A 97,312-nucleotide genomic window follows, 5' to 3' on the forward strand; every position below is an offset into this window, starting at 1 on the left:
GTCGGGTGCTTCGACGGGCTCAGCAACCCACGGGGTGGGGTCGGGGTCGGGTGCTTCGACGGGCTCAGCAACCCAGGGGTCGAGGTCGTCGTCGGGCAGCGCGAGGGGTTCGATCGGGCCGGAGGCGTTGATCGCGCCGAGCTCCTGCATCCGCTCCAGTGCCACAGCAGCCGAGCCGCCGACGATCACGAGCATGGCGTAGCCGCGGTCGGCGAACTCGCCGGCGATGCGCCACCAGCCGTCGGGGCTGCCGCCGTGGCGGTCGGGCGAGACGAGCACGACGCCATCGACGCCCTCCCGGAGCACCGCCAGCTCGCACAGGATGCGCACGCGCGCGGCCGGGTCGATGTTGCCGATGGGCACTGCGGCCAGCTCGTGGAAGCCCAGCTGCGTGAGCCAGCGCCGTGCGTGCAGCGGGGTCGCGCCCACGCCGGCGAACATGAGTTCTTCGCCGACGACGCCGGCGAGCGTGATGTCGGCGTGCGGATCGCTGACGTCCGGCGCGTCGACCAGCGCGACGCGCCGGCGGATCTCCTTGGTCTTCGGGACGCCGTCGATGGTCACCTGGCCGGTCTCCGGCCGCATCCGCCCACTCGCGATCAGGCCGAGCACGGTCGGTCGCTGCTCGGTCTCCGCGATCGCGAATCGCACGGCCCCGGTGTGGAACTCGAGGCTCGTCGTGGGGAGCGCCTGGCCGCCGCGTCCCTTGCTCACCTCATGCAGGGTGATCCTCATGCGTGCGCCGCCATGGTCTCGGGGGACAGGATCTCGGGATGCGTGCGCAGCAGCTCCTCGGCCTCTCGCCAGGAGAGCCCGGCGACCGAGAGCACCGCGCTGACGGCGACCTTCGCGGCATCCGGCAGTGATGCATCGGTGCGCGACACGACGACGCGTGCCATCTCCTCGATCAATCGCGCGAGCGTGGGTGCGGCGATGTCGGTGCGGAAGACGCCCTCGTCCTGTCCGCGTCGGGTGAGATCGGCGACCGTGCCCCGCAACGGAGCGAGCGCCTCAGCGGTGTGGTCCACGTGCGATTCGTCGAGCGCGAGGGCGGCGGTGACCTGCACGTGCGCGGTCTCCTGCCACAGGCGAGCGGCGAGCCGGGCGAGCGCGATCCGGGCATCAGGGTCGGCCACCGATGCGGCGATCGCGTTGAAGCGCCGCGCCCCATGGGCGATGAGTTCGCGGATCAGCGCCTCGCGGTCGCCGAAGTGTCCGTAGAGGGTGCGTCGCGAGAGCCCGGCGCTGCGGGCGATCGTGTCGATCGAGGCGTGCGGGTCGATCGCGAGGGCGGAGCGGGCCGCAGTCAGGATGCCGATCCGGTTCTCGACGGCATCGCGGCGGGGGGCACGGGAAGTCATGCCTCTATCGTACGATCATGCACACCGGTGTGCAAGATAAATCGGATGACTCACAGCATCCGATCGGTGTCCGTTCACAATTCAGCAAAGAACGAGCGTTCTTGGGGATCCGAGGCGCATTCCGGGCCGAACAGGCTCGATCTTGCTGAATTGTGCACGTGGGCGGGGGCCAGGAACGAGAGAAGGGGCGGATGCCGCAGCATCCGCCCCTCCTCAGTGGTCGCTGAGCCCGTCGAGGAGTCAGTCCGTGCCGGAGTCGAACGCAGCCCGCTCGGAGGCGGTGTCGACTGCATCCGCCAGCGTCTCGTCGACGTCTTCGACAGCGCCGGTGATCTCACCGGACTCGCCGGCGGTCACGCGGCCGACGAGCTCGCCCGTGGCGCCCCCGATGAGCCCGAGGCCCGCGTACTGCTCGAGGCGCGAGCGCGAGTCCGCGATGTCGAGGTTGCGCATGGTGAGCTGGCCGATGCGGTCGACCGGGCCGAAGGCGGCGTCGCCGACGCGCTCCATCGACAGCTTCTCGGGTCCGTACGAGAGGTTCGGGGAGACGGTGTCGAGGATCGTCCAGTCGTCGCCGCGGCGCAGGCGGACGGTGACCGTGCCCGAGATCGTCAGGCCGACCCAGCGCTGGATCGACTCGCGCAGCATGAGCGACTGCGGCTCGAGCCAGCGTCCCTCGTACATGAGGCGACCGAGACGGCGGCCCTGCTCGTGGTAGGTCGCGAGGGTGTCTTCATTCAGGATGCCGTTGACCAGGCGCTCGTACGCGATGAACAGCAGCGCCATGGCAGGTGCCTCGTAGATGCCGCGGGACTTCGCCTCGATGATGCGGTTCTCGATCTGGTCGCTCATGCCGAGGCCGTGGCGTCCGCCGATCGTGTTCGCCTCCATGACGAGCGCGACCGGGTCGGAGTACTCGACGCCGTTGATGGCGACGGGGCGGCCGGCCTCGAAGGTCACCGTGACGTCTTCGGCCTCGATCGCGACGGAGGGATCCCAGAACTTCACACCCATGATCGGGTCGACGGTCTCGAGCGAGACGTCGAGGTGCTCGAGCGTCTTCGCCTCGTGCGTCGCGCCCCAGATGTTCGCGTCGGTCGAGTACGCCTTCTCGGCGGAGTCACGGTACGGGAAGTCGCGGGCGACGAGCCAGTCGCTCATCTCCTTGCGACCGCCGAGCTCGGTGACGAAGTCGGCGTCGAGCCACGGCTTGTACACGCGCAGACGCGGGTTGGCGAGCAGGCCGTAGCGGTAGAACCGCTCGATGTCGTTGCCCTTGTAGGTGGAGCCGTCGCCCCAGATGTCGACGCCGTCCTCCTTCATGGCGCGCACCAGCATCGTGCCGGTGACCGCGCGGCCGAGGGGGGTGGTGTTGAAGTAGGTCTTGCCACCGGAGCGGATGTGGAAGGCGCCGCAGGAGAGGGCGACCAGGCCCTCTTCGACCAGGGCGGTCTTGCAGTCGACCAGGCGCGATGCCTCGGCGCCGTACTCGAGCGCGCGGCCGGGGATCGACGCGATGTCGTCTTCGTCGTACTGGCCGAGGTCGCCGGTGTACGTGAAGGGCACTGCGCCCTTCTCGCGCATCCACGCGACGGCTACGGAGGTGTCGAGTCCTCCGGAGAAGGCGATGCCGACGCGCTCGCCGACGGGAAGGGACTGGAGGACCTTGGACATGCTTCCCAGTCTATCCGCGGGCGGCGTGTCGCCCTGTGCTGCATGACGGACGCGCTCTCGGGCAGCCGCGCATCGGTGCCGAGCGGCCCCCTTGGCTGCGACCCGGCCCGTTGGCGACGCACAAAAAGGGGGGGCGCTCGCACAGAAAGGGGCGGGTCGGCCATCGGGTTCTCGCGCGCGGAGTGGGAGAGTGGTCGCGAGACGGAGGTGCGCATGGGCGACGCAGTGCTGTGGGGGACGGTGGCCGCGGCTCCCCTGTTCGTCGGCGCGGTGCTCGCGCTCCTTCGGAAGTGGCCGCCGCGCTGGCTCGGCATCGTGCTCGGCTTCGGCGCCGGTGCGCTCATGGCGTCGATCGCCTTCGAGCTGTGGGAGGAAGGGCTCGACCTCGCGGGTCCCATCCCGCTCGTCGGCGGGGTCGCGGCTGGCGCGCTCAGCTACTACATCGCCGCGCGGATCCTCGACGCCCGCGCCTCGAAGAAGAAGTCGCAGGCCGGTGGCGGACAGCTCGCGGTCGGCGCGCTGCTCGACGGCATCCCCGAGCAGCTGGTGCTCGGCATCGGCCTGGCCTCCGGCGAGCCGGTCAGCGTCGCACTGGTGATCGCGATCCTCGTCTCGAACCTCCCGGAGTCGATCGGCTCGGCATCCGACCTGCTGGACGGCGGCATGGCGAAATCACGCGTGCTGCTCCTGTGGGCCGGGGTCGCCGTGGTCTGCGCGCTCGCGACGATCGCCGGCTTCCTGCTCGCCAGCGCGACCGGCGACGACTTCCGCGCTGCGGCGAGCGGCTTCGCCGCAGGTGCCCTGCTGGTGATGCTCGTCGACTCGATGATTCCCGAGGCGCAGTCCAAGGCCAAGGAATCCACGGGCCTCGCCACGGTCCTCGGCTTCGCGCTCGCCGCCGGTCTGTCGCTCGCCTCCTGATCGCATCCGGCATCCGGCGTCCCGGCATCCGGCGTCCCGGCATCCGGCGTTCCGGTCGCACTTGATGCCGCCTGACCCGCGCCGGGGCGGCGCGAACTGCGACCGGAACGGCGCACGGCCACACGAACTGCGACCGGACGGACCGGAGCCCGCCAACCGGCGGACGAACCGCGGCGGAACGGCACCGGGCGGCGGGTTACGCTCGACCCTGACGTGCAGGATGCTGGCGGGACGCCGCCACGCGGACGGCGAGAACAAAGGAGTTCTGATGACTGACACGACCCTGACCTGCCCGCCGTTCGATCCGGAACTGGAAGCCGCCCTCGCCCTCATCGGGGATCAGATGCCGTCGACGCTCACGCCCGAGATGATCCCCATGCTGCGACAGTCTCCGGTGACCGGCACCGAGGAGGTCTTCGCACTGCTCGACGAACGCGGCTTCACCCGTCGCGACGTGACGATCGCCGGCCACGACGGTGACGACATCGTCGTCTCGGTGGTGGAGAAGGCGGGCCGAACCGGCACAGGACCGGGCTTCTTCCACACGCACGGCGGCGGCATGATCCTCGGCAACCGCTGGCTCGGCGTCGCGGGCTTCCTCGACTGGGCTGAGCGGTTCAACGGCGTCATCGTCACGGTCGAATACCGCCTGGCGCCGGAGTTCCCCGACCCGTATCCCGTCGAGGACTGCTACGCGGGTCTCGTCTGGACGGCCGAGCACGCGCAGGAGCTCGGCATCGAGACGAACCGCATCCTGATCGGCGGTGGCAGCGCCGGCGGCGGCCTCGCGGCCGGCACGGCCCTGCTCGCCCGTGACCGCAAGGGGCCGGCGTTGATCGGTCAGCTGCTCATCTACCCGATGCTCGACGACCGCGACGAGACCGTGTCCACGAAGCAGGTCGACGGCATCGGCGTGTGGGACCGTGGCTCCAACGTCACCGGCTGGACCGCGCTGCTCGGCGATCGGGTCGGCACCGATGATGTCTCCATCTACGCCGCGCCGGCGCGGGCGACCGATCTCTCCGGCTTGCCGCCGGCGTTCATCGACTGCGGCAGCGCCGAGGTGTTCCGCGACGAGGACGTCGCCTACGCCACGAAGCTCTGGGAGGTCGGGGTCCAGGCCGAGCTCCACGTGTGGGCCGGCGGGTTCCACGGTTTCGACGGCTTCGCCCCGCACTCCGCGGTCGCGCAGGCCATGGTCGCGGCGCGCGACGACTGGGTCAACCGCCTGCTCGGCTGATCCGCTCCACCCTCCGGGGTCGTCGGTCGACCCCGTAGGGTGGAATCCCCGTGCGATGGAGCCCGACATGCAAGATCTGCTGGGGCGGCTCACCGCCCTCGATCCGGACGCGAGCGAGACGCTCAAGGTCGTCGCCTACTTCGACACGCTGGTCGCGCGCTCGGTCGGGGTCGAGAGCATGCTCCGCGGTGCCGCCGTGCTCAGTGGAGCGACCGTCGGACAACGGGATCCGCGTCGGATCATCCGGGTCAGGGCCGACGGGGTCCGGGTGGAGCCCGTCGATCCGGGCGGACGCTGGATGCTGCGCGAGAGCGGACCCGATGCCGTCGCCTGGATCGAGCGCGACGGCGACCCGCACACGAACGACGCGATGATCCTCGAGCGACTGACGCTCGCGCTCGGCATCCTGCGGGCACGACGTGCGGGCGATGCGGAGAGCGCCGTCGAGGTCGCGATCAGCACGTTCACGAGTGCCGAGGAACGGGCGGCGGCGCTCCAGAGACTCCGGCTGCCGGCCGGTGCGCTCCGGGTCGTCGCCTCCCCACCGGACCCGGCGCCGCTGCCGCAGCATCCGTCGGCCGTGGTCGCGACCAGACACGGCCTGACCCGTGCGACGATCATCCCGGCAGGCACCGGCGATGCGCACGTCTGGTCTGATGCCGGCGATCTGCGCGTGGGAATCGGGACGGCTCAGGATGCCGCGCGCCTCCCCGACTCGTGGGCTGCCGCGCTCATCGCGGTCCGGTTGACGACGGCTGCGGAGCCGGTGGTCGGTGCCGATGATCTCGGCGCCGTGCTGCTCATCGCCGAGGCCGCCGAGACACGAGCACTGCATCCGGATGCCGCCGCGCTCGCCGCCCTCGACGACCGCAGCCGTGAGCTGCTCGACGCGGTCGTCGACGAGCAGAGCGTGCGCGCGGCGGCCGTTCGACTCGGTCGGCATCACTCCAGCGTGCAGGATCGGCTGACGGCCTTGATCGAGCAGCTCGGCTACGACCCGCGCACCCCGCGGGGTCAGGCGCGGTTCGTCGTGGCGCGGATGCTGCTCCGCCTCGCCGGCTGAGGCGGTTGGGTCCCTGAGCGTGTCGAAGGGCCCGACGCTTCGACAGGCTCAGCGAACCAGCGGGGCGGCGCAGCGACCCAGGTGGGGCCTTTGGGTCCCTGAGCTTGTCGAAGGGCCGACGCTTCGACAGGCTCAGCGAACCAGCGGGGCGGCGCAGCGACCCAGGTGGGGCCTTTGGGTCCCTGAGCTTGTCGAAGGGCCGACGCTTCGACGGGCTCAGCGACCCAGCGGGATGGCGCAGCGACCCAGGTGGGGCCTTTGGGTCCCTGAGCGTGTCGAAGGGCCCGACGCTTCGACAAGCTCAGCGACCCAGTGGGCAGCTCAGCGACCCAGCGGGGCGGCTCAGCGAACCAGCGGGGCAGCGCAGCGACGCACGCGGGCACTCAGAACCCGGGGTAGTCCTGCAGCTTCTGCTCGAACTCGGCGCGATCGGCCTCGCTCAGCACGGCGCTGCCGAGCACTGACAGCTGCAGCCCTTCCAGGGGCTCGCCGGTGCGCGCGTTCTGCGCCTCGCGGTTCGCGCGGAAGTCGCCGCTCGGATCATTCGCGAGGTCGTAGATGTTCGCGTAGAACCGCAACGGGTCAGGGTAGTTCTCGGTGTAGTACTCCCAGGTGTGCTGCGTGCGCGGATCGTCGCTGCCGTACAGCTTCGCGATCATGGTCGGGTCGATGCCCGACGTGGCCGGCTCGTTGAAGCTGGAGAGGTTCCAGAGCCCGTGATCGACCATGACCTCGTCGATCACCTGCATGACCTCGAGCTTGCGGTCGTAGTCCTGGATCGGCTCGTTGGTGGCCCAGCCGACCGAGGTGTACTCGTACAGCATCGACTCGCCGCCGTAGCCGTTGCGTTCAGGACGGAGGTCCTCGTCGCCCACCTGCACCCAGGTGTAGCCGAACTCGTCGGTCAGCCGTTCGCGGATGTCGGTGAACAGGCTGTCGGCATCCGCCCGCACGGCTTCCAGCGACTGCTGGCTCAACACATCCTGCGGGTTCGTGCCCTTGATGCCCGGGTACGCCTCTGCGTGCTTCTGCTCGTCGGACTTCGCACCCTCGTAGTTGCCGGATGCCGAGGTCTGCAGCGCGCTCATGCCGCCGACGGTCGCGACGTTGAACAGGATCGTCACGATCAGCGCGACCGCGCCCAGCCGGCGTCCTCGTGCGGAGATCAGAGCGGCGACGATCACGCCGACCACGAGCAGCTGCAGCGTCAGCATCGTGACGCCGTAGAGCGCGTCGGTGGCTCCGCCGATCAGGGTGCCGAACAGGATCACCACGAACAGGATGCTGCTGACGAGTGCGATCCACCCGATCGCGTTCGCCGACCGCTGCTCCTCGGCGTCGAGCGTCGCGACGACGGGCACCGGCGGCACCCACGATGACGGTGCATCCGCTCGACGCGCGCCGCGGTACCCGCCAGGCGGGGGCACGGGCGGTGCGCCCTCGGTGCCGGCGACGTAGCGCGCCCGCTGCTTCTCGTGATCCATCACCATGGCTTGTCCGTCCCGGAGCTCCCAGGATCGTCGCCATCCTGCTGCTGATCCCGTTCCTGCGTGCCCTGGTCGAGCTTGTCCTGCAGGTCCTGCAGCTTGTCGTCTGAGGGCTGCGGCTTCTGCTCCTGCGGCTGCTCCTCCGGCGGCGGTGGCTGGTCCTGCTGCTTCTCGGTGAGGCGCTGCTCCGTGTCGTCGAGGGTGTCGCCCATGTCGCGCTGCGGGTCGGAGGACTGCTGCTGTGCCTCGTCGCTCCGGCACTCGTCAGGGGTCTCGAGCGTGATCGTGAGCGCTTCGCCGTAGAACGTCTCGGCACGGGCACCGTCGCCGTCAGCTCTCGCGGCATCGCCTTGGCGTTCGATCACGAGGGCGAGGTTGATGCGTACGCCGCAGACCTCGAGACCGGTGGCGAGCGTGAGCGCCCGCTCGAGCTGTGCCCTGGCCTCCGGCAGCTGCTCGGCTCCGGCCAGCGCCGTGCCGACGTTGAACGGCGCCTTGTACGGCTCGAACCAGTTGAGGAACTCCTGGCCGCGGGCAGAGGCCTCCGACCCCGCGTAGTCGTCGACGACGTACGAGGTGATCGCCTGGTGGGCGAAGGCGTACATGCTGAGGATCTTGCCGACGAACAGCAGGGCGGCGAGCGTGAGCGGCAGCGTGCCGATCGCGATCCACCGGCGGATGCTCCGGCGCCGGCGGTTCGCGGCGAGCAGCGCGGCTGCGGGGTTGGGCTGGGTGGTCGTCATCGCGCACCTCCGTCCGGCTGGGACGCTTCGACAGGCTCAGCGACCCACTTCCGAGTCGGCTGGGGCGCTTCGACAGGCGCAGCGACCGACATCTTCCGAGTCGGCTGGGGCGTCGGGCGCGGAGCGCGAAGCCCACGCAGTCGGGCGATCAGCATGGTCGCTCTCGTCAGCTCGAAGCCGAGCAGCGCGACGATCAGGAGCGCTGCGATCCAGTACAGCTCGATCACGTTGCCGACCTCACCGGATTCGGCGTAGCTGGTGGTGGTCGACGGCGCCTCCGGCAGCGTCGGCGGGGTGTCGGCCGTGCGGTGCTGGTACTCGACGCCGAGCTGCTCGGCCACGGTCTTCAGGTTCGCCTCGTCGATGGTCGAGAGCGCGTCTGCGCCCTGGTATTCGATGTAGCCGGAGTCGTCGGGTCCGAGTCCGCCGGTCGTGATGCGCATGGGTCCGCCCTCGGCTGTGCCGTAGCCGAACACCGCGCCCGAATCCGTGTACTTCGCGCTCTCGCTGAAGGGCTCGGGAGTCGTGGCGGCGGTCTGCTCGCCATCACCGAAGTAGAACACCATGCGCGAGCGATCCGGCGACGATTCGGCCGCCGCCTGCAGCGTCTCGGCGACCAGCGGCGCCGCGATGCCGATCGAGCTGCCTCGCGATCGACTCGTGACCTCGGGGCGCAGCACCCCGAGCGACCCGACCAGCGCCGTGGTGTCGGTGGTCAACGGCATCCGCAGCTGGGCGGCCGCGTCGAAGGTGACCAGCGCGAACCTGGCACCGGGATACTCCGTGACCAGCGCCGCCACGTCTTCACGCACGCCGTCGAGGCGAGGCTGTCCGTCGGCCCAGTCCTCGGCCACGATGCTCGACGTGGTGTCGACGACCAGCAGGATGTCGGTGTCGGTCGCGAGGGTCTGCGTCGCGCCTCCAGGGATGCCGGGGCGCAGCAGCATCACCAGACAGGCGAGCACCATCACGAGCCGCAGCGACCAGAGGGTGCGGTGCGCGTGGCCCTTCGACAGGCTCAGGGACCCAGGGGGAGACTGCTTCAGGGACCCAGGGGGAGACTGCTTCAGGGGCCCAGGGGGAGACTGGGTCGGGGACCCAGGGGGAGACTGGGTCGGGGACCCAGGGGGAGACTGCTTCAGGGACCCAGCGGGCGCTGGGCGCACGATGATCCAGATGATCAGTGCGATCACGGGTGCGAAGAGCAGCAGGAGCAGCAGCGGATGCAGGACGGGCTGGACGATCACAGTCTCACCCTCCACAACACCACGATGAACGCGAGGAGCCCTGCCATCAGCACGACGATCCAGAGGTTGGGGGTGTCGGTCCAGACGATCTGCGCCTCGCCGCGCAGCTCCGTCGCCTCCTGCTCCTGCACCTGTTCCACGATGTCGGCGACGGTCGTCGTGTCGCGGAGTCCGAACGCCGCACCGCCGGTCGCCTCAGCGGCAGCGGTCAGCTCGGCGCTGACGTCGGCATCCTTGCCCTGCACGGGGTTCAGCGCGAACACCCGCACGTCCTTCGAGGCGGCGTAGGCGGCTGCCTCCTCGAGCGTGACGATCGAGGCGCCGTTGATCTCGTTGTCCGTCGCGAAGATCACCGAACGCGAGCGCTGGTCGTCCGGACGGTCGAAGCCCATCGTGCAGGCGGCGAGTCCGTCGCCGATCAGCGATGCGCCGTTGCCGTTGAGGGTTCCCACCCAGTGCTCCGGGATCTCGTCGACGTAGTCGAAGCTCTGCATCATGGTCTCGAGGTGTCCGCGGATGAACTCGTAGTCATCGGTCAGCGGGAAGATCTGCACGGGCGAGCTGTTGAAGATCGTCAACCCGATGCGCTCCCCCTCGAAGCCCTCCAGCAGCTCCTCGAACACCGACAGCACCTCGACGTCGACCTCGGTCATCGAGCCCGACACGTCGAGGCAGAGCATGATGTCGCGGCTGGTGTTCACGGGCTGGATCGTCTGCGACGACATCGGGCGTGCGGCGACGACCCCGGCGGCGATGACGGTGATCACCCCGATCGCGAGGATGCCGGTCAGGGCGACGGTGCGCCGGACGAGCGCCTCGCGGAACGAGGGGAGCGCTCGCAGCCGTTCGGCGCGGGCGATGCGGACGGCGTCGGTCGCGTCGGCGCGACCGCCCCGGCGCAGTCCGAGGATGAGCCCGAGGGTGATCGCGACGACGGCCACGCCGACGACGGCGAGCAGGACCCAGAGGTTCGCTAGTGCCATGTGCGCACCACCGTCCGCGCCGCTTCGGCACCGGCGACCGGGTCGACCGGGGGTCCCTGGCGGAAGATGCTCGGGTAGTAGTGGCGACCCATGGCATCGATCAGCGCGGGGTGCACGCCGCGGGCCTTCAGGTCTTCGAGCGTGAGCACCGGGGCCTCGAGGCCGCTGTACTCGTTCACGAAGGTGCGGACGACTCGGCTGAGCTCGAGATTGGCGTTGCGCGGCGACAGCCGGCGTTCGCGGTAGTCCGTCTCGATCTGCTGGATGCGCTCGAAGTACTCCGTGCGCAGCTGCGAGAGCACGTCGGCGGTGAGCACCGGCTGCTGCGTGGCATCGGCGACGACCAGGTTGCGTCGCTGTCGGGTCAGCATGATGACCAGCCAGGCGGCAGTGATCAACAGGATCAGGATGCCGATGGCCAGCAGCATCCATCCCCAGCCGTACTGGGCAGGGGGATACAGCTCGTCAGAACCGGGCATTCGACCTCCGGTTCAACAGCTGCAGCAGCTGCGCCACCGCATCAGCCTGACCGTCCAGCACGGCGTGACTGATCTCCATCCGCTGCAGCGTCTCGGCGAGGCGCGCGGCATCCGCGTCGGTCTGCGCAGCGAGCTCCTGCACGATGCCGAGGTCGCCCTGCACGAAGTCCGGCACCTGCCAGCTGCTGTCGACGTCTCGGCGGCCGCGGCCGGTCGCGTGGTCGAGCACCGGCTCGGCATCGCGAACCGTGAGCCAGAGCACATCGTGCTGCACGCGCAGGCGCCGGAGCATCCGCTCGGTCTCGTCGGTGATCGGCGTTTCGTCGGTGACGATCACGACGATCATGCGTCGCGAGATCGTGCGGGTCACGTACGACAGCAGCGCGTCGCGGTCGCTCGGGGCCGTGCTGTCGTCGATCGCCCGATCGATCGTGCGCAGGGCGTGCTCGAGCGCGCCCTCGCTGCGGCCGGGAGCGAGACGTCGCACGCGCGCGGCGTCTCCGTACACCGCCGTGAAATCGTCGCCGTGGCGCAGGGTGAGCACGCCCAGCGCGCCCGTCGCGAGGATCGCCAGATCCTTCTTCGACTGCTCGTCGGCGGCCAGCGCGGCCATCGACCTGCCCGTGTCGACCACGAAGAGGATGGTGTGCATGCGGGTCGCCCTGTGCCGCTTGACCAGGGGAGTGCCGAGCCGCGCGGTCGCCCGCCAGTCGATGTCGCGCACCTGATCGCCGTACTCGTACTTGCGCAGGTCCTCGAAGTCCAGACTGCGCCCGTGCAGCAGCGAGGCATAGGCGCCGTCGAGCGCATGCATCGAGGTGCGCGACGAATGGATGAAGAGCTTGCTCTTCACCTGCGCGATCAGACTGGCCATGGGTCCCTGAGCGTGTCGGAGGGTCGGGGTCAGGGGGTCGGCACGGAGGCGAAGATCTGGTCGATGATCTCCTCGCTGCGCACGCCCTCTGCATCGGCTTCGAACGTCAGCAGCACGCGGTGGCGCAGCACGAGGTGCCGCAGTTCGCGGATGTCCTCCGGCAGGACGTGCGCGCGGCCCTTCAGCAGCGCGAGCGCACGAGACGCCTGCAGGAACGCGATGCTCGCACGGGGGCTCGCGCCGTACTTGATGAACCGGGCACGGTCCTCGCCGATGTACGGGGCAGGGTTCCTGGTGACGTAGGCGATCGACACGATGTAGTTGCGGATCGCCGGGTCGACGTAGATGCGGCTCGCGACGTCCTGCAGCAGGCGGACGTCGTCGAGCGTGATCGCGCTGGTCACATGGCGGTCGGGGTCGAGCACGCCGGAGTCGATGCGTCCGAGGATCTCGAACTCCTCAGCCGGGCTCGGATACTCCACGATCTCCTTGAGCAGGAAGCGGTCCATCTGCGCCTCGGGGAGCTCGTAGGTGCCCTCCTGCTCGATCGGGTTCTGCGTCGCGATCACGAGGAACGGCTTCGGCAGGTGGTGCACCTCGCCGCCGATCGTGGTCTGGTGCTCCTGCATCGCCTCGAGCATGGCGCTCTGGGTCTTCGCGCTCGAGCGGTTGATCTCGTCGAGCAGCACGAAGTTGGCGTGCACCGGTCCGAGCACGGTGCGGAACGATCCGGTCGCCGCGTCGTAGATCTGGTTGCCGGTGATGTCGCTCGGCAGCAGGTCGGGCGTGCACTGGATGCGCTTGAACTGCGCTTTCACGGTGTCGGCGAGGGTGCTCGCCGCCGTGGTCTTCGCAAGGCCGGGCACGCTCTCGAGCAGGATGTGGCCGCCGGCGATGAGCGCCACCAGCAGGCTCGTGCGCAGGCGCTCCTGGCCGACCATCTTGGCGGAGTACGCGTCGGAGACGATCGACAGCACCTCGCCGGCTCTGGCCATCTCTGCCGAGCTCGGCGTACCGTTCGCAGGCGCCGGAGTCGCCGGGGGTGCGGCCTGCTGCGGTGCCGGCGGTGCGGGCGGAGGTGGCGGGGCCTGCGAGGACTGCTGGTCCGGCGCATACGGCTCGGTCATCTGGTGGCTCCCTCGATGTTGCGGAGGCACACGTGACGTCCAGCCCCCGGGAAACAGCGTAACCGCATCGGCTCCGAGGTCGGCCAGGCTGGTCGCGTCAGGGCGTGCGGATGCCGCGGCGGCGCCCGATCCAGACCACGCCGGCCGCGACGCCGATCACTGCGATCGCGATGCCGACGATGTACCCGGAGACGCCGAGATACCCGCCGGGGACGAGGTGCGGGTCGAGGAAGGGGTACGGGTACCACCACGGATCGCCGGTGGCCGGCGCGATGATCAGGTTCGCGCGGACGAGCGTGTAGACGGCCCACACGATCGGGAAGATCGCGGTGATGAAGATGCTGTTCCATCCGAGTGCCCTGCGACGCGGTGCGAACAGCACATCGGCGAGCAGGAACAGCGGGATGACGACGTGCAGCACCTCGTTCGACCACGGCACGGTCACGCCCTGCGGCAGCTGGACGTTGCGCAGCAGCGTGTTGTAGACGATGCCGGTGATGATCATGTACGTGCTCACGCACACCAGGAGCACAGCGAGCCAGTGCGGCTCCGCGTCGGTCGTGCGGCGGTGCCGGATCGCCCAGACCGCGCCGATGGCGAGCACGACTGCTGCGAGGAGGTTCGACTCGATCGTGAAGAAGCTGAAGAAGTTCGCCGCCACCGTCGGGAGGTGGGTTCCCCACTCGGTGGTCGACTGAAGCGCATTCTGCATCGATCTCGACAGCTGGGCGATGATCGCCGCAAGTGCGAGGATGGATGCCGCGATGCGTGCGTAGGGCCACCAGGTCTTCATTTCGCCTCCGTCGCCACTGTAGCGGCGGGGTTGCAGGATGCGGTTGCAGTTCTCGGATGCGGTTGCCGCTTTCGAAAGCGGCAACTTGTCGCTATACATGGCTCAGACCCGATGCTGTCGAGACGACTCGATTCGCCGACGGCTGGGGTGCGCTCTGGGGGCGCGAGAATGACGGGGAAGGCGGGGAATCATGGTCGATTCGAACCTGCGGGCGCGGTTGGGCCCGCTCGGCCAGGGCGCAGTGCTCGGTGACCGTGTGTTCGAGACGATCAGCGACGCGATCGTGTCCGGACGACTCGCCCCCGGTGAACGGGTCAGCGACAAGGAGATCGCCGAGGCGCTCGACATCTCACGCACCCCCGTGCGCGAGGCGCTGCAGCATCTGTCGTGGCTCGGTCTCGTCGAGGTGTCGCCGAACCGCTTCACCAAGGTCACCACGGTCAGCGCTGAGACGATCGCGCACACGATCGAGTACACCGGCCTCCAAGCAGGAGTCGCCATCCAGCTCGCGGTTCGCCGGATGGATGACACGGCGCTGCTCGAGGCCGTCTCACTGCTCGACCGCATGATCGCGGCATCCGATGCCGAGCACGCCGCCGACCTCATGCTGTCCGCCCGGATGTTCGTCGGCTTCCTCACCAGGCAGTCGGGCAACCCGCTCTTCATCGCGGGGATGTATGCAGCCGATCTGCTGGTGACCAGGAACCTGCGCGGCACCGACGTGATGCTGGGCACCGTGGAGTCACGTGGCGAGTGCTATCGGCAGATGCGAGATGCCATGCTCTCGAGAGACGGGGACGCCGCCGAGCAGTGGTTCCGGCACGTGCACCGGGAGATCATGGCGCTGCTTCCGGGCTGAGTCGATTCATCGCGGTTCATGTCGCTGCGACGAAATTCTCGGAAGAACGCTGGATCGACTGCCCGGTATATCGGTAGCCTCCTCACCAGGGGCGCCGCTTCGCGGCGTGGCGAGGGAGGGCAGCGGATGAGCGACACCGGTGTGAGCACCACGACGAGCGCTGGCGAAGGGCGACCGAAACGGGTCCGCGCCGGCTTGAGCATCCAGTCGAAACTCCTCATCATGCTGCTCGCGGTGAGCCTGGTGTCGTCGGTCATCGTCGGAGCCATCGGCTTCATGAACGGACGGCAGTCGCTGCACGATGCGGCGGTCGACCAGCTCATCACGATCCGCTCCATGCGCGCCGCCGAGATCACCGACGCGATCGAGGGCATCAAGCGGGATGCCTCGTTGAACTCGCGCAACCTCAGCGCGCAAACGCTGTCCGCGGAGGTGAACGCGGGCTTCGAGGAGCTCCAGCAGCAGGAGGTGACGCCGGAGGAGCGGGCGCAGCTCGAGACGTACTACACCGACACGTTCATCCCGGAGCTCGAGGGCCGCACCGGCGACCAGTACGGCGACAGCGCGTTCATCCCCGAATCGCCAGCCGGACAGTACCTGCAGACGAAGTTCACGGTCGAGAACACCGACTTCGACGCGGACTACGACACCCTTCTGAACGACAACGACCCCGGTGACGGCAGCACCTACGCCATCGCCAGCGCGCGTTACGGCGACTACTTCACCCGGCTCGTCACGGAAGCCGGGTACGAGGATGCGCTCCTGATGAACCTCGATGGCGATGTCGTCTTCTCCGCGTACAAGGGTGCGGAGCTCGGCACGAACCTGCTCACCGGCCCGTATCGAGACACGACGCTCGCGCAGGCATACGTCGACGCGGTCGCCACCAACTCGGTGAGCACCGTCGTGCTCACCGACTTCGAGCGATGGATCCCATCGCTCAACGTGCCCACGATGTGGGTGCTCTCGCCGGTGGGAAGCAGCAGTCGGATCACCGGAGTGATGGCCTTCCAGGTGTCGATCGAGACCATCAACAATCTGACCACCGGTTCGGAGGGATGGAAAGAACAGGGACTCGGAGACACCGGTGAGGTGTACCTCGTCGGGCGAGACGACCTGATGCGCAGCAACGCCCGACGACTCATCGAGGATCCGGAGCACTACGAGCAGCTTGCGATCAACGGCGGCACGCCGCCGAGTGTGGCGAAGCGGATCGTCGAGGTCGACGGCACCGTGCTGCTCCAGCCGATCAACACGGTGGCGGTGGCGGATGCGCAGGCCGGGCGCAGCGGTACCACGACCGGACGGGACTACCTCGGCGGTGACAGCGTGACCGCTTATGCGCCCCTGGAGATCGACGGTCTCGATTGGGTGATCGTCGCCCGCATCGACTCCGCAGAGGCCTTCGCGCCCGTGAGTGAGTTCACGAGGATCGTGCTGCTGTCGCTGCTCGGCATCCTGCTCGGCGTCTCGCTGCTCTCGCTGCTGCTGGCCCAGGTCTTCACGAGGCCCATCCATCGACTCGTCGGCGCCGTGCACCGAGTCGCCGAGGGCGATCTCGACGTGCAGGTGCCGCAGGGCTCGCGCGACGAGTTCGGCGACCTCGGCAGCGCGTTCAACGATATGGCGTCGAGTCTGCGCATCAAGCAGGAGCTGATCGAGGATCAACAGGCCGAGAACGAGAAGCTGCTGCTCACGCTCATGCCCGAGAGCGTCGCGACGAAGTACAAGCAGGGCGACGAGACGATCTCCGAGGCGCACGAGAACGTGTCGGTCGTGTTCGCCGAGCTCATCGGCTTCGACGAGTACGCCCGCGGACTCTCCGGTGACCAGGAGATCGGACACCTGAACACGCTGATGCGCGGCTTCGACGAGGCCGCGGAGAAGGCCGGCGTCGAGAAGGTGCGAACGCTCCGCGGCGGCTACCTCGCGTCGTCCGGGCTGGTCGTGCCGCGCGTCGACAATGTGCGGCGCAGCGTCGACTTCGCCCGCAACCTGATCGGCGTGATCGAGCGCTTCAACGCGCAGAACGGTTCGTCGATCGGGCTCCGCGCCGGCGTCGACACCGGCACCGTGACGAGCGGTCTCGTCGGACGCACGAGCCTCGCCTACGACCTGTGGGGCGACGCCGTGAACCTCGCCTACCGCGTGCGCTCGGTCACCGGCGAACCCGGCATCTACGTGAGCCAGAACGTGTACGACCGCTCGCGTGAGATCTTCACCTTCGTCGAGGCCGGAACGGTCGAGACCCACGGCAAGGCCGAGACGGTCTGGAAGGTGGTCTGACATGCTCGACGAGGCGTTCCGGGACGGGTGGGGGTGGTGGGTCGTCGCGCTCGCCGTCGGCGTGCCGGTGCTGCTCGTCGTCCTCACCGAGCTGATCAACGGCCTCCGCCGCCGCAACAGCCCGATCGCCGGACCGCTGCGTCTGCTGCGCAACGGCGTGATCCCAGCCGGCGCGCTGTTCGCCCTGCTGTTCTTCGCGATCCAGTCCCCGGCCGATCAGGTGTGGACGCGCGTGGTCGCGACGATCTTCGGGTTCCTCGTGATCCTGCTGGTGCTGTCGTCGTTCAACGTCGCGCTGTTCGCCAACGCCGCGCCCGACTCCTGGCGCAAGCGCATCCCGTCGATCTTCATCGAGATCGCCAGACTCGTGCTGGTGGCGCTCGGCCTCGCGCTGCTGTTCTCGTGGGTGTGGGATGCCGATGTCGGCGGCCTCTTCACGGCGCTCGGTGTCGGGTCGATCGTGATCGGCCTCGCGCTGCAGAACGCGGTCGGCGGCGTCATCTCCGGCCTGCTGCTGCTGTTCGAGCAGCCCTTCAAGATCGGCGACTGGCTCGACACCGGCGGCGTGAAGGGGCGCGTGGTCGAGGTGAACTGGCGCGCCGTGCACATCCAGACCGGCAACAGCATCCAGATCGTGCCGAACTCCACGCTCTCCGGCGCATCGTTCACGAACATGAGCGCGCCAACGGGCATCTACTCCGCCACGACGACCGTGACGTTCGCGACCGACGACCCGCCGCACGAGGTGATGGCGCTGCTGACCGAGGTCGCCGAGGCGCTGCCGATGCGCCTGGAAGACGAACGCCCTGACGTGGACTACCTCGGCAAGGGCGCGTATGAGGTCACGATCCCCGTGAGCGCGCCCGGTGAGGCGCAGCGTGCGCTCTCCCTCTATCTGTCGTGGCTCTGGTACGCCTCGCGTCGCCGCGGGTTCGCGCTCGACGGTGACGCGACCGATCCGATCGCCGAGCCTGCTCGACTGGTCGAGGCGATCGAGAAGGTCGGACCGACGTTGCACCTTCGCGATGAGGACCGCGAGGCGATCCTCGCCGGTACGAGGCTCGAGCGCTACGGCGTCGGCGAGCTGGTGCTGGGCTCGGGCGTCGTGCCGGATCGCGTGCTGATCGTCGTCTCCGGTCGGGCTGCGCTCGGCGTCGAGGCCGATGGCGGGCGGATCGACTTCGCCGCGGCCGAGCACGGCGACATGATCGGGCACACCGCACTGACCAGGGAGCGCACGCAGACGGTCGCCGTGGCATCCGACATCCTGACCGTGCTCTCGGTGCCGCTGTCGATCATCGATCAGCTGATCCAGACGCGTCCGCGGCTCGCGGCCGAGATCGGCGAGGCGCTCGAGCTGAAGCGCAAGCTCGCCGCGGATGCGCTGAGCGCACTCGGCCTGTCGCGGCCGATCGCGCGCAAGCGCTGATTCGCGGCTCGTCCGCACGAGGTGGGACGCAGTGAGGGGTCAAGACGCGCCGTTCGCGTGCACGTGTGAACGGCGCGTCTTGACCCCTCACCGCGAGGCGCTGCGTTGCCGCCACCGCAGCCGGGTGACGAGCACGCCCAGGAGGCACAGCGCGCCGCCGAGGAACATCAGGGGTGTCGGCACCTCGCCGAGGATCGCCCAGGACATCAGGATCGCGATCGCCGGAACGACGTACGTGGTCGCCGAGGTCTGACCCGCGGTGCTCCGCTGCAGGACGTATGCCCAAGTGGTGAAGGCGATCGCGGTGGGGAAGATGCCGAGGTAGACGACCCACATGGTGGCGTCGAGCGGGGCGGACTGCAGCGCGCCGATGAGGCTGCCCGTCCACGGGAGCAGTGCGATGGTGCCGGCGACAGCGCCGAGGAACGTGAGCGTCGTCGCGTCGGTGCCGGCGCTGAGCAGCCGCTTCTGCAGCAGGGTGCAGCCGGCGTACATGACGGCGGCGAGGAGGGCGAGCAGCAGGCCGGTGATGTCGGGCCCCTCGGCGGTCGAGGAGTTCATGCCGATCAGCACCACGCCGAGGAAGGCGATCGGCGCACCGATCACCAGCGGCTTCGGGAACCCCTCGCGCAGGAACAGTCCGCTGAAGATCACGACCATGAGGGGTGCGAGATTCACCACCATCGCGGCGGTGCCGGCATCGAGGGTGCGCTCGGCGGCGTTGAGGGCGAGGTTGTAGACGCAGAACCAGCCGACGCCCCAGACGGCGATGAGCCACCAGTGCCGACGATCGGGCAGACGGATGCCGTGGCGCACCGCGATGATCGCGAGCACCACACTGCCCACCGCCATGCGCAGCAGCGCCAAGGCGCCGGGGTCGTAGTGCGGACCGGCCCCGCGGATGCCGATGAACGCGGATGCCCAGAGAACGACCGTGACCAACGCGGCGATCAGGACGAGAGGGCCCTGGGTCTTCGGGGTGGCGGTGGGCGTGCGGACGCCGTGTTCGCCGGGTGCGGCTTCTGACATCCTCCGATCCTGGCATCGGGCTCCGACATCGGCGATCACCTGCACCGCCAGCATCCGTCGCTTTTCGGTCATTCCTGGCGGAGCCCCGCTTCCGGTCGCAGTTCGCGCCGCCCCCTCGGGCTCGAGACGGCAGCAACTGCGACCGGAAGCGGGCCGAAGGGGCCGGAACGGCCTCCCGATAGGATGGAAGCGCCCGAAGAGGGCCAGCTCATCGGCCGGTGCAAACCCGGCGAAAGCAGGGGGGACACCCATGCCAGGAATCGTGATCGTCGGCGTGCAGTGGGGCGACGAAGGAAAAGGCAAGGCCACCGATCTTCTCGGTGAGCGCACCGACTGGGTGGTGAAGTTCAACGGCGGCAACAACGCCGGACACACCGTCGTCGTCGGCGACGAGAAGTACGCGCTGCACCTGCTGCCGTCCGGCATCCTCTCCCCGGGCGTGAACCCGGTGATCGGCAACGGCGTCGTGATCGACCTCGAGGTGCTCTTCTTCGAGCTCGAGGCGCTCTCCGCCCGCGGCATCGACGTCTCGCGGCTGCGCGTCAGCGCCAACGCGCACATCATCACCGCATACCACCGCACGCTCGACAAGGTCACCGAGCGCTTCCTCGGCAAGCGCATGATCGGCACGACCGGCCGCGGCATCGGACCGGCATACGCCGACAAGATCAACCGCGTCGGCATCCGCGTGCAGGACATCTTCGACGAGAACATCCTGCGTCAGAAGGTCGAGGGCGCCCTCGATCAGAAGAACCATCTGTTGGTGAAGATCTTCAACCGCCGTGCCATCACGGCCGACGAGATCGTGGAGGATCTGCTCTCCTACGCAGAGCGGCTGCGCCCGATGGTCGCCGACACCGGCTACCTGATCTCCCAGGCGCTCGACCGCGGCGAGGTCGTCGTGTTCGAGGGTGGCCAGGCCACCATGCTCGACGTCGACCACGGCACCTACCCGTTCGTGACCTCGTCGTCGGCGACGGCAGGTGGAGCATCCACCGGTTCCGGCGTCGGTCCCGGCGCGCTCGACCGCATCGTCGGCATCGTCAAGGCGTACACGACCCGTGTCGGCTCCGGCCCGTTCCCGACCGAGCTCTTCGACGAGCAGGGCGAATGGCTGCGCTCCGCCGGGTTCGAGTTCGGCACCACGACCGGCCGGCCGCGCCGCGTCGGCTGGTACGACGCCCCCATCACCCGCTACGCGACCCGTGTCAACGGCATCACCGATCTGGTGCTCACGAAGCTCGACATCCTCACGGGTCTCGAGCGCATCCCGGTCTGCGTCGCCTACGACGTCGACGGCGAGCGCTTCGACGAGGTGCCGGTCAACCAGACCGACTTCCACCACGCCACGCCCATCCTGGAGTACTACCCGGGCTGGAGCGAGGACATCTCGACCGCGCGTTCCTTCGATGACCTGCCCCAGAACGCGCAGGACTACGTGCTGGCGCTCGAGGGCATGAGCAACACCCGCATCTCGGTGATCGGCGTCGGCCCTGAGCGCGACCAGGTCATCGTCCGCCACGACCTGCTCGACTGAGTCAGCCCGATGACGCGGTTCTGGCTCGGCGGCTACGGCGAGGGCATGGAAGGGCAGGCCGAGGGCATCGGCTTGCTCGCCGGCGACTCCGGGCGCGAGGCGAACAGCCTGTCGTACCGCGGGGCCGTCACCCGGACGCCGTCGCCGTCGTGGCTGGCATCGCATCCGCGGCTCGACGTGGTCTACGCGGCGCTCGAAGGGGATGCCGCAGTGCAGGCCTTCGCCCGCTCCGGCGACCGGGCGCTGGTGCCGCTCGGCGAGCCGGTCGTGGCGGGTGACTCCGTCTGTCATCTCGCCGTCGCGCCGGACGGGCAGTCGCTGATCGCGAGCTGCTACGGCGATGGACGTGTCGTGCGGATCGGCCTGGATGCCGACGGGCGGTTCGTGCCAGCGGCCGGAGACCGTGCCGCCAAAGCGGCGGCGCTTCGGGCTGCGCTGTTCGGGGACGACGGTTCGGACCCGGCGGATGCCGCGGATGCGCCGCTTCCTGCCGGAGTCGGTGTGCCGGCTGCCGATCCGTACGACGCCGACCGGGCGTCGCATGCGCATTCGGCTGCGTTCCTTCCGGATGGACGCATCGCGACCACCGATCTCGGGTTCGACCTGGTGCGGATCTGGCGGCCGACCGGCGACGGGCTCCGCCTCGACCACGAGGTCGTGCTGCCGCAGGGCACCGGACCGCGGCACATGGTCGTGCATCCGAGCGGCCACCTGCACGTCGTGACCGAGTACTCGTGCGAGGTCTTCACGCTCGCGGCGGCCGTCGACGGCACCTGGCACGTCGTGTCGGTGGCGCTCGCGAGCCCGATCGCCGAGATCGGCGTCGACTTCCCCGCCGAGCTCGCCCGCACGCGCGACGGCGCCTTCCTCTACACCGCGCTGCGCGGCAGCAACACGATCGCCGCGCTGCGCGTGCGTGGCGGCGGCGAGTCGCTCGAGCCGACGGCCCTCGCGGACTCGGGTGTGGACTGGCCGCGCCACCACCTCGTGTACGAGGGCAAGCTGCTGGTCGCCGGTCAGCGCTCGAACACGATCAGCCTGCTCGACCTCGACGAGCGCACCGGGGCGCCCCTCGGCATCCGCCATCAGGCCCAGGTGCCCACCCCGACGCACTTCCTGCCGGTGCGCTGAGCCCGGTTCGTCGCGCGAGGCTCGGCGGGCCCGCGTGCACAATTCAGCAAGAACGTCGGTCCGCCCCTGACGAACGGCCGATTCGGGCCGGTCGCCGAGATTCTTGCTGAATTGTAAACAGGGCAGCTCGGCCGACTTGACCTCAACCATTGTTGAGGTTCTACGGTCGGATGCATGACGACAGACACAGGCGAGATGCGCGCCACGACGGCGAACGAGCCGGGCATCCTCAGCGGCGCGTACCTCTGGATCACGATCGGGGCCTGTGCGCTCGTCTTCCTCGGCGCGTTCGAGTCCCTGGCCGTGACCACGGTGATGCCGGCGGTGAGCGCCGACCTCGACGGGGAACGGCTGTACGCGCTCGCTTTCGCAGGCCCGCTCGCGACCGGCGTGATCGGCATGGTCGCCGCCGGCAACTGGGCCGACCGTCGGGGCCCTGTCGAGCCGCTCTACACCTCGGTCGGCGTCTTCGTCATCGGACTCCTCGTCGCCGGCTTCGCCCCCACCATGGAGGTGCTGGTCGCCGGGCGGTTCGCGCAGGGCCTCGGCAGCGGCGCCCTGACCGTCGCGCTCTACGTCGTGGTCGCCCGGGTGTACCCGCGCTCGCTGCACCCCGCGATCTTCGCCGGATTCGCGGCCGCGTGGGTGGTGCCGTCGCTGATCGGTCCGACCGTCGCCGGTGCCGTGACCGAACTGTGGAGCTGGCACTGGGTCTTCCTCGGAGTCGTCGTGCTCGTGCTCGTCGCGCTGCTCATGGTCGTGCCGGCGCTGCGCGGCCTGGCGCACAATGACGGCGATGCCTCGACGCCCTGGGCGCTCGGACGCCTCGGCTGGTCGGTGCTGGCCGCGCTCGCGGTGCTGGGGCTCAACCTGCTCGGCGACATCCCGGGTGCCGGCCCGCTGCTGGCGGTCGCCGCCGCGGTCCTGGCGCTCGTCGCCGTACGGCCGCTGCTGCCGCGGGGCACCCTGCGCGCGCGTCGCGGTCTGCCCTCCGTCATCCTGGTGCGCGGTCTCGCGGCCGCCGCGTTCTTCGGCACGCAGGTCTACATCCCGTACCTGCTCACGGAGCGATACGCCGTCTCGCCGACTCTCGCCGGCCTCTCGCTGACCGGTGGTGCCCTGGCCTGGTCGGTGGCGGCGACCGTGCAGGGTCGCATGGGCGCGCGGCTGTCGAGCGTCACTGCAGTGCGGGTCGGGACGGTGCTCGTGCTCATCGGCATCGGTCTCGCGCTTGCGACGGCCGCCCTCAGAGCGGATGCCGCACTGATCATCGCCGCGTGGGTCGTCGCCGGCCTCGGCATGGGGCTGATGAGTCCGCGCACGAGCGCCCTCACCCTGGCGATGTCGACGCCCGAGACGCAGGGCTTCAACAGCTCGGCCATGACGGTCGCCGACTCGTTCGGCAGCGCGCTGGCGCTCGCGATCACCGGTGTGCTGTTCGCGAGCCTCGCGACGGTCGCAGATCCGTTCACCGCCGTCTTCACGCTCGCCGCCGTGATCGGCCTCGCCGCCGTGGTGCTCGCGCCCCGGCTCGCACCGAAGGGTGGGGCGGCGGTGGAGGTCGGGGAGTCGGTGGCGGGGTAGCCGGTCTCGGCATCCGGAACATCGCCCTGCGACGTGCAGGAGGAATGGCCGGATGCAGGAGCGGTTCGCGGCGATTCCTCCTGCGACCGGCGGATGCTCCTGCGCGTCGCGGGCGATGTCGCGGCGGAACCAGGGTCTCGCTGCCAGAACATCCGCCCCGGCGCGCCGGGAACATCCGGCACGGCATCCGATGTTGGTCTTGAACATGGCGACCGGCGACGAGAGGCTATGGGCATGACTGCTGAGAAGACGGACGAGTACGACCTGATCGTCGTGGGCGCAGGCCCTGTCGGAGAGAACGTCGCCGACCGCGCCGTGCAGGGCGGGTTGACCGCGATCATCGTCGAGAGCGAGCTCGTCGGCGGGGAGTGCTCGTACTGGGCGTGCATGCCGTCGAAGGCGCTGCTGCGTTCGGCGCAGGCGTTGCGGGCGGCGCAGCACGTCGCCGGCGCAAAGGAGGCGGTGACCGGCACGCTCGACGTGCGGGCCGTGTTCGAGCGCCGCGACTCGTTCACGAGCAACTGGTCGGATGACGGGCAGGTGAAGTGGCTCGACTCCGCCGGCATCGACCTCGCCCGCGGCCACGGCCGACTGACCGGTGAGCGCGAGGTCACCGTCACCGACGCCGACGGCGGCACCCGGGTGCTGCGCGCCAGGCACGCGGTCGCGATCAGCACGGGGTCGGATGCCGTGATCCCGCCGATCGACGGACTGCGCGAGTCCTCGCCGTGGACCAGCCGCGAGGCCACCAGCGCCGAAGAGCTCCCTGACTCCCTCGCGATCATCGGCGGCGGAGTGGTCGCTGTCGAGATGGCGACGGCGTACGCGGCCCTCGGATCGGCGGTCACCCTGATCGCCCGCGGTTCCCTGCTCGGCTCGATGGAGCCCTTCGCCGGCCAGCTCGTCACCGCCGGCCTGCGCGAGCTCGGCGTCGAGGTGCACACCGACACCGGCACGACCTCGGTGCACCGTGGAGCCGAAGGCGTCACGATCACCCTTGCCGACGGCTCGACGATCGTTGCGGCAGAGGTCCTGGCCGCGACCGGTCGTTCGCCGCGGAGCGGGGACATCGGCCTCGAGACGGCCGGGCTCACGCCGGGCAAGTGGATCGAGACGGATGACACGCTCCGCGTCCCCGGATCCGAGTGGCTGTACGCGGTCGGCGACGTGAACGGACGGGTGCTCCTCACCCACCAGGGCAAGTACCAGGCGCGCGCGGTCGGCGATGTGATCGTCGCCCGCGCCAACGGCGATGACGTGGATGACGCGCCGTGGGGCCGTCACGTCGCGACGGCGGATCACGCCGCTGTGCCGCAGGTGACGTTCTCGATCCCGGAAGTCGCATCGGTCGGCCTCACCGAGAGCGCTGCCCGCGAGGCAGGGCGCACGATCGAGGTCGTCGACTACGACCTCGGCGCGATCGCCGGCTCGAGCCTGTACGAGGACGGCTACGCGGGGCAGGCCCGCCTGGTCATCGACACCGAGCGCGACATCGTGCTCGGCGCGACCTTCGTCGGACCGGAAGTCGCCGAGCTCGTGCACGCGGCGACCATCGCGGTCGTCGGCGAGGTCCCGATCGCGCGCCTCTGGCATGCGGTGCCGTCGTATCCGACGGTGAGCGAGGTCTGGTTGCGACTGCTCGAGGGCTACGGACGGAACTCGGCATGATCCGCCGGGGGCGGTCGGGGAATCGGATGCTGCGACGCGGCATCCGTTCCGGCGCCCGCTCCGAACAGCTGATGGACGTGCAGGATGCTCCTGCGCGCCCGCACGATCGCAGGGATTGTTACCCACATTGACGGCACCTCGCGCAACCCCGCTGTCAATGTCGGCGACCTCTTATACGCTCATACCCGAATCCGAGGAGGCAGGACCATGAAGGCTGTACTCGCAGGAACCGTCATCGCCGACGCAGCAGAAGGCGATCTCGTGAAGATCGAGGGGAACTGGTATTTCCCGCCCGCATCCATCACCCCTGGCGCGCTCGTCGAGAGCCCGACCGCATACCGATGCCCCTGGAAGGGCGACGCCCAGTACTTCTCGATCCAGGTCGACGACACCCTCCACAAGGATCTCGCCTGGTCGTACCCGACCCCGTATCCCTCTGCATTCGACCGCGTCGGCACCGACTTCTCGGGCTACGTCGCGTTCGACCCGAGCGTCGAGATCTCGCAGTGACCTCCGTCTGCCGCAGTCGCGGAGCTGACGCACGCCTCGTCGATCGACCGACCGGAGACCAGCCATGATCGAATTCCGCAACGTCACCAAGCAGTTCCCCGACGGGACCGTCGCCGTCGACGACTTCAGCCTGGTGCTCCCTTCGCGAAAGACCACGGTCTTCGTCGGCTCCTCCGGCTGCGGCAAGACCACACTGCTGCGCATGATCAACCGGATGGTCGAGCCGACCTCCGGTGACATCGAGATCGACGGCGAGAACGTCCTGGTGGGCGATCCGGTGCAGCTGCGCCGGCGCATCGGCTACGTGATGCAGAACTCCGGGCTGATGCCGCACTTCTCGGTCATCGACAACGTGGCCACCGTGCTCCGCCTCACGGGCGTGAAGAAGCCGGAGGCCCACAAGCGGGCACGCACCCTGCTCGACACGGTCGGCCTCGACCAGGCGCTCGCCGAGCGCTACCCGAGCCAGCTCTCCGGCGGGCAGCAGCAGCGGGTCGGTGTCGCGCGCGGCCTCGCCGCCGACCCGAACATCCTGCTCATGGACGAGCCCTTCGGTGCCGTCGACCCGATCGTCCGCGCCGACCTGCAGCAGGAGACGCTCCGACTGCAGCACGAGCTCGACAAGACAGTCGTGTTCGTCACGCACGACATCGACGAGGCGTTCCTGCTCGGCGACCAGGTCGTCATCCTCGACAAGGGCGCGCGGATCGTGCAGGTCGGCAGCCCGAGCGAGATCATCGAGAACCCTGCGGATGACTTCGTCGCGGCGTTCATCGGTGCAGACCGCGGCCGCCGCGCGCTGCACCTGAAGGAGACGCCGCACGGCACCGTGGTCGTCGACTCCGAGGGACGCACGCAGGGCGCGATCATCGCAGCCCCCGAGACGGATGCCACCACGACCGCCGGGCAGGACGGACGGGCGTGAACTGGGTCACCGACAACCTCGGGCTGATCTTCGAGCTGACGCTGGTGCACCTGCGTCAGAGCATCGTGCCGATCGTGCTCGGGTTCGTGCTGTCGCTGCCGCTCGGCTGGGTGGCCTGGCGGTATCGGCTCGTGCGCGGGCCGATCATCGTGCTCACCGGCCTGCTCTACACGATCCCGTCGCTGGCGCTGCTGATCCTGCTGCCGGCCACGCTCGGCTACTCCGCGATCAGTGAGACGAACCTGGTGATCGCGCTGACGATCTACGCGGTGGCGATCCTCGTGCGTGCGGTCGCCGACGGGCTCGACTCGGTCGACGACGGCGTCCGTCAGGCAGCGACGGCCACCGGGTTCGCACCGTTCCGACGCTTCTGGGCGGTCGAGTTCCCGCTCGCCGGCCCCGTGATCCTCGCAGGGCTCCGGGTCGCCGCTGTCAGCACGATCTCACTCGCGACCGTCGGCATCCTGATCGGCGTCACGAACCTCGGGTACCTGTTCACGAACGGACTCGAGCGCCGGATCATCGCCGAGGTGCTCGCCGGCGTCGTCGCGGTCGTCATCATCGCGCTCGTGATCGACCTGATCCTGCTGCTGATCGGCCGGGCGCTGATGCCCTGGACGACGGCAGCGAGCCGGGTCTCCGCGAGCCGCGCCGTTCCAGTGAGGGCAGCCGCATGAACCTCTTTGCAGACGCCATCGCCTGGATGCTCTCGCCCGAGCAGTGGACCGGCAACTACGCCCTGCCCAAGCTCCTCGCCGAGCACCTCACGCTCACCGCGATCTCAGTGCTGATCGCTGCGGCCATCGCCCTGCCGCTCGGCTGGCTGATCGGCCACACCGGTCGCGGTCGCGAGATCGCGGTCGCCATCTCCGGTGCAGCGCGGGCGATCCCCGCCTTCGGCCTCATGGTGCTGCTGGTGCTCGTGCTCGGGGTGCTGCGCGTTCCCGAAGCCGCGATCACCACCTTCGTGCTGCTCGCGATCCCCTCGCTCCTCGCCGGTGCCTACACGGGCCTCGAGGCCATCGATCGACGCGTGATCGATGCCGCGCGGGCCATGGGCATGACCGAATGGCAGCTCTTCTGGAAGGTCGAAGTCCGCCTGGGCCTGCCGCTGCTGGTCGGCGGCATCCGTTCAGCACTGCTGCAGGTCATCGCGACCGTCACGATCGCCGCCTACGTCAACCTCGGCGGACTCGGCTGGCCGATCATCCAGGGCATCCCGCTGCGTCGCTTCGACCAGGTGCTCGGTGGTGCGCTCATCGTCGCAGTGCTCGCGCTGCTCGTCGACCTGCTGCTCGCGGCCGCGCAGCATGCGGCCGTGCCGCGCGGACTCCGCACCGGTCGTCCGGCCCGCCGTCGTACCCGTCCGCTGACGCCCGCACCGGCGCCGGCGGCAGCCACCGCCTGATCCTCCGTCCCAGCACCAGTTCCAGCACACAGCACCAGTAGAAGTCCCAGAGAAGAGAGAAGTCCATGTTCACAGCACGAGGCAAGCGCTCCGTCCTCGCCATCGGCCTGGTGGCCGCGGCGACACTCGCCCTGTCCGCCTGCGGCGGCAACCCGCTCGACGAGCCGTCGAGCGACGCCGGATCGGCGTCGGGCAGCTCCGACACGATCGTCGTCGGCTCGCAGGGGTACTACTCCAACGAGATCATCGCCGAGATCTACGCCCAGGCGCTCGAGGGTGCAGGCTTCACGGTCGAGAAGAAGCTCAACATCGGTCAGCGCGACGCGTACATGCCCGAGGTCGAGTCCGGTGAGATCAACGTCTTCCCCGAGTACACCGGCAGCCTGCTGGAGTACCTTTCGGACGACGACGTCACGGTCACCTCGCCGGAGGACGTCTACACCGCCCTCACGAAGGCACTGCCCAAGGGGCTGACCGCGCTCGACTACGCCGAGGCATCCGATCAGGACACCTACACGGTGCTCAAGAGCTTCGCCGAGGAGCACAACCTCAAGACCATCGGCGACCTCAAGAACGTGACCTCGACCGTCACGATCGGTGCACCGCCGGAGTTCGAGCAGCGTCCGTACAACCCGGCCGCCGCCAAGGAGGTCTACGGCGTCGACCTGGCGTTCTCGGCCACCGGCCCGACCACGCTCGAGTCGCTGCTCGCCGGTGAGATCCAGGTCGCCGACATCTACACCGCCGACCCTGCCTTCGAGACCGAGGACATCGTTGCGCTGGAAGACCCGGAGAACCTCATCATCTCGTCGAACGTGGTGCCGATCGTCTCGAGCGACATCGCCGATGAGGTCTCCGACGTGCTCAACGCGATCAGCAAGAAGCTGACCGCCGAGGAGCTCGTGTCGCTCAACGTGCTCAGCACGGTCGACCAGAAGTCCTCGGCCGACATCGCCAAGCAGTGGCTGGCTGACAACGACCTCGGCTGAGTTCGTTCTCGCGCTGAAGCGCTCGTCCTGTTGTCGATTGCAGCAGTGGGGCGGGCGCTTCGGTATGCGGGGGCAGGGCGCACCGCACCCTGAGTCGTCTGATTCTCGAAATCGACTTCTTTCCCAGACCGCCGCGATGCATAATTATTGTTTCAACGAAATGGTTGTGCAGGCATGGAGATATCCACGAAGGAAGCCGCCCGCAGGCTCGGGGTGACTCCTCAGCGTGTCCTGAGGATGCTCCGCGACCAGCAACTCACAGGACGCCGGATCGAACGGACCTGGCTGGTCGATGAAGCATCCGTGATCGCCCGCTCCACGTTGACGTCGATGCCAGGACGCCCCTGGGCGATACACACGACGCTCCGCATCATCCGGGCGCTGTCGAACCGTCAGCCGCTTGGAGCCCGCGATGCCGGCGCGCTCTCGCGGTTGAGCACCGACGGCGCGGCGGCGAAGATCGCGCAGGCGGTCAGCGTGCGCCGCTTCTCGACTCGGTGGATCGAGGACGTCCCGCAGTATCTTTCCTTGACGGGCGAGAGCGCGATCGATCGCATCACTTCGAACCCCTGGAGACAATTGCATCCAACGCTTCACTCGGTGCACGGGTACCCGCGGCGTGGCGAAGAACTCAGGGACGTCGTGCGCCGGGCGCGACTCGTCGAAAATCCTGAGGGTGACGTGCATCTTTACGAGTTCGAGGGCATCGACTTCCCCTGGGACGAGACTCCCACGGCGTTGATCGCCGTGGATTGCAGTCGTTCGACCGCGGTGCGTGTCCGTTCCGTGGGGTTGGATGCGCTCGCGGAGATGAAGGTCCGATGGTCGAGTTCCACCTGACCGGAATCGATGTGGCTGCGCCGCCGTGGTCGTTGCTCATCGAGGTCGCAGATGCGACACCTGATCGCAGTTGGGTGCTGGTCGGAGGAATGATGACCCACCTGCACGCGCTGCGCGGTCGCGTCAGCGCCAGCCGTCCGACGATCGACGTCGATCTGCTGGTCAACCTCGACGTCATCGCGGCGCAGATCGGTGCGGTGGCAGGGCCGCTGCAACACCTGGGGCTGCAACCCGTTCAGTCCCACGGGCAGTTCATCGATTCGCCCGCGATGGTGACGTCGTCGACATCATGGTCAGCCGCACCGCCCCCGCGGCACGGTGGGCGCGTCGCCCCGTCATGAGAGCCCCGGGAGCCAGCCTCGCACTCCAAGAGCACGACGCCGACATCATCGATGTCGATGGGCGGGCCGATGTCCGGATCTACGTGCCCACCTCGACCGCCGCGATGGTCCTGAAAGCCGCCGCGTATGTCGATGACCGGCGAGATCGAGATCGTCATCTCGAGGACCTCGTCATTCTTCTCGCGGCAGACACGAGACCTGCACCGGACTATTCAGGCATTCCGAGATCGCAGCGCCGGCATCTCACACCTGCCATCGCACAGCTCGCGAACCCCGAACACCGCGCGTGGTCGATCCTCGACCCTCTCGACCGTCAGCTCGCACGAGTCGCGTTCGAAGAGCTCGCCCTCATCGCTCCGAGCTGATCGTCGCCAGGATGCCTCAGCCCGCCTAGACCCTGGCGTCCTGTCGGGGCACCAGGACCTGCTTGATGATGATGAGGATGGATGCCGCGACCGGCACCGCCACGAGCGCGCCGAGGAGTCCGAGCAGCGTGCCACCCGCGAGGGCGCCGATGACCACGAGCGACCCAGGGATCGAGATCGCACGGTTCATGACTCGCGGCGTGATCACATACGCCTCGACCTGCATGTAGATCAGGTACACGATCCCGAAGATCAGCGCGCCGATCGGGTTGGTGAAGAGCGCGAGGCCGGTGCCGATGACCCAGAAGATCACCGAGCCGACGAGCGGGATCAGTGTGATGCAGAACGCGACCGTGGCCATCAGCGGCGGGAACGGCAGTCCGAGGAAGAAGTAGAGCGCGAAGGCGAGCACGGCGTTGAGGAACGCCAGCACGACCATGCCCATCACGTAACCGCCGACCGAGTCGGTGATCTGGTCGGTGATGTCGGCGGCGCGGGCACGGTCGCGGGCCGGCGCGAGGCGCAGCAGCGCCTGCTTCATGCCGGGGAGCGTGGCGACGAAGTACAGGGTCAGCACGAGCACCACGATCACGCCGGAGATCGCGGTGGCGATCGAAGCGCCGACCTGCAGCGCACCGCCGCCGATCGCTGCGATGTTGCCCGGATCGGTGAGGAACTTCTGGATGTCGGCCACGAGCGATTCGAACTGGTCGCCGAACTGCGCCTCGAGCGTCGCGTAGATGTCGCTGCGGGTGAAGTCCGCGATCATCCCAGGCACGGAGCGCACGAAGCTCGCGATCTGCTCGATCACGATGGGCAGCACCGTCCACAGGATGAGCGCGACCACGACGATGAGGCTGAGGATCACGACGACCACCGAGATCGCCCTCGACAGGCCGCGGCGTTCGAGGAAGCGCACGGCGGGATCGAGGCCGAGCGCGGCGAAGAGGGCGAGCGCGATGTAGATGAGCACGGTCGACAGGTTCGAGAGCGCGAGGCCGAGCAGGATCGCGGCGAGACCGCCGAGTGTCACCAGGAAGCCGAACACGAACGGCTTGTCGATGCGCGTCCAGAACGAGCGGCTCGGTGCCATCGGCTCGACGACCGCGCGCGGTCGGCTGCTCGGCGGAGCGGATTCCTCAGAGGCGGACGCCGGGACCGGTGAGCCCGGGTCGCCCTGCTCGGGTGCCGGGGCGACCGGGCGGTCGTCGGCATGCTCAACGGGCGGGGATGCCGGCGACTCGTCGTTGCTCATGTGCTCACGATAGCGGGGGCAATCGCCGTGCCAGGAGCGCTCGCGGCTCTAGAGTGGTGGCATGACTGCCGCTGACGACCCTCGGGCCGAACTTCTTCGACTTCGCGCCAGCATCGACAACATCGACGCCGCGCTGATCTTCATGCTCGCCGAGCGCTTCCGTGCCACGCAGCAGGTCGGGCAGCTGAAGGCCGAGCATGAGATGCCGGCATCCGATCCGGGGCGCGAGGAGCAGCAGGTCTCCCGGCTGCGCGCGCTCGCCGAGGACGCCCACCTCGACCCGGAGTTCGCCGAGAAGTGGTTCAACTTCGTGGTGGCAGAGGTCATCCGCCACCACACCGAGGCGGCCGAGGGGCGCTGAGCCCCGGGTGATCAGACGGCCAGGATGCGTCCGGTGATCACGCCCTCGACCGACCGCACGTAGGCGGTCGCGACTTCCTCGTCGGTGACGGGACGGTGCCCGGGGAACGACGAGTGGTAGCCGGGCGAGTTCGCCAGCACGTCGGGTGAGATCGCATTGACGCGGATGCCGCGCGGCGCCTCGGCCGCGGCCGTGATCGCGAACGACTCGAGCGCGCCGTTCGCCATGGCGGCCGCTGCGCCGGTGGCGATGGGCTCGCGGGCCAGCACGCCGCTGGTCAGGGTGATCGATCCCCCGTCGGCGAGGTGGGGCAGCGCCTGGCGGACGACCTCGATCTGCGCGAGCGTCTTGCCGGTGAAGGCGGCGATGTAGTCCTCGCGCGTGAGCTCGGCGAGCGGCTTGAACGGCACCGAGCCGACGGCGACCACGACCGCGTCGACCGTGCCGACTCGTTCGAACAGTGCGCCGATGGATGCCGCATCGTTCACGTCGACGGCTTCGTCGCCGCTGCGCGAGGCGCGGATGACGTCGTGTCCGCGTGCTGCGAGCGCGTCGGCGACGACACCGCCGATGCTGCCGGTCGCTCCGATGACGAGTGCCTTCATGATGTCCTCCCGGTCTGTCGCGGCATCCGTCCGGACACCCCTCCGAGTCTTCCACTCCGAGCGACGAGGAGGGCGGACCTCCACCCGATCCGTCCGGTCAGCGGGCGCTGAACGCGTGCGAGACCACGCGGGCGGCTGCGCCGCGCAGCACGGCGTCGTCGAGTGCGCTGCCACGCACCTCCGGACCGCGCGAGGGGTGCGATGCGGCCTGCACGGCAGTCGCAGCAGCGGCGATCAGCTCGTCGTCCACGGTCGCCGATGGTCCGCTCAGCACGATCGTCGGCAGGTCGACCGCAGCGGCGATCACCGACAGCGATGTGCCGAGCCGGGTTCCCGCCGCGGCGAGCACGTCGCCGCGCTCGGCTGCGGTCGCCTCGTCGAGTCGGCGTGTCAGCGCGGGGACCGATGCCCAGGCGTGCACGCAGCCGATGCGTCCGCACGGGCAGGTGTCGCCAGGGTCGCCGCCGGCGATCACGTGGGCGAGCTCGCGCGCTCCGGTCGAGCGCTCGACCGGAGCGCCGTCGTCGTCGAAGGCGCGGATGGCGGTGCCGATGCGTGTGCCCATCCGCACGAGGAGGAAGTCGCTGTCGAGGCCGCCGAACTGCAGCTCGGCATCCGCTGCGAGATCCGCATCGTCGAACAGGTGCACCGGTGCGTCGACGGTCTGGGCGAGCAGGGCATGGAGACCGAGGAGCGCCGGTGAGCCGCTCGGTACACCGACGCCGACGCCGAGCGGAGGGCTGGACGCCAGCAGCGCGAGCTCGGCGACGATCGCGCCTGCCGCCTGCACGGCGTCTCCGTCGGTCGGGCGCACGCGCCGATGCGCGAGACCGCCGTCCGGTGTGGCGAGGGCGCCGACCACCTGGTGGGGTGCGCTCAGGTCGAGCGCGATCACCTGCACGGCGCGCTGGTCGAACTCGAGCATGACCGCCGGCTTGCCTGGCCGCGAGTCCTGGCTCTGGCCGCTCTCGCGGATCACGCCCTCGTCGATGAGGCTCTTCACGACCTCGGAGATGGTCGGTCGGGCGAGCCCGGTGATGCGAGCGAGGTCTGCGCGGCTGACGCCGGAGCGCTGCATCAGGGTGCGCAGCACGAGGCCGCGGTTGCGGTCGCGGATGGCGCGCGCGTGGGTGTTCGTCAGCGGGGCACGCTGTGTGACGGACGATGCATCGGTCGAGACGATCGAGGGCATGAGCGGATGCCGGGTCATCGGCCGGGTCGGGCGGCCGAAGCCGTCGTGACCGGGCGTCCTAAGATCGAAGTGGCGGGCACGGTGCTCCTTCGCGGGCGGCGATACGGTGACGAGACCCGGATCTGCTCACTAAGTTTAGTGAATAAACGAACTCCGCGCGAGCCTCTGCGGCAGCGCGGGATGTATCGATCACGTCGCCCGACGTGTGGAGGAACGGAAGCCCATGCCGAACAGCGATGACGTTCGCGACACGCAGGCCTCCGTTCGTCGTGCGAACCTCCGCCGAGCGCTGCAGCTGGTGTTCCGCAGCCCCGGATCGCAGACCAGGGCGGGCATCGCGCGTGCGACCGGGCTGACCGCCGCCACCGCATCGTCGCTGGTCGCCGAGCTCATCGCGAGCAGGCTCGTCGTCGACGGCGAGCAGGCCGCGAGCACCGGAGGCAAGCGCGCGACGACACTGAGCGTCGACGCCGACCATCACCTGCTCCTCGGGCTCGTGATCCAGCCGACGAGTGCCCGTGTCTCCCTGTTCGCGCTCGACGGCACGGAGGTCGACACCCGACGCATCGCCTACACCGCCGCGACGCGCGACCGGGCTCTCGACGAGGTCGTCGCGACCGTCGCCGCGACGTACGGCGGCCGCATGCTGGCAGCCGGCGTCCAGCTCCCCGGCACGACCGACGGGCGTTCAGTGCTCGAGAGCGTGCAGCTCGACTGGCGCGATGTGCCGCTGGCCGAGCGCCTCGAACCGCTGCTCGGAGCACCGGTGATCCTGGTCAACGACGTCGATGCCGAAGCCATCGCCGAAGCCGGCATGGACGAGTCTCCATCCGGCTACCGGCTCTTCATCCACCTCGGCGGCGGCGTGGGGGCGGCGATCACCCTCGACGGCGAGCTCGCACCAGGGCCGAGAGACCGTGCCGGCGAGATCGGCCACGTGCAGGTCGAGTTCGGAGACACTGCACGGGCGTGCCGGTGCGGTCGGGTGGGCTGTCTGGAGTCTGCGGCGTCGCTCTCGGCGCTGCTCGGCGAGGAGTTCGTCGACGGGATGGATCCGCAGACGGTCGTCGCCCTCGCCGCTGCCGCGGATGAACACGATCTCGCTGCCGGGGCGCGTGCGCTCGCCAGGGCGATCAAGCTCATCAGTGCACTGCTCGACCCGGCCGAGGTGGTCATCGGCGGACCGGCGGCCGTGCTCGGCGATCGCTTCCTCGCCCTGTTGCAACACGAGACCGACTACCAGGCCAGTGGCACGGCGAGCGTCCCGGTGCGCTACGCCGACACGCGGGCGACCGAGGCGGCCGGCGCTGCGCAGGCAGCGCTGACCGCTGTGCTCGGCGTTCGGTGGAGCCCGACCCAGCTCATCTCGGCCTCCGGCACCTCGGCCTGAATCCGCCCGCCGGGGCGCTCACAGCTCGGCCGAGCCCCGGCATCCGGTGTGCCGACCGCCTACTTGACGCTGCCTGCGGTGAGACCGCCGACGAGGCGCTTCTCGATGAGCATGAACAGGATGACGACGGGCAGGATCGCGACGATCGAGACGCCGAACACGTACTGCCAGCTGGTCTCGTACTGGCCGACGAACTTCGTCAGGGCCACCGAGAGCGGCTGGTTCTTGTCGGTGGAGAGGATGACGAGCGATGCCGCGAACTCGTTCCAGCAGGCGACGAAGGTGAAGACGATCGCGGTGACGATGCCGGGCCAGACGAGCGGCAGGTTGATCTTGAACAGGACGGTGAAGCGACCGGCTCCGTCGATCTGCGCGGCCTCGTCGATCTCCTTCGGGATGCCGGCGAAGAACGAGTGCATGATCCAGACGGCGAACGAGAGGTTGAAGGCGGCGTTGATGAAGATCATCGCGACCCAGGTGTCGCCGAGTCCGAGGGTGGTGAACTGGCGGAAGAGGCCGGAGGTGAGCACTGCCGGCTGCAGCATCTGGGTGACGATCACGAGGAACAGGAACACCATGCGGCCGGGGAACTTGAACCTGGCCGTGTAGTACGCGGCGGGGAGCGAGACGGCGAGCACCAGCAGGGTCGCGAAGACCGCGATGACGATGGTCGAGATCAGGTTGTAGGGGAGCGGCGTCTCCGGGGTCGACCACATGGTGATGTAGTTCTCCCAGTGCCATTCGGTGGGGAGATACGTGGGGTCGACGGAGCGGATCTGCGGCTTGGTCTTCACCGACCCGAAGAACATGATCAGGTACGGCAGGACGAAGATCGCGAGCACGAGGAACCCGGCGGCGGTGCGCAGGATGACCCGGGGCAGGGTGACCTGGTCTTCGGTGTAGCGGCGCTTGCGGCCAGGGATCGGCGGCAGGGCGTGTCCGCCGCGACGGGTGGTGGTCACGAGTTCGGTCTCGGTCACGGTCATGATCAGACCTCCTTCATGGGCTTGACGATCTTCACGTAGGCGGCGACGATCAGGATCACGATCAGGAACGCGATCACCGACAGGGCGCTGGCGACATCGACCTTCTTCTGCAGCTCGATGTACTTGAAGATCAGGGTCATGATCGTGTCGGCACCGTAGCCGGGGATCGAGCCGGTCATCACCTTGAGGATCGGCAGCGAGTTGAACACGTTGATGATGTTGATCAGGATCGCCACCGCCAGGGCGCTGCGCAGCTGCGGCAGGATGATCGACCAGTAGGTGCGCGCGGGGCCGGCGCCGTCCATCTTCGCGGCCTCGATCGCATCCGCCGGCACCGACTGCAGGCCGGCGAGGATCGTGTACGTCGTGAACGGGAGCGACACGAACACGGCGATCACGATCGACCAGGCGAACGCGGTGGCGGGGTTCTTGGTCCACCCGTAGCCGACGGAGTCGTCGGAGAGCCCGATGTCGTAGAGGAACTTGTTGAACACCCCGAAGTACGGCTCGAGGCTGTAGTAGAAGACCATCGTCGTCATCACGACGGATGCCGCCCACGGGATGATGACCGCCATGCGGACGATCTGGCGCCCGGGGAACGCCTTGTTCAGGATCTGCGCGAGTCCGAGCGAGATCACGACCGTGAACAGCACGACCGACACGACCCAGATGACCGTGCGGCCCAGGATCGGCCAGAACTCCGCGAACGCGAACACGGTGGCGAAGTTGTCGAACCCGACGGAGCCCTTGTCGAGTCCGGAGAGGGAGATGTCGCGGGTGGAGTTGAAGAACATCACGCCCGCGGGGAAGAGCACGACCCCGAAGATCAGCAGGACGGCCGGACCGATCCACGGCAGGGCCTGCAGGAGGTCCTTGGCGCGGGCTCCGGTGGGCTTGCCGCGTGCCGGGCCTTCGCCGCTGGGGGTGCGGGGGCGGCCGGTGGCCGCCCCCGCCTGGTTCGAGGACTCTGTCGTCTGGCTCATGATGTTCTCGAACCTTCCCGGTCGGCAGGCGTCAGCCCGCGTCGACCTGTGCCTGGATCTGCTTCAGCACGTCAGCCGCGGACTGCGACTGGAGCTGACCGAACAGCGACTTGAACGCGCCGTCGGCTGCCGACCAGCTGGCGTTCGTCGACGGGTAGAACTGCGCGTCCGGCAGCACGTCGAGGAAGGGCTTGAGTGCCTCTTCGCCGGCGAGCGCCTCGGAGCCCGACTTCGTGACGGGGAGGAAGCCCTCGGCCTGCACCCACGGCACGTACACGTCTGCCGAGTAGTAGTAGTCGAAGAACTTGGTGATCGCTTCCTTCTTGTCGCCGTCGTTCTGGAAGGCCATCAGCTGGTCCATCACGCCGAGGGTGAACGGCGAGCCGTCCTTGGTCGGGATCGGGACGATGGAGTAGTCCAGGTCGGGGTTGCCCTCCTCGATCTGACCCACCGTCGGCGGGAGGCCGACCTGCATGCCGATCTTGCCCTGGATGAAGATGTCCATCAGCGGCGAACGCTGCGTGGAACCCGGGTCGGCCTGCGTCGCACCGGCGTCGATCATCTTCTTGATCTGCTCGGCCCCGACGAGGTTCTCCGGGGTGTCGATCGTGATCTCCGACGCATCGCCGAACGATCCGCCGCCGCCCCACAGCCACACGGCCGCCTCTGCCTGTGCCTCTTCGGATCCGAGCGGCATGCCGTAGCCGGCCACACCGCCACCGAGGGCGGACACCTTGGTCGCGGCATCCAGCAGCGAGTCCCAGTCGGTCGGTGCCTCGACGCCGGCCTGATCGAGCAGCGCGTTGTTGACGAACAGGGCACGAGCCGATGCGATGAGCGGCAGCGCGTACGCGGTGCCGTCGACCTCGGCGTTCTTGAGGAACGAGTCCTGGAAGTCCGAGTAGGTGTCGTCCGAGACGACGTCCTTCACCGGGTAGAGGAGCTCGTCGCCGACGAACCCGGCGAACGGTCCGCCGTTGTAGATGTCCGGTGCCTCGCCGGCCTGGATCTTGGTGGAGACGACCTTCTCGAGGTTGTCCCAGGACTGCACCTCGAGCTTGACCTTGATGTCGGGGTTGGCCTTCTCGAACCCGTCGATCACGGTCTCCCAGTTGGCCTTGGTGCCGTCCGAGTAGCTCGGGACGAGGAGGTCGATCGTGGTCGAACCTCCGGCATCGCCGCCGCTGTCGCCGGACGAGCCGCCGAATCCGCACGAGGCGAGTGTGAGTGTGGCGGTGGCCGCAAGAGCGACCGCCGCTCCGAATCGCAGTGACTTCTTCATGGGTGTTGCATTCCTCACTGTGTGGTGTTGCCGATCCGTCCGGCGGGTGTCACTCGGTGAGGAGCTGGCTCGTCGTTCGGGGAGGGGAGGGCGCGGGTGCACAGTCGCTGGGCAGTTCACGCGACGGTGCGTGGTGGAACCGTACTGATTATTTGTCAGGCTCATATACAAATCAAGAAGTTCCTTGAGGGAATCTTCGTAAGCGTCATACTATGATCGAAACAAGCTTCAAACAATCACAAAAGCGCAAAGATTGATTCGAAAGGCATCACGATGACCGAACCGCAGCCCGGAGCGCACATGCGCGCAGAACTCACCTCGCAGCCGGAGGCCTGGGCAGCGGCCGCCGATCTTCGCGATGCCCAGGCGTTGCTCCCCGCCTCCGGTGCGCGCGTCGCGGTCGTCGGCTGCGGCACGTCGTGGTTCATGGCGCAGTCCTACGCCGCGCTGCGTGAGACGGCCGGTCAGGGCGAGACGGATGCCTTCGCGGCATCCGAATCGTTCGTCGACCGCGGCTACGACGCCGTCGTCGCGCTCACCCGGTCGGGCACCACGACCGAGGTGCTCGAACTCGTCGACCGCATCAAGGGCCGCGTTCCGACGATCGGCGTGATCGGTGATCCCGAGTCGCCCCTGGTCTCGCTCGTCGACGAGGCGGTGCTGCTGCCCTTCGCCGACGAGCAGTCGGTCGTGCAGACCCGATTCGCGACGACCGCGCTCGCGCTGTTCCGGGCCTCCCTCGGCGAAGACCTCAGCGGCGCGATCGCGGATGCCGCAGCAGTGCTCGACGCGGACTTCGACGACGAGCTGCGCGATGCCGAGCAGTACACGTTCCTCGGACGCGGCTGGACGGTCGGGCTCGCCCATGAGGCAGCCCTGAAGATGCGCGAGTCGTCGCAGTCGTGGACCGAGTCGTACCCGTCGATGGAGTACCGGCACGGTCCGCTCGCGATCGCAGCCCCAGGTCGGGTGACCTGGCAGTTCGGCGAGGCACCGGATGGGCTGGCCGCGCAGGTCGAGGCGACGGGCGCACGGTTCGTGCAGCATCCGATCGACCCGCTGGCCGACCTGGTTCGGTTGCACCGGGTCGCCCTGGAGCGCGCGGTCGCACGCGGGCTCGACCCCGATCAGCCGCGCAACCTCACCCGGTCCGTCATCCTGGATGCATGACCGAACACACCACCGGGACCGCTGATGACCAGGCCTGATGACGTCACGGGGGCGAGCGACGCCTCGCCGCGAACGCACGCATCCGTGCGGTCGATCGGTGCCGGCGCGCCGGTGCTCGCCTTCGACGTCGGCGGCACCGACATCAAGTCGGGGTTGTTCGACGCCGATGGCCGCGTGCTCGGGTTGCGTCGATCGCCCACGCCGCAGGTCGAAGGCGACAAGACCTCGGCAGTGATCGAGCAGCTCGGGCTGCTGGCGGCCGAGGTGCGCGCCGAGCACCCGGAGGTGCAGCCGCAGGCGGCAGGGCTCGTGGTGCCGGGGATCGTCGATGCGGATGCCGGACTCGGCGTGTTCGCGAGCAACCTCGGGTGGCACGACTCACCGCTCCGCGACCTCGCGAGTGCGCGCCTCGGCGTGCCGGTGGCGTTCGACCACGACGTCAGAGCGGCGAGCTGGGCCGAGCATCGCCTCGGTGGTGCCCGCGCCTACGAGAACTCGGTCGTGCTCGTGATCGGCACCGGGATCGCCGGTGCCCTGCTGGTCGGCGGCGAGCCGTACACCGCCGGTGGCTATGCGGGCGAGATCGGCCATTCGCCGGTCGCCGATGGGCCGACCTGTGCGTGCGGCGCTCGCGGCTGCCTGGAAGCAGTCGCCTCGGCCGGAGCGATCGCCCGCCGGTACCGCGACGCCACCGGGATCACCCCGGACGGCGCGCGAGACGTGATCGCCCGCGCAGCGGCGGGGGAGCCGGCGGCATCCGACATCTGGGACTCCGCGCTCGACGCCCTCACCCTCTCGCTCGCGCAACTCACCGCCGTCTTCGCGCCGGAAGCCGTCGTGATCGGCGGCGGGCTCTCGCGGGCGGGCGACGCGCTGTTCGATGAGCTGCGCACCCGGCTCGCCGCCCGCCTCAGCTTCCACCGCCTCCCGGTGCTGGTCCCGGCCGAGCTCTCGGGCAACGCCGGGCTGATGGGCGCCGCGCTGCGCGCCAGGGAGCTCACATGATCCTCACCGTCACGCCGAATCCGGCGCTCGACCTCACCTGGCACGTCGACCGGCTCACGGTCGGCGGCACGCATCGAGCCGACGCGGGTGCCGCGCGCGCGGGCGGCAAAGGCCTGAACGTGGCCAGGGTCGCGCATGCGCAGGGCGCTGCAGTCAGGGCGATCACCACGGTCGGTGGCCGCACCGGCGAGGAGTTCGCCGAAGAGCTGCGGGCCAGCGGTGTGCCGCATTCACTGGTGCCGGTCGCAGGCGCGACGCGGCGCAGCATCGCGGTCGTCGACGCCGCACTCGGCGACACCACGATCGTGAACGAACGCGGGCGCAACCCGAGCGACGCGGAATGGGGCGAACTGGTCGCAGCCGTCGTCGATGCGGTGCCGAGCGCAGCCGTGCTCGTGATCTCGGGCAGCCTCCCGCCGGAGGCACCGGAACCGCTCCTCTCGGTGCTCATCACGGTGGGGCAGGACGCCGGAGCATCCGTCATCGTCGATACCTCGGGCCCCGCACTGCTGCTCGCTGCCGACGCCGGAGCCGCGGTGCTCAAGCCGAACGCCGCCGAGCTCGTCGAGGCCACCGGCATCGACGACCCGATCGAGGCAGCGCGCTCGCTCATCGCCCGCGGCGCCGGACTCGTGCTGCTCTCGCTCGGTGCCGAGGGGATGCTGGCGGTCACGGCATCCGATCTCCTGCACGCGCGACTCGACGCGCCCCTGGCAGGCAACCCGACCGGTGCCGGCGATGCCGCGGTCGCCGCCTGCGCACACCTGCTCGCCGAAGGGCAGCGCGACCCCGAGCGCATCCTGCGTCGCGCCACTGCCTGGTCAGCGGCAGCGGTGCTCATGCCGCTCGCCGGCGACATCTCCCCCACCTGGACCGAACTCGAGCAGCGCCTCATCGTCGCCCGCCCCGACCCCACCGCCTTCCGGAAGGACCCTGCGTGACCCTCGTCTCCGCCCACGATCTCGTCTCGACCGCTGCTGCGGCCGGCACGGGCATCGGCGCCTTCAACGTGATCCACCTCGAGACCGCCGAAGGGCTCGTGCGGGCCTCCGAGCTCGCCGGGCTGCCCGTGATCCTGCAGATCTCGCAGAACTGCGCCGACTACCACGGTGGCCTCGAGCCGATCGCGCTCGCGACGCTCGCCGTGGCCCGGCGCGCGCAGACGCCGGTCGCCGTGCACCTCGACCACGCAGAGCGACCGGAGCTCGTCGATGAGGCCATCGCACTCGGCTTCGGCTCGGTGATGTTCGACGGCGGCGCGCTGCCCTACGACGAGAACGTGGCACTGACCGCCGAGGTCGCGGCGCGCGCTCGGGCGGCCGGCGTCTTCATCGAGGGCGAGCTCGGTGAGGTCGGCGGCAAGGACGGCGCGCACGCGCCGGGCGTTCGGACCGACCCGGACGAGGCCAGGGCGTTCGTCGCTGCGACCGGGGTCGATGCCCTCGCCGTGGCCGTCGGCTCCTCGCACGCCATGACCGATCGCACGGCATCCCTCGATCTCGAACTGATCGCCCGACTGCGCGAGGCGCTCCCGGTGCCGCTCGTGCTGCACGGCTCGTCCGGGGTCGCCGACGACGAGATCGCCGCGGCCGTGCGCGCCGGCATGACGAAGATCAACGTCTCGACGCATCTGAACGGCTTCTTCACCAGGGCGATCCGCGAGAAGCTCGCCGCCGATGCTACCCTCGTCGATTCGCGGAAGTACCTCACCCCCGCGCGCGACGCGCTCGCCGCTGAGGCCGCACGGCTGCTGTGTCTGTTCGCCGCTGCCGGGGGCGATACGGTGGCGGGATGAAGCGCGCGTCGCGGCTCAACGCCATCCTCGACCTCCTCGCCGACGGGGGAGAGGTGACGGTCGACGACCTCGTCGCCCGCTTCGGGGCATCGCCGGCGACCACCCGACGCGATCTCGACTCGCTCGCCGAGCAGCGACTGCTCACCAGGACGCACGGCGGCGCGGTCGCGCAGACCGTCGCCTACGAGCTGCCCATCCGGTACAAGAGCCACCTGCGCACCGAGCAGAAGGAGCGCATCGCTCAGGCAGCGGCCGAACTCGTCGCGCCTGGCATGGTGGTCGGACTCTCCGGTGGCACGACGACCACTGCGATCGCCGCAGCCCTCGCGGCCCGTGACGACCTGGCCGCGGGCGCCGGCATCACGGTCGTGACGAACGCGGTCAACATCGCCGCCCAGCTCGCCACCCGCCCTGAGATCAAGGTCGTCGTGACCGGTGGCGTGATCCACTCCCGCAGCTACGAGCTCGTCGGACCGTTCGTCGAGCAGCTGCTGCGCGGTGTACGCCTCGACATCGCCTTCATCGGCGTGAACGGCATGGATGCGCTCTCCGGCGCGAGCACCCACGACGAGCGCGAGGCGGCCGTGAACCGCATGATGGCGGAACGCGCGCGTCGCGCCGTGGTCGTGACCGACAGCAGCAAGCTCGGGGTCGCGGCCTTCGCGGCGGTCGGCGGCGTCGAGCTGTTCCCGACCGTGCTGACAGATGCAGGGGCGGATGCTGAGGCCATCGCCGCGCTGCGGGCGGCCGGCTACGAGGTCCTGCTCGCCGACTGACTGCCGGCACCCGTCCGATTCGGACGGGTGCTCCGCAGGGCCCCGACGCCCCCGATATCGTCGAAGCCCTGCGGAGTGCCGCGGTCTGCGGCCACCCTCCGAAGTCGGTGTTGTTGTCTGCCCGCGTTCCCCAGATCGCGGATTCCCCAGTCGACTGCGCCTCCCTCGCGCCTCGAAACCTCCGAAGCCCTTCGCATCAGCACCTTCCGAACATCAGGAGCGATGATCCCGCCCGCTGATACAGCGAATGGAGAAAAAGTTCAGAATCCGCTGCCGTGGCTCTGGAACGGGGCTCGATGCCCGGTCGAGACGGATGCCGAGGCGAGCGCCTCCGCGGGTGCGGCGCCGGCGGCGAGTTCGTCGTGCACGGCGCCGAGCAGCTCGCACGCGACGTCGTCGGCGACCACGACCGGGGCCGCGATCACGCAGCTCGTGCCGGCGTGCAACCACACCCGCGTCATCCCCAGGGCCTCTTCGCCCCAGCGCACCGAGGAGCGCCCGAGCTCGCACGCAGACAGGATGACGGTCTTCGGCGTGCGGCGGATCAGATCGACGTCGTAGCCGAACAGGGTGCCGTCGGCGAGCTCGAACCCCGAGAACAGCGGGTTGTCGACGGCGTGACGACCGTGCGCGGCGATGTGCAGCAGGTCGACATCGCTCGCGACCGCGGTCACCGCCGACACCGTGGCGTGTTCGCCGTCGAGCAGGCGCGGCGCGGTGCCCGACCCGGTCCACGCCTCAGTAGCCCGCCGGATCTCCTCGTCGGCGCGCGGCACTCGTGGTCCGGCCGCGAAACCGACGTGCTGCGGCGGTGTCGCCGCCGTGCTGCTCCGCCGAGACGGCGGTGCGTCGTCGACCCACCGAGAGACCGAGGTCGCGAGCGTGAACGGCGTGCCGTGCATGCCGGGCAGCATCGCCCACGGCACGCCGGCGAGGATTCCCGGCACCGTGACGACGAGGCGCCGCGCACCGCCCGCAGCCGCGCGGGCGGGGGCGAGCAGCTCGGCGTCGAGCAGCCGCAGTCGGGCGTCGAGCGACCGGTCGATCACGGTCGACATCGGGCCGCCACGGGTGAGCGCGGCCATGTCGAGATCGGCGCGGAGCCCGTCGAGCGCGGTCTGCACGCGCGGCCACCCGAGGTCCACGATCTCGGCGCCGCCTGCCGTCACCACGACGGCGTGCAGGGCCGACCCCGTGTACACGTACGAGAGCACTGCCGTCTGCCCGTCGAGCTGCGACATCGCGGCGCCGAGGTCGAGACGGCCGCGCGTTCCGCCGGTGCCGGTCGACGACCACTGCCGCTCGCGCACCCGGTCGCGCAGCACCCGCACGCGGGCGTCGGTCGTCCAGTCGTGGCCGGCGAGGTCGGCGCGCAGCATCCGCAGCTCGGCGAGGTCTGCCGCGAGATCCTCATCGTGCGGAGGGCGCAGCGGTGCCACCTGCTGACTGAGATGCCTCGCCCGCTCCGACCAGGCGAACACCGTCGCAGGGTCCCTGGTGCGAGCGGCAGCGCTGAGCCCCGCGAACACGAGATCGGTGCCGTGCATCGCGAGCGAGGCCTGCAGGTCGAGGGCGCCGAAGGACTGCTGCCAGGTCGTGAGCAGATCGAGCCCGGATGCCGCCGCCTGGAGCGCGTCACCGGTGCGACCGGACGATGCCGCCCGCGCCGCACGCACCTCCTGCGCTCGGAGCCGCAGGGGTGCAGGGGCATCGTCGGCGATCCGCGGCATCCGTCCCCGACTCGTGCGCAGCGCGGTCAGTCGCAGCGCGGTCGCCTCGGTGCGGAACCCGCCGCGGTCGAGCGCGGTCGCCGCCGCAGCGATCTCGTCGGCGTGTGGCGCGGACCCTGGTGTCGCGCGCGCCCTGGCCTCGAGCCGCACCGCTTCGGCGCGCGCCGCCCACCCGGCGCTGCCCAGCGAGGTGAACCGGCGGGCAGCCGTGCGCGCGACGCGCTCGGCCTCCGGGGCATCGTGGCGCAGCAGCGACCGCGCGAGATGGAACTCGGCCTCGCCGCGCGCCTGCCGCATCCGCTGCGCACCGAACTGCACCGCGACCTGCGCTAGCAGCGCCTCGGCCTCGGTGGTGAGCCCGGCATCGCGCAGCACCTCGGCCCGGTCGAGATCGCTGATGGCTGCGGCGAGGTCGCTGATCGCGGCGAGCGTCGGCCGCGAGCGGGTCATCAGCGCCAGCGCCGTCACCAGGTCGCCGCCGAGCAGCGCGGCATAGCCGAGGTTGTGCCGCGCTTCGGCGAGGGGCTCAGCGTCGCCGTTCGCCTCGTACACCGCGACGGCGCGCTGCAGATCGGTGACGCACGCGTCGAGGTCGTGCTGCTGCATCCGCACGATCGAACGGTTCATCAGGAAGTTCGCGAGCTCGGTGCTCTCCTCGCGGATCGCCTCGATCGCCTGCGTGAGTGCAGCCTCGGCCTCGGCGAGTCGTCCGGCGTGCATGAGGAGCGTGCCCAGCTGCCCACTGAGCACCGAGGTGGTCTCGACGCTCAGCCCTGGCCGGTCGAGCGCCTCACGGCACAGTGCCTCCGCCTCGGTCGGACGCCCGGTCTGCGCGAGCACGTACGCCATGGTCCCGTCGATGCGCGCCCTGAGGTCGGGGTCATCCGTCCGGTCGGATGCCGTGCCGAGCGCACGCCGCGCAGCCGCGAATCGTCGTGCGTTGGCCGCCTCGACGCCGCGCCGGTGCAGCTCGCTCGCGGACAGGGGCATCCCCCCAGGATGCCGTGCCCCGCGCTCGTGCGGAAGGGGCGCCTCCCGCGGCATCCGTTCGACGTGTCGGCCGCGACGCATCGCCGCGACGTGCAGGAGTATCGGCCACCTGCAGGAGCATCCCCCGGGGATCTCTCCTGGAGGTCGCCGATCATCCTGCAGGTGGCGCACCCCACAGGTCGCGCAACCCACAGGACGGACGGATGCCTCGGCCCTACTCGACCGGCGCCGGCAGCGTCGCCATCACCGCCTGCACGGCATCGGTCGCGGCGTCCGCGCTCACGCCGCCGACTGCGACGCTGCCCAGGTGGGCCGCGATGCGTCCTGCGACGTACGGTGCCGCGAACGAGGTGCCGCTCCAGACCGAGAAGCCGCCGCGGTAGTCGTCGGGGTCGATGGTTTCGCGGCGGAGGCCGTCGACGTCGGCCCTGGTCGTCGCCTGCGCGCCGCCGACGAAGGCGGGCGAGGTGCTGACGATCGCCGCCCCCGGCGCGTAGATCTGCACCCAGGGGCCGACGTTCGAGAACAGGGCGACCGAGCGCGACGACGGGTTCAGGGCCCCGACCGAGACGTGCGGTGCGCCGCTGTCGGGCGCGATGCCGTTGTCCGATCCGGGCCACGGCCACAGGGACGCCGGGAATGACGGCCGGTCGATCGCATCGTTGCCCGCCGAGCACACCACCACGCAGCCCAGCTCCCGCGCCTTCGCGAGCAGGGCGAACAGGGTGCGGCTGAAGAGCCCGTCGACCGGGGTCTCGTGGTAGTACCCGAGGGACAGGTTCAGCACGTCGATCGGATGCCCCGTCTTCGGGTCCTCGCGGTAGCGGCGCAGCAGCTCGACGACCTGCGCGATCGTGCCGAGCAGCGTGCCCTCGTCGATCACGCCGAGGGCGCCGGCGACCCGCACCGAGAGGATGTCGGCGTCAGGGGCGGTCTGTCTGATGATGCCGGCGATGAACGTGCCGTGCCCTGCGACCGCATCGATCTCGCCGTCGAGCTGCCCGTACAGGTCGGGGTAGCGCTCAGGGTCGGCGTCGTCGGTGAGCCCCACCGGCACGCCGTCGAGGGTCACGTGTCTCGTCACGATGTCGTCCGGCAGCCAGTCGTGCACGCCGCAGCCCGTGTCGAGCACCGCGACGACCGGACGGCGTCCTCGCTTCGGTGCAGGTCCGCGTCGCGGGGCGGGCCCGATCCAGGTGACCGGCTGCCGTGCGCCGCGTCCGGGCTCGAGGTAGTCGTCGCTGCCGCCCGCGCCCTCGCCGCGCACCGGGTTGGTGCGGCTGAAGGGGTTCGTCCGGCTGAACGGGTTGGTGCGGCTGAACGGGTTGAGCCCGACCGGATCGATCGACAGCACGTGCTCGAGGCCGGTGCGCGGCATCGTCGACCGAGACATGCGCCGTGCGCGCTGCAGCACGCGCCACGCATCCGGAGCGACCGGCGACTCGCCGCGCACCGGTTCGTCGGGCGTGGTGAGTCGTGCCCGCAGGAACCCCGGCACACCCGGCACGAGCTCTCGCCCCGCCAGTTCGGGGTCGTCGATCTCGAGCTGCCAGCCGAAGGTGTCTGCGGCGTCGCGGAGTGTGCGGATCTCCTGGTCGTACGCTTCGAGGTCCTTCTCGTCGCGGATGATCAGCAGGCGTTGCGGCAGGTACGCGGTCGGATAGGCGCGGATGCCGTCGACCGGCTCCGTGCTCGGATCGAGCGCCGAACCGCGCCGGATCGATCCTTCCGCGCGGTCCTGCCAGCTCCAGCCTCTGGGTTGCTCCATGGATCATCCTCTCCGGTGCGGACCGCGGGGCGGGTCCGCTACAGCTCGAACAGCGGCGTCGACAGGGTGCGCTGCTCGTCGCCGACCGTGGTCGTCAGACGCACCTTCGTCAGCCCGGCCGGCACATCGTCGAATGCGAAACGGCCGGTCTCGGCCGGCGCGGTCGTCCGCTCCCGCTCGCCCTGCGTCAGCACGATCTCGGCCGCGGCCGCGTCGACCCACCCGTCGACGCGGCGGCGACCGGATGCCGTGGTCGTCACGTGCAGCAGGATGCTGGTGGTGCCGTCGCTGAACTGCAGGGTCAGCGCATCCGCGTCTCCGCGAACCGCTCCGAGCTGGCCCTCGACCAGTGTGAGCAGGGCATATTCGCGGTTCAGCCCGTCGGCCGCGACCGCCGCCACCATGCGGTCGATCAGGTCTGCCGGCATCGGGTCGACATCGAGCCAGAGCGATCGGAGGCTCGCGAACAGCGCTGCGTCGTCGTGGTCGCTCATGTCCGTCCCTCCAGCCGCGGCGCCGGGGGTGCGTCGAGCAGCTCCCGGAGCTTCGCGAGGCACCGCGCCCTGGTCGGCCCGATGCTGCCGACCGGCATCGCGAGGTCCTGGGCGAGGCGCGCGTAGTCGGGGCGGTCTTCGAAGGCGATCACGCGCAGCAGTCGCTGGCACCGTTCGGCCAGACGCCGCACCGCCGCCCAGAGCCGACGCCGTTCCTCACCGAGCGCGGCATGCTCCTCGGCCGACGGCTGCTCGGGCAGGAGGGCGTCCAGGTCGTCGGATTCGGTCGTATCGACGCGGCCGTTCGCCTTGCCGACCCGCCAGGCCTCTCGCCGAGCGGTCGTGGTGAGCCAGGCCGAGACCGCGCGCGCGTCGGCGATGGAGCCGTGCCCGCGCACGAGTTGGAGCCAGGTGGTCTGCACCACGTCCTCGGCGAGGGTCCGCTCCAGCCCGTAGGCGCGCACGACGTGCCACAGCACGGGAGTCATCAGCCGTACCAGCTCGTCCATCGCGCGACCATCGCCCTCGCGCCATGCGTCGAAGAGATCGGCGGCCCGCAGCCAACGCGCAGGGCCGTCATCCGATGCAGGATCGAGAGCGGTGCCGGGTGCACCGTCGATCATGAAGCCCATTGTGATCACATCTACCAGGAGCACGGCAAGAGCTTTCTGATACATGTCTGCGTCCAGGAATCGAGCGACGGATGCCGCGGCCCGCAGCCGATACCGTGGAGGGGTGATCCCTCTCGCCATCGTGCTGTTCCTCAACGCCGCCTTCAACGCCATCGTCTGGCCGCAGTTCTACAAGCGCGTCGCGAAGGATCCGCGTGCGAAGGACGCGAACGGCAAGGCCACGACGTTCCTGAAGGTGCATGCCGTGCTGATCGGCATCGCCCTGGTGCTCGCGCTGGTCTCGCTGTTGGCTGGCATCGCCGCGCTGACCGGCGCGCTCTAGGCAGCGCGCTCTCGGGCGCCGCGCGCTGCGGTCAGCGCACCTCGTACTGTCTCGCGTGCTCGGCCCAGCGCGATTCGACGGGCAGTCCGCGCAGCGCCCGATTGCCCACAGCGAGTCCGGCTGCGAGCAGGCACAGCGCAGCGCATCCGAGGATCGTCGCCTGGCGCCCGACGAGGGTCAGGCCGAACCCGGCGATGAGCGGTGCGAGCGGCATCGCGCCCATGCCGAGCACGCCGGCTGCGCTGTTGGCGCGACCGAGCAGGTGCGTCGGCGTCGCGACCATGAAGTACCCCATCATCCCGGCGTTGAGCGACGGCAGCAGCAGCACGGCGGCGCCCAGCACGACGGCGACCGCCCAGGGCTCGGTCACCGTCGAGAGCGCGGCGGCTCCGGCTGCGGCTGCCGCGAGCCCGACGATCGCCAGGACGCCGGCGCCGACCCGAGGGACGAGCAGGGGTGCCACGAACGCGCCGATCAGCATCGCCACTCCTGCCGCGGCGGAGACCGTGCCGATCAGCAACTCGGAGTACCCGTCCTGCTGCAGCGCGTAGATCACGGTGATGATCGCGGAGTTGAAGCCGAGGTTGATGATCGTGGTGAGGAGCAGCACGCCGCCGAGGTCGGAGCGTGAGAGCAGCCACGCGAACCCCTCGCGCATCTCCCGCCAGGCGTTCGGCCGGACCGCGGCGGCGGTGGCGGTCGGGGCGGATGCCGGTTCGGCGCGACGCCCGAGCAGCCAGGCGGTGACCGCTGCGACCACGTGGCACAGGGTCATCACGACGCCGACCAGCCAGCCGCCGACGCCGAGCAGCAGACCGCCGAGTGGTCCGCCGGCGAGCTGCAACGCAGCATCCCTCCCCTGGTTCGCGGCTTGGGCTCGGCCCATGGCGTCTTCGGGGACGATCTCCTTGATGGCGCTCTCACCGGCCACGTCGAACAGTCCGCTGCGCGCCGCGAGCAGGATGTTCAGCAGCAGCAGGATGGGGAACGTCAGGCTGCCGGAGAGCGCGAGCGCGGTGAAGACCCCGGCCAGGACGACACCGGCGATGGATCCGATCAGCATCAGCGCGATGCGCGGATGCCGGTCGGCGAGGATGCCGCCGACGAGTGTCGTGAGGAGCCTCGCGACCATGCCGGCACCGCCGATGATCCCTGCCTGCGCCGGGTCGTTCGTCAGGATCAGCGCGAGCAGCGGGACGGCGAATGCGAACAGCGCGCCCGCGAGGCCCTTGCTCGTGTCGCTCACCAGCCAGGTCACGTAGCGGGCGTTGCGCCACAGACGGTGGGGTGGGATCGCGGTGCTCACTGGTGCGGTGCTCATGGGTCGAGCGTAGATGCGCAAGAGAAGTTGCGCAAGTCTTATTGCGCAACTTCGGGCGCGGATACACTCGGGGGATGAGCGAGGAGCAGAAGCGGCCCGATCCGGTCTGGATGACGACGGCGATGCTCAAGGCGTACACGCATCCGCTGCGGCGCCAGATCCTCCAGCTCTTCCGTCTGCGCGAGCACCTGCGGGCCGCAGACATCGCCGAGGAGCTCGGCGTGGCAGCGAACAGCGTCAGCTTCCACCTGCGAGTGCTCGCGGATGCCGGGCTGATCGATGAGGCACCGGAGCGCGCCCGCGACCGCCGCGACCGGGTGTGGGCCGCCAGGCGGCAGGCACTGAGCCTCGGAGGCCCGGAGCGCCCCGTGACCGACGAGGTGCTCAGCGGTGTGATGGTCAGCGCCATCGCGGACGAGCATCAGGAACTCCTGCGTCGCGTCCTCGCCTGGACGCCCGAGTACATCAGCGGGCGGACGGCCGAGGTCCACGCCACCTTCTCCCAGCGCTCGCTGCGTCTCACCGGCGCCGAGTTCGACGCGCTGATCGAGCGCATCAACGACGTGATGACCGAGGCCGTCGATGCCCACGACGGTGACGACCCGGACAGCCGCCCCTGGCAGGTCGACATCCTCGCGGCGGACGATCGGATCTGAGCTCGGCCCGGCGGACACCGGAGACGGATGAGGGGGTGCGCTCCCGCACACCCCCTCATCCGTCGAGCGGACCGGTGACCCGGCTCAGGGGATGGCCCGCCGGAAGGCGAGGAACGAGACGCCGGCGAGTGCGGCGGTGACGACGAGCCCCCAGAGGGCGAGGCCGACCGCACCGAGGTCGTCGATCGCCACGCCGACGTGCCCCCACAGCTCGAGCCTCGTCGCCAGGAACACCAGTCCGACGAGCGCCAGCGTGATCGCGCGGTCGCTCCCCGCCGACCACGGTTCACAATTCAGCAAGAACTCGTCGCCGCCGACCGCGATGCGCATGAGGGCGCGGCGGTCTGCGGCACCCGCCGCCGTTCTTGCTGAATTGTGAACGGGCGGCCGTCGAGCCGACCCCGCCCACGGGGGCGAGCGGCGGGGTCAGGCGCGGGGGAGACCGACGTACATCGAGGCGTGCAGCTCTGCGACGTGGTCGAAGGCGAGGCGGCTCGCGGTCGCGGCATCGTTCGCGCGGAGGGCGTCGACCAGTCGTGCGTGCTCCTCGTTCGAGTCGCGGAGGTAGTCGATCCGGTACGGGATGAAGTAGGCGTAGAGCTCGTGCGACACCCGGTGGTGGAGCTCGGCTGCGCCGCTGACCCCGGATGCCTCGGCGAGTGCGGCGTGGAAGGCGGCGTCCGCGGTGCGGAAGCCGGTCCAGTCCGCCGCGGTCCGCATGTCGTCGACCAGGGTGTCCATGCGCGCCAGCGCTGCCGCATCCGGCCGCGCGCTCACGAGTGCTGCCAGTCCAGCCTCGATCGTGGCGCGCTGATCGATGAGTGCGTGCACATGCGCGGCATCCGCTCGATACGCGTCGATCTCGACGACGGTGCCGACCGTCGGGGCATCCGCGATGAACGTGCCGCCGGCGTGCCCAGGGCGTCGAACCACGACACCCTCGTCACTGAGCTGCCGGTATGCCCGACGCACGGTCATCTCGCTGACCTCGAATGCCCGCGCCGTGTCCTCCGGACCGGGCAGGCGCTGACCGGGGGTGAGCATGCCGAGCTCGACGGCGAGCGAGATCCGCGCCCTGACCGTGTCGACCGCGGTCGTGCGGCGGATCGAACCGAGGGCGGGGGAGGCCAGGTCCATCGCGCTCCCCCGTCTCGTGTCGGTCGGCGCGACTCAGTCCGTCGTGGTCTCCTCGACCGGCTGGGTGTCGAGGCGGAAGCGCCTGCCCAACACGATACCGATCACCATGGCCGCGACGGGAATGAGCGCGAGTGCCACGCTCACGGCGACGCTTCCGCCGGTCACGAGCGTGAAGTTCGACAGCACCAGCCAGAGCGCGAAGGCGAGTCCGACGACGGCGAGGATCGGGAAGACCCTCGCGCCGAGGGTGCGTCCGGCGGCGAGCTCCGGACGGCGGAGGAAGAACACCAGCACTGCGATCGACGTCGTCAGCATGAGGAGCACCATGCCGACGGTGGCGACGCCGGCCATCGAGCCGAACACGCCGACGAGCGGGTCGAGTCCGAGGAGCGCGAGGACCGCGAGCAGGATCGCGGCGGTGATCGTCTGCACGACGGACGAGAACGCGGGCGAGTGGTGGGATGCGTGGCGGCGGCCGAGCCGAGCGGGGAGCACGGCCTTCTGCGCGAGGGTGAACTGGTAGCGGGCGATCACGTTGTGGAACGACAGCACGCACGCGAACAGGCTCGTGATGAGCAGCACCTGCACGACGTCGCGCAGGATCGGCCCGAGGTACCGCGTCGTGGTGTCGAGCAGCAGGTTGCCCTCGCCGGCGAGCGTCTGCTGCGCGACCGCGACCGCATTGCCCGCGCCGACACCGGTCACGAGCGCCCAGCAGGAGATGGCGTAGAACACGCCGATGATGATGACGGCGAGGTAGGTCGCGCGGGGGATGGTCTTCTCCGGGTTCCGGGCCTCGTCGCGGAAGACCGCCGTGGCCTCGAAGCCGATGAATCCGGTGAGCGCGAAGAGCACGGCGACGCCGATGCCCCCGGAGAACACGTACGACGGGTCGAAGGTCTCGAGCGCGATGCCGTCGGCGCCGCCGGTCGCGAAGATGACCACGTCGAGCACGACGACCACCAGGATCTCGAGCGCGAGCGCCACCCCGAGCACCTTGGCGCTCAGGTCGATGTGGCGGTATCCGAGCACCGCGACGATCGCCATCGTCACGAAGGAGTACAGCCACCACGGCAGGCTCGGACCGCCGAAGAATGTGACGAGATCATCGACGGCCCAGCCCATGTAGCCGTAGATCCCGACCTGGATCGCGGTGTAGGCGACGAGGGCGGTGAAGGCCGAGCCCAGGCCGAGCCGCGAGCCGAGGCCGGCGGTCACGTACGAGAAGAACGCGCCGGCCTCTTTCACGAACGGCGTCATGGTGACGAAGCCCACGGAGAAGACCAGCAGGATGACGGCGGCGAGGGCGAAGCCGATCGGCGCGCCCGGCCCGTTGCCGGCGCCGATGGCGATGGGGACGTTGCCGCCGATGACGGTGAGCGGAGCGGCCGCGGCGATGACCATGAAGACGATGGCGCCGGTGCCGAGTTGGCCGTCGAGGCGCTGGCGCGGCTCGACGAGGGGGGAGACGGTCATGGTGTCGCTTTCGCAGAGGGTCCGGTGGCGGACGCGGGAGGGGAGGGCGTTCAGTAGAGCTCGGGTCGACGGTCGGCGAGGTACGGGTTCTCCTGCCGGGATCGTCGGGTGGCGTCGGGGTCGATCGTGGCGAGCATGAGGCCGATGTCCGTCGCGCCGAGGGATGCGAGCACCTCACCGTCGGGAGCGACGATGCTGCTGCGCCCGACGTAGCTGAGCTCGCCCTCGGTGCCGACGCGGTTGACGTAGATCACGTGGACCTGGTTCTCCCACGCGCGCACCGGGATGAGCCGCTCGGCGATGTGCGCGTACGGTTCCATCTGCGCGGTCGGCACGATGACGGCATCCGCTCCGTCGAGCGCGGCCCGACGCACGGTCTCGGGGAACTCGACGTCGTAGCAGATGAGCACGGATACCCGGACGCCGTCGATCTCGACGATGCCGGGGAGCGCGTCGCCCTGCACGAAGAGGCTCCGGTCGAGCGCGCCGAAGAGGTGCGTCTTGCGATAGCGCAGCAGTTCGGTGCCGTCGCGGTCGATCATGACGAGGGAGTTCGTAACGCCGCCCGTCTCGAGCGTCTCGGGGAGGCCTGCGACGATCGCGATCCCGGTGTCCTGTGCGATGCGGGCGACCCGGTCGACGAGGGCCGACGTCGCGAGCGGTGCCAGGCGGTCGCCGATGTTGTAGCCGGTGATGAACATCTCGGGGGTGACGAGGATGCGCGCGCCGCGCGCGGCCGCATCGGCTGCGGCTGCGGCGACGACGGCGAGGTTGGCGTCCACATCGCCGGGCGTGCCGTGATGCTGAAGTCCGGCGATGGTCATGGTCATGCGGATGCTCCTCGTGCCTCGATGCACCTATCAAACAGATCAAAGTGATCTATTTGATGTCCATTGTGTTTCGCACGTGTGTCATTCCGCAAGCCCTGCCGGCAGAACAGGTCGCTCAGCCGGCGCTGTCGCGGCGCTGTTCGCGCCAGTCCTCGACGATCTGCAGCATCCGCACGGAGAGGAAGCGGAAGAACTCGGCGAGCTCGACAGCGCGATCGTGCGCGCCCTGATCATCAGTGTGCTCGGCGGCGATGTCGTCGATGTACTCGGACAGCCGCGTGTAGACGGGCATGTTCCCGACGATCGAGCTGGTGAACGGGTCGTGCACGAACTCGTAGCGGTCGCGGCGTTCACCCGGTCGCGCGCGTCGCTGGATGAAGTGCAGCTGCTGCAGATAGCGCACCGCGCCGGAGACCGCGGCGGACGAGACGCCGAGACGCTCGCAGAGCTCGGCTGCCGTGTACCCGCCCTCCGGAGCGGCGACCAGCGCCATCATCACGCGAGCCGGCATCCGGGCCATGCCCGCAGCGGTCATCATGGCCGCTGCCTGCTCTGCGGGCTCGACCCCTCGATGTGCCGCCGCGAGGTCGTCTGTGCTGTCGTCGGGCATCGATTCCTCCTATGCGCCGGGGGCGAGCTCGCGCCGCCGCATCAGGGTCAGGGCACCGGCGCCTCCGGCTGCCAGGGCGAGCACCAGCCACCAGAGGCCGCGCAGATCCACCCCGGTCCCGTCGACGACCGGGGTCACCGCGAACGGCGAGAGGTTCGCGCTCCACTCCGGCAGGCCGAACAGCGGGCCGAACATGCCGAGCAGGGCTGCGAGCAGCACGAGGCTCCAGGCCACCGCCGAGGTCGCCCGCGGGAGCAGCACGAACACCAGGGCGGCGAGCACCGCGAAGATCGAGGCCGCGACCGCTTGACCGAGCCCCGCGACCGCCACGACGCGGACCAGCGCCTGATCGCCGCCGTTCGACCAGATGCCGATCCAGCCGGCGAGCACCGCTGCGGCGACCACGATCAGCACGGCGACGACCCCGACGACCACGAAGTCCGCGAGCCACCGGACGCGACCGACCGGCGAGGCGAGCACGGCCTCGGCGGTGCCCCGCGCCTCCTCCTGCCGCGCGCGCACGACGGTCTGCACGGCGCAGCATGCCGCGAGGATGCCGAGCAGCGTGAAGAACACGGTCACCACGACCTCGTCGAGACCGCCGGTGGCGCCGCCGATCTTCTGCAGGATGTCGGCGACGGCCGGGTTCTCTCCCGAGATCTGATCCACCAGACCGCTCAGTCTGGTGGCGAGCATGCCGGTGATCGCGCCGCCGACCGCCCACCCCACGATGGAGCCGGCGGTGAGCCGCCACACCAGTGCGTGCGGCGACGCGAGCGCCGGTCGCGCCGAGATCCGACCGGGGCGTTCACCCACGAAGCTCGCATCGATGTCGCGCAGGGACTGCAGGGCGACGGATGCCGCGGCGAACACGAGCCCGACGCCGAGACCGAGCAGCAGCGGCCAGACGAGATCGGTGTCGTACGGCCGGGTCTGCTCGACCCAGCCGAACGGTGACAGCCAGGCCGGCCACCCGCTCGTCATGGTGGTCAGATCACTGCTCGGTGTGCCGGCCGCGTTGCCGATGCCGCGGATCAGGAACGCCGCGACGAGCACCCAGACCGTCAGGGAGTTCGCTCCGCGTGAGGTGCGAAGCAGTTGTGCTGCGAACAGTCCGACGCCGAGGAACACGATCCCGCATGAGCCGGCGGCTGCGCCGGCGAGCAGCGACCCCGCGATCGGCAACCCGGTGGCGATCAGTGCGAGCGCCGTGAGCGCGGCGAGTACGACGTTCGCGAGGATGCCGTGCACGATCGTCGCGATGGTCTGCAACCGGCGCCCTGCCGGGGTCGCCCAGACGAGCTCGGCACGACCCGCCTCCTCATCGCCCCGCGTGTGCCGCACCGCGAGGAACGTGCTCATCAGCGCGGCGAGCAGCGCCAGCCAGGGGAGCACCTCGAACGCGAGGAAGGCGCCCGCTGATGCGCCGGACGGCAGCCCGCGGAACATCAGGATCACCGGATTCGCGAGCGCTGCCGCGAGGATGCTCTGCCGATCGGCGAGCGTCGCGTACGACTGGCTGACACCCGCGTAGCCCGCGAAAGCCATCAACGCGGTGCCGAGGATCCACAGCGTCAGCTGCAACCGGTCGCGGCGTAGACGCTGCCGGAGCAGCACGCCGAAGGAGGTCATCACGCACGCTCCTGCTGCGCACGGCGTGCACGACGGGTGCCGGGGCCAGCGGCATTTGTCCCGCCGTCCTCAGCGGACTCGAGCGCGGCGAGGTCGTCGCCGTAGTGACGCAGGAACAACTCCTCGAGCGACGGCGGCGCGACGCGCAGGTCGCTGATGCCGAGCTCGGCGAGGGCCGGCAGCACGGTCGCAGTGCGGTCGCTGTCGACGGTCAGCCGGATGCGCTCGCCCTGCTGCACCGGGTCGTGCACGTCGGCGATGCGAGCGACCTGATCGAGGGAGACGCCGGATGCCGCGAACGACACGTCGCTGCGGGTGAGGTGGCGCAGTTCGGTGAGCGTGCCCGTCTCGACGACGCGTCCGGCGCGGATGATCGACACCCGGTCGCAGAGCTGCTCGACCTCGCTCATGATGTGGCTCGACAGCAGCACCGTCGCGCCGTTCGCATGGGCACGGGCGACCTCGCGCTGGAAGATGACCGCCATGAGCGGATCGAGTCCGCTCGTGGGCTCGTCGAGGATGTAGAGGTCGGCCGGCACGGCGAACGCCGCGATCAGGGCGACCTTCTGCCGATTGCCCTTCGAGTACGCCCGGCCCTTCTTCCGCGGGTCGAACTGGAACGCGTCCATCAGCCGCTGCTTCTCGTGCCGGTACGCCGGCTCCTTCGTGCGGGCACCCCGCAGCCTGGCGAGCAGATCGATAGCCTCGCCGCCCGACAGGTTCGGCCAGACGCTGACATCGCCAGGAACGTATGCGATGCGCCGGTGCAGGTCGACCGCACGGCTCCACGGATCTTCCCCGAACACGGTCGCCTCGCCCCCGCTGCGGCGCGCGAGCCCGAGCAGGATGCGGATCGTGGTCGACTTGCCGGCACCGTTCGGGCCGAGGAAGCCATGCACCTCGCCATGCTCGACGGTCAGGTCGAGACCATCGAGCGCGTGCACGTGGCCGTACTGCTTGACGAGGTTCGCGGTGGCGATGACTGCGGTCATGCGCGGGAGCGTACGCCCGATTCACAACTTTGTGAATCGGACGAAAACGATGCATGCGAAATCCTTACGAGGCCCGCGTACAGTGGGCTGGTGCCGGAGTTCCCCTACAGTCGCCTGCGCCGCTGGCCCGACGTCGAGGCGGACAACCTGCAGGCGTACGACGCGACAGATCTGCTGCTCGTGGAGCGCGCGCTCGCGATCTCGACGGATGCTGGAATCACCGGCGCCGAGATCGCGGTGATCGGCGACGAGTACGGCGCCATCACGCTGGCGCTCATCGATGCAGGGCTGCGCGGCATCCGCGTGCATCAGGACCTTGCGACCGGACGACGGGCCCTCGCCCGCAACGCCGAAGAGCTCGGGCTCGACGGCTCCCACGCGCACGAGCTCGACACCGCGCTGCTCGACGGCGCGAGGCTCGTGCTGCTGCAGCTGCCGAAGTCGCTGGCAGAGCTCGAACAGATCGCGGATGCGGTCGCGCGATGGGCGGCGCCGGATGTGCAGCTCGTCGCCGGTGGCCGCGTCAAGCACATGACCCTGGCGCAGAACGAGGTGCTCGCCGGCCGCTTCGCGCACGTCCAGGCACAGCGTGCCGAACGGAAGTCGCGACTCATCGTGGCCGCCGAGCCGTCGCCGGTGCCGGACGAGCCGCCGTTCCCCGTGGTCGTGCAGCACGAGGGATTCACGCTCGCGGCCTTCGGCGGCGCCTTCGCCGGCGCCCGCATCGACATCGGTACGCGCGTGCTGCTCGACGTGCTCGGGAGCGGGGCCCTTCGACAGGCTCAGGGACCCAGGGCGGAGCGACCCGGTGGGGGGAGTGGGGCCCTTCGACAGGCTCAGGGACCCAGGTTGGCGGGACCCAGGGTGGAGGGACCCGGTTCGGAAGAGTGGGTCGCTGAGCCTGTCGAAGCGTCGCCGACCGTGGTCGACCTCGGCTGCGGCACCGGCGCGCTCGCCGTCTCGTTCGCGCTCGCGCACCCGACGGCCAGGGTCATCGCGACCGATCGCTCGGCGGCCGCCGTGGCATCCGCTCGGGCGACCGTGGCTGCGAACGGACTCACCGAACGCATCACGGTCACGCACGACGACGCAGCCTCCGAACTCGAGACCGCGAGCGCCGACGTGGTGCTGCTGAATCCGCCGTTCCACCTCGGAGCCAGCGTGCACACCGGCGCGGCGACCCGCCTGTTCGAGGCCGCGGCGCGGCTGCTCCGACCCGGCGGCGAGCTGTTCACGGTCTACAACTCCTCGCTCGGTTATCGAGCGGAACTCTCCAGGCTGATCGGAGCCACCGAACAGCTCCACCGCACCCCGAAATTCACGGTGACGCGGAGCATCCGTCGCGGCTGACGAGGGCCGTCATTGTCGCATCGAGGTGCATCGAAGACAATGATGAATCAGCTGGCAATCCCCCGGTCAGGCGACGATTCTCGACCATGTCCGCCGAACGGGATTTGCCCCTGACCGGCCATTTTGTTACGTTGGTCTGCGGGCCCGACGGCCCGAAGACCAGTCCGCGACCACGTCCTTCTTTCGATGAGCTGTGCTGCGAAGAGGCGTGGACGTACGGTCGATGCTCTATCGCGGCGGATCCGAAATCCGCCGCCCGTGCCGCCACAGCAGACATGTCGAACGGCCTTGAGAGCCTCACCCGGGCGTAACCGAAGCAGGCTCAGCCACCCGAAGGCGAGCCGCAGGGGAAACGTGTCCGAAATCGCACTTGAAGCGCGCAATCTGTACAAAGTGTTCGGGAAGAATCCGAACAACGCCGTCCGTCGACTGAAGGCCGGTGAGAGCAGAACAGACGTCACCGATTCCGGAACCGCTGCCGTCATCGACGCCAGTTTCACCGTGAACCGCGGCGAGATCTTCGTGATCATGGGGCTCTCCGGCTCCGGTAAATCCACCATCATCCGCATGCTCAACGGCCTGCACGACGCGACCGACGGGTCTGTCACCGTGAGCGGCGATCCGATCACCGGCATCCCGGCGTCGAGGCTCCGTGAGATCCGTCGCGATCGCATCTCGATGGTGTTCCAGCACTTCGCGCTGCTGCCGCACCGCACGGTCGCCGCGAACGTCGCCTACCCGCTCGAGCTGAAGGGCATCGGCAAGGCCGAGCGGCTCGCGAAGGCCGAGGAGATCCTGACGCTGGTCGGCCTCGAGGGCCAGGCTGACAAGCTGCCGTCGGAACTGTCCGGCGGCATGCAGCAGCGCGTCGGCATCGCCCGCGCGCTCGCAGCCGACAGCGACATCCTGCTCATGGACGAGGCGTTCAGTGCCCTCGACCCGCTGATCCGTCGCGAGATGCAGGAGCAGCTGCTCGAACTGCAGCAGAAGCTGCAGAAGACCATCGTCTTCATCACGCACGACCTCAACGAGGCCATGTTCCTCGGCGACCGCATCGCCGTCATGCGCGATGGCCGCATCGTGCAGATCGGCACGCCGGAGGACATCCTGATGGACCCGGCCAACGACTACGTCGAGCAGTTCGTGCAGGACGTCGACCGTGCCCGCGTGCTCACCGCAGCGAACGTCATGGAGCGCCCGCGCCCGGTCGTCGCCGAGACCGCCGGCCCCCGCACCGCGCTCCGTCAGATGCGCGACGCCTACATGTCGGCCACGTACGTGACCGGACGCGACCGCAAGCTGCTCGGCATCGTGACCGATCGCGACGCCGTCAAGCTGGTGCGCAACGGCACCTCGACGCTGCGTGACGTCATCAAGCCGGTGCCGCAGAGCGTGAGCGAGGACGAGGTCCTGATGAACCTGTTCGTGCCGTCGGTCGAGTCGCCGCTGCCGCTCGCCGTGACGGATGCCGACGGGCGCCTGACCGGCGTCATCCCTCGCGTCACGCTGCTCGCCGCCCTCGGCCCCGGCCCCGGCGCGACCGGTGAGCTGACGCTCCCGCTCCTGCCCATGCCGCAGGCCGAGATCGATGCCGTGCTCGATGACGGATGGACCGCCGATCCGCCCCCTGCGACAGGCTCAGGAACGCAGACTTCGACGATCGAGGAGGTGCGCTGATGGATGGTTTCCGCATTCCCATCGGCAGTTGGGTCGCGACCGGCGTCGACTGGATCAAGGCCAACCTCGACGGACTGCTCGACGTGGTCTCGTTCGTCGTCACCTTCCTCGTCGACGGACTCACGTCGCTGCTGCTGCTTCCGTACTTCTTCGTCGTGATCGCGATCGCGGCGCTCGTCGCCTGGGTCGTGCGCTCGTGGCAGCTCGCCCTCGGCACGATCGTGTCGTTCGCGCTGATCGTCGCGATGGGCCTCTGGGTTCCCGCGATGCAGACGCTCGCGCTCGTGCTCGTCGCAGCCGTGATCGCGGTGCTGATCGCCGTGCCGCTCGGCATCTGGTCGGCGCGCAACGCCACCGTCCGTGCCGTGCTGAAGCCCGTGCTCGACTTCATGCAGACCATGCCGGCCTTCGTCTACCTGATCCCGGCGATCGTGTTCTTCAGCATCGGCGTGGTCCCCGGCCTGGTCGCCACGGTCATCTTCGCGCTGCCTCCCGGCGTGCGACTGACCGAGCTCGGCATCCGCGGTGTGGACTCCGAGACCGTCGAGGCCGGTCAGGCGTTCGGTGCGAAGCCGGGGCAGATCCTGCGCGGCATCCAGCTTCCGCTCGCGATGCCGACGATCCTCGCCGGCATCAACCAGGTCATCATGCTCGCGCTGTCGATGGCGGTCATCGCCGGAATGGCGGGAGCGGACGGACTCGGGAAGATGGTCGTCGAGGCGATCTCCACCGTCAACATCGCTAAGGGCGTGGAGGCGGGACTCGGCGTCGTGCTGATCGCCGTCTTCCTCGATCGTGTCACCGCTGCCCTCGGCACGCTGGGGCAGAACCGCGCATCCCTGCTCGGTGTGCTCAGCCGCCGCACGGCGCAGCGCAACGCGGCCGCCGCGACCGCGGCATCCGCCACGGCCACCGAGACGCCCGTCGAAGAGAAGGAGCTCCAGAATGCGTAATCGCACGCTCACATCCATCGCGGCCATCGGCGCCGTGGGAATCCTCGCTCTCTCCGGCTGCGCGAGCGACGGTGCCGGCGGCACCATCGAACTCGGCGGAGGCGGCGGCAACAGCGGTGGCGGAGGCGACAAGGGCACGATCACCCTCGGGTTCCTGCCGTCGTGGACCGACGGTCTCAGCACCGCGTACCTGCTGCAGGACCAGCTCGAGAAGATCGGCTACACGGTCGAGATGAAGACGCTCACCGAGGCCGGCCCGCTCTACACGGGGCTCGCGCAGGGTGATGTCGACGTGTTCCCGTCGGCGTGGCCCGAGGTCACGCACGCCGAGTACATGAAGACCTACGGCGAGTCGATCGAAGACCTCGGCACGTACTACGACAACGCGCGCCTGACGCTCGCGGTGCCGGAGTATTCCGAGCTCGACTCGATCGAGGACCTCGCAGGCAAGGGGTCCGAGTTCGACGGGAAGATCTACGGCATCGAGCCCGGTGCAGGTCTGACGGCTCAGACGCAGAAGATGCTGCCCGAGTACGGGCTCGACGGCGAGTACCAGCTCGTCACGTCATCGACCGCCGCGATGCTCACCGAGCTCGGGTCGGCGACCGACAAGCAGGACGACATCGTCGTCACGCTGTGGCGGCCGTTCTGGGCGAACGACGCCTTCCCGGTGAAGGACCTCGAAGACCCCAAGGGTGCGATGGGTGAGGCCGAAGGGCTGCACTTCCTCGGCACCAAGGGGTTCGCTGCGGAGTTCCCCGAGGCAGCGGCGCTGATCGAGCAGATCGCGCTGGACGACGAGCAGTACGGTGCGCTCGAAGACCTGGTCGTGAACGAGTACGGCGAGGGCAAGGAAGCGGATGCCGTCGACGCCTGGCTCGAGGAGTACGGCGACCAGTTCGACTGGGTCGTCGCCAGCTGAGACTCGGGAGGAGTTCTCCGCGTCGGGAGGAACACCTGCGCGGAGGGCTCCTCCCGAGCGGCTGAAGTCCGCCCGACGGTCACCTGACCTTCTTCCGGTACGAGATGGTGGCGGCCGCGAAGGCGACCACGAGGATGCCGACGCACCAGGCGAGGGCGACCCAGATGTCGGTGCCGACGGGCTTCCCGGCGAAGAGCGCCTGGATCGTGTTCACGATCGAGGTGACCGGCTGGTTGTCGGCGAACCACCGCACCGGACCGGGCATCGTGTCGGTGGGCACGAATGCCGAGCTGATGAACGGCAGGAAGATCAGCGGGTACGAGAACGCGCTCGCGCCGTCGATCGTCTTCGCGTTCAAGCCGGCGATGATCGCCAGCCAGGTGAGTGCCAGGGTGAACAGCATCAGGATGCCGATCACGGCGAGCCAGGCCCAGACGCTTGCCCCGGTGCGGAACCCCATCAGGAATCCGACCCCGAAGATGATCGCCAGGGTGATCGCGTTCGCGGTCAGGGACGTGAGCACGTGGGCCCACAGCACGCTCGACCGTGCGATCGGCATGGAGTGGAATCGTTCGAAGATGCCGCTCTGCATGTCGGTGAACAGTCGGAACGCCGTGTAGGCGATCCCGGAGGCGATCGCGATGAGCAGGATGCCCGGAAGCAGGTAGTTCACGTAGTTCTCGGCGCCGGTGCTCTGTCGGAGCGCGCCGCCGAAGACGTACACGAACAGGAGCATCAGCGCGATCGGAGTGACCGCCGTGGTGATGATCGTGTCCGGACTGCGGAAGATGTGCCGCATGGAGCGGCCGGTGAGCGTCGCCGTGTCGGCGGCGAAGTGCGTGGTCATGCGGATGCCTCCTCTGTGGGGGACGCTTCGACAGGCTCAGCGACCCAGTTCTGAGGCTCAGCGACCCAGTTCTGAGGCTCAGCGACCCAATTCTGGGGCTCAGCGACCCGGTCCTGGGGCCCTGAGCCTGTCGAAGGGCCGATCAGGGTGAGGAAGATCTCCTGGAGGGTGGGCCGCTTCTCGACGTACTCGACCTTCGCCGCGGGAAGCAGGCGCGTGAGGCCGGCGAGCGTGTCGTTCGCGATGATGCGGCCCTCGTGCAGGATCGCGATGCGGTCGGCCAGGTGCTCGGCCTCGTCGAGGTACTGGGTGGTGAGCAGCACGGTGGTGCCGGTGTCCGCGAGCTCCTTGACCACGTCCCACACCTCGATGCGGGCTTCGGGGTCGAGGCCGGTGGTCGGCTCGTCGAGGTAGATGACCTCTGGATGCCCGACCAGGCTCATCGCGATGTCGAGTCGGCGACGCATGCCGCCGGAGTAGGTGCCGACCTTGCGTGCGCCGGCATCCGTGAGGCGGAAGGTCGCCAGCAGCTCGTCGGCGACCGTTCCGGGATCGGGCAGGTGACGCAGCTTCGCGACCAGCACCAGGTTCTCGCGTCCGGTGAGGATCTCGTCGACCGCGGCGAACTGCCCGGTGAGGCTGATGCGCTCGCGCACGCCGACCGGGTCGGTGGCGACGTCGACGCCCTGCACGGTCGCCGTCCCGGCATCCGACTGCAGCAGCGTGGAGAGGATGCGCACCATCGTGGTCTTGCCGGCGCCGTTCGAGCCGAGGAGGGCGAAGATGCTGCCCTTCTCGACCTCGAAGTCGACGCCGCGCAGCACGTGCAGGTCTGCGTACGACTTCTCGATGCCGCGCACCGAGATGGCTGCATCCGTCATGATTCCTCCTCCTTCTTCTTCGCGTCGTCGAACGCCTTGATGAGGCGCGTGCGCTCCTTGTCGATCCACTGGCGTCCGCCGTAGGCCGCCGCGTAGTTCTCGGCGAACTCGACGGGGTCGTCGCCGACGATGGCGCTGACCGGGGTGCCGTCGAGCGCGGCGCGCTCCCACAGGTCGGCGATGTCGATGAACATCTGCACGATGATGTCGCCGTCGGTGACGCCGCCGTAGTACATGTTGTAGCGCTGCTGGGCCTTCGCGACCTCGCGGTAGGGCTCCGGGAGTGCGTTGATGCGCGCCTGGGCCTGCTTGTACTGCTTCTTCTCCTCGAGCGATCCGGTGAGCGCTTCGATCCACTTCGCGGCCATGATCAGTTCTCCTTGTTGTCTGTGTTGGTCTGCTTCAGCTGTGCGATGTGCTGCGCGAGGAAGTCCCAGGTCTTCCAGAACTCCTCGAGCTCCTGCTGGCCCTGTGTGTTGAGGGTGTACACCTTGCGGGGCGGACCCTTCTCGCTCGGCACCTTCTCGACGTCGACGAGGTGTTTCTGCTCGATGCGCACGAGCAGTGCGTAGATCGTGCCCTCGGCGATGTCGGTGAATCCGTGGTCGCGGATCCGCGTGGTGATCTCGTACCCGTATGCCGGCTGCTCGGCGAGGAGGGCCAGGACGATGCCCTCCAGAGTGCCCTTGAGCATCTCGGTCATCTGCTTGCCCATGGGTGCTCCCTTCATCTCTCGGTACTCAGTGATGCTGGGTACCGGTACAAAGTAACACTGAGTACCGGTACTTGGCAACACTGAGTACCGGTGATGCTCAGGCGCGCCGGACGGCGGCATCCCCGATGGTCGGGGAAGGTCTGCGCCGCGGTCAGGCGCTGGCGACGAGGCCTTCCAGCAGGGCGAAGGTGCGCGCTCGGGGGCCTTCGGGGCGGATGCCGAGGCCGCGGGCGAGTTCGAGCGCCAGCGCCGCGTGACCTGCCGTGTTCGGGTGGAACGGGTCGTTCATGAGTCCCCACGGCACCGCGCCGGCTCCGAGCTCCGCGAATCGCGCGTACTGGTCGATGAGGATCACGTCCTCGCTGTCGGCGACTTCGCGCACCGCTTCGGCGAACTCCCCGATGCGTGCGCGTTCCGGGGCGTTGCGAATGTCGATCGCTGGCGGCGTCTGCAGGACCGGGACGGCGCCGAGCTCACGGACACGGGCGACGAAGTCACGCAGAGAGAACGCGTAGTCGGCCGCCGTGATGACCTCGCGCGGGCCGCCGTCCGACGCATCGTTCGTGCCGATCATCAGGGTCACGACATCGGGCCGCCACGACGCGACGCGGCGGTCCCAGTCGTCGAGGAGGTCGACGATGCGGTTGCCGCTGATCGCGGTGTTGAGCACGACGTCGCGTACCCGCTCCAGTTCGCCGCGGATCAACTCGTGCAGGTGCTCCGGATAGCTTCGTCCGCCCTGCGTGTGCACCAGTCCGTGCGTGATCGAGTCGCCCGTGATCACCCAGTTCAGCGGTGCCGGCGCCACGAGGGCTTCGGCGATGCGACGGAGATCGGATGCGGTGCGGGAGGAATCGGCGTTCGACACGGCTCCGAGCCTATCGGCCGGCCGGCGACGGCGACCCGTGCGCCACCGGCGATGATCGCCCGGTCGCGCGGAAGATGCGAAAGACTGGGGGTATGACTTCGCCTGCGCTCGACACACTCCTGGCCCGCATCGTCGAGAGCGGACTGCTCGAGGATCCGGTCGCCGAGAACGGCCTGGTCTACGGGCGTGCGATCATCGATGCCGCCGGCACCGCGGTGAACGTCAACGTCGACCCGGAGCTCGACGACGACGATCAGGGCGACGACGTGGATCATGAGGTGCTGATCGCGGCGATCGCCCGCATCCTCTCGGTCGGCGAGTCCCGGTGGCGAGGCGTGATCGACGAGATCGTCGACGACATCGAGGATGCCGTCGACGACGAGCCCGTCATCGAGCAGGTCGATCTGCGTGACGACCTCGAAGCCGCATCGGTCGTCGTGTTCGCCGATGCGATGCTGCTCGCGTTCCTCGCCCCGAAGCAGTTCCCCGACTCGCGCATCCTCGTGCAGCTGAACGACGACCTCGAGGTCGAGGGCGTCGAGGTGCGCGAGCTCGACGGCACGGCGACGATCGACTTCGACACGCTCGACGAGCTGCTCGACGAGATCAGCCGGTCCGACAGCTGACGGCGGCGATCCCGCGGGACTCAGGCGATCAGAGCCACTTCTTGTACTTGAAGACGCCGAACAGCCCGACCGCGAACACGGCCATCGCGCCGATCGCCATCGGGTACCCGAACGCCCAGTGCAGCTCAGGCATCACCTCGAAGTTCATGCCGTAGACCGTGCCGACCAGCGTCGGTGCGAAGATGATCGCCGCCCACGAGGAGATCTTCTTGATCTCGTCGTTCTGCGCGAGCCCGGCCTCAGTCTGCCGTCTCGCGACGAGCGCCGAGTGCACGGTCAGCGCGTTCTCGAGGATCGCCCTGAACGAGTCGACCCGCTCGTTCACGCGGATCACGTGGTCGAGCACGTCACGCAGCGACCGCTGCAGCTCCTCGTCGATGCGGTACTTGTCTGAGCCGCGGCGCAGCCAGCCCAGCATCCCGGCGAGCGGATGCACCGCCCGCTGGAAGTTGATGACCTCACGCGACAGCTCGTAGATGCGGCGGGAGAGGGCATCGTCGTCGCTGTCGCCGAACAGCTGATCCTCGATCTCGTCGATGTCGTTCAGGAGCCCAGCCACGATCGGCTCGTACTCGTCGACGACCTCGTCGAGAATCGCGTAGAGCACCGCCTCCGGACCCATCGCGAGCAGTTCGGGGTTCGCCTCCATGCGGCGGCGCACGGCGGCCAGGTTCGGCGACTCGGCGTGCCGGATCGTCACGACGAAGTCCGGACCGATGAACAGGTGCAGCTCGCCGAACTCGATCGACTCCTGCTCGTCGCGGTACCGCGCGGGACGCAGGACGGCGAAGAGCGTGTCGCCGTAGCGCTCGACCTTCGACCGCTGGTGGCCGGAGAGCGCGTCTTCGACAGCCAGCGGATGCAGGTCGAACTCCCGTGCGACCGACTGGACCTCCTGGTCGCTCGGCCGGTACAGGCCGATCCAGGCGATCCCGCCGTGCGCACCGAGGGTGCGCGAGGTCTCGTCGAGGTTCTTCAGGGTCTCGACGCGACGTCCGTGGACGTACACGCCGTTGTCGATGAGGGCCATGATGTGGCTCCGTTCTCGCAGGCGCACGCCGGGATCAGGCCGGGTGCGCAGAAATCGTCAAGGGGCGGATGACGCCACCGACGGCTGCAGAGAACGACGTGCGAACGCGGAGATGAAGCTCAACGCGAGTGTGCACGGAGTCGCGACGCAGCCGAGGCGACGTCGTAACTATCACCGGACATCGCCATCACCGCCTTTCGGGACTCTGCTCGGGCCGGACGGCCCGAGGTGCCATGTTACTCCTCCTGCAGGGCTGCGCGTGCCGGGCGCTACGGCACGATCGAGTCGATGTATCCGCCGTCGACGCGCACAGCTGCGCCGGTCGTCGCCGAGGCCAGCGGCGAGGACAGGTAGGCGACCATGTTCGCGATCTCCTCGGGCTCGATGAGCCGCTGCAGCAGCGACTGCGGGCGGTGCAGCCTCATGAACTCCCGCTGCGCCTCGTCCCAGGGCAGGCTCCGGTCGACGAGCTCGTACACGAAGTCCTCGACGCCGCCGGTGTGCGTCGGGCCGGCGAGCACCGAGTTGACCGTGACCCCGGTGCCGGCCGCATCCTTCGCGAAGCCGCGCGAGACGGCGAGCAGCGCGGTCTTCGACATGCCGTAGTGGATCATCTCGGCCGGGATCACGACGGCCGAGTCGCTCGCGATGTTCAGCACCCGGCCCCAGCCGCGCTCCTTCATGCCCGGCAGCGCCGAGCGGATCAGCCGCACCGCTGCGAGCACGTTCACGTCGAAGTAGCGGCGCCAGTCGTCGTCGGTGATGTCGAGGGCGGGCATCGCGCCGAAGATGCCGAGGTTGTTCACCAGGATGTCGATGTCACCGGTCGCTGCCAGCACGGCATCCGCGCCGGCGACGTCGGTGACGTCTCCGGGGGCGGCGACCAGGTCGCGGTCGGCGTGCTCCTCGCGCAGGGCGGCGATGACGGATGCGACGGTGTCGCCTGCGCGGCCGTTGACGGCGACGCGGGCGCCGGCATCGGCCAGTGTGGTCGCGATCGCGAGTCCGATCCCCTGCGTCGAGCCCGTGACGAGTGCGGTCCTGCCGGTGAGCTCGATGAGCATGGTGTTCCCTCCGTGGATGGCTGCTCCACGCTACAACCGAGCGCGGCCCGCATCCATGCCCGAGGTCAGGCGTCGAGGGCGACGACCTCGCCACCACGGGAGGCGGAGGCCTGCGCGGCCTTCACGATCTCGACCGTGCGGATGCCGACGCCGGCATCCGGCTGCGGCTGGCGCCCATCGCGCACGGCGGTGACGAACTCCTCGAGCAGCAGCCCGTCGAGGTCCGCCCCGACCGGCGCCCATGTCTCGCCGTGCGCATCGTGCCCGGCGACCCCCGTCGCGAACGGGCTGACGGTGAGCGTTCCGCGCTCAGCGACGATCTGCAGCGTGAGGCCGCCCCAGGTCGGCGAGCTGAGCGGCCAGCTCCACGAGCAGTCGATCGTCGCGATCACACCGCTCGGGTACCGGATCGTGACGAGTCCGCCGGTCTCGACCGCGAGGTCGCGCTGCGCGTGCAGGATGCCGTTCGACACCGCCCGCACGGACTCCGCCCGTTCGCCCAGCAGCTCGTCGAGCAGATCGGCGCAGTGCACCACGTGGTCGACGAGTGCACCGCCGCCCGCGAGCTCCGGATCGGTGAACCACGCCCGGTCCTGCGGCAGCGTGCCGTTGTTGATGCCGGTGACGCCGAGCACCCGCCCGAGTCGACCGCTGCGCAGCTCCCCGATGGCGTCGCGCACTGCCGGGGCGAAGCGCACCGGATACGCGACCATCAGGATCACGCCAGCCCGGTCGCAGGCCTCGCGCATCGCGACCGCGTCGGCGACGGTGGTCGCGAGCGGCTTCTCGCACAGCACATGCACGCCCTCGGCTGCCGCGCGCTCGACGAGGGCGCGGTGCTGCGAGTTCTCGGCGGCGATCACGACGGCATCCGGCTTCCAGGCGAAGGCCTCGTCGTAGGAGTCGACGTATTCGACGCCGAGCTGAGCGGCGAGCTCCGCGCCGCGGGGCGCATCGTCCGGCGCGCTCGCACCGTCGGGATCGGTGGCGATGAGCACCACCCCAGGCATGGATGACAGCGCGTGCACGTAGCTCAGCGCGTGCGTGTGGGCGAAGGACAGCACGGCGATCCGCAGCGGGGCGGGAGCGGTCATCGACGGGCCTCCTCGGCCTGGGGTGCGGGAAGGGAGATCGCTGCGCCGGCCGCGATCGAGGCATAGGCGGCTTCGGCGACCGCGACGGCCTCGATGCCGTCGGCCGGAGACACCAGCGCGTCGCGATGCTCGGCGATGGCCTCGACGAAGTCGGCGATCTCGGCGTAGTACGGGCTCTCCTGCGGCGACATCGGCGGCAGATAGTCGGCGTCGCCGCTGTCGGCCACCGAATCGGTGCGCAGAGTGTGGTCCTCGGCGCTGTCGTAGCGGAGGCGGCCTTCGGTGCCCGCGACCTCCACGCTCGTGCGGAACGGCATGCCGGGCGCAACCCAGCTGCCGTGGATGTGACTGATCACGCCGCTGCGGTGCGTGAGCACGACGTGCGAGGTGACGGGAGCCGGCACCCGGTCGTCGACGGTCGGCGGGTTCTGCACCGCGTAGACCGAGGCGACGGGACCTGCGAACCAGATCGCCTGGTCGATGTCATGGATCATCAGATCGCGGATGACGCCGCCGCCGGCCCGTTCCGAGAAGAACCAGGGCGTCTGCGGCGCGGAGCCCGCCCGGCTGAACCGCTGCACGGCGACCGTGCCGATGCGGCCGGCCTCGATGCCCTCCTTGATGCGGCGGTACTCGCCCATGTAGCGGACGACGTGCGCAGGGAACAGCCGGACCCCGGCATCCGCCGCTGCCCGTGCCACGCTCGCCGCGATCTCGGCGATCGGGGCGAGGGGCTTCTCGCAGATGACGTCCTTGCCGCGGGCGATCGCGCGGAGGGCGAAGTCGGCGTGCGTGCTGCTGGGCGTCACGATGTCGATGATGTCGACGAGTTCGACGAGCGCATCGACATCGTCGACCACCGTGAAGCCGTACTCCTCGGCGATCTCCTCCGCGCCGACGAGCGAGGTCACGTAGCCGACGGCGCCGAGGGCGCGCCAGGCATCGGCGTGCACGCGGGAGATCCCGCCGGCGCCGATCAGTCCGACGGTCAACGTGCTCACTGGTGCTCCTCGGTGGGGTCGATGGGGGTCACGGACTCGTGGGCGAGCGGGGTGATCGGCGGCACCGGCATGTCGTCGATCCGGTAGATCCGGTCGGCGTGCCGCTGGAAGGCGTGCACGAGCGCGCCGTGCGCCGCGGCCTCTGCGCCGAGTCGTGCTTCGGCGAGCGGCACCTGGAACGGCAGCCCGAGGTGGTGGGGGAGCGCAGCCCGCAGCGGATCGAGCAGCTGTTCGTGCGCCGCCGACAGCCCACCGCCGATCACGATCATGGCCGGGTCGACCGTCATGATCAGGGTCGCGATGCCGTGCGCCAGCTCATCGATGAAGGCGTCGAGCTCGGCCTGAGCATCCGCATCCCCTGCGCGTGCCGCACCGAACACCTCGGCGGCCGTTGCGGCCGTGCGCCAGCTGATCTGACCGGTCTCGGTGTCGAGCCCGCGGAACGCGAGGCGACCGATGTCGCCCGCGGCGTTGTGGATGCCGCGGCGAGGGCGCCCGCCGAGGATCAGGCCCATCGCGATGCGGTTGCCGACCGAGAGATAGATCACGTCGTCGACGAGCTGCGCGACGCCGAGATGATGCTCGGCCACCGCTGCCAGGCGCACGCCGTTGTCGACGGCCACCGGGCATCCGAACGCGTGCCGCAGCTGCGACCCGATGTCGATGCCGGACCACTCCGGGATCACGACCGAGGTGGTGACGCGGCCGGAGTCGTCGACGATGCCGGGCAGGGAGACGCCGATCGCCCTGACCTGCGAGGAGGGGATCGACGAAGCGGAAAGGGAGCGGCGGATGTCGTCGATCACCGCGGTGAGCTTGGCGGCGCCGCCGTCGTGGGCGGCGACGCCCTGGTAGCTGTGCTGCGCGATGACGTGGCCGGCGAGGTCGGCGAGCACGACGCGCACGCTCGCGACGCCGATGTCGACGCCGACGATGGTTCCGGCCGCGGCGTGGAAGGCGTAGCGGCGGGCGGGGCGCCCTGCCCCGCCGGCGTTCCTGGCAGGGGCGTCGATGATGGTGCCGGCGTCGCTCAGCGCGGTGACCGCGGTCTCGACCGAGGTGCGCGAGAGCTCGAGCGAGCGGGACAGCTCATTCACCGTCGCCGGGCCCACGTCACGGAGCTGCAGTGCCGATCGGGCCACGATCGACAGCGGGTTCGACACGACCATGTGCGGTCCCTCCTTCTACGCCGTCGCTGGGTGCGATCAAAATAGCACACCGCATTTTCGAATCAAATGGTTTGGTTTTCACCCTGGAAACAAAACTGTAACAACAACGTGAGAACTTGCCCTTGACGAATTATCACACGGGAGTGTCATAATAAATCAACTCAAGCACGGCACAAGCAAAGGAGCACCATGCGCGTCAGCAAGATCACCGGCATCGCCGCGGGCATCGCGGCCGCCACCCTGTTGGCCGGATGTTCGGCCGGCGGCGGCAGCGCCTCCGCAGGAACGCAGGACATCACAGTGTGGCTGTACCCCGTCATCGCCGATGAGACGATGCACAAGGACTTCTGGGACACGACGATCGCCGCGTTCGAGAAGGAGAACACCGACGTCAACGTCAAGTACGAGATCTTCCCGTGGGCGAACCGCGACGAGGCGTTGCAGACCGCGATCGCGGCCGGCAAGGGACCCGACCTCGTCTACCTCGTGCCCGACCAGCTCGCGGCGTACCAGAAGTCGATCCTCCCGCTCAACGATCTGCTGAGCGAGGAGCGACAGGGCGACCTGCTCCCCAACGTCAAGACCTCGGTCACGATCGACGGCGACATCCTCGGCGCCCCCGTGCTGACGAGCGCCCAGCCCCTCATCTGCAATGCCGCGGCGTTCGAGGCGGCAGGCGTCACCGAGTACCCGAAGACGTGGGACGACATCATCGAGATGGCCCCGAAGTTCACCGAGAAGGGCATGTACGCCCTGAACTACCCGGCATCCGCCGAGAACACCCTCAATCTCACCTACTACCCGCTGCTGTGGCAGGCGGGCGGCGAGGTCTTCACGAAGGACGGCGACGTCGGCTTCGACAGCAAAGCCGGCGAGCAGGCGCTCACCTTCATCACCGACCTTGCGGAGTCGGGTGCGCTCGACCCCGAGGCGCTCACGACGAACGTGCCGCTCGAGCAGACCGCGATCGCGCAGGGCAAGGTCGCGTGCACGTGGAACAACGGCGTCACCGAGGTCGCTCCGTTCTGGGGCGAGGAGAACGTCAAGGTGCTCGCACCGCTGACCGACAAGGAGACCGTCGCCTACGGCACGGTCGGCTCGCTCTCGGTGCTCAAGGGCTCGAAGGCTCCTGAGGCCGCTGCGGCGTTCGCGGAGTACGCCACCGGCGCAGACGTGATCGAGCCCTACCTCAAGGCAGCCGGCTACTTCTCGGCGCTGAGCACCACCGAGCCGCTCTACGCCGACGACGCGCTGCTCGGCGAGGTCGAGAAGTATGTGCCGGACACCACGGTCGGCGAGCTCAACGCGAGCTCGCGTGCACTGATGGGTGTGCTGGCGCCGGAGATCCAGGCGGCGCTGCTCGGCCAGAAGGCTCCGGCAGATGCGCTGAAGGATGCCGCGGCTGCCGCGGCGCCGATCCTCAAGAAGTAAGCAGCACCGGGGGCGTGCGGAACGCACCGCACGCCCCCGTCCCTCCATCCCCCCTGTGAGGTTTCGACTGATGACGACCGCAACCACGGCGAAGAAGCCGACAGGACCGGTGACCAGGGTGCTCGCCAGACGGGAAGCCCGAGTGGCCTTCCTGTTCGTGCTCCCCGCCTTCCTCCTCTTCATCGGCTTCCGCTTCGGCCCGAGCATCGTCGGCGTCGCGCTGAGCCTGTTCGACTACGACATCACCGGCGAGATCGCCTGGCGCGGGCTCGACCACTTCCAGCGACTCGTCGCCGATCCGCTGTTCTGGCGGGCGATGGGCACCACGCTGCTGTTCACGGTCTTCGCCGTGCCGATCTCGCTCCTCCTGTCGACCGTGATGGCCCTCGGCGTCCGCCGGGCGTTCCGCGGTGCCCGCTTCTTCCGCTCGATCTTCTTCCTCCCGGTGATCACCTCGCTGGTGCTCGCCGGCTCGATCTTCGTCTGGATCTTCTCCAGCAACGGCCCGTGGTCCGCCCTGATGGCACCGCTGGGTCTCGGCGGATCCTGGCTCGGCAGCACGATCCTCGTCATCCCGGCGATCATCGTCGTCGGCGTCTGGTCGCGCTTCGGCTACGGCATGATGATCCTGATCGCGGCCCTGCAGGACGTCCCTCGCGAGCTCGAGGAGGCCGCGCTGGTCGACGGCGCGAACGCCTGGCAGCGGTTCCGCTGGATCATCCTGCCGTACCTGCGCCCGACGTTCTTCTTCCTCGCGGTGATCGAGACGACCGCGGCCTTCCAGGTCTTCGACGTCATCTACGTCATGACGCAGGGCGGGCCGGCGAACGCCAGCTACTCGCTCGTCTACCTGCTGTACGACCAGGGCTTCCGCTACTTCGACTACGGCTACGCCGCCGCGGTCGGTGTCGCGCTGTTCATCATGACCCTGGTCGTCGCCCTCATCCAGCGCCTTGTGATCGGAAAGCAAAAATGACCGCCCTCCTGCAGCCGCCGTCCGCGACGAAGACGCCGCCGACTCCCGCGTCGAGGAAGCGCCGCTCCTTCCGCGCGCTCGAGCCGACCGGCTGGGGCATCGTCGGACGCTGGATCTGGCTGAGCCTCGCCGGCATCCTCAGCTTCTTCCCCTTCTACGCGATGGTCGTGCTGAGCCTGAAGCCGGGCAAGGTCGTCGAGCTCCCCGGCTCGCTGCTGCCCTGGACCGACATCTCCTTCGACGCCTACGAGCAGGTGCTCGCAGGCCAGAACATCCTCGGCTGGCTCGGCAACACGCTGATCTACTCGCTCGTCTCGGTCGTGGCGGTGCTGTTCCTCTCGGCGCTCGCCGGCTACGCCTTCGCGAAGAAGCGCTTCCGCGGCAAGGAGGTGATGTTCTGGTCGTTCCTGGCGATGGTCATGGTGCCGTTCCACGTCACCCTCATCCCGACGTTCATCCTGATGGCGAACCTCGGCGGCGTCGACACCTACTGGGGGCTGATCCTGCCCTCGCTCGCGAACGCACAGGCGGTGTTCCTGATGCGCCAGTTCATCCAGGGCCTGCCGGACGAGCTGTTCGAGGCCGCGCGCATCGACGGCGCAGGGGAGTTCCGCATCTTCCTGCGGATCGTGCTGCCGCTGTGCAAGCCGATCCTCGCGACGCTCGGCATCTTCGTCTTCCTGTGGCACTGGAACGACTTCCTGTGGCCGCTCATCATCGCGAAGTCCAACTCGATGTTCACACTCACGGTCGGCATCTCGTCGCTGCAGCAGCAGAACGTGCCGCTGAGCACCATGCTCGCCGGCTCCGTGGTCGCACTGCTGCCCATCTTCCTCGCGTACCTGATCGCTCAGCGGTACGTGCAGGAAGGCGTCGCCGGCACCGGGATCAAAGGCTGAGAAGAAGGGAATGCAGCACATGACTCAGCACAGCTCCAACACATTCGCCTCGGAGGCGGAGCTCGAAGAGGCCCTGGCCACGCCGAGCGCCGGACTCGTCGAGGACCTCGCGCGGGGCGCGGGCGATCTCGTGATCCTCGGCGCCGGCGGCAAGATGGGCCCGACCCTGGCGATGCTCGCCCGTCGCGGCATGGACGCCGCAGGACGACAGGACGATGCGGTCTACGCCGTCTCGCGCTTCGGCGACGCCGCGATCCGCGAGCACCTCGAGCGAGCCGGCGTGCACGTCGTCTCGTTCGACCTGATCGACAATGACGACTTCTCGTCGCTGCCGGATGCTCCGAACGTGGTGTTCATGGTCGGCGCGAAGTTCGGTGCGGCGACCAACGCCTCGTGGGCGTGGGAAGTCAACGCCGCCCTGCCCGACCGGGTGGCGCGCCGCTACCGAGACAGTGCGATCTCGGTGCTCTCCACCGGCAACATCTACCCCTTCGTTCCTGCCTCCTCCGGCGGAGCATCCGAAGAGCTCGCGCCCTCGCCGATCGGGGAGTACGCGCAGTCGTGCCTCGGCCGCGAGCGCGTGTTCGAGTTCGGCGCCCAGGAGCGCGGCACGAAGGTCGCGATCATCCGCCTGAACTACGCGGTCGACCTGCGCTACGGCGTGCTCGCCGACATCGGCAGCGCCGTGCACGCCGGGGAGCCGGTCTCGGTCGCCACCGCGAACGTGAACGTGATCTGGCAGGGCTACGCGAACGAGGTCGTGCTGCGCAGCCTCGTGCACGCGTCGACCGACCCCTTCACGATCAACCTCACCGGCCCCGAGCTGCTGAGCGTCGAATCCATCGCCCGGCGCTTCGGCACGCTGTTCGACCGCGAGGTCACCCTCGTCGACGAGCCGCTGCCGACCGCGCTGCTCAGCGACGCCCGACGCTGCATGGCGCTGTTCGGCTACCCCTCGGTCTCGGCCGAGACGCTGATCGGCATGCAGGCCGAGTGGATCGCCGGCGGCCTGCCGATGATCGCCAAACCCACCAAGTGGGCCGTGCGGGACGGGAAGTTCTGATGACGGTGCCGACGCTGCGCCCCGAGGCAGCGGCGACCCTCGCCCGCGGCGCCGTGATCCCGGCGCACCCCCTCGCGCTCACGGCGGAGCGCACGCTCGACGAGCGCCGTCAGCGCGCGCTCACCCGGTACTACCTCGACGCGGGTGCCGGTGGCATCGCGGTCGGCGTGCACACCACGCAGTTCGAGATCCGCGACCCGGAGCACGCCCTGTTCGAGCCGGTGCTCGCGCTCGCCGCCGAGGAGCTGGATGCCCGTGCCGGCGCGGATGTCGTGCGCATCGCCGGCGTCACCGGTGACACCGCACAGGCGGTGGCCGAGGCGCAGCTGGCCCGCGATCTCGGCTACGACGCGGTGCTGCTGAGCCCCCGCGTCGAGGGCGCAGACGATGCGGCGCTGCTCGACCGAGCGCGCGCCGTCGGCGAGGTCAGCCCGCTGGTGGGCTTCTACCTGCAGACCGCGATCGGCGGGCCGGTGCTCGATCGCGGCTTCTGGCGCGAGTTCGCGTCGATCCCCTCGGTGGTGGCCGTCAAGGCAGCGCCCTTCGACCGCTATCGCACGCTCGAACTCGTGCGTGGCGTCGCCGCCTCCGGTCGTGCAGACGAGATCGCTCTGTACACGGGCAACGACGATGCGATCGTCGCCGACCTGCTCTCGGAGTTCCATGTCGATTCGCCGACGGGGGAGCGCGCGCTGCGTTTCGTCGGCGGGCTGCTCGGGCAGTGGGCGGTCGGCACGAGGGCGGCGGTCGCGCTGCTCGAGCAGGCGCGTCGGGCGATGGCGGGGGATGCCGAGGCGTACCTCGGACTCGGGCTCATCGCCTCCGACATGGTCGACGTGAACCAGGCCGTGTTCGACCCGGCGAACGACTTCCACGGCGTGATCGCCGGCGTGCACGAGATGCTCCGCCAGCAGGGGCTGCTCGACGGCGTCTGGTGCCTCGACCCCGACGAGGGGCTCTCGCCGGGACAGGCAGAGGAGATCGAACGCGTGCGTCGCGAGCACCCCGCACTGAATGATGACGCGTTCATCGCCGAGCACCTCGAGGCGTGGTTGCGATGAGCGCCTCCAGCGTCGTCGCGGCCGTCTCGGCGGAGCTCTGCACGGAGTTCTTCGCCGAGGCCGATGTCGAGCGCCTGCACGCCGTGGCGGCGAGGCTCGGCGGATCGTTCCAGCGCGTCGACCGGCTGGCGGATGCCGAGCTCGGCAGTGCACGCGTCGTCATCACGAGCTGGGGTGTCGGTCCGTTCGACGCGGCGATGCTGGCGACCATGCCGGCGCTGCAGCTCGTGGCGCACACCGGCGCGTCGATCAAGGCCTTCGCGACCGAGGAGCTGTTCGATCGCGGCGTCGCGGTGACCCAGGCGGGCGCGGCGATGGCGCGGCCGGTGGCCGAGGTGTCGCTGGCCTTCACGCTCGCACTGCTGCACCGGATCCCCGAGCTGCACAACGCGGTGCGCGCTGGCGGGTGGTACGACGCGGCTGCGGTCGGCGCCCAGCACGAGATCTCGGGCGCACCGATCGCGGTGATCGGTGCGTCGCGCACCGGTCGCGCGTACCTGACGATGATCAGCGCCCTCGGCGCCGAGCCGCTGCTGGTCGATCCGACGCTCGATGCGGATGCCGCAGCTGCCCTCGGCGCAGAGCTCGTCTCGCTCGACGAGGCGCTGCAGCGGGCGCGCATCGTCGCGGTGCACGCGCCGACGCTGCCGGAGACGCACCACCTGATCGGCCGCCGCGAGCTCGCCCTGCTGCGCGACGGCACCGGTCTGGTGAACACGGCGCGGTCGTGGCTGGTCGACGAGGCCGCACTGGTCGATGAGCTGCGCAGCGGACGGATCAGCGCCGCGATCGACGTGTTCGACGAAGAGCCGCTCGCGGCCGACAGCCCGCTCCGTTCGCTGCCGGGGGTGCTGCTCACCCCGCATCGGGCAGCCGGCACGACCGAGGGCCGTCGTCGCGGTGGGCGCATCGTCGTTGACGACATCGATGCCTTCGCCGACGGCAGGCCGCTCGAGCATGCGATCGACCGTGCCCAGTTGTCCTCGATGGCATGACCGGGTCACCGCTGCGCGTCGCCTTCGCGGGGCTCGCGCACTCGCATCCGTCGACGGATGCCGCCACGATGCGAGCGCTCGGAGCGGAGGTCGTCGGCGTGCACGATGCGGATGCGTCCTCGAGCGTCGAGTTCGCGGCGCGCTTCGGCGGTGCGGCGGTGACCTCGGTCGACGAGCTGCACGCGCTGCGACCCGACCTGGTGATCGCGACGCCACGCCCGCACGAGGTCGTGCCGTTCCTGCGGGCGCTCACGGTCGACGGCGGCGCACCGCTGTTCCTGAACAAGGTCGTGGCCGCGACCGACGAGCAGCTCGCAGCGCTCGACCGGGTGATCGATGCGGCCGCCGCTGCTGTGGGCACGAGCTCGCCGCTGCGCTTCGCCCCCGCGCTTCGCGCCTTCGCCGACGGCATCCGCTCGGACGAGGTGCTGAGCATCCGGGTGCTGGCGCAGCACGACAACGCGGCCTTCCAGCTGCCGGGCCGCTCGTGGCAGGACGACCCGGCGCTCGGCGGCGGCACCCTGGTGACGGTCGGTGTGCACGCGTGGGAGATGCTCGACGTCGTCGCGCCGGGTGCCGAGCTGCTCGGCGGATCGGGCTGGACTCGCAGATCGCCCGGGTCGTCCACGCGGTCAGAGGATGCCGGTGGGCTCGACGGTCTGCTGCGGGTCGGGAATGATGCGGTGCCGATCCAGGTGCTGATCACCGGCGTGCCAGGGCCCGACGCGTACGGCATCGAGGTCGTGACGGCATCCGGCATCAGCTCGCTCGCCCTGTCGACGGATGACGCGAACGAGTCGCTCGGCTTCCGAGGTCTGGGGAGCGCGCTGCTCGCCGAGAGCGCGCACCGTCGCGTCGCGGCTCCCTGGGCCGAGGCGCGCACCGTCGTCGCGAACACGATCCGCGCGGCCGGGCTGGCGAGGGCGCCAGACCCGGCCTCGGAGTGAGGGACGGCACCACGGAACGGCCTGTCCGGAGCTTCCGCTCCGGCACTGGGGGCCTTGGGGACTGACTGGAACAACCCGCGCGACCGTCGAGTCGCGCGCAGGAGCGGCGCACCGCCGCGAGGAGGACACACCATGACGTATCAGGAGAACACCGACACGGCAGCTCTGCGCAGCAGGCGCATGCTCCTCGCGGGCTTCGGCGCCGCGGCCATCGGCGGCGTCGCAGCCGTCGCCACCACCGCACCGGCGCAGGCCGCAGGGCCGGTCGCGCCGCTGAGCTCGTCGAGCTCGAAGTCCGTCGGCAACGCGGGACTCGCGACCGACCTGCCTTCGCTCAAGGGCAAGAACGGCGACCTCGTCCGCACGGCCGGCTACGCCACCCCCGGAGACGGCGGCGACGGCCTGTACCGCTTCGTGAAGAAGGATGCCCCCGCCGTGAACGGCGGCACCGTGATCGCAGCGCGCAAGGAGGGCGTCTGGGTGCTCGTGCACGCCGGCGTCGTGGACTTCCGGGCCTTCGGCATCTTCGATGCGAGCGTGCCCGCCGACGACGCGCTCGACGCGATGGTCGGCGACGCCGCGATCCACCGCATCGAGGCGCACACCGATCTGAACTTCGTGCGCCGGCACCGCTTCACGCGGTCGAACCTCGCCTTCGACTTCGGCAACCACCTGATGACGACGCAGGGGATCGAGAACGCACCGAAGGACGACCCGTTCGCCGCGGTCATGTTCTTCCGCGGCGAGGTGACGGATGCCGTGCAGGAAGCCCGCCTGAACGAGACCGTGCCCGATCTCGCCGACATCTTCCCGGTCGCGGACTCCTCGTTCTTCACGGTGGGCGACTGGTACGCCGCCGAGGTGAACGCGCTCACCGGCCGCTGGGAGCGCGAGCTGCAGCGCCTCGTGCAGGTGACGCAGATCGTCGACGGCACCCACATCAGGGTCAACTACAAGAACGGCTGGCCGCTCGGCAAGGACCGCACGATCACCTGGCGTCGCGTCGTGCCGGTGCAGGACGTGACGGTCTCGAACCTGAAGTTCCTCGGCACCGGCACCGATGAGTACACGGGCTCGCATCCGCTGGCGTTCGAGTACGCGGTGCGCTGCGATGTCGACCACATCGACGGCACCGGCACGTTCTGGCCGCTCATCCAGCGCCGCTGGAACACGTACTACTCCACCGTGAGCTGCACGCTGAAGAACCCGACCTCGGTCACCTGGGGCGGCGCCGGCTACCTGACGCAGCAGATCTACTGCCTGTACGGCTACGTCGCCAACTGCCACACGGCGAATGCGCGGCACCTGAACGACTTCACCGCGAGCGCCTATTGCCTGGTCGAGAACTGCCATGGCGACGGAGACGATCAGGGCCCGTTCGTGACGCACGGGCAGTACGAGCACGACCTCACCTACACCGGCAACTCGGGCCTCATGACGTTCGCGAACTCCGGTGCGGCCTGGGGATCCGCGGCGAAGCGCATCACGGTGCGCAAGCACGTGTGCTCGTGGTTCGTCGCCAGGGTGCGCATCACCGACCTCACGCTCGAAGACGTGCAGGTGATCGGCAAGCCCTCGCTCGCGGGTTCCGGGATGCTCTGGATCAACGCCGACGGTGCGCAGCTGCGCGGCTGCACGGCATCCGACACCCTCATCATCACGCAGCAGTCGGATGCCTCGGCGCGTCCCAACGTCATCGCCGACTCGCACTTCACGTTCGTCGCGGCCGGCGGTGAGCTCACGAGCGCCGCGGTCACGACGCCGGTGACGTTCGTCGACACGGTGCTCAGCGGCGTCGGCGGACTGAAGATCACCGGGCCAGGCGCCGTGACGTTCCGCGGGTCGACGCTGACGGCTGCCGATGATGCGGTGCCGATGGTCTCGTCATCCGCCCGGCTGCGGTTCGAGGGGTCGACGCTGCGCAACGCCAGGGTGGCTGCGGCGCGCGGTGAGCGCCAGGCCGTCGAGGTCGCTGGCTCCGATGTGGCGACCGTCGGCGGCACGGGCATCGCGCGCACCGGTGCCGGCGAGCTGCACGTCACGCTGTCGGACAGCACGTTCCGGGCGGAGGGCGCCGCGACCCACGTCGCGATCAAGACCGGCGCCACGCACTACCGGGCCGTGGGCAACCGTTTCGAGGGCGGGGCGATAGAGCTCGCCGACGGTGCATTCGGGTCGTCGTCGACGCTGATCCACACGGCGAACGTCGAGTCCGGCGTGACCCGTGCGGCGTTCCCCGCCGAGGGCGACCGCGTCGTCGACACGGCGAACATCGCGGTCTGACGTGCGTTCGTGGTGGGGGCGCTTCGACAGGCTCAGCGACCCAGTCGGCGCCCCCGTCCTCCCCTGGGTCCCTGAGCTTGTCGAAGGGCCCCGGCACCTCTGGGCCCCCGACCACCTCTGGGTCCCTGAGCTTGTCGAAGGGCCCCGCCACCGCTGGGTCCCTGAGCGCCTCTGGGTCCCTGAGCTTGTCGAAGGGCCCCTACCGCCCGACGAGCTCGGCACTGCGCTGCCAGAGCGCCTCCGCGAGCGCGGCATCCTCAGCCTGCGGGTTGACCTTGCTGCTGAGTGTGCGCTCGTCGTAGTAGGCACCGGAGAACCAGGTCTCGTCGGGCGTGCCTTCGATGAACCAGCGCAGGATCGCGCCGCCCTCGTCGGTGCCGGTGAGCAGGATGCGGCCGAGGAAGCTGCGGTAGATCACCCGCATGATGCTCGACGAGTCGGCGGCGAAGTTGGTCCGAACGGTGCCGGGGTGGAACGCGACCGAGCTCAGTCCATCCGCATGGAACTTCGTGTGCAGGCTCTTCGTGAAGAGCACGTTCGCGAGCTTCGCGTCGCCGTAGGCCTTGTTGGCGCTGTACTTCTTGGTGTTGTCGAGGTCGTCGACGTCGATGTGACCGAAGAGGCGGTGGCCGACGCTCGAGGTGTTGATGACGGCGGCATCCGATGCCAGCAGGGTCGGCAGCAGCAGGTTCGTCAGCAGGAACGGCGCGAGGTGGTTGACCTGGATGGTCTTCTCGAAGCCGTCGACGGTCGGCGTGCGGTCGCCGAAGATGCCGCCTGCGTTGTTCGCCAGCACGTCGATGCCGTCGTCGCCCACCGCGTCGGTGAGCTTCGCGGCGAGTTCGCGCACGTCGTCGAGGCGGGCGAAGTCGGCGGTGAAATGCTCGGCGCCGGTCTCGTCGGCGACGGCCTTCGTCTTCTCTGGCGATCGTCCGACGAGGATCAGTCGATTGCCGGATGCGGCGAGCTGGCGAGCGGCGGCTGCGCCGATCCCGTCGGATGCTCCGGTGATGACGATCGTGCTCATGCGGGGTCTCCATCGGTCGGGGTGATGCGTTCGACTGCGCGAGTGACGTGCTCCGCGATCACGGTGCGTGCCTGCTCCGGGTCGCCGCTGGCGATCGCGTCGACGATCTCCTGGTGGCTGCGCACGTGCTGCTGCTGTTCTTCGACGCCGAGCGCATCGTTCGCGGCGCGGATGAATCCGGCGATGCGGCCGCGCAACTGCGAGCTGATCTCGTCGAGGAAGCGGTGCTGCGCGAGGTCGGCGAGCGTCTCGTGGAACCGTCGGTCCTGCCGCAGCACCTCATCGATGTCGCCGGGGGCGGCTGCGCCCATCGCATCGACGATCGCGCCGAGGCGGGCTGCGGCATCCGCGTCCCACCGCTCCTGCACCCGGATCGCCATGAACTGCTCGAGCACGATGCGCAGGCTCGAGATCTCTTCGAGGTCGGATGCCGTGAGCTCGGCGACCCGCGCTCCGCGCCGTGGCTCTCGCACGATCAGGCGCTCTTCCGCCAGGCGGGTCAGCGCCTCGCGTACCGGGATGTGGCTGACGCCGAGCCGTTGGGCGAGCGTGCGTTCGACGAGCCGTTCGCCCGGCGCGAGCTCACCCGAGTGGATCGCGGCGCGCAGCTCATCGGCCACCTGCTCGGCGACGTTCCGGTCTGACACGGTGCGCATGGGGATCCCTCTCCGAGCCGCCGGCCGAGGGGCATCACGACCGTCACGCGCTCGCACCGATGCTATGGCATCCGTCGCTGAGCTTCCTGACGCCAGCGGCCGTGCGTCGGCGTCGTCCGTCAGAGGAGAGGAACCCCGATGAGTCCGACCGTGATCGGCGACCGCATCCGCGTGCCGCGCACCGCCGCCAGGGTGGGGGTGGCCCGCCGCGACATCACCCCGCCCATCGGCATCCGTGCGAAGAACTGGGGGCCGGCCGACTGGGAGCGGTCGGAGGGCGCGCATCGCCCGTTCGAGCTGACCGCGCTCGCCCTGATCGCCGACGACGACCGGTCGCGCGTGCTGCTCGCGGCGGACGGCACGTGGTGGCGTCGCGTCGCCGATGAGCAGGGTGTGCGCGGCGCGATCCTCGACGGTCTCGGACTCGACCCAGACCAGCTCATGCTCTCGCTGTCGCATACCCATGCCGGTGCCGTGCTGTGCGCTGCGGATGCGCAGCTGCCCGGCGGTGAACTGATCCCCGGGTACCTGGCGGCGCTCGCCGCAGCCGGCATCGTCGCCGGTCGCGAAGCGCTCGACACCGCGCGGCCGGGCCTCATCGAGTGGACCGCCGGATGCTGCACGCTCGCAGCCGACCGCGAGCTCGACCTCGACGGGCGAGCGCTCGTCGGATACAACCCCGAGGGCGCGGCTGACGACACCGTCACGATCGGGCGGATCAGCGTCGACGGCACCGTGCGCGCGACGCTCGTGAACTACGCGTGCCACCCGACGACGCTCGCCTGGCAGCACCGGGAGGTGTCGCCGGACTACGTCGGGGCGATGCGCGAGATCGTCGAGGCCTCGACGGGCGCGCCCTGCCTTTTCGTGCAGGGGGCTTCGGGGGAGCTCGCGCCGCGCGAGCAGTACACCGGCGATGTCTCGGTCGCCGACCGGCACGGGCGCTCGCTCGGGCATGCCGTGCTCACGGCTCTTGAAGCGCTGCCGGCGGTCGGCGAGGAGCTGGCGCTCGACCGAGTGGTCGAGTCCGGGGCCCCGCTCGCGATCTGGGCAGGTCGGGCCGTCGGGGGCGGGACGGATGCCGCGGCATCCCTGACCGCCGTCGAGCTGCCGCTGCGCGACCTGCCGACCCTCGACGAGCTCGCCGAGGAGTGGAGGGACATCGATCCCCGATCCCGAGAGGAACGGCTCGGCCGGGCCCGCAATCTGCGCGACGGCTACATCGACGGGCCGACCGTGCAGCATCCGCTCTGGGCGTGGCGGTTCGGCGATGCCGTGCTCGTCGGGCATCCCGGCGAGGCGTACTCGCGCCTGCAGACGGCGCTGCGTGCGCGGTTCCCGGAGACGCCGATCGTCGTGATGAACCTCACGAACGGTCCCGGCTTCGTCTACCTGCCGACCCGCGACGCCTACGACCGCGGTGCCTATCAGGCGTGGCAGACCCCGCTCGCGCCGGGTGCGCTCGAACTGCTCACCCAGCACGCGATCCAGGTGGTCGCGGCCCTCGTCGATCACGACCCCACCCCGACCAGAGGAGAGACATGACCAACCCCGTCGCCATCGTCACCGGAGGATCCGCCGGCATCGGCTGGGAGATCGGCCAGCGCCTCGCCGATGACGGGTACACCGTCGTCGCGGCCGACCGCGTGCCCGGCCTCACCGCGGGCGAGAACCCGGCCGGCATCCGCTGGCGCGAGCTCGACGTCACCGACCACGACGGCGTCGACCGCGTGTTCGGCGAGATCGAGGCCGAGTTCGGGCCGATCGAGGTGCTGGTGAACAACGCCGGCATCCAGCGGCACCGGGGCATCGAAGACCTCAGTTGGGACGAGTGGGCTGCCGTGGTCGACGTGAACCTGCACGGCGTCTTCTCGGCGCTGCAGGCAGCAGGACGACGGATGCTGGCACGCGGCGATGGCCGGATCGTGAACATCTCGTCGATCTCCTCGCGAGGGTCAGCGGGTCGAGCACCCTATGCCACGACGAAGGCTGCGGTGATCGGCCTCACCTCGACCGCCGGCGCGGAGTGGGCGTCGCGCGGCGTGCGGGTGAACGCGGTGGCGCCGGGCTACGTCGACACCGGCGTCTTCCGGCAGGGCGTCGAGGCCGGCACGCTGAGCCTCGACACGATCCTGTCGCGCATCCCGGCGAAGCGTCTGGGCGATGCGAGCGAGATCGCGGCGGCGGTGAGCTTCCTCGTGTCGGATCAGTCGCGGTACATGCACGGGCAGACGCTCTACGTCGACGGCGGCTTCATGGTCGACTACGGCGTGCCGCTCGCGAGGAAGCCCGAATGACCGAGATCGCGCGCATCGAGACGGCGACCGTGCAGCTGCCGCTCCCGGCGCCGCTGCGCCTCGGCGCGATGACCGTGACGCGCCGCGAGTACACCGCGGTACGGGTGACGGATGCCGACGGCGTCTCGGGCATCACCTACTGTCTGTCGCGCGAGGCGCCGATGGCCGAGATCGTCGAGCGTCTCGTCGCCGGCCACGCGATCGGCGCGGATGTCGACGACCCCGCGTCGACGTGGGAGCGGATGCTCCGCGGCAGCGCGATCGTCGGCCGCGTCGGCCTGGTGCGGCGTGCGATCGGGCTCGTCGACATCGCCCTGTGGGATGTCGCCGCCCGCCGCGCCGGTGTGCCGCTGTGGCGGATGCTGGGCACCGGCGATGCGCCGCGGGATGCGATGCTCGTCGCCGCGTATCCTTCTGCGCCCCGCTCACCGAGGGAGGTCGCAGACGAGGTGCTGGGTCAGGCGACCGGCTGGTCGCAGGTGAAGATCTCACGCATGCCCGAACCGGCATATATGCGTGAGCTGCTCGGGCTGCTCCGCGATGAGCTGCCTGCCGAGACCGGACTGGTGGTCGACGTCGGCTTCGGCTGGCGCGACGCGGAGGAGGCGCTGGCCGAGATCGCGCAGTGGGGTGACCCGCGGCTCGCATGGTTGGAGGATCCGTTGCTCCCGGAGGATGCGGAGGGATGCGCACGCATCCGTCGAGAGAGCGGGCTGCGGGTGTCCGTCGGCGACGAGGTGACCGACCCAGCGGTGCTGCAGGCCCTCGTCGAGCACGAAGCGGTCGACGTGCTCCGCCTCGATGTCGTGGCGATCGGCGGGGTGACGCCGGCGCGCGAAGTGATCGCGTGGGCATCCGAGCGGTGCGTGCCGGTCTCGGGTCACGTGTATCCCGAGGTCACGGCGCACCTCGGCATCGGCGTCGAGACGTTCGCCCGAGGCGCGAACCCGTACGATCCGGCGCCCTCGTTCATCGTCGGCGGTCCGTCGTTCGAGGGGCTGGTTCGCCCGACGGATGCCGTCGGTCTCGGGTTCACGCTCGACCCGGCGGTCTTCGCGTTCGACACGGTCGAGAGGGGCTGAGATGGCCGATTCCGCGCGCAGTGCCGTGGTGACCGGCAGCGGCAAGGGCATCGGGCGGGCGGTCGCCGAGCGGCTCACCGCCGACGGCTGGATCGTCGTCGGCCTCGAGCGCTCTCCCGGCTCGGGCACGGTCGACGACGGGATCGTCGCCGAGGTCGTGCTGGGCGATGCATCCGATCGGGCCGTGCACGAGCGCGCGGCCACGGCTGCCAGGGCTCGCGCGCCGCTCGCCGGGTGGGTGAACAACGCCGGCATCACGAAGCGCACGCCGCTGCATGAGCTCGACGAGACCACGGTGCGCGAGATCCTCGACATCAACGGGTTCGGCTACCTCTGGGGATGCTCCGCCGCCGTCTCGGCGTTCATCGACCAGGGCGTCGCGGGCGCGATCGTGAACATCGGCTCGATCCACGGCCGCTCGAGCTTCGTCGACCACGCTGCCTACGAGTTCACGAAGGGCGGCATCGACGCGCTCACCCGCAGCGTGGCCGTGAGCTACGGCGGACTCGGCATCCGTGCCAACACCGTGGCGCCCGGCGGCGTGCGCACCCCGCACCTCGACGCGCAGATCGCCGCCGCCGCCGACCCCGCGGCCGAGGAGCGCGCGCTCACCGAGGGGCCGCCGATGGGACGCATCGCCCGCGCCGAGGAGGTCGCCGCGCTCACGGCGTTCCTGCTGTCCGACGCCGCGCCGTACGTGTCGGGGCAGTCCATCGCGGTCGACGGCGCGTGGACCGCATCCTTCGGCCGCATCGCGACCGACCCTGCGCTGCGGGCACGGTTCGGGCGTGGGTGAGCGGGCGTCGGGAGGAGAACTCTCTCTCGGGAGGAGCCTTCGTCGGCAATGCTCCTCCCGACAGGGAGTTCTCCTCCCGAGGCTCAGGCCTTGAGCATCGAGGCCCGCGCGATCAACCCGTCGACGACGTCGAAGGTCGCGATGGTCTCGGTCGCGACGCCGGCGTTGATGACGCGCTCCTGCGCGACGACCCAGCGGATGCCGAACAGCACGGTCGCGTCGATCACGCACGAGAGTTCCGGGTTCCGCAGCCGCGGCGCGTAGAACGCCCTGATCGCCGTCGAGCCGACGAGCGGGTCGGGCGCGACGCCCGTGATCACGGCATCCGCCGCGTAGGTCGCGACGAAGGCATCGAGGTCATGCGCGTTGAACGCGTCGAGCTGCGCCTGCACGGTGTCGAGGGCGGAGCGGTCGGTGCGGTCAGTCAATGCGAACGCCTCCGTTCACGTCGTAGGTCGCGCCCGTGATGAAGCCGGCGCGGGGCGAGGCGAGCGAGGCGATGATCCAGGCGACGTCGGCCGGCTGTCCGAACGCGCCGAGCGGGATGCCGGCCTCGAGCTTCTCGCGTCTCTCGCCCTGCAGCTGGTCGGTGATCGCGCTCGTGACCGGACCGGGCGTCACGGCGTTGACGCGGATGCCCTCGTTCGCGAGGTGCCTGGCGAAGCTGCGCGTGATGGCGAGCAGTGCGCCCTTGCTGGCCGCATAGTGGATGCCGGTCTGCAGCGCGCCGACCTGTCCGGCGATCGAGGCGATGTTGACGACCGAGCGGTCGCCCGCCGCGGCACGCAGCAGCGGCAGCGCGGCGCGGGTCAGGAAGAACGTGCCGCGTGCGTTGGTCTCGAGCACGAAGTCCCACTCGTCGATGTCGATGTCCTCATACGGCGTGTACGGGCAGACACCGCCGTTGTTGACGAGCACGTGCAGCTCGCCCCACGTCGAGGTCAGCTCGTCGATGAGCGCTGCGATCGAGTCGGGTTCGCGCAGGTCGAGTCGCGAGACGTGTACCTCGGCGGCGCCGGCTGCCCGGCACTCCTCCGCGACCCGGGCTGCTTCGGCCTCGCGCCCGGTGTAGGTGAGCCAGAGCGCGGTTCCCTCGCTGGCGAGTTCGAGTGCGGCGGCGGTTCCGATCCCGGAACTGGCCCCTGTGATGAGCGCGCGGCGAACAGTCATGGCTCGATGCTATACCCATCTGCTATTTGCTATAGCATCTCTCCCATGACTCAGCCTCTCATCCTCGTCAGCGACTGCGACCTGCCGGGAACCGTCATCGAAGACACCCTGCGGCAGGCAGGACTCCGCGCCGAGCGCTCGGCATCCGGAGCCATCGACGACCTCGCAGCCCTCGGTGCGGATGCCGAGGGACTCGTCGTCCAGTGGGCGCAGATCACGGGCGAGGTGATGGATCGGATGCCGAAGCTCCGCATCATCAGCCGCGTCGGCATCGGCTACGACATGATCGACGTCGAAGCGGCGGCCGCCCGCGGCATCGCCGTGGCGAACACCCCGAGCTACTGCATCGAAGAGGTCGCAGCGCACACGATCGCGATGATCATGACCCAGGCCCGCGGCCTCCCCGCCTACGACCGCGCGGTGCGCGCCGGCACCTGGAAAGCGGTCGACGCTCAACCGCTCGCCGTGCGCCCATCGACCACCACCGTGTCGGTGCTCGGCTTCGGACGCATCGGCTCGATCGTCGCCCGCGGATGCCGGGCGCTCGGGTTCCGCGTGCTCGTCGCCGACCCGTACGCCTCGGCCGAGGCGGTGCGCGGGGCCGGATGCGAGCTCGTCGAGATTCCGGATGCCGTGGCCGGCGCCGACATCCTCACGCTCCACGTGCCGCTGACCGATGCGACCCGCCACCTGATCGATGCAGCCGCGCTCGCGACCATGCGGCAGGGCGCCGTCGTCGTGAACACCTGCAGGGGGCCGCTCATCGACGAGGACGCGCTCGCCGCCTCGCTGCGCGCCGGGCACCTGGGCGCTGCCGCCCTCGATGTCTTCGCGGGCGAGCCCCTCGCCGCCGATTCGCCGCTGCGCGATCTCGACCAGGTGCTGCTCACCCCGCACGCGGCCTGGTACTCGCCCGAAGCCCTCGCCGATCTGCCGGTGCACGCGGCCGAGAACGTCATCCGATTCCTGGCCGGCGAGTCCGTGCCGATCGTCAACCCGACCTTCGCCGACGCGCGCTGACCCGCCATGGAACTCCTGCGACTCGGCCCGATCGGCCACGAGCGTCCGTACGTCCACGACGACGGCACCGTCTTCGACCTCACCACCCTGACCTCCGACATCGATGGCGCGTTCCTCGCCGCTGATGGCATCGCCCGCGTTCGGCAGGCGCTGCGGCGCGGCGAACTCGATGCGGCCGAGGTCGATGGCCTGCGAATCGGCGCCCCCATCGCGCGCCCGACCGCCGTGATCTGCATCGGACAGAACTACGCGGCCCACGCCGCCGAATCGGGGGCGGAGCCGCCGGAGCATCCGGTCGTCTTCTTCAAGCATCCGAACACGATCGTCGGCCCCGACGACGTCGTGCTGCTTCCGCCCGGTGCCGAGAAGGTCGACTGGGAGGTCGAACTCGCGATCGTGATCGGCGCGACCGCGCGATACCTCTCGTCGCCGGATGCCGCGCGCGAGGTCATCGCCGGCTACACGATCTCGAACGACGTCTCCGAGCGCGCGTACCAGCTCGAGGTGTCCGGCGGGCAGTGGTCGAAGGGCAAGTGCTCCGAGACGTTCAACCCGCTCGGTCCGGCGCTCGTGCCAGCCGACGAGGTCGATCCGAAGGCGCTGCGACTCCGGTCGTTCGTGAACGGCGAGCCGCGCCAGGACTCCTCGACGGCCGACATGATCTTCCCGGTGCTGCAGATCGTGCACGAGCTCAGCCAGTACCTGGTGCTCGAACCGGGCGACGTGATCAACACGGGCACCCCGCAGGGCGTCGCACTGTCAGGGCGCTTCCCGTACCTGCAGCACGGCGATGTGATGGAGATCGAGATCGAGGGACTCGGGCGTCAGCGCCAGCGCACGGAACGCGTGCACCTGGCCTGATCCGCTGCGGCGGGTGCTCTGTGCGTGCAGGCGTGCTGGGCAGGCAGGCAGGCGTGCTGCGCAGGTGTCGCAGATGGCCGCCTCGTGCGTCCGGATGCGGCCCTTCGCGCCCCCTCCTTCTGGGCGGGTGTCGCAGTTGGCCGCTTCGCGCGCCAGGATGCGGCCATTCGCGACACCTACTGCAGCACGCGACCCCAACAAAGAGTCCAGCCCGTGAAGCCCCTCAGCCTGCGAAGGGCAGCACGGGGATGCCGCGGGCGCCGGGCCGTACCGCGTACAGCGAGCCGGCGTCGGTGCCGTGATCGGCTGCCAGTCCTTGCGCCGAGGTCGTGATGTAGAGCGTGCCGAGGTCGTCATCGCCGAACGTGCAGGCGCTCACCTGCGGCACCGGCAGCTCGATCGTCGCGATCAGCTCGCCGGCCGCGTCGTACCCGTGCACGGCGCTGCCACCCCAGAGCGCGACCCACACGCTGCCGTCCGCGGCGACCGTGAGGCCGTCGGGCGAGCCCTGGTCCTCGGGGATCCGCACGAACACGCGGCGACCCCCGAGCTCACCGCGATGGGTGTCGAACACGTCGATGCGATGCGCTGCGGTGTCGACGTAGTACGCCCGTCGTCCGTCGTGCGAGAAGCCGATCCCGTTCGAGATGGTGGTCTTCGGCAGCACCGTTGTCACGGCGAGCTCGGCGTCGAGGCGCAGCAGCACCCCGGCATCCGCTTCCGCTTCGTATCCCATCGAACCGGCGAGCAGTCGCCCGACCGGGTCGCAGCATCCGTCGTTCATCCGCACCGTCGGGTCGTCGAGCAGCGCCGTGACGGCGCGGAACTCCGCGTTCGGATCGTCGGCGAGGTACAGGGTGCGCGCCCCGGCTGCGACGATCCCGCCGTTCCGCCGCGGTCGCGCGAACGCGAGGTATTCGTCGTCGATGTGCTGTCGTGCGACGCCGTCGGCGCGCAGCGTGAGCAGGTCGCCCGCGTTCCCGTCGACCCAGCGCAGTCCGCCCCATGCCGTCGACCACACCGGGGCCTCGGCGTGGTGCGCGACGGGGCCGGTGACGTTCTCGGGCGTCATGCGCCTTCTCGCGGTCGGCGCAGCGGATCGGCGATCGGCATCCGCTGCGGTTCCGGTGCAGGGGCAGCCGGCGCGACCGGCGCCGCGATCTCCCTGGCGACCTGCTTCTCGAGCACCGTGACGGCATCGTCGGAGAGCAGGATCAGCCCGTCCAGCTCTTCGCGCACGCGTTTGTAGGCCACGTTGCGCTCTGCCTGGGTGGCCGACTCGTCGACCGCGACCTTGAGCAGCTGCTGCGCGCGGTCGAGTCGCTTGCGCTCCGGCTCGGTGAACGTCGAGTCGCGCAGGCGCCTGGCATCCTTCTCGGCGATCTCGAACGCGACCGCATAGTCGCCGACCGCCTGCAGGTACTCGCCGACCTGGGTGTCGCTGACCTTCGCGTCGGTCGATGCCGGGCGCAGCGCGTCGGCCTTCTTCTTGGCTCTGAGGAACGCGGCCGTCAGCGGCTGCCGGCCGTCGCTCATGGCGGGGAATGCGATCAGCTTCGCGACATCGAGCTCGTAGTCGAGCCAGCGGGCGGTGACCTCGTCGTGCTCGGTGAACAGGCGTCCGAGCAGGTCATCGGACGGGACGGATGCCGAGGTGTCGACGAACGACGGACCGCGCAGCTTCGCCTGGCGGGAGACGCCCCGCGCTTCGATCTCGGCGGTCCGCAGCTGCGTCTTCAGGCGGAGGGTCTCCAGGCGCCGCTCATGACGGCGCTTCGCGTTGCGCTCCCACGCCTTCGCGACGCCGCCGGCCATTCCCATGAGCGGGAAGAGCAGCCACCAGTAGTTCCACCATTCCATGATGTGCTCAGCCTACTTCTCGCACCGTCCCCGCACGCAGTGCTTGATAGCGTCGGAGCATGACCGCTCTCGTGCTGAAGATCGTCCTCGTGGTGATCGCGCTGCTGTTCGTGGTGGTCATCGTGCGCTCGCTGTTCCTGCGGCCGAACAGCTCGGCGAAGCGGATCGTCCGGATCCGCCTCCACAAGGCCGTCGGTTTCGTCGCCGCGGCGCTGCTCGCCCTTGGCCTGTTCGCGTCGGTGCTCGGATTCGGCAGTGGTGACATGCGCGACCCGGTGCCGTTCCGCATCGCCTCCGTGGTGCTCGTCGTGGCTGGGCTGCTCGTGCTGCTGGCGTACCGCAACTGGTACCTCGAGCCAGGGCGTGACGAGATCGTGTTCCGCACGGTCTTCGGTGCAGAGCGAGTCATCCGTCATCGCGACATCGTCTCCCAGCGCAGCACCGTGCGACGCGGCAGAAGGATCATCACGGTGACGTCGTCGGACGGCACGAAGCTGCGGGTCGACGTGACGACGCACGGGCTGTCGCAGCTCGCCGCGGCCGCGGAACGCGCAGCAGCCAGCCGCGCTCCCGCCCAGCCCTGAGTTCGGTTCCTCTCGCGGCGCGCGCTTCGGAGTTCTGCGGGATCTCGGATGCCGTGGCGGCACCGCATCCGAAATGGTGCAGATCTCCGAGGTGCGGCAGTGATGCGCGCGACCCCCGCTCAGCCCTTCGTGAGGTCCTGCGCGAACATCACGATGATGCCGCTCGGACCACGCAGGTAGGTGAGCTTGTACACGTCCTGGTAGTTGGCGACGCCGCGCAGCGGGTGGTAGCCATGCCGTGCTGCGATCGCGAGCGACTCGTCGATGTCGTCCACCGAGAAGGCGATACGGTGCATCCCGATCTCGTTCGGCAGCGTGGGTTCGGTCTCGATCGCGTCGGGGTGGATGTATTCGAACAGCTCGATCTGCCCGTGTCCGTCCGGCGTCTGCAGCACCGCGATCCGTGCGTGGTTGCCGTCGAGGCCGACGGCGGTGGACGCCCATTCGCCGCTCACCTCGTCTCGGCCGAGCACGGTGAGCCCGATGTCGGTGAAGAACGAGATGGTTGCTTCGAGGTCACGCACGGCGATGCCGACGTTCTCCATCTTGATGGCCATGGGGTGGATGCTATCCCGCGCGGCGCGATGTGTCAGCGCCGCCGTCGCTCAGTGGCCGAGCTTCTCGGCGCACACCACGCAGTACTCCGCGAACGGACGTGCGTCGAGCCGGGCGGCGGGGATCGGTTTCCCGCATCGGGCGCAGATGCCGTAGGTGCCGGCATCCGTCCGGGCGAGCGCGTCGTCGACCTGCTGGAGCTCGGATGCCGCGGCCTCGGCGAGCCCGCTCAGACGTGACCACTCCGACGACAGCGTCACGCCCTCCGGGTCGTGCTCGTCGTCGTCGTTCGCGCCCTCGCGATCGTGCATGAGCGCCGCCAGCGCTGCGGCCGTGGACTCGACACGCGCCACCGCCTGCGCGCGCAGCGCATACAGGAGTTCGCGCGGATCGGTCGCCATGCCCACACTCTAGGCGCGGCATCCGACATGCGGCACCGCCGCCCCGCCCGTCGCGACCGAGGTCAGATGGGCAGCAGCGCGATCAGGGTCGCCCCGCCACCACCGAGGATGAGGGCGATGATGACGGTCCACGCGATGATGCGCAGGCGCCGATTCCGACGCTCGCCGAGGTCGCCGTAGTCTTCGCTCGGCTCGGGTCGGCTGAGCTCGCTCATCAGGCCACCGGCTCCGAGACGGTCGGTCCGAAGTACGACGGCAGCGTGGCGTTCGAGCGCTCGCGCAGCTCGGCGGCAGACACCGTGAAGACGTCCTGCACCTCGAGCTGCGGCTCGGTGTCGGTCACGCCGATGCGCGCCACCGGGTATCCGCGACCCTCGCACAGTCCGCGGAACTTCACGTCGTCCTCGCGGGGCACGGTCACCAGCACGCGGCCGGTCGACTCCGAGAACAGGGCGGATGCGGCATCCACTCCGTCGCGCTCGATGATCTCGTTCAGCCAGACGCGCGCGCCGACGCCGAAGCGCATGACGCCCTCGGCGAGGGACTGCGCGAGGCCACCCTCGGAGAGGTCGTGCGCCGAGGAGATCAGCCACTCGTCACGCGCTGCCGACAGCAGACCGGCGAGGCGCTTCTCACCGGCGAGGTCGACCTTCGGGGGGAGCCCGCCGAGGTGGTCGTGCACGACCTCGGCCCACGCCGAACCCGAGAGCTCGGTCGCGGTGGTGCCGAGGAGGTAGATGTTCTGACCGATGTCCTGCCACCCCGAGGGGATGCGGCGCGAGACGTCGTCGATGATGCCGAGCACGCCGACGAGCGGGGTCGGGTGGATCGGCACGTCGCCGGTCTGGTTGTAGAACGAGACGTTGCCGCCGGTGACCGGGGTGCCGAGCTCGTAGCATCCGTCGGCCAGGCCGTCGACCGTCTGGCCGAACTGCCACATGACCTCGGGGTTCTCCGGCGAGCCGAAGTTCAGGCAGTCGGTGATCGCGGTCGGCACTGCACCGGTGACGGCGACGTTGCGGTACGCCTCGGCCAGTGCGATCTGCGCACCCGCGTACGGGTCGAGCTGGCTGTAGCGGCCGTTGGCGTCGGTCGAGATGGCGAAGCCGAGGCCGGACTCCTCGTCGACGCGGATCATGCCGGCGTCGTCGGGGAAGCTCAGCGCCGTGTTGCCGAGCACGTAGTAGTCGTACTGGTTGGTGATCCAGCTCGTGTCGGCCAGGTTCGGCGACGCGACGAGGGCGAGGAACTGCTCGCGCAGCGTCTCGGGGTCGTTCGAGCGGGGGAGGTTCTCCGCGGCATCCGCCTGCAGTGCGTCGATCCACGTCGGGTACGCGACCGGGCGGTCGTAGACCGGGCCGTCGACCGCGACGGTCGAGGGGTCGACGTCGACGATGCGCTCGCCCTGCCAGTCGATGATGAGGCGTCCGTCGCCGGTGACCTCGCCGAGCACGGAGGTCTCGACCTCCCACTTGTTCACGACGGCCATGAACGCGTCGAGCTTCTCGGGCGCGACGATCGCCATCATGCGCTCCTGCGACTCCGACATGAGGATCTCCTCGGCCGTGAGCGTGGGGTCGCGCAGCAGCACGTTGTCGAGCGAGACCTTCATGCCGCTGTTGCCGTTGGCTGCGAGCTCGCTGGTCGCGCACGAGATGCCGGCGGCACCGAGGTCCTGGATGGCCTCGACGAGCTCGCCGCGGTACAGCTCGAGGCAGCACTCGATGAGCACCTTCTCGGCGAAGGGGTCGCCGACCTGCACTGCGGGGCGCTTGGTGGGCCCGCCGTCGGCGAAGGTGTCGGATGCCAGGATGCTGGCGCCGCCGATGCCGTCGCCACCGGTGCGAGCGCCGAAGAGCACGACCTTGTTGCCGACGCCGGTCGCGTTCGCGAGCTTGAGGTCTTCGTGACGCAGCACGCCCACCGCGAGCGCGTTCACGAGCGGGTTGGCCTGATAGACCGAGTCGAACACCGTCTCGCCGCCGATGTTCGGCAGTCCGAGGCAGTTGCCGTAGAAGCTGATGCCGCTCGTCACGCCGTGCACGACGCGGGCGGTGTCGGGGTGGTCGATCGCGCCGAAGCGGAGAGCGTCCATGACGGCGACCGGGCGGGCGCCCATCGAGATGATGTCGCGGACGATGCCGCCGACGCCGGTCGCCGCGCCCTGGAACGGCTCGATGAACGACGGGTGGTTGTGCGACTCGGCCTTGAAGGTGACGGCCCAGCCCTCGCCGACGTCGATGACGCCCGCGTTCTGGCCCATGCCCACCATCAGGCGTTCCTTCATCTCATCGGAGACCTTCTGGCCGAAGCGGCGCAGGTAGTTCTTGCTGCTCTTGTACGAGCAGTGCTCGCTCCACATGACGGAGTACATCGCCAGCTCGCCCGACGTGGGGCGGCGGCCGAGGATCTCGCGGATCCTCGCGTACTCGTCATCCTTGAGGCCGAGGGCGCCGTACGGCTGCTCCTTCTCGGGCGTCGCGGTCGCGTTCTCGACAGAGTCGGGAACGTGCTTGTGGGAAGGTGCAGGGGCGGTGGTCACGCGCACTCCAAGGGAAGGGGCCGGCGGGCGTGTCCAGTCTACCGGCGCTGGGTTCGGTGCTTCGCCCCGCCCCCGCGGCCCCCTTTGGGTCCCTGAGCCTGTCGAAGGGCCCTGCCCCCTGGGTCCCTGAGCTTGTCGAAGGGCCCTGCCCCACGCCCGCCTCCAGGCAGGTGTCGCACATGGCCGCATCCGCTCTCGGATTGCGGCCATCCGAGACACCTCTCCCTCTGCAGGTGTCGCGAATGGCCGTCTCCCCGCCCTCGAGGCGGCCATCCGCGACCCCGCCCCGTGCGTTCCTGACCCCCCTGGGTCCCTGAGCCCACAGG

The 97,312-nt window shown here is 69.5% G+C and carries 97 protein-coding genes; 47 read left to right on the plus strand and 50 right to left on the minus strand.

The features are described from left to right. The 3 genes from RS83_RS01410 to argG all read right to left on the minus strand — a co-directional run. Positions 1–735: hypothetical protein (locus tag RS83_RS01410; protein WP_197072039.1), on the minus strand; the 735-nt coding region annotated here is incomplete at its 3' end. Beyond that, positions 732–1,361 carry a TetR/AcrR family transcriptional regulator gene (locus tag RS83_RS01415; RefSeq protein ID WP_045277724.1) on the minus strand — a complete coding sequence of 210 codons (630 nt, stop codon included), beginning with the start codon at positions 1,359–1,361 and terminating at the stop codon, positions 732–734. The genes RS83_RS01415 and RS83_RS01410, both read right to left, overlap by 4 nt. A gap of 240 nt (positions 1,362–1,601) precedes the next feature. Beyond that, positions 1,602–3,035: an argininosuccinate synthase gene (gene argG / locus RS83_RS01420; RefSeq protein ID WP_045277725.1), complete on the minus strand. Its 1,434-nt coding sequence runs from the start codon at positions 3,033–3,035 to the stop codon at positions 1,602–1,604. A gap of 213 nt (positions 3,036–3,248) precedes the next feature. Here argG and RS83_RS01425 point away from each other — a divergent pair, with 213 nt between their 5' ends. From RS83_RS01425 to RS83_RS01435, 3 genes are all read left to right on the plus strand, one after another. Beyond that, complete coding sequence (locus RS83_RS01425; RefSeq protein WP_045277726.1) at positions 3,249–3,956, plus strand: ZIP family metal transporter; 708 nt, start codon at positions 3,249–3,251, stop codon at positions 3,954–3,956. Between the two features lie 268 nt (positions 3,957–4,224). After that, positions 4,225–5,196, plus strand: coding sequence for an alpha/beta hydrolase (locus RS83_RS01430; protein WP_045277727.1), 972 nt, complete (start codon positions 4,225–4,227; stop codon positions 5,194–5,196). A gap of 67 nt (positions 5,197–5,263) precedes the next feature. After that, entirely contained in the window at positions 5,264–6,259 is a 996-nt protein-coding gene (locus RS83_RS01435) for a hypothetical protein (protein ID WP_231587703.1), read from the plus strand. Positions 6,260–6,642: 383 nt separating this feature from the next. Here the strand turns inward: RS83_RS01435 and RS83_RS01440 are convergent, their stop codons facing one another. The 8 genes from RS83_RS01440 to RS83_RS01475 all read right to left on the minus strand — a co-directional run bounded on the left by RS83_RS01440 (position 6,643) and on the right by RS83_RS01475 (position 13,992). Continuing rightward, positions 6,643–7,749 carry a hypothetical protein gene (locus RS83_RS01440; RefSeq protein ID WP_045277729.1) on the minus strand — a complete coding sequence of 369 codons (1,107 nt, stop codon included), beginning with the start codon at positions 7,747–7,749 and terminating at the stop codon, positions 6,643–6,645. Next, entirely contained in the window at positions 7,743–8,489 is a 747-nt protein-coding gene (locus RS83_RS01445; protein ID WP_045277730.1) for a tetratricopeptide repeat protein, read from the minus strand. The genes RS83_RS01440 and RS83_RS01445 overlap by 7 nt, the downstream gene beginning before the upstream one ends. Further along, a complete protein-coding gene (locus RS83_RS01450) occupies positions 8,486–9,736 on the minus strand; it encodes a vWA domain-containing protein (RefSeq protein ID WP_231587704.1) in 1,251 nt (416 codons plus the stop codon). The genes RS83_RS01445 and RS83_RS01450 overlap by 4 nt, the downstream gene beginning before the upstream one ends. Next, positions 9,733–10,719, minus strand: coding sequence for a VWA domain-containing protein (locus tag RS83_RS01455; protein ID WP_045277731.1), 987 nt, complete (start codon positions 10,717–10,719; stop codon positions 9,733–9,735). Before RS83_RS01455 ends, RS83_RS01450 begins: the two co-directional genes overlap by 4 nt. Next, positions 10,710–11,198, minus strand: coding sequence for a hypothetical protein (locus RS83_RS01460; RefSeq protein WP_045277732.1), 489 nt, complete (start codon positions 11,196–11,198; stop codon positions 10,710–10,712). The genes RS83_RS01455 and RS83_RS01460 overlap by 10 nt, the downstream gene beginning before the upstream one ends. Beyond that, positions 11,185–12,072 (minus strand): DUF58 domain-containing protein, encoded by an 888-nt coding sequence (locus RS83_RS01465; RefSeq protein WP_045277733.1) that lies wholly within the window; start codon positions 12,070–12,072, stop codon positions 11,185–11,187. Before RS83_RS01465 ends, RS83_RS01460 begins: the two co-directional genes overlap by 14 nt. 29 nt (positions 12,073–12,101) lie before the next feature. Then, positions 12,102–13,199, minus strand: coding sequence for an AAA family ATPase (locus RS83_RS01470; protein ID WP_419760963.1), 1,098 nt, complete (start codon positions 13,197–13,199; stop codon positions 12,102–12,104). A gap of 97 nt (positions 13,200–13,296) precedes the next feature. Further along, positions 13,297–13,992, minus strand: coding sequence for a Pr6Pr family membrane protein (locus RS83_RS01475; RefSeq protein WP_045277734.1), 696 nt, complete (start codon positions 13,990–13,992; stop codon positions 13,297–13,299). 190 nt (positions 13,993–14,182) lie between these two features. Between RS83_RS01475 and RS83_RS01480 the strand changes: the two genes are divergently transcribed. The 3 genes from RS83_RS01480 to RS83_RS01490 all read left to right on the plus strand — a co-directional run bounded on the left by RS83_RS01480 (position 14,183) and on the right by RS83_RS01490 (position 18,566). Then, on the plus strand, positions 14,183–14,851 hold the full coding sequence (locus tag RS83_RS01480) for a GntR family transcriptional regulator (protein ID WP_045277735.1): 669 nt from the start codon (positions 14,183–14,185) through the stop codon (positions 14,849–14,851). 126 nt (positions 14,852–14,977) lie between these two features. Beyond that, positions 14,978–17,137 (plus strand): adenylate/guanylate cyclase domain-containing protein, encoded by a 2,160-nt coding sequence (locus RS83_RS01485; protein WP_197072040.1) that lies wholly within the window; start codon positions 14,978–14,980, stop codon positions 17,135–17,137. A 1-nt stretch (position 17,138) separates the two neighbouring features. After that, on the plus strand, positions 17,139–18,566 hold the full coding sequence (locus RS83_RS01490; protein WP_045277736.1) for a mechanosensitive ion channel family protein: 1,428 nt from the start codon (positions 17,139–17,141) through the stop codon (positions 18,564–18,566). Positions 18,567–18,653: 87 nt separating this feature from the next. Here the strand turns inward: RS83_RS01490 and RS83_RS01495 are convergent, their stop codons facing one another. Beyond that, a complete protein-coding gene (locus RS83_RS01495) occupies positions 18,654–19,595 on the minus strand; it encodes a DMT family transporter (protein ID WP_045277810.1) in 942 nt (313 codons plus the stop codon). Positions 19,596–19,845: 250 nt separating this feature from the next. Here RS83_RS01495 and RS83_RS01500 point away from each other — a divergent pair, with 250 nt between their 5' ends. The 12 genes from RS83_RS01500 (at position 19,846) to RS83_RS01555 (ending at position 30,893) form a co-directional block, all read left to right on the plus strand. Beyond that, positions 19,846–21,132 (plus strand): adenylosuccinate synthase, encoded by a 1,287-nt coding sequence (locus RS83_RS01500; RefSeq protein ID WP_045277737.1) that lies wholly within the window; start codon positions 19,846–19,848, stop codon positions 21,130–21,132. A 9-nt stretch (positions 21,133–21,141) separates the two neighbouring features. Continuing rightward, positions 21,142–22,263 (plus strand): lactonase family protein, encoded by a 1,122-nt coding sequence (locus RS83_RS01505; RefSeq protein WP_045277738.1) that lies wholly within the window; start codon positions 21,142–21,144, stop codon positions 22,261–22,263. Positions 22,264–22,437: 174 nt separating this feature from the next. Further along, complete coding sequence (locus tag RS83_RS01510) at positions 22,438–23,847, plus strand: MFS transporter (protein WP_045277739.1); 1,410 nt, start codon at positions 22,438–22,440, stop codon at positions 23,845–23,847. A 234-nt stretch (positions 23,848–24,081) separates the two neighbouring features. Next, a complete protein-coding gene (locus RS83_RS01515; RefSeq protein WP_045277811.1) occupies positions 24,082–25,515 on the plus strand; it encodes a dihydrolipoyl dehydrogenase family protein in 1,434 nt (477 codons plus the stop codon). A gap of 207 nt (positions 25,516–25,722) precedes the next feature. Next, positions 25,723–26,025, plus strand: a complete 303-nt coding sequence (locus RS83_RS01520) for a DUF427 domain-containing protein (RefSeq protein ID WP_045277740.1) — start codon at positions 25,723–25,725, stop codon at positions 26,023–26,025. Positions 26,026–26,089: 64 nt separating this feature from the next. Beyond that, entirely contained in the window at positions 26,090–26,950 is an 861-nt protein-coding gene (locus RS83_RS01525) for an ABC transporter ATP-binding protein (RefSeq protein ID WP_045277741.1), read from the plus strand. Beyond that, a complete protein-coding gene (locus RS83_RS01530) occupies positions 26,947–27,627 on the plus strand; it encodes an ABC transporter permease (protein WP_045277742.1) in 681 nt (226 codons plus the stop codon). Before RS83_RS01525 ends, RS83_RS01530 begins: the two co-directional genes overlap by 4 nt. Continuing rightward, positions 27,624–28,358: an ABC transporter permease gene (locus tag RS83_RS01535; RefSeq protein WP_045277743.1), complete on the plus strand. Its 735-nt coding sequence runs from the start codon at positions 27,624–27,626 to the stop codon at positions 28,356–28,358. Before RS83_RS01530 ends, RS83_RS01535 begins: the two co-directional genes overlap by 4 nt. A 65-nt stretch (positions 28,359–28,423) precedes the next feature. Beyond that, a complete protein-coding gene (locus RS83_RS01540) occupies positions 28,424–29,347 on the plus strand; it encodes an ABC transporter substrate-binding protein (RefSeq protein WP_045277744.1) in 924 nt (307 codons plus the stop codon). 432 nt (positions 29,348–29,779) lie between these two features. Beyond that, the gene (locus RS83_RS01545; RefSeq protein ID WP_197072041.1) at positions 29,780–30,187 is read left to right on the plus strand and encodes a hypothetical protein; all 408 of its coding nucleotides are present in this window, start codon (positions 29,780–29,782) and stop codon (positions 30,185–30,187) included. Further along, on the plus strand, positions 30,169–30,528 hold the full coding sequence (locus RS83_RS01550; protein WP_045277746.1) for a hypothetical protein: 360 nt from the start codon (positions 30,169–30,171) through the stop codon (positions 30,526–30,528). The genes RS83_RS01545 and RS83_RS01550 overlap by 19 nt, the downstream gene beginning before the upstream one ends. Further along, entirely contained in the window at positions 30,525–30,893 is a 369-nt protein-coding gene (locus tag RS83_RS01555) for a hypothetical protein (RefSeq protein ID WP_156153079.1), read from the plus strand. The genes RS83_RS01550 and RS83_RS01555 overlap by 4 nt, the downstream gene beginning before the upstream one ends. Positions 30,894–30,918: 25 nt before the next feature. Here the strand turns inward: RS83_RS01555 and RS83_RS01560 are convergent, their stop codons facing one another. Next, positions 30,919–32,148, minus strand: coding sequence for an AI-2E family transporter (locus tag RS83_RS01560; protein ID WP_045277748.1), 1,230 nt, complete (start codon positions 32,146–32,148; stop codon positions 30,919–30,921). 61 nt (positions 32,149–32,209) lie between these two features. On the opposite strand from RS83_RS01560, the gene RS83_RS01565 reads away from it, so the two are divergent. Next, a complete protein-coding gene (locus RS83_RS01565; RefSeq protein ID WP_045277749.1) occupies positions 32,210–32,509 on the plus strand; it encodes a chorismate mutase in 300 nt (99 codons plus the stop codon). 11 nt (positions 32,510–32,520) lie between these two features. Here RS83_RS01565 and RS83_RS01570 read toward each other — a convergent pair whose 3' ends face one another. Both RS83_RS01570 and RS83_RS01575 read right to left on the minus strand, forming a co-directional pair. Further along, positions 32,521–33,114 carry a short chain dehydrogenase gene (locus tag RS83_RS01570; protein WP_045277750.1) on the minus strand — a complete coding sequence of 198 codons (594 nt, stop codon included), beginning with the start codon at positions 33,112–33,114 and terminating at the stop codon, positions 32,521–32,523. Between the two features lie 97 nt (positions 33,115–33,211). After that, complete coding sequence (locus tag RS83_RS01575) at positions 33,212–34,306, minus strand: ROK family transcriptional regulator (protein ID WP_197072042.1); 1,095 nt, start codon at positions 34,304–34,306, stop codon at positions 33,212–33,214. 223 nt (positions 34,307–34,529) lie between these two features. Between RS83_RS01575 and RS83_RS01580 the strand changes: the two genes are divergently transcribed. Then, on the plus strand, positions 34,530–35,696 hold the full coding sequence (locus RS83_RS01580) for an ROK family protein (protein ID WP_045277752.1): 1,167 nt from the start codon (positions 34,530–34,532) through the stop codon (positions 35,694–35,696). A gap of 59 nt (positions 35,697–35,755) precedes the next feature. Here RS83_RS01580 and RS83_RS01585 read toward each other — a convergent pair whose 3' ends face one another. The 3 genes from RS83_RS01585 to RS83_RS01595 are packed head-to-tail and all read right to left on the minus strand — an operon-like array spanning position 35,756 to position 38,947. Then, the gene (locus tag RS83_RS01585) at positions 35,756–36,682 is read right to left on the minus strand and encodes a carbohydrate ABC transporter permease (RefSeq protein WP_197072043.1); all 927 of its coding nucleotides are present in this window, start codon (positions 36,680–36,682) and stop codon (positions 35,756–35,758) included. 2 nt (positions 36,683–36,684) lie between these two features. Then, positions 36,685–37,665, minus strand: coding sequence for a carbohydrate ABC transporter permease (locus tag RS83_RS01590; protein ID WP_082071470.1), 981 nt, complete (start codon positions 37,663–37,665; stop codon positions 36,685–36,687). Positions 37,666–37,696: 31 nt separating this feature from the next. Then, the gene (locus RS83_RS01595) at positions 37,697–38,947 is read right to left on the minus strand and encodes an extracellular solute-binding protein (protein WP_045277753.1); all 1,251 of its coding nucleotides are present in this window, start codon (positions 38,945–38,947) and stop codon (positions 37,697–37,699) included. Between the two features lie 273 nt (positions 38,948–39,220). Between RS83_RS01595 and RS83_RS01600 the strand changes: the two genes are divergently transcribed. From RS83_RS01600 to RS83_RS01620, 5 genes are read left to right on the plus strand one after another with little or no spacing between them, the layout of a single operon-like run. Further along, the gene (locus RS83_RS01600; protein WP_045277754.1) at positions 39,221–40,117 is read left to right on the plus strand and encodes an SIS domain-containing protein; all 897 of its coding nucleotides are present in this window, start codon (positions 39,221–39,223) and stop codon (positions 40,115–40,117) included. Positions 40,118–40,141: 24 nt separating this feature from the next. Continuing rightward, positions 40,142–41,122 carry an ROK family protein gene (locus tag RS83_RS01605; protein WP_082071471.1) on the plus strand — a complete coding sequence of 327 codons (981 nt, stop codon included), beginning with the start codon at positions 40,142–40,144 and terminating at the stop codon, positions 41,120–41,122. After that, on the plus strand, positions 41,119–42,063 hold the full coding sequence (locus RS83_RS01610) for a 1-phosphofructokinase family hexose kinase (protein ID WP_045277755.1): 945 nt from the start codon (positions 41,119–41,121) through the stop codon (positions 42,061–42,063). The genes RS83_RS01605 and RS83_RS01610 overlap by 4 nt, the downstream gene beginning before the upstream one ends. Then, entirely contained in the window at positions 42,060–42,917 is an 858-nt protein-coding gene (locus RS83_RS01615) for a class II fructose-bisphosphate aldolase (RefSeq protein WP_045277756.1), read from the plus strand. The genes RS83_RS01610 and RS83_RS01615 overlap by 4 nt, the downstream gene beginning before the upstream one ends. Further along, positions 42,914–43,693 (plus strand): DeoR/GlpR family DNA-binding transcription regulator, encoded by a 780-nt coding sequence (locus RS83_RS01620; protein WP_045277757.1) that lies wholly within the window; start codon positions 42,914–42,916, stop codon positions 43,691–43,693. Before RS83_RS01615 ends, RS83_RS01620 begins: the two co-directional genes overlap by 4 nt. Positions 43,694–43,953: 260 nt before the next feature. Here the strand turns inward: RS83_RS01620 and RS83_RS01625 are convergent, their stop codons facing one another. From RS83_RS01625 to RS83_RS01640, 4 genes are all read right to left on the minus strand, one after another. Then, positions 43,954–46,413, minus strand: coding sequence for a CHAT domain-containing protein (locus RS83_RS01625; RefSeq protein ID WP_045277758.1), 2,460 nt, complete (start codon positions 46,411–46,413; stop codon positions 43,954–43,956). 214 nt (positions 46,414–46,627) lie between these two features. Next, positions 46,628–48,181 carry a S8 family peptidase gene (locus RS83_RS01630; protein WP_045277759.1) on the minus strand — a complete coding sequence of 518 codons (1,554 nt, stop codon included), beginning with the start codon at positions 48,179–48,181 and terminating at the stop codon, positions 46,628–46,630. Positions 48,182–48,219: 38 nt separating this feature from the next. After that, complete coding sequence (locus RS83_RS01635) at positions 48,220–48,675, minus strand: hypothetical protein (RefSeq protein ID WP_045277760.1); 456 nt, start codon at positions 48,673–48,675, stop codon at positions 48,220–48,222. Beyond that, positions 48,672–49,298 carry an RNA polymerase sigma factor gene (locus tag RS83_RS01640; RefSeq protein WP_230114777.1) on the minus strand — a complete coding sequence of 209 codons (627 nt, stop codon included), beginning with the start codon at positions 49,296–49,298 and terminating at the stop codon, positions 48,672–48,674. The genes RS83_RS01635 and RS83_RS01640 overlap by 4 nt, the downstream gene beginning before the upstream one ends. Before the next feature lie 112 nt (positions 49,299–49,410). Here RS83_RS01640 and RS83_RS01645 point away from each other — a divergent pair, with 112 nt between their 5' ends. Then, entirely contained in the window at positions 49,411–49,629 is a 219-nt protein-coding gene (locus RS83_RS01645) for an SCO4848 family membrane protein (protein ID WP_045277762.1), read from the plus strand. A gap of 31 nt (positions 49,630–49,660) precedes the next feature. On the opposite strand, the gene RS83_RS01650 is transcribed toward RS83_RS01645, so the two are convergent. Beyond that, positions 49,661–50,950 carry an MFS transporter gene (locus tag RS83_RS01650; RefSeq protein ID WP_231587705.1) on the minus strand — a complete coding sequence of 430 codons (1,290 nt, stop codon included), beginning with the start codon at positions 50,948–50,950 and terminating at the stop codon, positions 49,661–49,663. Positions 50,951–51,024: 74 nt separating this feature from the next. On the opposite strand from RS83_RS01650, the gene RS83_RS01655 reads away from it, so the two are divergent. Next, entirely contained in the window at positions 51,025–51,606 is a 582-nt protein-coding gene (locus tag RS83_RS01655; protein WP_045277764.1) for a winged helix-turn-helix domain-containing protein, read from the plus strand. Positions 51,607–51,690: 84 nt separating this feature from the next. Here the strand turns inward: RS83_RS01655 and RS83_RS01660 are convergent, their stop codons facing one another. From RS83_RS01660 to RS83_RS01690, 7 genes are all read right to left on the minus strand, one after another. Next, positions 51,691–51,936 (minus strand): hypothetical protein, encoded by a 246-nt coding sequence (locus tag RS83_RS01660; protein WP_045277765.1) that lies wholly within the window; start codon positions 51,934–51,936, stop codon positions 51,691–51,693. A gap of 96 nt (positions 51,937–52,032) precedes the next feature. Beyond that, entirely contained in the window at positions 52,033–52,743 is a 711-nt protein-coding gene (locus tag RS83_RS01665) for a FadR/GntR family transcriptional regulator (RefSeq protein ID WP_045277766.1), read from the minus strand. Between the two features lie 33 nt (positions 52,744–52,776). Further along, positions 52,777–54,219, minus strand: coding sequence for an APC family permease (locus tag RS83_RS01670; protein ID WP_045277767.1), 1,443 nt, complete (start codon positions 54,217–54,219; stop codon positions 52,777–52,779). A gap of 50 nt (positions 54,220–54,269) precedes the next feature. Continuing rightward, positions 54,270–55,049 carry a carbon-nitrogen hydrolase family protein gene (locus RS83_RS01675; protein ID WP_231587706.1) on the minus strand — a complete coding sequence of 260 codons (780 nt, stop codon included), beginning with the start codon at positions 55,047–55,049 and terminating at the stop codon, positions 54,270–54,272. A gap of 115 nt (positions 55,050–55,164) precedes the next feature. Beyond that, a complete protein-coding gene (locus RS83_RS01680; protein WP_045277768.1) occupies positions 55,165–55,659 on the minus strand; it encodes a GbsR/MarR family transcriptional regulator in 495 nt (164 codons plus the stop codon). A 9-nt stretch (positions 55,660–55,668) separates the two neighbouring features. Continuing rightward, positions 55,669–57,291 carry an ABC transporter permease gene (locus RS83_RS01685; protein WP_045277769.1) on the minus strand — a complete coding sequence of 541 codons (1,623 nt, stop codon included), beginning with the start codon at positions 57,289–57,291 and terminating at the stop codon, positions 55,669–55,671. Beyond that, positions 57,291–58,283, minus strand: coding sequence for an ABC transporter ATP-binding protein (locus RS83_RS01690; protein WP_045277770.1), 993 nt, complete (start codon positions 58,281–58,283; stop codon positions 57,291–57,293). The genes RS83_RS01685 and RS83_RS01690 overlap by 1 nt, the downstream gene beginning before the upstream one ends. A gap of 90 nt (positions 58,284–58,373) precedes the next feature. Between RS83_RS01690 and RS83_RS01695 the strand changes: the two genes are divergently transcribed. The 4 genes from RS83_RS01695 (at position 58,374) to RS83_RS01710 (ending at position 63,185) form a co-directional block, all read left to right on the plus strand. Then, positions 58,374–59,633, plus strand: coding sequence for a class I SAM-dependent methyltransferase (locus RS83_RS01695; protein WP_052678749.1), 1,260 nt, complete (start codon positions 58,374–58,376; stop codon positions 59,631–59,633). A 354-nt stretch (positions 59,634–59,987) separates the two neighbouring features. Next, on the plus strand, positions 59,988–61,310 hold the full coding sequence (locus RS83_RS01700; RefSeq protein WP_045277771.1) for a quaternary amine ABC transporter ATP-binding protein: 1,323 nt from the start codon (positions 59,988–59,990) through the stop codon (positions 61,308–61,310). Further along, complete coding sequence (locus tag RS83_RS01705; protein WP_045277772.1) at positions 61,310–62,263, plus strand: ABC transporter permease; 954 nt, start codon at positions 61,310–61,312, stop codon at positions 62,261–62,263. Before RS83_RS01700 ends, RS83_RS01705 begins: the two co-directional genes overlap by 1 nt. Then, complete coding sequence (locus tag RS83_RS01710) at positions 62,256–63,185, plus strand: glycine betaine ABC transporter substrate-binding protein (protein WP_045277773.1); 930 nt, start codon at positions 62,256–62,258, stop codon at positions 63,183–63,185. Before RS83_RS01705 ends, RS83_RS01710 begins: the two co-directional genes overlap by 8 nt. Positions 63,186–63,264: 79 nt before the next feature. Here RS83_RS01710 and RS83_RS01715 read toward each other — a convergent pair whose 3' ends face one another. From RS83_RS01715 to RS83_RS01735, 5 genes are all read right to left on the minus strand, one after another. Then, entirely contained in the window at positions 63,265–64,032 is a 768-nt protein-coding gene (locus RS83_RS01715; RefSeq protein WP_045277774.1) for an ABC transporter permease, read from the minus strand. Next, positions 64,029–64,913 carry an ABC transporter ATP-binding protein gene (locus RS83_RS01720; protein WP_231587707.1) on the minus strand — a complete coding sequence of 295 codons (885 nt, stop codon included), beginning with the start codon at positions 64,911–64,913 and terminating at the stop codon, positions 64,029–64,031. The genes RS83_RS01715 and RS83_RS01720 overlap by 4 nt, the downstream gene beginning before the upstream one ends. Next, on the minus strand, positions 64,910–65,281 hold the full coding sequence (locus RS83_RS01725) for a DUF1048 domain-containing protein (protein WP_045277775.1): 372 nt from the start codon (positions 65,279–65,281) through the stop codon (positions 64,910–64,912). Before RS83_RS01725 ends, RS83_RS01720 begins: the two co-directional genes overlap by 4 nt. A gap of 2 nt (positions 65,282–65,283) precedes the next feature. Then, on the minus strand, positions 65,284–65,628 hold the full coding sequence (locus RS83_RS01730) for a PadR family transcriptional regulator (protein ID WP_045277776.1): 345 nt from the start codon (positions 65,626–65,628) through the stop codon (positions 65,284–65,286). A 151-nt stretch (positions 65,629–65,779) separates the two neighbouring features. Then, positions 65,780–66,496, minus strand: a complete 717-nt coding sequence (locus RS83_RS01735; RefSeq protein ID WP_045277777.1) for an SGNH/GDSL hydrolase family protein — start codon at positions 66,494–66,496, stop codon at positions 65,780–65,782. Between the two features lie 92 nt (positions 66,497–66,588). On the opposite strand from RS83_RS01735, the gene RS83_RS01740 reads away from it, so the two are divergent. Continuing rightward, positions 66,589–67,122 (plus strand): hypothetical protein, encoded by a 534-nt coding sequence (locus RS83_RS01740; protein ID WP_045277778.1) that lies wholly within the window; start codon positions 66,589–66,591, stop codon positions 67,120–67,122. Between the two features lie 28 nt (positions 67,123–67,150). Here RS83_RS01740 and RS83_RS01745 read toward each other — a convergent pair whose 3' ends face one another. The 5 genes from RS83_RS01745 to RS83_RS01765 all read right to left on the minus strand — a co-directional run bounded on the left by RS83_RS01745 (position 67,151) and on the right by RS83_RS01765 (position 72,480). Beyond that, positions 67,151–68,152, minus strand: coding sequence for a magnesium and cobalt transport protein CorA (locus RS83_RS01745; protein ID WP_045277779.1), 1,002 nt, complete (start codon positions 68,150–68,152; stop codon positions 67,151–67,153). A gap of 269 nt (positions 68,153–68,421) precedes the next feature. After that, positions 68,422–69,216: an SDR family NAD(P)-dependent oxidoreductase gene (locus RS83_RS01750; protein ID WP_045277780.1), complete on the minus strand. Its 795-nt coding sequence runs from the start codon at positions 69,214–69,216 to the stop codon at positions 68,422–68,424. A 65-nt stretch (positions 69,217–69,281) separates the two neighbouring features. Next, positions 69,282–70,310 (minus strand): Gfo/Idh/MocA family protein, encoded by a 1,029-nt coding sequence (locus tag RS83_RS01755; protein ID WP_045277781.1) that lies wholly within the window; start codon positions 70,308–70,310, stop codon positions 69,282–69,284. After that, positions 70,307–71,311 (minus strand): Gfo/Idh/MocA family protein, encoded by a 1,005-nt coding sequence (locus tag RS83_RS01760; protein ID WP_045277782.1) that lies wholly within the window; start codon positions 71,309–71,311, stop codon positions 70,307–70,309. The genes RS83_RS01755 and RS83_RS01760 overlap by 4 nt, the downstream gene beginning before the upstream one ends. Next, a complete protein-coding gene (locus RS83_RS01765) occupies positions 71,308–72,480 on the minus strand; it encodes an ROK family transcriptional regulator (RefSeq protein WP_045277783.1) in 1,173 nt (390 codons plus the stop codon). Before RS83_RS01765 ends, RS83_RS01760 begins: the two co-directional genes overlap by 4 nt. Positions 72,481–72,669: 189 nt before the next feature. On the opposite strand from RS83_RS01765, the gene RS83_RS01770 reads away from it, so the two are divergent. The 8 genes from RS83_RS01770 (at position 72,670) to RS83_RS01805 (ending at position 82,135) form a co-directional block, all read left to right on the plus strand. Further along, positions 72,670–73,911, plus strand: a complete 1,242-nt coding sequence (locus RS83_RS01770; RefSeq protein ID WP_045277784.1) for an ABC transporter substrate-binding protein — start codon at positions 72,670–72,672, stop codon at positions 73,909–73,911. Between the two features lie 70 nt (positions 73,912–73,981). After that, on the plus strand, positions 73,982–74,887 hold the full coding sequence (locus RS83_RS01775; RefSeq protein ID WP_045277785.1) for a carbohydrate ABC transporter permease: 906 nt from the start codon (positions 73,982–73,984) through the stop codon (positions 74,885–74,887). Beyond that, complete coding sequence (locus tag RS83_RS01780; RefSeq protein ID WP_045277786.1) at positions 74,884–75,786, plus strand: carbohydrate ABC transporter permease; 903 nt, start codon at positions 74,884–74,886, stop codon at positions 75,784–75,786. The genes RS83_RS01775 and RS83_RS01780 overlap by 4 nt, the downstream gene beginning before the upstream one ends. 19 nt (positions 75,787–75,805) lie before the next feature. Continuing rightward, positions 75,806–76,849, plus strand: coding sequence for an NAD-dependent epimerase/dehydratase family protein (locus RS83_RS01785; RefSeq protein WP_045277818.1), 1,044 nt, complete (start codon positions 75,806–75,808; stop codon positions 76,847–76,849). Continuing rightward, positions 76,849–77,910: a dihydrodipicolinate synthase family protein gene (locus RS83_RS01790; protein WP_045277787.1), complete on the plus strand. Its 1,062-nt coding sequence runs from the start codon at positions 76,849–76,851 to the stop codon at positions 77,908–77,910. The genes RS83_RS01785 and RS83_RS01790 overlap by 1 nt, the downstream gene beginning before the upstream one ends. Further along, the gene (locus tag RS83_RS01795; protein ID WP_045277788.1) at positions 77,907–78,905 is read left to right on the plus strand and encodes a hydroxyacid dehydrogenase; all 999 of its coding nucleotides are present in this window, start codon (positions 77,907–77,909) and stop codon (positions 78,903–78,905) included. Before RS83_RS01790 ends, RS83_RS01795 begins: the two co-directional genes overlap by 4 nt. Continuing rightward, on the plus strand, positions 78,902–79,852 hold the full coding sequence (locus tag RS83_RS01800) for a hypothetical protein (RefSeq protein ID WP_045277789.1): 951 nt from the start codon (positions 78,902–78,904) through the stop codon (positions 79,850–79,852). The genes RS83_RS01795 and RS83_RS01800 overlap by 4 nt, the downstream gene beginning before the upstream one ends. 132 nt (positions 79,853–79,984) lie before the next feature. Next, complete coding sequence (locus RS83_RS01805) at positions 79,985–82,135, plus strand: peptidase C14 (RefSeq protein ID WP_082071472.1); 2,151 nt, start codon at positions 79,985–79,987, stop codon at positions 82,133–82,135. A gap of 199 nt (positions 82,136–82,334) precedes the next feature. Here RS83_RS01805 and RS83_RS01810 read toward each other — a convergent pair whose 3' ends face one another. Continuing rightward, the gene (locus RS83_RS01810) at positions 82,335–83,162 is read right to left on the minus strand and encodes an SDR family NAD(P)-dependent oxidoreductase (protein WP_045277790.1); all 828 of its coding nucleotides are present in this window, start codon (positions 83,160–83,162) and stop codon (positions 82,335–82,337) included. Next, positions 83,159–83,818: a GntR family transcriptional regulator gene (locus tag RS83_RS01815; protein ID WP_045277791.1), complete on the minus strand. Its 660-nt coding sequence runs from the start codon at positions 83,816–83,818 to the stop codon at positions 83,159–83,161. The genes RS83_RS01810 and RS83_RS01815 overlap by 4 nt, the downstream gene beginning before the upstream one ends. Before the next feature lie 138 nt (positions 83,819–83,956). On the opposite strand from RS83_RS01815, the gene RS83_RS01820 reads away from it, so the two are divergent. From RS83_RS01820 to RS83_RS01835, 4 genes are read left to right on the plus strand one after another with little or no spacing between them, the layout of a single operon-like run. Further along, a complete protein-coding gene (locus RS83_RS01820) occupies positions 83,957–85,363 on the plus strand; it encodes a hypothetical protein (protein ID WP_045277792.1) in 1,407 nt (468 codons plus the stop codon). After that, positions 85,360–86,115: an SDR family NAD(P)-dependent oxidoreductase gene (locus RS83_RS01825; protein ID WP_045277793.1), complete on the plus strand. Its 756-nt coding sequence runs from the start codon at positions 85,360–85,362 to the stop codon at positions 86,113–86,115. The genes RS83_RS01820 and RS83_RS01825 overlap by 4 nt, the downstream gene beginning before the upstream one ends. Next, positions 86,112–87,197, plus strand: a complete 1,086-nt coding sequence (locus RS83_RS01830) for a mandelate racemase/muconate lactonizing enzyme family protein (protein ID WP_045277794.1) — start codon at positions 86,112–86,114, stop codon at positions 87,195–87,197. Before RS83_RS01825 ends, RS83_RS01830 begins: the two co-directional genes overlap by 4 nt. A 1-nt stretch (position 87,198) precedes the next feature. Beyond that, positions 87,199–87,993 carry an SDR family NAD(P)-dependent oxidoreductase gene (locus RS83_RS01835; protein WP_045277795.1) on the plus strand — a complete coding sequence of 265 codons (795 nt, stop codon included), beginning with the start codon at positions 87,199–87,201 and terminating at the stop codon, positions 87,991–87,993. A gap of 83 nt (positions 87,994–88,076) precedes the next feature. Here the strand turns inward: RS83_RS01835 and RS83_RS01840 are convergent, their stop codons facing one another. Together RS83_RS01840 and RS83_RS01845 are read right to left on the minus strand one after the other, a co-directional pair. Continuing rightward, positions 88,077–88,421 carry a nuclear transport factor 2 family protein gene (locus RS83_RS01840; protein ID WP_045277796.1) on the minus strand — a complete coding sequence of 115 codons (345 nt, stop codon included), beginning with the start codon at positions 88,419–88,421 and terminating at the stop codon, positions 88,077–88,079. Further along, entirely contained in the window at positions 88,414–89,163 is a 750-nt protein-coding gene (locus tag RS83_RS01845; RefSeq protein ID WP_045277797.1) for an SDR family oxidoreductase, read from the minus strand. The genes RS83_RS01840 and RS83_RS01845 overlap by 8 nt, the downstream gene beginning before the upstream one ends. Before the next feature lie 45 nt (positions 89,164–89,208). Between RS83_RS01845 and RS83_RS01850 the strand changes: the two genes are divergently transcribed. Both RS83_RS01850 and RS83_RS01855 read left to right on the plus strand, forming a co-directional pair. Further along, the gene (locus RS83_RS01850; RefSeq protein WP_045277798.1) at positions 89,209–90,183 is read left to right on the plus strand and encodes a C-terminal binding protein; all 975 of its coding nucleotides are present in this window, start codon (positions 89,209–89,211) and stop codon (positions 90,181–90,183) included. Between the two features lie 6 nt (positions 90,184–90,189). Then, positions 90,190–91,044 (plus strand): fumarylacetoacetate hydrolase family protein, encoded by an 855-nt coding sequence (locus RS83_RS01855; RefSeq protein ID WP_045277799.1) that lies wholly within the window; start codon positions 90,190–90,192, stop codon positions 91,042–91,044. Positions 91,045–91,267: 223 nt separating this feature from the next. Here RS83_RS01855 and RS83_RS01860 read toward each other — a convergent pair whose 3' ends face one another. Together RS83_RS01860 and RS83_RS01865 are read right to left on the minus strand one after the other, a co-directional pair. Next, on the minus strand, positions 91,268–92,116 hold the full coding sequence (locus RS83_RS01860) for an SMP-30/gluconolactonase/LRE family protein (protein WP_045277800.1): 849 nt from the start codon (positions 92,114–92,116) through the stop codon (positions 91,268–91,270). After that, entirely contained in the window at positions 92,113–92,904 is a 792-nt protein-coding gene (locus RS83_RS01865; protein ID WP_156153080.1) for a hypothetical protein, read from the minus strand. Before RS83_RS01865 ends, RS83_RS01860 begins: the two co-directional genes overlap by 4 nt. A 59-nt stretch (positions 92,905–92,963) precedes the next feature. On the opposite strand from RS83_RS01865, the gene RS83_RS01870 reads away from it, so the two are divergent. Further along, positions 92,964–93,488, plus strand: coding sequence for a hypothetical protein (locus tag RS83_RS01870; RefSeq protein ID WP_045277802.1), 525 nt, complete (start codon positions 92,964–92,966; stop codon positions 93,486–93,488). A 119-nt stretch (positions 93,489–93,607) separates the two neighbouring features. Here the strand turns inward: RS83_RS01870 and RS83_RS01875 are convergent, their stop codons facing one another. The 4 genes from RS83_RS01875 to purL all read right to left on the minus strand — a co-directional run bounded on the left by RS83_RS01875 (position 93,608) and on the right by purL (position 96,986). After that, entirely contained in the window at positions 93,608–94,045 is a 438-nt protein-coding gene (locus tag RS83_RS01875; RefSeq protein WP_045277803.1) for a VOC family protein, read from the minus strand. A gap of 48 nt (positions 94,046–94,093) precedes the next feature. After that, entirely contained in the window at positions 94,094–94,444 is a 351-nt protein-coding gene (locus RS83_RS01880) for a TraR/DksA family transcriptional regulator (RefSeq protein WP_045277804.1), read from the minus strand. Between the two features lie 62 nt (positions 94,445–94,506). After that, the gene (locus RS83_RS18875; protein ID WP_197072044.1) at positions 94,507–94,659 is read right to left on the minus strand and encodes a hypothetical protein; all 153 of its coding nucleotides are present in this window, start codon (positions 94,657–94,659) and stop codon (positions 94,507–94,509) included. Beyond that, positions 94,659–96,986 carry a phosphoribosylformylglycinamidine synthase subunit PurL gene (gene purL / locus RS83_RS01885; RefSeq protein WP_045277805.1) on the minus strand — a complete coding sequence of 776 codons (2,328 nt, stop codon included), beginning with the start codon at positions 96,984–96,986 and terminating at the stop codon, positions 94,659–94,661. Before purL ends, RS83_RS18875 begins: the two co-directional genes overlap by 1 nt. Positions 96,987–97,312 lie beyond the last annotated feature (326 nt).

This window comes from Microbacterium oxydans, assembly GCF_000956525.1.
In the GTDB taxonomy this organism is placed as follows: Bacteria; Actinomycetota; Actinomycetes; order Actinomycetales; family Microbacteriaceae; genus Microbacterium; species Microbacterium oxydans_A.

What these genes read in the sequence shown, in the direction of transcription:
- RS83_RS01790 (WP_045277787.1), top strand. Translation starts at nt 76,849, where the DNA reads ATGACGGTGCCGACGCTGCGCCCCGAGGCAGCGGCGACCCTCGCCCGC.
- RS83_RS01595 (WP_045277753.1), bottom strand. Translation starts at nt 38,947, where the DNA reads ATGAAGAAGTCACTGCGATTCGGAGCGGCGGTCGCTCTTGCGGCCACC.
- RS83_RS01600 (WP_045277754.1), top strand. Translation starts at nt 39,221, where the DNA reads ATGACCGAACCGCAGCCCGGAGCGCACATGCGCGCAGAACTCACCTCG.
- RS83_RS01820 (WP_045277792.1), top strand. Translation starts at nt 83,957, where the DNA reads ATGAGTCCGACCGTGATCGGCGACCGCATCCGCGTGCCGCGCACCGCC.
- RS83_RS01815 (WP_045277791.1), bottom strand. Translation starts at nt 83,818, where the DNA reads ATGCGCACCGTGTCAGACCGGAACGTCGCCGAGCAGGTGGCCGATGAG.
- RS83_RS01740 (WP_045277778.1), top strand. Translation starts at nt 66,589, where the DNA reads ATGACTTCGCCTGCGCTCGACACACTCCTGGCCCGCATCGTCGAGAGC.
- RS83_RS01630 (WP_045277759.1), bottom strand. Translation starts at nt 48,181, where the DNA reads ATGGAGCAACCCAGAGGCTGGAGCTGGCAGGACCGCGCGGAAGGATCG.
- RS83_RS01470 (WP_419760963.1), bottom strand. Translation starts at nt 13,199, where the DNA reads ATGACCGAGCCGTATGCGCCGGACCAGCAGTCCTCGCAGGCCCCGCCA.
- RS83_RS01655 (WP_045277764.1), top strand. Translation starts at nt 51,025, where the DNA reads ATGAGCGAGGAGCAGAAGCGGCCCGATCCGGTCTGGATGACGACGGCG.
- RS83_RS01675 (WP_231587706.1), bottom strand. Translation starts at nt 55,049, where the DNA reads ATGACCATGACCATCGCCGGACTTCAGCATCACGGCACGCCCGGCGAT.
- RS83_RS01455 (WP_045277731.1), bottom strand. Translation starts at nt 10,719, where the DNA reads ATGGCACTAGCGAACCTCTGGGTCCTGCTCGCCGTCGTCGGCGTGGCC.
- RS83_RS01765 (WP_045277783.1), bottom strand. Translation starts at nt 72,480, where the DNA reads ATGGTCGTGTCGAACCCGCTGTCGATCGTGGCCCGATCGGCACTGCAG.
- RS83_RS01555 (WP_156153079.1), top strand. Translation starts at nt 30,525, where the DNA reads ATGAGAGCCCCGGGAGCCAGCCTCGCACTCCAAGAGCACGACGCCGAC.
- RS83_RS01465 (WP_045277733.1), bottom strand. Translation starts at nt 12,072, where the DNA reads ATGGCCAGTCTGATCGCGCAGGTGAAGAGCAAGCTCTTCATCCATTCG.
- RS83_RS01525 (WP_045277741.1), top strand. Translation starts at nt 26,090, where the DNA reads ATGATCGAATTCCGCAACGTCACCAAGCAGTTCCCCGACGGGACCGTC.
- RS83_RS01665 (WP_045277766.1), bottom strand. Translation starts at nt 52,743, where the DNA reads ATGGACCTGGCCTCCCCCGCCCTCGGTTCGATCCGCCGCACGACCGCG.
- RS83_RS01865 (WP_156153080.1), bottom strand. Translation starts at nt 92,904, where the DNA reads ATGGAATGGTGGAACTACTGGTGGCTGCTCTTCCCGCTCATGGGAATG.
- RS83_RS01535 (WP_045277743.1), top strand. Translation starts at nt 27,624, where the DNA reads ATGAACCTCTTTGCAGACGCCATCGCCTGGATGCTCTCGCCCGAGCAG.
- RS83_RS01715 (WP_045277774.1), bottom strand. Translation starts at nt 64,032, where the DNA reads ATGACCACGCACTTCGCCGCCGACACGGCGACGCTCACCGGCCGCTCC.
- RS83_RS01495 (WP_045277810.1), bottom strand. Translation starts at nt 19,595, where the DNA reads ATGTCAGAAGCCGCACCCGGCGAACACGGCGTCCGCACGCCCACCGCC.
- RS83_RS01485 (WP_197072040.1), top strand. Translation starts at nt 14,978, where the DNA reads ATGAGCGACACCGGTGTGAGCACCACGACGAGCGCTGGCGAAGGGCGA.
- RS83_RS01705 (WP_045277772.1), top strand. Translation starts at nt 61,310, where the DNA reads ATGGATGGTTTCCGCATTCCCATCGGCAGTTGGGTCGCGACCGGCGTC.
- RS83_RS01720 (WP_231587707.1), bottom strand. Translation starts at nt 64,913, where the DNA reads ATGACGGATGCAGCCATCTCGGTGCGCGGCATCGAGAAGTCGTACGCA.
- RS83_RS01510 (WP_045277739.1), top strand. Translation starts at nt 22,438, where the DNA reads ATGACGACAGACACAGGCGAGATGCGCGCCACGACGGCGAACGAGCCG.
- RS83_RS01725 (WP_045277775.1), bottom strand. Translation starts at nt 65,281, where the DNA reads ATGGCCGCGAAGTGGATCGAAGCGCTCACCGGATCGCTCGAGGAGAAG.
- RS83_RS01425 (WP_045277726.1), top strand. Translation starts at nt 3,249, where the DNA reads ATGGGCGACGCAGTGCTGTGGGGGACGGTGGCCGCGGCTCCCCTGTTC.
- RS83_RS01690 (WP_045277770.1), bottom strand. Translation starts at nt 58,283, where the DNA reads ATGACCGCAGTCATCGCCACCGCGAACCTCGTCAAGCAGTACGGCCAC.
- RS83_RS01435 (WP_231587703.1), top strand. Translation starts at nt 5,264, where the DNA reads ATGCAAGATCTGCTGGGGCGGCTCACCGCCCTCGATCCGGACGCGAGC.
- RS83_RS01860 (WP_045277800.1), bottom strand. Translation starts at nt 92,116, where the DNA reads ATGACGCCCGAGAACGTCACCGGCCCCGTCGCGCACCACGCCGAGGCC.
- RS83_RS01640 (WP_230114777.1), bottom strand. Translation starts at nt 49,298, where the DNA reads ATGATCGACGGTGCACCCGGCACCGCTCTCGATCCTGCATCGGATGAC.
- RS83_RS01680 (WP_045277768.1), bottom strand. Translation starts at nt 55,659, where the DNA reads ATGCCCGACGACAGCACAGACGACCTCGCGGCGGCACATCGAGGGGTC.
- RS83_RS01810 (WP_045277790.1), bottom strand. Translation starts at nt 83,162, where the DNA reads ATGAGCACGATCGTCATCACCGGAGCATCCGACGGGATCGGCGCAGCC.
- RS83_RS01730 (WP_045277776.1), bottom strand. Translation starts at nt 65,628, where the DNA reads ATGGGCAAGCAGATGACCGAGATGCTCAAGGGCACTCTGGAGGGCATC.
- RS83_RS01515 (WP_045277811.1), top strand. Translation starts at nt 24,082, where the DNA reads ATGACTGCTGAGAAGACGGACGAGTACGACCTGATCGTCGTGGGCGCA.
- RS83_RS01635 (WP_045277760.1), bottom strand. Translation starts at nt 48,675, where the DNA reads ATGAGCGACCACGACGACGCAGCGCTGTTCGCGAGCCTCCGATCGCTC.
- RS83_RS01650 (WP_231587705.1), bottom strand. Translation starts at nt 50,950, where the DNA reads ATGAGCACCGCACCAGTGAGCACCGCGATCCCACCCCACCGTCTGTGG.
- RS83_RS01660 (WP_045277765.1), bottom strand. Translation starts at nt 51,936, where the DNA reads ATGCGCATCGCGGTCGGCGGCGACGAGTTCTTGCTGAATTGTGAACCG.
- RS83_RS01565 (WP_045277749.1), top strand. Translation starts at nt 32,210, where the DNA reads ATGACTGCCGCTGACGACCCTCGGGCCGAACTTCTTCGACTTCGCGCC.
- RS83_RS01825 (WP_045277793.1), top strand. Translation starts at nt 85,360, where the DNA reads ATGACCAACCCCGTCGCCATCGTCACCGGAGGATCCGCCGGCATCGGC.
- RS83_RS01685 (WP_045277769.1), bottom strand. Translation starts at nt 57,291, where the DNA reads ATGACCTCCTTCGGCGTGCTGCTCCGGCAGCGTCTACGCCGCGACCGG.
- RS83_RS01775 (WP_045277785.1), top strand. Translation starts at nt 73,982, where the DNA reads ATGACGACCGCAACCACGGCGAAGAAGCCGACAGGACCGGTGACCAGG.
- RS83_RS01780 (WP_045277786.1), top strand. Translation starts at nt 74,884, where the DNA reads ATGACCGCCCTCCTGCAGCCGCCGTCCGCGACGAAGACGCCGCCGACT.
- RS83_RS01835 (WP_045277795.1), top strand. Translation starts at nt 87,199, where the DNA reads ATGGCCGATTCCGCGCGCAGTGCCGTGGTGACCGGCAGCGGCAAGGGC.
- RS83_RS01460 (WP_045277732.1), bottom strand. Translation starts at nt 11,198, where the DNA reads ATGCCCGGTTCTGACGAGCTGTATCCCCCTGCCCAGTACGGCTGGGGA.
- RS83_RS01590 (WP_082071470.1), bottom strand. Translation starts at nt 37,665, where the DNA reads ATGAGCCAGACGACAGAGTCCTCGAACCAGGCGGGGGCGGCCACCGGC.
- RS83_RS01585 (WP_197072043.1), bottom strand. Translation starts at nt 36,682, where the DNA reads ATGACCGTGACCGAGACCGAACTCGTGACCACCACCCGTCGCGGCGGA.
- RS83_RS01870 (WP_045277802.1), top strand. Translation starts at nt 92,964, where the DNA reads ATGACCGCTCTCGTGCTGAAGATCGTCCTCGTGGTGATCGCGCTGCTG.
- RS83_RS01830 (WP_045277794.1), top strand. Translation starts at nt 86,112, where the DNA reads ATGACCGAGATCGCGCGCATCGAGACGGCGACCGTGCAGCTGCCGCTC.
- RS83_RS01580 (WP_045277752.1), top strand. Translation starts at nt 34,530, where the DNA reads ATGCCGAACAGCGATGACGTTCGCGACACGCAGGCCTCCGTTCGTCGT.
- RS83_RS01440 (WP_045277729.1), bottom strand. Translation starts at nt 7,749, where the DNA reads ATGGTGATGGATCACGAGAAGCAGCGGGCGCGCTACGTCGCCGGCACC.
- RS83_RS01430 (WP_045277727.1), top strand. Translation starts at nt 4,225, where the DNA reads ATGACTGACACGACCCTGACCTGCCCGCCGTTCGATCCGGAACTGGAA.
- RS83_RS01710 (WP_045277773.1), top strand. Translation starts at nt 62,256, where the DNA reads ATGCGTAATCGCACGCTCACATCCATCGCGGCCATCGGCGCCGTGGGA.
- RS83_RS01520 (WP_045277740.1), top strand. Translation starts at nt 25,723, where the DNA reads ATGAAGGCTGTACTCGCAGGAACCGTCATCGCCGACGCAGCAGAAGGC.
- RS83_RS01490 (WP_045277736.1), top strand. Translation starts at nt 17,139, where the DNA reads ATGCTCGACGAGGCGTTCCGGGACGGGTGGGGGTGGTGGGTCGTCGCG.
- RS83_RS01750 (WP_045277780.1), bottom strand. Translation starts at nt 69,216, where the DNA reads ATGCTCATCGAGCTCACCGGCAGGACCGCACTCGTCACGGGCTCGACG.
- RS83_RS01770 (WP_045277784.1), top strand. Translation starts at nt 72,670, where the DNA reads ATGCGCGTCAGCAAGATCACCGGCATCGCCGCGGGCATCGCGGCCGCC.
- RS83_RS01625 (WP_045277758.1), bottom strand. Translation starts at nt 46,413, where the DNA reads ATGCCCCTGTCCGCGAGCGAGCTGCACCGGCGCGGCGTCGAGGCGGCC.
- RS83_RS01845 (WP_045277797.1), bottom strand. Translation starts at nt 89,163, where the DNA reads ATGACTGTTCGCCGCGCGCTCATCACAGGGGCCAGTTCCGGGATCGGA.
- RS83_RS01745 (WP_045277779.1), bottom strand. Translation starts at nt 68,152, where the DNA reads ATGGCCCTCATCGACAACGGCGTGTACGTCCACGGACGTCGCGTCGAG.
- argG (WP_045277725.1), bottom strand. Translation starts at nt 3,035, where the DNA reads ATGTCCAAGGTCCTCCAGTCCCTTCCCGTCGGCGAGCGCGTCGGCATC.
- RS83_RS01540 (WP_045277744.1), top strand. Translation starts at nt 28,424, where the DNA reads ATGTTCACAGCACGAGGCAAGCGCTCCGTCCTCGCCATCGGCCTGGTG.
- RS83_RS01605 (WP_082071471.1), top strand. Translation starts at nt 40,142, where the DNA reads ATGACCAGGCCTGATGACGTCACGGGGGCGAGCGACGCCTCGCCGCGA.
- RS83_RS01610 (WP_045277755.1), top strand. Translation starts at nt 41,119, where the DNA reads ATGATCCTCACCGTCACGCCGAATCCGGCGCTCGACCTCACCTGGCAC.
- RS83_RS01550 (WP_045277746.1), top strand. Translation starts at nt 30,169, where the DNA reads ATGGTCGAGTTCCACCTGACCGGAATCGATGTGGCTGCGCCGCCGTGG.
- RS83_RS01850 (WP_045277798.1), top strand. Translation starts at nt 89,209, where the DNA reads ATGACTCAGCCTCTCATCCTCGTCAGCGACTGCGACCTGCCGGGAACC.
- RS83_RS01570 (WP_045277750.1), bottom strand. Translation starts at nt 33,114, where the DNA reads ATGAAGGCACTCGTCATCGGAGCGACCGGCAGCATCGGCGGTGTCGTC.
- RS83_RS01620 (WP_045277757.1), top strand. Translation starts at nt 42,914, where the DNA reads ATGAAGCGCGCGTCGCGGCTCAACGCCATCCTCGACCTCCTCGCCGAC.
- RS83_RS01500 (WP_045277737.1), top strand. Translation starts at nt 19,846, where the DNA reads ATGCCAGGAATCGTGATCGTCGGCGTGCAGTGGGGCGACGAAGGAAAA.
- RS83_RS01575 (WP_197072042.1), bottom strand. Translation starts at nt 34,306, where the DNA reads ATGCCCTCGATCGTCTCGACCGATGCATCGTCCGTCACACAGCGTGCC.
- RS83_RS01785 (WP_045277818.1), top strand. Translation starts at nt 75,806, where the DNA reads ATGACTCAGCACAGCTCCAACACATTCGCCTCGGAGGCGGAGCTCGAA.
- RS83_RS01560 (WP_045277748.1), bottom strand. Translation starts at nt 32,148, where the DNA reads ATGAGCAACGACGAGTCGCCGGCATCCCCGCCCGTTGAGCATGCCGAC.
- RS83_RS01445 (WP_045277730.1), bottom strand. Translation starts at nt 8,489, where the DNA reads ATGACGACCACCCAGCCCAACCCCGCAGCCGCGCTGCTCGCCGCGAAC.
- RS83_RS01505 (WP_045277738.1), top strand. Translation starts at nt 21,142, where the DNA reads ATGACGCGGTTCTGGCTCGGCGGCTACGGCGAGGGCATGGAAGGGCAG.
- RS83_RS01670 (WP_045277767.1), bottom strand. Translation starts at nt 54,219, where the DNA reads ATGACCGTCTCCCCCCTCGTCGAGCCGCGCCAGCGCCTCGACGGCCAA.
- RS83_RS01475 (WP_045277734.1), bottom strand. Translation starts at nt 13,992, where the DNA reads ATGAAGACCTGGTGGCCCTACGCACGCATCGCGGCATCCATCCTCGCA.
- RS83_RS01880 (WP_045277804.1), bottom strand. Translation starts at nt 94,444, where the DNA reads ATGGCGACCGATCCGCGCGAACTCCTGTATGCGCTGCGCGCGCAGGCG.
- RS83_RS01855 (WP_045277799.1), top strand. Translation starts at nt 90,190, where the DNA reads ATGGAACTCCTGCGACTCGGCCCGATCGGCCACGAGCGTCCGTACGTC.
- RS83_RS01805 (WP_082071472.1), top strand. Translation starts at nt 79,985, where the DNA reads ATGACGTATCAGGAGAACACCGACACGGCAGCTCTGCGCAGCAGGCGC.
- RS83_RS01795 (WP_045277788.1), top strand. Translation starts at nt 77,907, where the DNA reads ATGAGCGCCTCCAGCGTCGTCGCGGCCGTCTCGGCGGAGCTCTGCACG.
- RS83_RS01480 (WP_045277735.1), top strand. Translation starts at nt 14,183, where the DNA reads ATGGTCGATTCGAACCTGCGGGCGCGGTTGGGCCCGCTCGGCCAGGGC.
- RS83_RS01875 (WP_045277803.1), bottom strand. Translation starts at nt 94,045, where the DNA reads ATGGCCATCAAGATGGAGAACGTCGGCATCGCCGTGCGTGACCTCGAA.
- RS83_RS18875 (WP_197072044.1), bottom strand. Translation starts at nt 94,659, where the DNA reads ATGAGCGAGCTCAGCCGACCCGAGCCGAGCGAAGACTACGGCGACCTC.
- RS83_RS01800 (WP_045277789.1), top strand. Translation starts at nt 78,902, where the DNA reads ATGACCGGGTCACCGCTGCGCGTCGCCTTCGCGGGGCTCGCGCACTCG.
- RS83_RS01755 (WP_045277781.1), bottom strand. Translation starts at nt 70,310, where the DNA reads ATGACCGCTCCCGCCCCGCTGCGGATCGCCGTGCTGTCCTTCGCCCAC.
- RS83_RS01415 (WP_045277724.1), bottom strand. Translation starts at nt 1,361, where the DNA reads ATGACTTCCCGTGCCCCCCGCCGCGATGCCGTCGAGAACCGGATCGGC.